The organism is Alistipes sp. AM16-43, assembly GCF_003435745.1.
Classification (GTDB): Bacteria; Bacteroidota; Bacteroidia; order Bacteroidales; family Rikenellaceae; genus Alistipes; species Alistipes onderdonkii.
Genome location: NZ_QTUQ01000003.1, coordinates 512,960 through 599,034 on the forward strand (window position 1 = coordinate 512,960; position 86,075 = coordinate 599,034).

Sequence of the window (86,075 nt, forward strand, 5' to 3'; positions counted from 1 at the left end):
ACCGGATGGCCGCCGCGCACCGAAAGCCCGTCGTGCACTTCGTCGTTGGCGAGCACGGTTCCCAGCTTCGGGCACCAGTTGACCATCGTGTCGGCACGGAACGCGAGGCGGTAGTTGTGGAGCGTCCGCTCCTTCTCCTCCTCCGGCATGGCGCGCCATTCTTCGGCCGTGAAATGCAGTTCCTGCGAGCAGGCCACGTTCAGTCCCTGGGTGCCGCCCTGTTCGAAGGCCGCGGTCAGCTCTTCGATCGGGCGCGCCTGCTGCTTGTCATAGCAGTAATAGGAGCCGAACATCTTGAGGAACGCCCACTGCGTCCATTTGTAATAGGCGGGGTCGCAAGTGCGCACCTCGCGATCCCAGTCGAACGAGAACCCGATCTTGTCGAGCTGCTCGCGGTAGCGGGCGATGTTCCGCTCGGTCGTCACGGCGGGGTGCTGGCCGGTCTGTATGGCGTACTGCTCGGCGGGCAGGCCGAAGGCGTCGTATCCCATCGGGTGCAGGACGTTGAAGCCTTTCTGGCGTTTGTAGCGCGAGTAGATGTCCGAGGCGATATAGCCCAGCGGATGGCCTACGTGCAGGCCGGCGCCCGACGGGTAGGGGAACATGTCGAGCACGTAGAATTTGGGCCGCGACGGGTCGGTCTCGACCTTGTAGGTTTTATTTTCCTGCCAGCGGCGCTGCCACTTGGGCTCGATCTCCTTGAAATTGTACTCCATAGCTCTTCGTAACGGTTTGTTTCGGATTTTCCTGCAAAAATAGCAAAAGTTTCTTGTTTTGTCGTCTTTTTTGGCGGCGTCGCGGCATAAAAAACGGGACGCAGCCGTTTTGGCCGTGTCCCGTCGCTGTTTCGGCGGTGCTGCCGGCCAGTCGTAGCGCGGTACGACGCATATCGAATAGGCTTTGCCGTGGCTGTGGTTGTGGCTGTGTATGTCGAGTTCTGTGTCGTTTTCCCGGAGCGTCGCCACGGCTTTCCCGCCCGGTGTCTTGCAGCCTGCGGTATGGGGGTCGAAGCCCGCAGGTTTCGGCCCGGTTCGCCTTCCGGGGTCGAGCCCGTACCTCATTCCCCTGTCGTATTCGAAGCCGCTATCGTGCTGATGACAAACCGATTGTTGAATTTTGCATAACTAATACTTATTATTTTGATGATTTTATAAATAAAAAGAATTGCAAGTCGGCTAAAATGCTGTAAAAAGGCGAAAAAAGATGTGCATATATATTGTATTTCCGAAAAATTGCGTACCTTTGCAGTCCATTTTGGACAATGGAGATAGATTTTTTAACAATTAAAGGACAGTTTAAGAAATGCCAACTATTCAACAGTTAGTGAGAAACGGTCGAGTGAGCATGGAGGACAAGAGCAAGTCCCCGGCACTCGCAGCGTGTCCCCAGCGCCGAGGCGTATGTACCCGTGTGTACACTACGACCCCGAAGAAGCCTAACTCGGCTATGCGTAAGGTTGCGCGTGTAAGATTGACCAACGGCAAGGAGGTCAACGCCTACATCCCCGGTGAAGGCCACAACTTGCAGGAGCACTCCATCGTGCTCGTCCGCGGCGGTCGTGTGAAAGACCTCCCCGGTGTACGTTACCACCTCGTGCGCGGTGCGCTCGACTCGGCAGGTGTCGACGGTCGTCGCCAGCGCCGTTCGAAATACGGTGCGAAACGCCCCAAGGCAGGTAAATAATCACGAGAAACATTAATTAGACAATTTTCGAATAAACAATGAGAAAAGCTAAGCCAAAAAAGCGAATTCTACTTCCGGATCCCAAGTTCGGCGACGTGGCTGTGACCCGTTTCGTCAACAACCTTATGTTGGACGGTAAGAAGAGTATTGCCTACACCATTTTCTACGATGCGTTGGAACTGGTGGGCAAGAAGATGAAGGATGCTGATAAATCTCCCCTGGAAATCTGGAAACAGGCCCTGGAGAACATCACACCCCAAGTCGAAGTGAAATCGAAGCGTATCGGAGGTGCGACGTTCCAGGTTCCTATGGAGGTTCGTCCGGAGCGCAAGATTTCTATTTCCATGAAAAACCTTGTCCTCTATTCTCGCAAGCGCGCCGGAAAGACGATGGCAGATAGGCTCTCAGCAGAGATAATGGATGCCTTCAACCAGCAGGGTGCCGCCTTCAAACGCAAGGAGGAGATGCACCGCATGGCCGAGGCCAACAAGGCATTCGCACACTTTAGATTCTAATAAGGAGACCGAACAGATGGCAACCAGAGATTTACATTACACTCGCAATATCGGTATCATGGCACACATCGATGCCGGTAAGACCACCACGTCGGAGCGTATCCTTTTTTACACGGGTAAAACCCACAAGATCGGTGAGGTACACGAAGGCGGCGCTACGATGGACTGGATGGTTCAGGAGCAGGAGCGCGGTATCACCATTACCTCGGCCGCTACCACCGCATTCTGGAACTATAAGGACAAACAGTACCAGATCAACCTGATCGACACTCCGGGACACGTTGACTTTACGGTCGAGGTGGAGCGTTCGCTCCGCGTGCTGGACGGCGCCGTTGCGACGTTCTGCGCCGTAGGCGGCGTAGAGCCCCAGTCGGAGACCGTATGGCGCCAGGCGGACAAGTACAATGTCCCCCGTATCGGCTACGTCAACAAGATGGACCGTACGGGCGCCGATTTCCTGGCAGTCTGCGCACAGATCAAGGAGCACTTCGGTGCTACGGCCCTTCCGGTCGTCCTGCCGATCGGTGCCGAGGACAAGTTCGAAGGATTGGTAGACCTTATATATAATAATGCGATCTATTACTACGACGACAAGTCCGTCCGCGATAACTTCGAACTGAAGGAGATTCCCGCCTCGATGGCCGAGGAGGCTGCCGAATGGCGTGCGAAACTCATCGAGGAGGTCGCTTCGACCGACGAGGCGCTGATGGAGAAGTTCTTCGAGGATCCCGATTCGATCACCCCCGAGGAACTGCTCGCAGCCATCCGCAAGGCTACGATCTCGATGCAGGTCGTTCCGATGCTCTGCGGTTCGTCGTTCCACAACAAAGGCGTACAGAAACTGCTCGACTATGTCATTGCGTTCCTGCCCTCGCCGCTGGATGTGCCCGCCGTGACGGGTATCAACCCCAAGACCGAGCAGGAAGAGGTGCGCCATGCATCGGAGAACGATCCGTTCTGCGGTCTCGCATTCAAGATCGCCACCGACCCCTTCGTAGGCCGCCTGTGCTTCGTGCGTATCTATTCGGGTAAGCTCGATGCAGGTTCGTACGTGCTCAACTCCCGCAGCGGCAAACGCGAGCGTATCAGCCGTATTTACCAGATGCACGCCAACAAGCAGAACCCCATGGAGACCGTATCGGCCGGCGACATCTGCGCTGCCGTAGGTTTCAAGGAGATCCATACGGGCGACACGCTCTGCGCCGAGAACGCACCGATCGTCCTGGAGCAGATGACCTTCCCCGAACCGGTGATCGGCCTGGCCGTCGAGCCCAAGACCCAGAAGGATCTGGACAAGCTCGGCATCGCCCTGTCGAAACTGGCTGAGGAAGACCCCACCTTTACGGTTCACACCGACGAGGATTCGGGCCAGACCGTCATCAGCGGTATGGGTGAGCTGCACCTCGACATCATCGTCGACCGTCTGCGCCGTGAGTTCGGTGTCGAAATCAACCAGGGTGCCCCCCAGGTCAACTACAAGGAGTCGCTTACCAAGACGGTTCAGCACCGCGAGGTGTTCAAGAAGCAGACCGGTGGCCGTGGTAAGTTCGCCGACATCATCTTCGAGATCGGTCCTGCCGACGACGGTGCGATGGGCCTTACGTTCGTTGACCAGGTCAAGGGCGGTAATATTCCCAAGGAGTTCATCCCTGCGGTGCAGAAGGGCTTTGCTTCGGCGATGACCAACGGTGCGCTGGCCGGTTACAAGATGGACTCGATGAAGATTACGCTGCTCGACGGTTCGTTCCACCCCGTGGACTCCGACCAGCTGTCGTTCGAAATCGCTGCCCGCAACGGTTATCGCAACGCTGCCCCCAAGGCCGGCTCGGTGATTATGGAGCCCATCATGTCCGTGGAGGTCGTGACCCCCGAGGAGAACATGGGCGACATTATCGGCGACCTGAACAAGCGCCGCGGCCAGATCACCGGCATGGAGTCGAAAGGCACCGCCCGCGTGGTGAAAGCCAAGGTTCCCCTGTCGGAGATGTTCGGCTATGTGACCGTGCTGCGTACGATCTCGTCGGGCCGTGCAACCTCGTCTATGGAGTTCTCGCACTTCGAGGAGGTTCCTGCCAACCTGGCTAAGGAGATCATCGAGAAAGCGAGTGGTAAACGTAAGGATATAGAATAAGCAAACATATGAACCAGAAGATTAGAATCAAGTTAAAGTCATTCGATCACAATCTCGTGGACAAGTCGGCCGAGAAGATTGTGAAGACCGTGAAGAGCACGGGCGCCGTTGTAAGCGGCCCGGTGCCCCTTCCCACGCGCAAGCAGATTTTCACGGTGAACCGCTCGACTTTCGTCAACAAGAAAGCCCGCGAGCAGTTCCAGCTCTGCACCTTCAAGCGTATCCTCGACATCTATTCGTCGACGCCCAAGACGATCGACGCACTGATGAAGCTGGAACTCCCTTCGGGTGTGGAGGTCGAAATCAAAGTGTGATAACGGAAGGCTTGTACGTAATTAGTATAGCACGAAAGATCACTTTATTTATAACAAACAATCGACAACAAATGTCAGGACTTATTGGAAAGAAAATCGGAATGACTTCCGTTTACAGTGCCGAGGGTAAGAATATACCATGCACTGTCATTGAGGCTGGGCCGTGCGTTGTTACGCAAATCAAGACCGTGGAGAAGGATACCTACGAAGCGGTACAGATTGCCTATGACGAGAAAAGTGAAAAGCACACCAGCAGCAGTTTGTTAGGTCACTTCAAGAAAGCCGGCACTACCCCCAAGCGCAAGATGGCTGAATTCAAGGGTATGCCCGAAGTGAATCTCGGCGACACGCTCACCGTAGACCTCTTCTCGGAGGAGGACTGGGTCGACGTGACCGGGATATCGAAAGGTAAAGGCTTCCAGGGCGTTGTGAAACGCCACGGTTTCGGCGGCGTGGGCGGCCAGACCCACGGCCAGCACAACCGTCAGCGCAAACCCGGTTCGCTGGGTGCGTCGTCCTATCCCTCGCGTGTCTTCAAGGGCAAGCGTTTGCCTGGCCAGATGGGTGGCGAGCAGGTCAAGGTTTTGAACCTGCGTGTTTTGAAAGTTATTCCCGAAAGCAACCTTATCCTCGTGAAAGGTTCGATCCCGGGTGCAAAAGGTGCTTATTTAACAATTGAGAAGTAGTATGGAATTAGCTGTTTTAAACACACAAGGAAAGGAAACGGGGCGTAAGGTAGTCCTTTCGGATGCCGTTTTCGGCGTGGAGGCTAATGACCACGCTATCTACCTGGACGTGAAGCAGTATCTCGCTGACCAGCGCCAGGGTACGCACAAGTCGAAGCAGCGCAACGAGGTTGCCGGTTCGACGCGTAAGCTCAAGCGCCAGAAAGGCACCGGCGGTGCACGTGCCGGCAGCATCAAGTCCCCCCTCTTCCCGGGCGGCGGACGCATCTTCGGCCCCCAGCCCCGCGATTACAGCTTCAAGCTCAACAAGAAGCTCAAGCAGTTGGCCCGCCGCAGCGCACTGACCTACAAGGCACAGGCCGGCGTCATCAGCGTAGTGGAGCCCATCTCGATGGAGGCCCCCAAGACCAAGGCCGTCGTTGCCCTGGCCGATGCGCTGAAAGTAGCCGACAAAAAGGTACTGCTGGTTCTCCCGGAGTCCAATGCAAACCTTCAGCTCTCGTGCCGCAACCTCCCCTACGTACAGCCCGTGCTGGCGCAGAACGTCTGCACGTACGACGTGATGAACGCTTCGGCGATCGTGATGGTGGAAGGCGCTGAGAATGTATTGAATACGATGTTAGCTTAAAAACGCAAGACACACAATGGAAATTATTATTAAGCCGGTTTTGACCGAGAAAATGACGATTCAGGGCGAAAAGTTGAATCGCTACGGTTTTATCGTTGACGTGAGGGCTAACAAGCTGCAGATTCGCAATGCCGTAGAACAGATGTACAACGTCGTCGTGACGGATGTGAACACCGTGAACTACATGGGCAAACTCAAGAGCCGCTACACCAAGGCCGGTCTCTTGGAGGGTCGCGCTAACAACTTCAAGAAGGCTATCGTCACCTTGAAGGACGGAGATAAGATAGATTTTTACAGTAATATCTAACGGAGATGGCAGTAAAAAAATTTAAACCTGTTACCGCAGGTACGAGACATAAGATTATCGGTACGTTCGAGGAAATCACGACGAACAAGCCTGAGAAATCGTTGCTCAGCCCCAAGAAGAGCTCGGGTGGACGTAACAACTCTGGTAAGATGACGGTTCGCTACATTGGCGGCGGTCACAAGCAGATGTATCGTAACATCGACTTCAAGCGCACGAAGGACGGCATTGCTGCAACTGTAAAATCTGTCGAGTACGACCCCAATCGTACTGCACGTATTGCACTTCTGGTATACGCCGACGGTGAGAAAAGCTACATCATCGCACCGAACGGCCTCCAGGTGGGCCAGACCGTAATGAGCGGCGCAGGCGTTGCTCCCGAGGTCGGAAACACGCTCTTCCTGAGCGAGATTCCGCTGGGTACGGTCATCCACAATATCGAACTCTACCCCGGCCAGGGAGCCGCCATGGCTCGTTCCGCCGGTTCTTACGCCCAGTTGCTGGCTCGTGAGGGCAAATTCGCCATCATCAAGCTGCCCTCGGGCGAGACTCGTATGGTACTCGTAACTTGCCGTGCTACGGTAGGCGTCGTGTCGAATGTCGACCACAGCCTCGAAAGCTCCGGCAAGGCAGGTCGTGAGCGTTGGCTCGGCCGCCGTCCGCGCAACCGCGGCGTGGTGATGAACCCCGTGGATCACCCGATGGGTGGTGGTGAAGGCCGTGCATCCGGTGGTCACCCCCGTTCGCGCAAGGGTCTGCTGGCTAAGGGTTACAAGACTCGCAACCCGAAGAAGACGACCTCGAAGTTTATTATTTCCAAGAAGAAAAAATAATTAAATAAGAGTACATAATGAGCCGTTCATTAAAAAAAGGACCGTTTATCGACCCCAAGCTCGAAGCGAAAGTAGTCGCCCAGGCGGAAGGCAACAAAAAGTCGGTCATCAAAACTTGGTCGCGTGCAAGTATGATCTCGCCTGATTTCGTAGGTCAGACGATCGCTGTCCACAACGGAAACAAGTTTATTCCGGTGTATGTAACAGAGAACATGGTAGGGCACAAGCTCGGTGAGTTTGCCCCCACCCGTAACTTCCGCGGTCACGCAGGTAACAAGAAAAAATAGGTAGAAAATGGGTGCAAGAAAAGCAATAAAAGCCGAGAAAATCAAGGCTGAAAAGAAGCAGAAGGCAATCGCTATTCTGCGTGATTGCCCGACCTCTCCCCGCAAGATGCGCCTGGTGGCCGACATCATCCGCGGCGTGGAGATCAACAAGGCATTGGGCATCCTTCGTTTTTCGAAGAAGGAGGCGTCGATCCGCATGGAGAAACTTCTCAAGTCGGCAATCGCCAACTGGGAGGCCAAGAACGAGAACGAGCGCCTGGAAGACACGAAACTGTGTGTGAAAGAGGTGTTCGTTGACGGCGGCCGCATGCTGAAGCGTATTCAGGCTGCGCCCCAGGGCCGCGCTCACCGAATCCGCAAGCGTTCGAACCACGTGACGATCGTAGTTGACAAAATGGTAACCGTAGAAAACAAGTAATCAGATGGGACAGAAAGTTAATCCGATAGCAAATCGTCTTGGTATCATCCGCGGTTGGGATTCCAACTGGTTCGGCGGCAAGGACTTCTCCGAGAAGCTGGTCGAGGACGCCAAGATCCGCAAATACCTGAATGTCCGTCTGGCCAAGGCAAGCATCTCGAAGATCATCATCGAGCGTACGCTGAAGCTGGTCACGGTGACCATTTCCACCGCTCGTCCGGGCATTATCATCGGCAAGGGCGGCCAGGAGGTCGACAAACTGAAGGAAGAGCTGAAGAAGCTAACCGGCAAGGAGATTCAGATCAACATCTTCGAGGTGAAGCGCCCCGAGGTGGATGCCGTGATCGTCGGCCAGAACATCGCCCGCCAGCTGGAGGGCCGCGTATCGTTCCGCCGCGCCGTGAAGACGGCCGTAGCGTCGACCATGCGCATGGGGGCCGAGGGTATCAAGATCCAGGTTTCCGGCCGTGTAGGCGGCGCCGAAATGGCCCGCAGCGAAACCATAAAGGAGGGTCGTATTCCGCTGCACACGTTCCGTGCCGACGTGGATTTCTGCCTGACCGAGGCGCTCACCAAAGTGGGTATCCTGGGTGTGAAGGTCTGGATCTGCCAGGGCATCGTGTACGGCAAGCGCGACCTGTTCGAAATCGCAGGCGCATCGGCGCAGGCTCCCTCGGGCGACCGCGGTGAGCGTGGCGACCGCGGCGACCGTCGTGGCCGTGGCGACCGTCGCGGTGACCGTCGCGGCGATCGTGGCGGTGACCGTCGTCGCAACAACAATAATAAGTAAGTCGGACCTTTTTAAAGCAAAACAACAATGTTACAGCCGAAAAAGACCAAATTTAGGAGAATGCAGAAAGGTCGCATGAAGGGTATTGCTCAGAGAGGAAACCAACTTGCAACCGGTTCGTTCGCAATCAAAGCACTTGAATCCGCATGGATCACAGGTCGTCAGATAGAGGCGGCGCGTCAGGCCATCACCCGTTACATGAAGCGTGAAGGCCAGCTCTGGATCCGCATCTTCCCCGATAAACCCATCACGAAGAAGCCCGCCGAGGTGCGTATGGGTAAGGGTAAGGGTAATCCCGAAGGGTTCGTGGCGCCCGTTACTCCCGGCCGTATTCTCTTCGAGGCAGAGGGTGTGCCCCTGGAAGTAGCGCAGGAAGCGCTCCGCCTGGGTGCCCAGAAACTGCCCATTACCACCAAGTTTATCGTAAGGCGTGACTACGTCGAAACCACAATCTAACGAGACGACAAGATGAAAAGTGCAGAAATCAAGGATATTTCGATCAAAGACCTGCAGGAGCGCATCGAGACCGAGAAGGCTCAGCTTGCAAAGCTGAAGGTGCAGCACGCGGTGTCCCCCGTCGAGAACCCTTCTATCATTAAGAAAAACCGCAGAGATATAGCTCGTATGCTGACAATCCTGCGTCAAAAAAACGCCTAATAAGGAATAGCTATGGAAAGAAATCTTAGAAAAGAGCGTATTGGGGTGGTTGTCAGCAACAAGATGGAGAAAACCATTGTGGTTGCAGTAGCACGTAAGGTGAAGCATCCGATCTACGGCAAGTTCGTCAACAAGACGACGAAGTTCGTCGCCGAGTCACTCGACGAGACCTGCAAGGAAGGCGACACCGTCCGTATCATGGAGACCCGCCCGCTGAGCAAAACGAAGCGTTGGAGATTAGTACAAATTATTGAAAGAGCTAAGTAATTATGATACAGCAGGAAAGTAGACTCGTAGTAGCTGATAACAGCGGTGCAAAGGAAGTTCTCTGCATCCGGGTGCTGGGCGGTACCAAACGCCGCTACGCATCTATCGGCGATAAGATTGTGGTGGCTGTCAAGAGCGCGACTCCTTCGGGCGATGTCAAGAAGGGTGCCGTGTCGAAAGCAGTCGTCGTAAGAACGACCAAGGAAATCAGACGTGCCAACGGTTCGTACATTCGTTTCGACGACAACGCCGTGGTGCTGCTTAACAACCAGGGTGAAATGCGCGGTACTCGTATATTCGGCCCCGTAGCTCGTGAGCTGCGCGACCAGTATATGAAGATTATCTCCCTCGCACCCGAAGTATTGTAATCATAAAAACAATTTCGGATATGTCAGTGAAATTACATATTAAGAAAGGGGATATGGTGCAGGTCATCGCCGGTGACAACAAGGGCCAGCAGGGCAAAGTCCTGAAGGTCGAAGCTGAAAAGCAGCGTGCCATCGTCGAGGGGGTGAACCTTTGCAAGAAGGCCACCAAACCCAACGCGCAGAACCCCCAGGGTGGTATCGTCGAGAAAGAAGCGCCGATCCACGTATCGAACTTGCAGGTGCTCGACCCCAAAGGAGGTAAACCCACCAAAGTCGGTCGCAAGCTCAATGCAAAAGGTAAATTAGTCCGTTACGCTAAAAAGTCAGGGGAGGAGATCAAATAATGGCATACGTACCTACACTCAAGACACAGTATAAGGAGCAGATCGTAGCTGCCCTTATGAAGGAGTTCGGTTACTCGAGCGTTATGCAGTGCCCGAAGCTCACGAAGATCGTTATCAACCAGGGTATGGGACAGGCTGTCGCCGATAAGAAACTCATCGATGTGGCCGAAGCCGAGCTGACGCAGATCACGGGCCAGAAAGCCGTGCAGACGCGTTCGCGCAAGGACATCTCCAACTTCAAGCTGCGCAAGGGCATGCCGATCGGCGTGCGCGTGACGCTGCGCGATACGAAGATGTACGAGTTCCTCGAGCGGCTGATCGCCGTGGCGCTCCCCCGTATCCGCGACTTCAAGGGTATCAATGAGAAGTTCGACGGCCAGGGCAATTATACCCTCGGCATCACCGAGCAGATCATCTTCCCGGAGATCGACATCGACAAGATCACCAAGATCTTCGGTATGGAGATTACGTTCGTTACCACGGCCAAGACCGACGAGGAGGCGTATGCCCTGCTCCGCGAATTCGGCCTCCCTTTCAAAAACGCTAAAAAGAATCAATAAGCTATGGCAAAAGAGTCAATGAAGGCACGCGAGGTAAAACGCGTGAAACTCGCAAACCGCTATGCTCACAAGCGCGAGGAGATTGCTGCCAAGGTGAAGAGCGGTGAGATGGATCACGAGGAGGCATGGATCGCACTGTCGAAACTGCCCCGCAACTCGAATCCCATCCGCCAGCACAACCGCTGCAAGATCACGGGCCGTCCCAAAGGCTACATCCGCCTGTTCGGCATCAGCCGTATCCAGTTCCGCGAGATGGCTTCGAAGGGCCTGATTCCCGGCGTGAAGAAAGCAAGCTGGTAATATTTTCGGATGCCGGGAATTCCGGTATCCGAAAATCCGTTTTTCTGCCGGGATGCGAGGCCGGTGCCGCAGGGATGCGGCCGGCGCAGGAGGTGCGGGTGTGCCGATCTGCGCGGCGGCGGAGAATCCCGGAAACGAGTCTGGATGCTGAGGGCGTATGCCCGTGGGAAAAGGCCGGACAGGAGCAGTTCCTGTACCGGACGGTGAAATGCCGGGACGATGGTGCGGCCGCTGGGCTGCCTGCCGTTCCCTCTTTCCGAAGGAATCGGGGCTTATATGGGTGCAGAACCCGAGTAGTTACGTCGCAATGTCGAGGAAAGTGCCGCCGCAAGCGGTAACTTCTCGGCGGCGGGGCGGAAATCGAGGGGTTAGGCATTTGGTTACAAATTTCTCGACCGAAGGGCCGGGGAGGGGTATCGCCGATTGCGGCGGCTCTCTTCCGAAGGGTCATCGGCTGTAGTGCCGACCGGGGATTTGTACGGGTTATGTTAGCAACGCATCCGTGCTAACATTGTCCGTATTCCGGGGCCGGGGCCTAAAAACGCCGAAAACAGGGCGTTAGCTTGGTTTTTTGAGAAATTATACGTATATTTGCGCGCTTTATACCCCGGGCGTAACTCCCGTGCGAAGGGCGCGAAGGCGCTGGGAATGAGGCGCAAAACAACGAAACATCCGAGGCGGCGGTAAGCCTGCTAGGACTTTAAGGCGCTGAGGGACAAATAATTAACTTATTACTTTAATTTTTAACTTCTATTCGTTATGACTGATCCTATTGCGGACTTTCTGACCAGAATTAGAAACGCAGTGAAAGCCAACCACAAGGTGGTTGAAGCTCCTGGCTCAAAAATTAAGCAGGAAATCACTAAGATTCTTTACGAGCAGGGTTACATCCTCGCTTACAAATTCGACACCGACGAGAAAGGTCACCCGTCGATCAAAATCGCGCTCAAGTGGGACGCTGCCACCAAGGGCAACGCCATCAAAGACCTGAAGCGCGTGAGCCGTCCCGGTCTTCGCCAGTATGTCTCGGTGGGCGATATGCCCCGCGTGCTGAACGGCCTGGGCATCGCTATCCTGTCGACTTCGAAAGGCATCATGACCGACGCCAAGGCCCGCAAGGAAAACGTGGGCGGCGAGGTGCTGTGCTACATCTACTAACGGAAATTTTTAAACGCAAGAACAATGTCAAGAATTGGTAAATTACCTGTAAACCTGCCCGCCGGCGTTACCGTAGAGGTTTCGGCCGACAATGTGGTAAGCGTGAAAGGGCCACTCGGGACGCTGAGCCAGAAAGTTGACTCGGACATCAAGGTAGAGGTCGGCACGCACAAGGACGTTCACACGGGCAACGAGGCTCCCGCCGTGCTCGTATCGCGTCCTACCAACCAGCCCCGCCACCGTTCGCTGCACGGCCTGTACCGTGCGCTGATCAACAACATGGTCGTCGGTGTGTCGAAGGGTTATGAAATCAAACAGGAGCTCGTGGGCGTCGGTTTCAAGGCCGAAGTCAAGGGCCAGATCCTCGAAATGAGCCTCGGTTATTCGCACGATACGCATTTCATGCTTCCCAAGGAGGTTACCGCTACGGCCGTGACGGAGAAGAAGGGCAACCCGATCGTAACGCTGAAGAGCATGGACAAGCAGCTCGTCGGCCAGGTCGCTGCCAAGATCCGTTCGCTGCGCAAGCCGGAGCCGTACAAGGGCAAGGGTATCAAGTTCGTCGGCGAACAGCTGCGTCGCAAGGCGGGTAAATCAGCAGGTGCTAAATAGTAAATAGTTTAGAGTTATGTCACTGAACAAGATAGAAAGAAGAGAGAGGATCAAGATGCGTATCCGCAAGATCGTGAGCGGTACGCCCGAACAGCCTCGCATGACTGTATATCGTAGCAACAAGCAGATCTACGTGCAGTTTATTGATGACCTCGCAGGTGTGACCCTGGCCACGGCATCCTCGCTGGACAAGGAGGTGGCGGAAGCCGCCGCCGGCAAGAACAAGTGCGACGTGGCCGCCCTGGTGGGCAAACTGGCCGCCGAGCGCGCTGTCGCCAAAGGCATTTCGACCGTAGCGTTCGACCGCAACGGCTACCTGTATCACGGAAGAGTTAAACAGCTGGCCGAAGCAGCACGCGAAGGCGGTCTTAAATTCTAAGCGATTATGTCAAATACCAACATAAAGAAAGTACGCACCAGCGACCTCGAGCTTAAGGACAGACTCGTAAGCATTCAGCGTGTTACCAAGGTAACCAAGGGAGGCCGCACATTCAGTTTCTCGGCCATTGTCGTCGTAGGTAATGAGGACGGTGTCGTGGGCTACGGCCTGGGCAAGGCTTCGGAGGTTCAGTCGGCCATTGCCAAGGGCGTGGAGGACGCAAAGAAGAACCTGGTGAAGATCCCCGTTATCAACGGTACGATTCCCCATAAGCAGGAGCTCCGTTACGGCGGTTCGCTCGTCATGATCCGCCCGGCCGCCCCCGGTACGGGTATCATCGCCGGCGGTGCCATGCGTGCCGTGCTGGAGTCGGTGGGCGTGAAGAACGTGCTTGCCAAGAGCAAGGGTTCGTCGAACCCCCACAACCTGGTGAAGGCAACCATCGGCGCCCTGTGCGAACTGCGTGATGCACACAGCATCGCCCGTCTGCGCGGCATCTCGATGGACAAGGTGTTTAACGGTTAATTTTGTAGAGACAAATGGCAAGATTGAAAATCACCCAGGTCAAAAGCCGCATCGGCGCTACCGAGCGTCAGTGCAAGAACCTCGACGCCCTGGGGCTGAAGAAGATCAACGCGAGCGTCGAGCACGACGACTCGGCGATCATCAAGGGTATGATCGAGCGCGTGAAGCACCTCGTCAAAGTAGAGGAGGTAGCCGTAAAGAAGGCTGCAGCACCCAAGGCCAAGAAAGCCGAAGCTGCCGAGGCCGCAGAATAAGTTTAACAGCTAAGAAGTAATTTTTACGATGGAACTCAATAATCTCAAACCTGCAAAGGGTTCAACGCACCACGACAAGCGAATCGGTCGCGGTGCAGGTTCGGGTCACGGTGGCACGGCCACGCGTGGCCACAAGGGTGCGCAGTCGCGCTCGGGTTACTCGCGTAAACTGGGCTTCGAGGGCGGTCAGATGCCTCTTCAGCGTCGTCTTCCCAAGTTCGGTTTCACCAACCTGAAGCGCGTCGAATTCAAGGCTATCAACCTCTCGACGCTCGAGGAGCTGGCAGCCAAGAAGTCGCTCTCCGAGATCACGGTCGACACGCTCGTGGCCGCAGGTTTCATCTCGTCGAACGACAAGGTGAAAATCCTCGGTAACGGTACGGTTACCAAGGCGCTGAGCGTGAAGGCTCACGCATTCTCGAAGAGCGCCGAGGCGGCCATCGTGGCAGCCGGCGGCAGCGTCGAAAAACTGTAAGAACCCTAGAAACCGAAAATTATGAATCAGTATCTCGTTGTTGGTATCGTCTTTTTAGTGGTAATCGCTCTTTTGGCGACCAACAAGAAATTGGTTGAAACGCTCAAGAATATCTACAAGATCGAGGAGCTGCGCAAACGTGTGATCTACACGATCGGGCTGCTGCTGGTCTACCGCTTGGGTAGTTTCGTGGTGATTCCGGGTATCAACCCCAACGCCTTGGGCGAGGGGTCGGCGCTTGCCAGCCAGTTAGACGGCAACGGACTTCTGGGTCTGTTGAACGTCTTTTCCGGCGGTGCATTCGGCAATGCGGCCATCTTTGCACTCGGAGTCATGCCGTACATCACCGCCTCCATCATCATCCAGCTCATGGGTATGATGATCCCGTATTTCCAGAAGATGCAGAAGGAAGGTGAAAGCGGCCGCCGCAAGATGAATCAGTGGACGCGCTTCCTTACCATCGGCGTGTTGATCCTCCAGGGCCCGGCGTATATCGCCAACCTGTACCATCAGGTGCCCTCTGCATTCGTTTACGGCAACTCGTTCGGCTTCGTAGCCTATGCGACGACGATCCTCATCGCCGGTACCATGTTCATCATGTGGCTCGGCGAGAAGATCACGGACAAGGGTATCGGCAACGGTATCTCGCTGATAATCATGATCGGTATTGTGGCCCGTCTGCCCCACGCCCTGTTGGCCGAGGTCAACGCGCGTTTCCAGACCGCTAGCGGTAGCGCCATCATGCTTATCCTCGAGCTGGTGTTGCTGTTCCTGGTCTTCATGGCTACGATCGCCCTGGTACAGGCTGTCCGCAAGGTGCCTGTGCAGTATGCAAAGCGTATCGTCGGTAACAAACAGTACGGCGGTGTACGTCAGTACATCCCCCTGAAGATGAATGCTGCGAATGTGATGCCCATCATCTTCGCGCAGGCTCTGATGTTTATCCCGGCGCTGTTCTCCGGTACGGCCTTCGCGGCTGCTTTCAGCTCGATGACCGGTTTCTGGTACAACTTCACGCTTGCAGTGCTGGTAATCGCGTTCACCTACTTCTACACCGCGATTATCATCAACCCCCAAATGATGGCCGATGACATGAAGCGAAACGGCGGCTTTATCCCGGGAGTGAAACCGGGTAAGCAGACCGTGAACTACATCGACACCATCATGACGCGTATCACGCTCCCCGGCTCGTTCTTCCTGGCCATCGTGGCGATCCTGCCCGCACTGGCGATGAAGTTCCTGGGCATTCAGCAGGCGTTCGCCTACTTCTACGGAGGTACGTCGCTGCTGATCATGGTCGGTGTGGTGCTCGACACTCTGAAGCAGATCGAGAGCTACCTGCTGATGCGTCATTACGATGGTCTGATGAAGACCGGGCGTATCCAGGGTCGTCATTAGGAGTTTTTCCCGAAGAGTTCTTAACGAAGAGAATGATATATTTAAAGACAGACGAGGAGATAGAGCTGCTCCGCGAGAACAACATCCTGGTGTCGAAGACACTGGCGGAAGTGGGTCGCCACATCCGGCCGGGTGTCACCACCAAGTTTTTGGACTCGGTTGCCGAGGATTTTATCCGCGCACACGGAGCAGTTCCCGCCTTCCTCGGGTATCAGGGATTTCCCGCTTCGTTGTGTATATCGGTAAACGAACAGGTAGTTCACGGTATCCCATCCTCGAAATGCGTCCTCAGGGAGGGCGACATCGTTTCGGTCGATTGCGGTACGTTTATGAAGGGGTTTGTTGGTGATTCGGCGTATACGTTCGCCGTTGGAGAGGTTGCCGGGGAAGTTAGGCAGCTGATGGAGGTCACCAAAGAGGCGCTTTATAAAGGTACGGCACAGGCTAAGGCCGGCAACCGCGTAGGCGATGTGTCGGCAGCCGTGCAAGAGTACGCCGAAAGTTTCGGCTACGGTGTGGTGCGGGAATTGGAAGGACATGGGTTGGGTCGGAAAATGCACGAAGACCCCGGTGTCCCCAATTACGGAGCACGCGGCAGGGGGCCGCTCCTCAAGGAAGGAATGGTCATCTGTATCGAGCCCATGATAAATATGGGTACCAAAGCGGTGGTTTTTGAAAGGGATGGCTGGACAGTCCGCACGCGCGACCATAAACCCGCGGCGCACTACGAGTTCGCCGTTGCGGTTCGTAAGGACGGGCCCGACGTGCTGACGGACTTTAGTATCATCGAACAGGCAATAAACAAGTAAGACTCTATGGCAAAACAGGCTGCTATTGAAAGGGACGGTACGATTATCGAAGCCCTGTCCAACGCGATGTTCCGCGTCGAGCTGGACAACGGCCACGTGCTCACCGCCCACATCTCGGGGAAGATGCGTATGCACTACATCAAGATCCTTCCCGGAGATAAGGTAAAAGTGGAGATGACGCCCTATGACCTGACGAAGGGGCGTATATCTTTCCGGTACAAATAACATTAGATTGCTTGAAAATCATGAAAGTAAAAGCATCCATCAAGAAAAGAAGCGAGGATTGCAAGATTGTGAAGCGTAAGGGGAAACTCTACGTCATTTGCAAGAAGAATCCCAAGTTTAAAATGCGCCAAGGGTAATGTTTAAACGGTTTAGTAAAAAAGAAAAAGATTTTATATGGCACGTATAGTCGGTGTAGATTTACCAAAAAATAAAAGGGGCGAGATCGGCCTGACCTATATCTACGGTATCGGTCGTTCGACGGCCCGCAAGATTCTCGAGGTCGCTGGCATCAGCTACGACCTCAAAGTCCAGGATTGGTCGGACGACCAGGTCGGTGCGATCCGTTCGACGATCGCTGATCTGGGTATCAAAGTCGAGGGCGAATGCCGTTCGGCCGTCCAGCTCAACATCAAGCGTCTGATGGATATCGGCTGTTACCGCGGCATCCGTCACCGCCTGGGTCTTCCCGTTCGTGGTCAGTCGACCAAGAACAACGCACGCACCCGCAAGGGCCGCAAGAAGACTGTCGCAAACAAGAAAAAGGCAACAAAGTAATCTTTAGAGAATTATGGCAAAGAAAACTGGAACAGTTAAGAAAAAGGTTGTTAAGGTCGGTGCCCTGGGCAATGCCTATGTTCACTCCACTTTCAACAACGTGATCATCACCATCACCAACGAGGTGGGTGACGTCATCAGCTGGTCTTCGGCCGGTAAGATGGGTTTCCGTGGTTCGAAGAAGAATACTCCGTATGCCGCACAGACCGCTTCGGCCGACTGCGCAAAGGTCGCTTACGATATGGGCCTGCGCAAGGTAAAAGTGTATGTCAAGGGCCCGGGTGCCGGTCGTGAGTCGGCCGTGCGTACCATCCACGGCGCCGGTATCGAGGTGATGGAGATCATCGACGTTACGCCGCTGCCGCACAACGGTTGCCGTGCTCCTAACCGCCGCCGCGTATAATCGGTGTCGTGGTAAGGAATATTTCTAAGGTTTTAAAAAAGTCAGAACAATGGGAAAATACATAGGACCAAAATCGAAGATCGCCAGAAAGTTCGGCGAAGCTATTTACGGGGCGGACAAGGTGCTTGAGAAACGCAACTTTCCTCCCGGACAGCACGGTCTGGCGCGTAAGCGCAAGAAGGTGTCGGAGTACGGCACGCAGTTGAGCGAGAAGCAGAAGGCAAAGTATACGTACGGCCTGCTCGAGAAGCAGTTCGCACGTACCTACGATCAGGCTGCGCGTATGGGCGGTATCACGGGCGAGAACCTGCTGAAGCTGCTCGAATGCCGCCTGGACAATGTTGTTTACCGCTTGGGTATCGCCCCGACGCGTGCAGCTGCCCGCCAGCTCGTTTCGCACTGCCACATCTGCGTGAATGGCAGCGTCGTGAACATCCCCTCGTACTCGCTGCGTGCGGGTGACGTGGTGTCCGTTCGCGAGAAGTCGAAGAGCCTGGAAGTGATCTCGGCATCTCTGGCCGGCGGTTCGAAGAGCCGCTATGCTTGGCTTGAGTGGGACAATGCCTCGATGAGCGGCAAGTTCCTGCAGAAGCCCGAGCGCGAGGAGATCCCCGAGAACATCAAGGAGCAGCTCATCGTCGAGTTGTACTCGAAGTAGTAATCAAACAAACTGAATATATTATGGCAATATTAGCATTCCAGAAACCTGAAAAGGTTATTATGCTTGAATCCACTTCGTCGTTCGGAAAGTTCGAATTCCGACCGCTGGAGCCCGGGTTCGGTATGACTGTCGGTAACGCTTTGCGTCGTATTCTGCTCTCCTCGCTCGAGGGTTACGCAATCACGACTGTCAAGGTAGCCGGTGTCGACCACGAGTTTGCCGCTATCCCCGGCGTGATGGAGGATATGTTGAACATCATCCTCAATCTGAAGCAGGTTCGTTTTATCCGCACAGTCGATAATCAGGATGCCGAAAAGGTTTCCATTAACGTTGCGGGTGTGACGGAGCTGACTGCCGGATATATTTCAAATTACCTTTCGTTCTTCAAGGTGTTGAACCCCGATCTGGTGATCTGCCACCTCGCGCCCGGCACGAAGATGCAGATGACCCTCACGATCGGCAAGGGGCGCGGCTACGTTTCGGCAGAGGAGAATACCCCCGCCGAGTGCGAGTTCGGCACCCTCCCGATCGACTCGATCTTCACGCCGATCAAGAACGTAAAGTATTCCATCGACAACTACCGTGTCGAGCAGAAGACCGACTACGAGAAGTTGAACCTGGAGATTACTACCGACGGGTCGATTCACCCCAAAGAGGCTCTGAAAGAGGCTGCAAAGATCCTTATCCAGCACTTCATGCTCTTCTCCGACGAGAAGATCACCGTCAACATGGAGGATACCAACGGTACCGAAGAGTTCGATGAGGATGTACTCCACATGCGCCAGCTGCTGAAGACCAAGCTTTCGGATCAGGATCTGAGCGTCCGCGCCCTGAACTGCCTGAAAGCCGCCGACGTGGACACCGTGGGGGATCTCGTGAAGCTCAACCGCAACGACCTGCTGAAGTTCCGCAACTTCGGTAAGAAATCGCTCACGGAGCTCGACGAGCTGCTGACCTCGCTCAACCTGAAGTTCGGTATGGACGTATCAATCTACAAACTTGACAAAGATTAATTATGAGACACAATAAGAATTTCAACCACCTTGGCCGCCAGGCAGGACACCGTAAAGCGTTGATGTCGAATATGGCTTCGTCGCTCATCCTGCACAAGCGTATCGAGACTACCGTTGCCAAAGCCAAGGCCGTTCGCCAGTTCATCGAACCGCTGGTGACCAAGTCGAAGGATGACTCGACGCACTCGCGCCGCATCGTCTTCTCGTACCTCAAGCAGAAAGAGGCCGTAACCGAGTTGTTCCGCACCATCGCTCCGAAGATCGCCGAGCGTCCGGGCGGCTATACCCGCATCCTGAAGACCGGCTTCCGTCTGGGCGATGCTGCCGACATGTGCATCATCGAGTTCGTTGACTTCAACGACGCTTACACGCTGGGCATCGCTCCCGCAGCTGCTGCCGAAGCCAAGCCCAAGACGCGCCGTTCGCGCAAGCCCGCAGCCAAGAAGACCGATGCGGTCGAGGAGGCTACGGTCGTGGAAGGCGAAGCCAAGAAGGCCGCACCTAAAAAGGCTGCCGCTCCGAAGGCTGCGAAGCCCGCGGCTCCGAAGTCTGCCAAGGTTGCAGCCCCGAAGGTTGCCAAGAAAACCAACGTAGGCAAGAAGATGTAAATTCGCGTCTGCTGTCAGAAAAAGGGACGACCCCGATGTGGGTCGTCCCTTTTTTTGTCCGGGATGCCGGGGCTTGTCGTCAGCCCTGCTTTTTGGCCGGGTATCGGTTGCTTGTTTGCCGGGGAGGGCGGTTGCCTGCCGGTTCGGACGGACGAACCTGGGCTTTTCGATCCCGTAGGCGACCGGCATCTTTATGTTTTCGACCTTGGGTATCCGTGCCCGGAGGTGCGGGAGTACCGGGCGGAGCAGATAGACTTGGGCAATGGTGCCCTTATCGGGACTTTCCGCTTTCATGTCCCTCTTCCGGCTTCGTGCGGGCCAATGGTTTTCAAGGAAAGTTTGAAAAAATCCCCGGAACATGCAACGTTCCGGGGATTCGTTCTGTGTGTCGGAGTCGGTTTATTTCGCGAAGCCTTTGCCGATGCCAAGGAAATCCTCGGCCTTGAGGGCTGCGCCGCCGATCAGGCCGCCGTCGACGTCTTCCTTGGCGAAGAGCTCCGGTGCGTTCGAGGGCTTGCACGAACCGCCGTAGAGGATGGCGGTATCCTGTGCTGCCGCGCCGAATTTGGCTGCCAGCACCTGGCGGATGTAAGCGTGGATTTCCTGTGCCTGCTCGGCCGAGGCGGTCTTGCCGGTGCCGATAGCCCATACGGGCTCGTATGCGATCACGAGGTTCTTGTACTCCTCTTCGGTGAGGTTGTAAACCACCTCCTCGATCTGGGCCTTCACCACGTCGAAGTGTTTGCCGGCCTCACGCTCTTCGAGGTTCTCGCCTACGCAGTAGATCGGGGTCAGGCCGTTGGCGTAAGCCTGCGCCATCTTCTTGTTAAGCGTAGCGGAGGTTTCGCCGTAGTACTGGCGGCGCTCCGAGTGGCCGAGGATCACGTATTTGCAACCCAGCGCCGCGATCATCGAAGCGGCGATCTCGCCCGTATAGGCGCCTTTGGCCTCCGTGGCGCAGTCCTGTGCCCCGAGGGCGATGTCCGAACCCTTGAGTGCTTCGGCGACCTGCGAAAGGTGCGTGAAGGGGGGGCACACGATGAAGTTGACGCACGAGCATACCTCGCCGCGGCCGGCTACGATGCCTTTGGCCAGTTCTACACCTTCGGCGGGAAGCGTATTCATCTTCCAGTTGCCGGCAACAATTTTCTTTCTCATTTTCTTAGGTTTTTATTGTTAAAATCCGAATTGTCACGTTATTCCTCGCACCATTTTTTGACCTCCTCGATCGAGGGGGCCTTCAGGCCGAGCTTGTTCTTTTTGTTGAAGCCGCACAGGTCGTTGAAGAACTTGCCCGGGGCGAGTTTCTTCAAGGCCTCGACCGTGATGTACCCCATTTTCTGGATCACGGGCACCCACTCTTCGGGGATGCCGGCGGCGGTGTATTTCTCCACGGGGTCGTTCACGACCTTTTTTTCGGGGCGCATCTGCGGGAAGAAGAGCACGTCCTGGATCGAAGCCTGGTCGGTCATGAACATCGTGAGGCGGTCGATGCCTATGCCCATGCCCGAGCACGACGGCATGCCGTATTCCAGTGCGCGTACGAAATCCATGTCGATGAACATGGCTTCGTCGTCACCCTTTTCGCTCAGCCGCAACTGTTCCTGGAAACGTTCCAGCTGGTCGATCGGGTCGTTGAGCTCCGAGTAGGCGTTGCACAGCTCCTTGCCGTTTACGAACAGTTCGAAACGCTCCGTGAGGTCGGGGTTCGAGCGGTGGCGCTTGCAGAGCGGCGACATTTCGCGCGGGTAATCGCACACGAACGTGGGCTGGATCAACTCCTCCTCGCAGTACTGCCCGAAAATGGCGTCGATCAGTTTGCCTTTGCCCATCGTGTCGTCGATCTCGACGCCGAGGCGCTTACAGGCTTCGCGGAGCTGCTCCTCGCTCTGCCCCGTGATGTCGTAGCCCGTTTTCTCGCGGATGGCGTCGGTCATCGTCAGGCGGCGGAACGGTGCCTTGAACGAGATCTGCTTGCCGTCGAGCGTCAGCTCCGTCGTGCCGTTCACGGCCACGGCCACCCGTTCGAGCATCTGCTCGGTGAACTCCATCATCCAGAGGTAGTCCTTGTAGGCCACGTAAATCTCCATGACGGTGAATTCGGGGTTGTGCGTGCGATCCATGCCCTCGTTGCGGAAATTCTTGCCGAACTCGTATACGCCGTCGAATCCGCCGACGATCAGTTTCTTGAGGTACAGCTCACTGGCGATGCGCAGGTACTGGTCGATGTCGAGCGCATTGTGGTGCGTGATGAACGGGCGTGCCGAGGCGCCGCCCGGAATCGGCTGCAGGATCGGGGTCTCCACCTCGACGTAGCCGCGCTCGTTGAAGAACTGGCGCATCGTGGCGACGATCTTGGCGCGCCGGACGAATACGTCGCGCACCTGCGGGTTCACCACCAGGTCGACGTAGCGCTGGCGGTAGCGGACTTCGGGGTCGGTGAAGGCGTCGAACGTCTGGCCGTCCTTGGCCTTGACGACGGGCAGCGGGCGGATCGACTTCGAGAGCACCGTGAACTTGCGGCAGTGCACCGACAGTTCGCCCGTGTTGGTGTGGAACGCGAAGCCCTCGACGCCGATGAAATCGCCGATGTCGAGCAGTTTCTTGAACACCGTGTTGTATAGCGTGGGGTCTCCTTCGGGGCAGACGTCGTCGCGGCGGATGTAGACCTGGATGCGGCCCGTGTGATCCTGCAATTCGAAGAACGAGGCGCTGCCCATGATGCGGCGCGACATGATGCGGCCTGCGATGCGAATGTCCTGGTAGTTGCCTCGGGCCTCGTCGTAGTTGTCGGCGATCTCCCGTGCCGTGGCCGTCACTTCATAGCGGGCGGCGGGATAGGGGTCGATGCCGAGCTCGCGCAGGGCTGCAAGCGACTGCCTCCGGAGCTGTTCCTGTTCACTGAGTTCGATGCTCATATCTTGTGTTTTTGAATGTTTGGACTATTGACCGTGCAAAGTTAATAAATTCTGCGCAAATATGCTTCAGCCGGGGTGGGTGAATCGTCTGTTCCGGCTCTGTGCCAGCCTGAGGTAGCCCCGCAGGGCGGCGTAGCCCAGTCCCAGGCCGACGAGCGTGCCCCATACGATATCCATCGGGAAATGCTTGCCCAGGTAGATGCGCGAATAGCAGATGACGAGGGTGCAGACGACCATCAGGGCGGTGAACCACTTGCGGCGGATCGCACCGCACGAGAGTACGGCCAGCGCGACGATCGTGGCCGCGTGCGCCGAGACGGTGCCGTACATGCCGCTTACGGCCTCGGGCGGGACGTGCACTGCCCAATCATGCGGCATTGCCGCACGGCGCAGGGCGCGCAGCGAATCGGGCGTGATCTCCAGCCCTTCGAGCGAGGGGGTGAACATCGGCCGCGGGCGCGGTTCGAACTGCGGCAGCATGTCGCCCAGCAGGCCGTTATGCTTGAAGATGCCCGAAACTATGTCCGACAGCCCCAGGGCGAGAAGCATCAGTACCAGGAAGATCAGCATGCCACGCCAGCCGCTGCGGCGCCATACCAGCCACAGGATCAATGCATAGAGCGGCAGCCACATCGCCGTGCCCGAGATGGTGAGCATCACGCGGTCGAGGGCCGTGCCGCCGTCGAAATTGAGGGCCATGAACAGGCCGTGGTCGAAGGTATACATAGGTCAATGGATTTGTCGTAAATGGCTGTGGGCTGTTTTTGCCGCATTGCGGGACGCCACTCCCGAGGGAGAGGGTCGGGGCGGGTCGGACTTGTAAACACGGCCGTCGGCCGCGGGAAGAACATACCGGGATGCAAGGCGGCCGTCATACGCATTTTAAAACTGAAAGTAGATGAACGGTTGTATGTCGCTCGATTTGATCTGCATCACGCACCAGATCATCGCGGCGGCCATCACTACCTGCAATACCAGCGGGGCGTTGGCTACCAGGCGCTGTGCCGCGCGGTCGACGCAGCCCGGCATGAGGTGGAGCAGGTAGCCCGCACCGATCAGGGCGAAGACGCCCGCATAGCCCGCGATGACCTGCGGGATCATCGGGACGTTGAAGTTGAAGAATATCTGGTGCAGCATCAGTTCGACGGTCTGCATCGACTCGGCGCGGAACATCAGCCAGCCCAGGCAGACGAGGTTGAACGTGAAGACGACGCCGAGCGCACGGTTCCACCAGTGCATCTGCGCCCCGGAAGCCTTGGCCCCCGGGACGACGGCCATCCACAGTTTATGCAGCGCCAGCGCTACGCCATGCAGCGTGCCCCAGAGGATGAAGCGGATCGCCGCACCGTGCCACAACCCTCCCAGCACCATCGTGACGAGCAGGTTGCCGTAGGTGCGCAGTTTGCCTTTGCGGTTGCCGCCCAGCGAGATGTAGAGGTAGTCGCGCAGCCACGAGGAGAGCGAGATATGCCACCTGCGCCAGAATTCGGTGATGGTGGCCGACTTGTACGGGGCGTCGAAGTTCTTGGGGAAGCGGAAGCCCAGCAGCAGGGCGATGCCGATCGCCATGTCCGAGTAGCCCGAGAAGTCGCAGTAGATCTGCAAGGCATAGCCGTAGATGCCCGCCAGGCACTCGAAGCCCGAATAGAGCAGCGGCTCGTCGAAGATGCGGTCGACGAAATTGAGCGAGATGTAGTCCGAAATGATCGCCTTTTTGAAGAGTCCCGTAAGGATCAGGAAGACTCCCGTGCCGAACATTTCGCGCGTCACGACGACCGGGTTGCGGCGGATCTGGGGGATGAAGTCCCGGGCCCGGACGATCGGGCCTGCGACCAGCTGGGGGAAGAACGAGAGGTAGAAAAGGTAGTCGCACCAGTTGCCGAGCGGTTTGAGCTGTCCGCGGTAGATGTCGATCGTGTAGCTCATCGACTGGAACACGAAGAACGAGATGCCGACCGGCAGGAAGATGTTCTGGAATTGGAGGAACCCCTGCCCGAACATCTGGTTGGCGATGTCGACCAGGAAGTTGGTGTATTTGAAATATCCCAGCATCCCGAGGTTCACCATGACGCTCAGTACGACGAGCCACCGTTTCGCGGCGCGGCTCCGCACGCGGTAGATGCCCTGCGCGATCAGGAAGTCGCTCGTGGCGGCGAAGATGAGCAGCAGGAAATAGATGCCGCTTGATTTGTAGTAGAAATAGAGCGAAAAAAGGATGACGTAGACGATACGGGCCATCGGCGCACGGCGGAAAGCATTGTATATGAGCATGAACCCGGCGAAGAGGAACAGGAACAGCCCGCTGCTGAAAATCAGCGGCGAAGAGGCGTCGTACGCGAGCAGCGCCTGCAGTTTTTCCAGGATGCCGTCCGTTGCGGGGAGTGTCATTTCCGGGGTGTGTTGAGGTTTCCGATTGCGGAGACGGGCCGCAGCTCCCGGTCGATCTTCAGCAGACGGACACTGTCGAGTACGGCCTGCTCGGCCTGGCGGCGGATGCGTGCGGCTTCCGCGGCGGCATGGGCTTCGTATGCCCCGGCGTTGATCGCATCGACGAGCGACCAGGCCACGCGGCGCCCGCCGGCATAGTTGATGTGCGTGTAGTCCTTGCCGGCCCAGCCGTTGGCGACGAACTGTTCCATGCCGCCCAGCGAACGCATGGCGTCGCAGGTCGGCCAGAATGCCGCGCCCGTGTTTTCCGCAGCCCCGCGCTGGTAGTCGAGCATGTAGGGGATGGCATCCATGGGTTCGAAGCCTGCGTCGGTCTTCACCGAACGGTCGCTCACGCCCAGTACCAGCACGGCCGCCGTGGGGAAGCACTGCTGTACGTAGACGACCATTTTCTCGATCTGTCGGGCGTAGTTGGTGTAGTTGTGCACCCCCGTTTGCATGATGTTGAGCCCGTATTGCAGGATCACCAGGTCGTAACCCGCCAGGTCGTTGACCTGCGCGTTGACCGACGGGTTCGTCCAGAACATCGCCTGCCCGTTGTTGCTGCGCACCGAGTAGTTGTCGACCACGACGCCGTCGGCTTCGAAGACAGCGCCGTAGCCGATGAACCCTTCCGTCCCGGAGTTCACCTTGAATGCCAGCGAACGGATATGGGGCGCCGTGACCGTGACCTGCCGGACGGCGGCGGCTCCTTCGACCTCGAATTCGCGGCGGAGCGAATCGTTGAGCGTCAGTTCGATGCGGCTGTCGCCGGGGCTGATGAAGAACACCCGTGCCGCGGTGCAGGAGTCGAGCTGCTGCCGGTAGTCGGTGTTTTCCCACCGCGTGGAGGCGCCCTCCGAGGGCTGGCACACCCAGCCCGAGACGAAGAAGTGGCCGCGCAGGTTCTGGGGCGCCGCTTTGCGCTGCATGATGTTGTATGCCGTCCAGCCTTTCGACTGGGTTTTGATCGTGCGCCGGAAGACCGTCAGGGGCGATGCCATCGGGGCAAAGCCCGCGCCGCCCCCGCCGTAGGCCTGTTGCAGTTTCTCGCGCAGGTCGGCCGTGAGGATGTCGCCCTCGATGAACGAGTCGCCCAGTACGGCGATGCGCACCGGACGGCGGGCATAGAGCAGCGTGTCGTAGAATGCCCTGAGACGTCCCGAATCGGCCGGGGCGAACTGCTCGATCGCCACGAGCGCCGGGTTGAGCCGCACCGTGTCGGGGACTACCGCCCTGCGGCCGGAGCTGTCCTGCCGCAGCAGCCATTCGAAGGTGGTTTGCACGGGGCGGGGCGCTGTGTCCGCTTCGATGCGCTCGGCCTCGATGCGCCGGGCGACCTGTGCCATGTCGACGTGGAAATCGTCCTCGTCGAAGAGCGCCGGTTCGGCGGCTTCCGCCGCGGCGTCCTCGAACGACAGGATGTCCGACAGGATGTTGGCCCGGCGGAGCTTGACGCCGCCGAGGCTTTGCGGGGGGATAAAACTCACGGCCCCAAGCACTGCGATCAGCGCCAGGGCCGCGATCCATCCCCGGTGGGAGTAGTCTTTTTCGGGGGTATTCATCGGCCGTTTAGTCGCGTCGTCCGAGGATCAGGAAGACGTAGTAAAGCACCGAGGCGATGGCGCTGAGGGCTGCTACGAGGTAGGTGCGCGCTGCCCACGAGAGGGCTTCCCGGGCTTGTGCGAGCTGTGCGCCCTGCATCGTGCGGCTGACCTGCAGCCATTCCAGCGCGCGTGCCGAGGCGTTGTATTCGACGGGAAGCGTCACCAGCGAGAAGACCGCCGACATGGCGATCAGCCCCACGCCGATCCAGCACAGCAGTTCGTTCTGCGTCGTGGCGAGGATCACCAGTCCGAGGATGATGACCCACGTGGCGGCGGTCGAGGAGAACTGCACGATGGGTACCAGCTGCGAGCGCAGCGTCAGGGGTGCGTAGCCCCGGGCATGTTGCACGGCGTGCCCGCACTCGTGCGCCGCCACGGCTGCCGCTGCGACGCTCGTCGACGAATAGACGCTGTCGCTCAGGTTGACGGTCATCGTCTGCGGGTTGAAGTGGTCGGTCAGGTTGCCGCCCACGTGCGTCACTTTGACGTTATGGATGTTGTTGTCGCGGAGCATCTTCTCGGCCACCTCGGCGCCCGTGAGGCCGCCGGGGAACTGTACCTTAGAATATTTGCGGAAGACCGATTGCAGGCGTGCCTGCACGGCATAGCCGGCGATACCGATGACGATGATCAGGACGAACATTCCCATCGTCGCCGCCGAATAGTGTGCCGCACCGGAGGCCGGTTCGGCGTAGTATCCTGCCTGGAGCAGGGTGAAAAGCATGTGTGTCATAGTCGTTTAGTTTTTTCTGTGTGTGTAATATGCGCCCGCCTGCTGCGAGGGCATCAGTACCATTTCATTAACGGTCATATGGGCCGGTAATTGTGCCGCCCATGCGATCGCCTCGGCGATGTCATCGCCGGTGAGCGGCTCGACGCCGTCGTAAACCCGGTCGGCGCGCTCCTTGTCGCCGTGGAAGCGCACCTCGGAGAACTCCGTCTCGACCATGCCCGGACGGATCTCCGTCACCTTGATGCCGCTGGCGAGCAGGTCGGCGCGCATGGCCTGCGAGATGGCGTGCACGGCGTGCTTCGAAGCGCAGTATACGGCGCCGTTCTCGTAGGGTTCTGTGCCGGCGATCGACCCGATGTTGAAGACGTGTCCGCCGCCTGCGGCCACCATCTTGGGGGTGATGACGCGCGTGACATAGAGCAGCCCCTTGACGTTGGTGTCGATCATGGCGTCCCAGTCGGCCGGATCCCCCTTGTCGATGTGTTCGAGCCCGGCCGCAAGCCCGGCGTTGTTGACCAGCAGGTCGACGCGCCCGAGCGGTTCGAGATTGCGGCGCACGGCCTCTTCGCTGCGGACGTCGAACGTGAGCGTCGTGCAGCGGCCGCCTGCCGCCTCGATTTCGCGGCGGAGCGATTCGAGCCTTTCGCTACGCCGCCCCGTCGCTATGATGTCGTAGCCTTCCGCCGCGAGCCGGAGCGCCGTGGCGCGTCCGATGCCCGATGTGGCCCCTGTGACCAAAGCCTGTTTTTTCATCCGAATAACGTGAATATGTTTGTGTCGACCCATGTCGGAAGCTGTCCCTTGGGGGTGCCCGGTTTGCCTTCGGCCGTTCCCGGAGCTGCCGGGCTCCGTGTCCGTGCCCCCCCCCGGATCCCGCCTGCACGAAGCGGGGCTTCCAATTAATTGGGTTATTTCGGACAAAAATACGAAATAATTGTGTTTCTTTGCATAAATTTTCCAGCAAATTCAGCAGCCGTGAACCTTGCCTTTTTCATCGCCCGCCGGACGGCGCAGCACACCCCGGATAACAAACCCGGGGTGATGGAGCGTATCGCCGTGATTTCCGTGGCGTTGAGCGTGGCAGTGATGATCCTGGCCATGGCCGTGATCATGGGGTTCAAGTACGAGGTGGCACGCAAGGTAACAGCCTTTGCGGCGCATGCCGTCGTGACCGACGTGCGGGGTGTCGGGACGCTCGATTCGGAGCCCGTGCGCCGCAGCGCCCGCACCGAAGGGCTGATCCGCTCGACCCGGGGATTCGCTTCGATGGCTTCGTATGCCGTCAAGGGCGGCATCGTCCGTACGGCCGACGCCGTGGGCGAGGTGATGCTCAAGGGGGTGGATACGGCCTATGACTGGTCGGCCTTCCGCGGATGGCTCGTCGACGGGGATTTGCCCCGTGTGGGGGATTCGATCCGCACGAAGGACATCCTGCTTTCGCGCAGCCTGGCTGACCGGCTGATGCTCGGCGTGGGCGACCGTGTGGAGATGCTCTTCGTCGAGGCCGGCGACACGCCGCGCCGCGACCGGTTCAAGGTGGCGGGGATTTACTCGTCGGGGATGGACGAGATGGACAACACGGTCATCCTGACCGACCTGCGCAACGTGCAGCGCCTCTCGGACTGGGCGCCGGACGAGATTTCGGGATACGAGGTCTTTACCGACGATCTGGCCGGGGCGGACGATTTCGCCCGCAGGCTGGGGCATACGCTCCTCTACGACGAGGACGACGCCACGGCGAACCTGGCTGTCACGAGCGTGACGGAACTTTATGCCAGCATCTTCGACTGGCTCAAGGCGCACGACGTGAATGCCGCCGTGATAATCGTCATCATGCTCGTGGTGGCTTTTTTCAACATGACCTCGGCGCTGCTGATCCTCGTGCTCGAACGCACGCGGATGATCGGCCTGCTCAAGGCCTTCGGCATGCGCAACGGCCAGCTGCGGCAGGTGTTCCTGTGGCGGGCGTCGTTCATCACCCTGCGCGGCCTGGCGTGGGGGAATGCTGTGGGGCTGGGGCTGTGCTTCGTGCAGCGGTATTTCCATGTCGTGCGGCTTAGCTCCGAGGGGTATCTGCTCTCCGAAGTCCCTATTTCGCTGGGGTGGGGCTGGTGGCTGGCGCTGAATGCCGGTGCCGTGGCGGCGATCGTCGCGCTGCTCGTGGTGCCGACCTATATAGTATCGACCGTGAAACCCGACGAATCAATCCGTTACGAATGACCGTGAAACCCTATAACACCGGACAGACCAAGAAGGAGGAGGTGCGCGAAATGTTCGACAACATCGCACCCAAATACGACCTGCTGAACCATACGCTCTCGATGAACATCGACCGCATCTGGCGCCGCCGCGTGGTGCGCATCGTGCGCCGCAGCCGCCCGCACCGTATCCTGGACGTGGCGACCGGAACGGGCGACCTGGCGATCGAGATGGCACGCCGCATACGGGACGTGCACGTGCTGGGCGTCGACCTCTCGGAAAAGATGCTCGACGTGGCGCGTTGCAAGGTCGCCGCCCGCGGCCTCGACGAGCGGGTCGTGCTCGATGTGGGCGACGCGGAGCACCTGCGAGTCTCGGACGCTTCGGTCGACGTGGTGACCGTAGCGTTCGGCGTGCGCAACTTCGGCGACCTGGAGGCCGGCCTGCGCGAGATGGCCCGCACAATAAAACCCGGGGGCAAGGTCGTTATACTGGAGTTCTCGCGTCCCCGCAACCGGCTGTTCCGGGTGCTGTACGAGTTCTATACCTATAAGATACTGCCGCGCATCGGCGGCATGGTGTCCAAGGACAAACGTGCCTACGAATACCTGCCTGCCTCGGTCGGGGAGTTCCCTGCGCCCGCGGAGTTCATGTCCATGATGGAGCGGGCGGGGTTCCGCGGCTGCCGGGCCCGGAGCCAGAGTTTCGGGATCGCGCAGATATATACCGGCCAGCGATGAGGAAATGGTTATACTGCATATTGCTCACGGCGATGGTGCTGCCGATGGTTTCGTGCCGCCGGGCGGTCGAGAAGGCCCGGCGCAATATCCGTCTGGAAGCGGTCGAAAAGGTCGAACGCAAGGGGATGGGCGGCGCCGAGGCCGTAGTGCGCGTGAAGAACGGCACGGGGTACAAACTGGTGCTGGAGCGTGCGAAGGTCGATCTCTTCTACGCCGGGAGCCGCGTGATGAGCATCATCCTCCACGGCCGTGTCGAGGTGCCGCGCCGGACGACCGGAAGTTTTACGTCGCTGTGGCGCGTGAGAACTACCGACCCGATGGCCTATTACGTGATGGTGAAAAAAATCCGCGAGGACGATATTTCGCAGGTCGCCGTTTCGTTTGCGGTCGAGGGGCGCGGGGGGCCAGCTTCGGTAAAAAATTCGGAAGAGATGGTGCCGTTGTCGGAATTTTTGAATATCTTTGGGCTGTCCTTGCAGGACGTGAAAAACTATCTGGACGAGTAATGCGTAGACTGACGACTTTCATAGCGGTGATTTTCGCCGCGGCGGCTTTCGCTCCGCTGCGGGCGCAGTCGCTCGATGCCTTCAAGGAGCGCCTGTCCGCCCCGGTGGTCTCCGACGCTGCGTTCGGCACGGCCAGGGTCACCGTTACCGAGTACGGCGATGCGGAGAAGGCTGTCGACGACGCTTCGCGCGGAGGGCAGCGCCTGCGGCTGCGCGGTTACAGGGTCTGCATCTTCTTCGACAACGGGCAGGATGCCCGCGCCGGGGCCTTTGCCGCGGAAGCCCTTTTCAAGGAGACCTATCCCGGGATCATGGTATACCCGGTATACGAGAATCCCTATTTCAAGGTCGTGGTGGGAAACTGCCTGACGGCGGAGGAGGCCATCATCCTGAAGGGTAAGATCGCATCGACATTCCCCAAGGCATTCGTGAAGAGCGAGGAGTTCTCCATGGCAGACCTTTTGAACTGAAAGGTTGGATTCCCTGCTCCGTTTTCGGCGCGTGGCACGGTCTGCGGGCAGCCTATGCCCCTGCTTGCCAAAAACATACGCACGCCTTGAAAATATCGGAAATTTTTATTTGCAATATTCTTACGAATATATATCTTTGCGACGTTACAGAATAACTAATAATTAAACCTTTAACGCTTATGAAAAAGATTTTTTCTTTTGTTGTTGTCATGGCTGCCGTAGCAATGGTAAGCTGCTGCGGTAATTCGAACAAGAAGGCTGCCGAGAGCGGGGCTGCCGCTGCTGCGACCGAAGCTTCGGCTTGCGCCGGCTGCGACGCGAAGTGCGATGCCGAGGCATGTGACTCGACCAAATCCTGCTGCGCCGAGAAGTGCGATTCGACCAAGTCGTGCTGCGCCGAGAAAGCTGAAGATGCATGCTGCAACAAATAAATTGTCGGGCATGAGAGTGAGGGAGATTCGAAAGAATCCCCTTTTTTTGTGCCCGGTTTTCCCGGCCCGGCCGGAATCCTGCGAAGGGGTGGCGGTGCCTTGCAGCCGCTTCTGACGACAGGCAGTTGCGGCTTGTTTATTATTTCTGACATGTGCCGCGTTTTTTCATAATTATGGTTATATTTGTGTAGTTTTGATTTTTACGGGTTTCAATTGTGCCTCGACTTAATCTCAAATTTAGAATTATGAAAAAACTGATCGGCATCGTTGCCGCGCTGGCGGTGTTCTTTGCCCTGCAGGCGTGCGGAGAGGGCGACGACCCCGCTCCCGGAATACGGTTATCTACGGAAACCCTCGATTTCCCGGCCGGGAAATCGACCCTCGACCTGGTGGTTTCCTGCCCGCAGCAATGGCGCCTCCGGGTCAGTGCCGAGTGGTGTTACGTGCTGGGCGCGGATGTCCTGAACGAGCCGTGCGAGGGAAAGACCTTTAAGGTCGGCGTGGATGGCAACAACTCCCTCGAGGGCCGTGAGGCACTGATTACGTTGACGGGGGCGGACGGGACGGTGAAAACCGTTACGGTGACGCAGGGGGCCGCGGAAGAACTCTCGCCCGTCATCAAGTCGTTCCGGTTCCGGACGGCGGCGAATGCGGCGAAATTGCCGCAGGATGTGGTGCTGGAGGTCGGTGACGGCATTATTTCCGGCAGGACTTCATTCGTGGTGGAGAACAAGGTGCTCGTCCCCGAGTTCGAATTCGAAGGCGAGGGGGTTTATATGGGGTCGCAGGAGATCGCCAGCGGAGAAACCGAGGTGGATTTTTCGGGCCCGGTCGTGCTGACGGTCAGGAACAAAGGCGGCGAGGAGCGGGAGTACAGGGTCAGCCTGGTCAGCTTCACGGGGCTGCCCGTGGTCTATATCGATACCGGCGGCATACCGGTCGTCTCGAAGGAGGAATATGTGGCCGCTTCGCTTAAGATCGTGGATAACAACGGGCTGCGCCCGAGCAGTGTCTACAAGGGAAATGTCACTATCAAAGGGCGCGGGAACAGTACGTGGGGCATGCCGAAGAAACCTTACCGGCTGAAGTTCGGCAAGAAACAGTCCCTGTTGGGCGAACCCAAGGACAAGTCGTGGGTGCTGCTGGCCAACTATATGGACAACGCCTGTGGGATACGCAATGCGACGGCCTATGCGATCGGCCGCCTGAGCTGTCTGGAGTTTACGCCGACCACCCATTTCGTCGATGTTTTCCTCAATGACCGTTACAACGGCACCTACCAGCTTTGCGAGCACATGAAGATCTCCGAAGACCGGGTGAACGTGACCGACGAGGGATACCTGCTCGAGGCCGACCAGCTCGACCGCCTGAGCCCGGACGATGTTTATTTCCGCACGGAGCGTATCCTGATGAATATCAAAGACCCCGACGTGGAGCCCGGGAGCCCGCAATACGAATGGATCAGGAATTACGTCGACGAAGCGGAGAATGCCCTCTACGGTGCGGATTTCGCCGATCCCGAAACGGGGTATGCCAAGTACCTGAACGTCGATACGTATGTGGACTGGTACGTGATCAGCGAGATCACCAAGACCAACGACGCGTCGCTCTATACGAGCTGCTATATGAATATCGCGCCCGGCGGGAAGCTGAACATGGGGCCGATCTGGGATTTCGACATCTGCATGGGCAATACGAAGTGGAACGGTACGGACGGGCGCGGCCCCGAAGGGTACTGGAACCGCGAATCGCCGTGGTTCGAGCGGATGCTGCAGGATCCGGCCTTCGTGCGGAAAGTCAAGGAACGCATCGGCTATTTCAAGTCCAACCTCGCCGTCATCCTGGCGCAGGTGGACGGCGAGGCCGCCTATGCCGAGGCTTCGGTCGTCGAGGATAACCGGCTGTGGCATAACCTGAAACCGGAGGGAGCGGCGGACAGCGAGGTGAAAACCGCGTTCCGGCAGGAGGTTCGGGCGATGAAGGAGTGGCTGACGGCGCGTCTCGACTGGCTCGACCGGGCCTCTTTTCAGGATTAGGGCAACGGACAGGGCGGCACAGGATGCCGCCCTGTTTTTCCCGGGGCATCCCGGCTGCGGATTGCTGCCTGTGGGTACCCCCCCCCTCTCCCGATGCGCAGGGTTCGATATGCCGGGCGGACTCCGGGCGGGGAGTCCCGTCCGGCAGGGAACATGCAGCGGTGTATGTTATGCCAAAAAAACCTATATTTGCACGAACACAAACATTACCACTATGAAAGTATTGCTTATAAACGGCAGCCCCCACAGGGAGGGGAACACTTTTATCGCCTTGTCCGAGGTTGCCCGGACGCTCGAAGCGGAAGGCATCGGGGCGGAGATCGTCCACATCGGGACAAGGGCCATGCAGGGTTGTATCGCCTGCGGGAAATGTGCGGAACTGGGGCATTGCGTCTTTTCCGATGCCGTGTATACCGCCGTGCGGGAGAAGCTTGCCCAGGCCGACGGCCTTGTGGTCGGCTCGCCGGTCTATTATGCCGGGCCGAACGGTTCGCTTTGCGCGCTGCTCGACCGCGTGTTTTATTCGTGCGGCCGCGATCTGGCCTACAAGCCTGCCGCAGCCGTGGCTGTCTGCCGCCGTGGCGGGGCGAGTGCGACGTTCGACCGCCTGAACAAGTATTTTACGATTTCGAATATGCCCGTCGTGTCGTCGCAATATTGGAACAGCGTGCACGGACGGGTGCCGGGCGAGGCGCACGAAGATGCCGAAGGCTTGCAGACGATGCGGGTGCTGGCGAGGAACATGGCGCAACTGCTGAAGGCCGGCGTCGGCCCCCGTCTGGCCCCGGAACCCGAAGAACGGGTGTGGACGCATTTCATCCGCTGACCGCCGCGGGGCTGGATTTCAGGATGGAGCAGAGTGCACAGAAAAGGAATTGGCAACGACCGTTAGTCGTTGCCAATTCCTTTTTTATGATATAGTTGTCGAGGATTGCCTGGCCGGCAATGTTGGTTTCCATCTTCTAATAGGCTGTTATGACCCGGCTCGTTTCGCTCGTCGTCGTACCGCTGGCACCCGTCGCCTGGCACTTTACATAATAGGTCGTCCCGGCTTTCAGGCCGCTGATCGTCGCTTTGATGAGGCTGCCGGTTACGGTGGCGCTTTTGCCCCTCGTCGGATCGGATGTGGTGCCGTAATATATCTTGGCGTCCGAAACCTTCGCTTCATCCTTGTTGTAAATCTTATAGGTTACGGTTACCGAGGTTTTGGTCGCCGTAAAATCGTAAAACCCGATATCGGGCTTTTCTGCCGGGGAGCCCGGATCCGCTCCGCTTCCGGAAGTTGACACATAATAGAAATAGTTGCTATACGTGTCGTAGTCGGCTATCATTACCAGTTCCGAGTCCGTCATTTTTCCGATGCGGCTGTGTCCGAAGCCGAAGGCCGTGCTGTATGCTCCGTTCGTCTTGGGGTCTCCCGTGTCCCATTGGCAACGGATCATTTCCCCGTCGATCCACCACCAGCCTGAATGGGTGTTGTTCAGGTACAGGTAGTGCCATGCGCGGTCGGTTGCGCCCGAAAATGTTATTGTATTCAATACGTAGGGGTTATTCAGAACTTTTTCAGTGCCGTCTTCTACTTTGATTTCTTTGGCCAGTTTCCAATGTGTGTCCAGGAGTTGCCGTTCGAGTTCCTGGCCGGTTGCCTGCGGCCCATTGCCGCTTTCTCCACCTTCGTCGCTGCTGCACGATACAAGCATGACGTATCCGATTACCAATATGGATCTGGCAATATTGATTAGTTTCATCGGTTCCGTTTGTTTATGATTTCTGGGGTGTTTGAGTCGTTGGGATTTCGGCTTTCGATAAATTGTTACATTGTTTCGGGACTTCGACCCGGGATTATTCCCTTGCCGCTTCCGGGGGCGGCAGGGGAATGGGGCCAAACATCCGGCTGTTGTCGTACGTATCAGAAATAGTAATTGAATGCGATCGTCGCGCCGACGTTCAGGCCGAGCGAGAAGTCCCGGTTGGATACTTTGTTGTCGCCGTCTTGTTTGATAACGGTGGTCTTCGTACTGGGCGAACTCCACGAAAGCGATCCGGAAACGAGCATGTCGCCGCGTTCTTGTGCACATAGTGTCGATGCCATTCCCACCAGTGCGAAACAAAGAAATAGTTTTTTCATAATAAACTGAATTTAGGTAGATAATGGATGTTTTTGCTTGCGATACTAAATTGTATATTGTTTATCCGTTCGTTTGGAACGGAGGGTTTTCTTTTCATTTCAGGCAGCCGTATGTGTTTTGTGCGGGAACGACGTTGGACGGATCGGTAGTCTGACAGGTCTGAAATGAAAAATCGCCTCTATTACAGATGATAGAAATCTGTAATAGAGGCGATTTTATAAAAGCACAGACTTACCGGTCGGTCTTTGTCTGTCGATCCTGCGGTCAGGCGGATCATCCTGCGGAGAGGAGGGGATTCGAACCCCTGAAACCCTTTAGGGGTTTACTCGCTTTCCAGGCGGGCCAGTTCAACCACTCCTGCACCTCTCCTTTCGGTTCGCAAAGGTAATAATTATTTTCAGATTTTACCAAAAATTGCCGTTTTTCCTTCAGGGGGCAAGCGCCCGGTTCCGGGGCGGGTGCAACGCGGCGGTTTGCCCGCAGCCGGCCGAACCAGCAGGAGGTTATCGCATTCAGCCGGTTTCCGTTGGCCGCCATCGGCAGGCATATCATCGTGGAAAATGAAAACGGGACTGTCTAAACTTGTTAGGCAGTCCCTTGCGACACACTATCGAAAACAAATTGCGTTGTTAACGATTGTCCTGCGATTTTTTCGTGTACTGGTTATGGCCTTCGGGATTGTTGCTGCGCGAAGTACGCCCTGAACCGGACGACTGGCTGCTTGCGGTTCCCCGGCTCGCCGAGCTGGTGCGCGAAGTGGTCGTACGCGACGACTTTTCCGCCGATTTACTTTGTCCGGACTGTGTATGGCCGGAGGTTTTGTTGTTAGACTCTTTCATGACTTTTAAAGAATTAAGTGAGACATAAATGCTGCCCGCCATCCGAAGGGCCGAAGCCATGCGGTTGAAAGCCAGCCTGTACCGCATCTCCCCGCCGGGATGTACGGTATAGCTGACAACACAAAATAGATACCGAATATTTACGGAATATTTACCGGAGCCCGAAGTGGATGATGCTCAGCCGGGAAATGCTATGCGAATCAATCCTTTTTTCGTACCCAAACGGCTAATTTGCCTCCGTGTACTTTGAAAAGGGCCTTCCCGTCGTCGCCGATGGTCAGTTCGTCGTCGTAGCTTCCGGTGATCTCATGCCACGTTTCGTTGGCATGCATTACGCCTACGGACATCACTTTTTCGCCGTCCTCGCCGTTGGAAAGGAGCAGTGCCAGGCCGGAATCCGGATGTTGTGCGTCGCCCGAGCGGGTGAAACCTACCGTATTGGGATGGTCGAAATAATCCGTCTGTTCGCCGAAGGCGCGGGAGCGACGGGCATCGAGCAGAATATCGAGGATGGGACGGTGGGGCGACCCTTCGCCTTTCATGCTGTAATAATCGCCGTAGAAGACGCAGGGGTACCCCTCTTTCATCAGCAGGATCAGGCCGTACGCCAGCGGTTTGAACCACGATTTGACCTGCGATTCGAGCGAGCTGCCGCGCTGCGAGTCGTGGTTGTCCACGAACGTCACGGCCAGCGTGGGGTATTTCTGCACGAGCGTGTCGTCGAGCAGCGTCCGCATGTCGAAGTCGCGGCCCTGCTGCGATGCCGTGAAAAGTTTGAAGTGAAGCGGCGCGTCGAACAGGTCGATCTGGTGGTCTACGGCGTCGAGGTAGGCCTCCAGCGACTCGAAATCGCCGCTCCAGTACTCACCGACGGCGTAGAACTCTTTGCCCCGCGAAGCCCGGACGTTGTGCATGAAGTCGGCGATGAAGGCATTCTTGATGTGTTTGAGCGCGTCGAGGCGCATGCCGTCCGCGTCGAGCGTTTGGGCGATCCATACGCCCCAGCGTTTCATTTCTTCGACCACCTCGGGATGGTCGAAGTCCACGTCGTTGAAGATCAGGAAATCGTAGTTCCCGTTCTCGCCGTCGACGCCTTCGCTCCACTTCTTGCCTTCGCCCTGGATGAGGTAGATGGCCCGTTTGCCGGTCTCGTAAACCTGGTCGGTTCCCGAGAAGTGGTACCAGTGCCATTTGAAAGGAGAATATTTGTCGCCGCGTCCCGGAAAGGAGTATCCCGTCCACCCCTCGACTTCGACGGGTGCGCCGATCACTTGCTCGCGGTTCTCGGGATCGACCTCGCAGGCCATGAACTTCTCGGTATAGTCGGCGCCTGTCTTCTGGTTCATCACCGTGTCGAGGTAGACGGCTATCCCGTTCTCGTGGAGCGCCGCGACCGCTTCTTCCAGTTCGTGCCGCGTGCCGTACTTGGTGCGGACGGTGCCTTTCTGGTCGAACTCCCCCAAGTCGTAGAGGTCGTATACGGCGTATCCCTCGTCCTGTTGTTCGTCGGCCTTGTAAGCCGGCGGTATCCAGACCGACGTAATGCCGATGTCGTGCAGGTGTTTGGCATCCTCTTTCAGGTGCACCCATAATTTACCGTCGTTGGGCAGATTCCATTCGAAATACTGCATCATTACTCCGTTTTTCATAAAGCCGATATATGTTTAATGTTTACGCGTTTTCGTTGCAAAGGACATGCTAAACAGGATGAACGCCCCGGGGAAATTCCGGGGCGTTCTGACCTGCAAGCCGGCGGTGTCGTCAATCCTGTCCGACCGGCTGGCGCCGGGGCGCTTTCGTGTCCTGCGAATCGTACTGGCTCCACTGGAGGTTTTTCTCTGGCGTAGCCTTGCGGATTTCGCTGCTGCGCTGCTTGCTGAGCTTCTTGTCCGCGCTGCGCACCGAAGCCTCCGTGCGGGGTGTGCCCTGCGGTTCGAGTTCGGTGAGCCCGTCGGTTTCGAGTACCTGCTGGCGCGGATTTTCGACATACAGCCACTCTTCGCCCAGGCCGATGCTTTCGCCTTCGTTCCACGGCCCGCGGGCATCCTCGCCCATCGAGTGGTTGGAGTAGATATTGCTGTAGCGGGGGTCGCTTTGCAGCACACCGGGCGGGAAATTGGGCTGGATGGTGTCCAGTGCCGCCTCGAACTGCTGGAAATGCGCCACTTCGCGTGTCATCAGGAAATTGAGTGTCGCGAGCACGTCCTTGTCGTCGGTGAACTGCATCAGGTATTCGTAGACGATCTTGGCACGCGATTCGGCGGCGATGTCCGAGCGCAGGTCGACCGTCAGGTCGCTGTTGGCATTGACATAGGAGCCTTGCCAGGGGACGCCGTTGCTGTCGGTGAGGCGTGGCCCGCCGCCCGTCAGCACGCCGAACTGCGGGTTGACCGAAAAGGCCGAATGGATGAAGTCGTCCTTCGAAATGCCTTCGCCGAAGACGTCGTTTCGCTCGGCCGCATCTTTGAGGTTGCCGTTTACGCCTGCGAGGAGCATCTGGATCGTGGCCCCGACGATTTCGAGGTGTCCCAGCTCCTCGGTGGCGATATCCATCAGCATATCGTACTTGTCCGGATAGGGGTTATGGCAGGCGAAGGCCTGCACGAAATACTGCATCGCAGCTTTCAGCTCGCCGTTGCCGCCGCCGAATTGTTCGAGCAGCAGCCGTGCGAAGCGGGGATCGGGTTTCGATACCCGCGCTTTGAACTGGAGTTCTTTGGAGTGGTAAAACATAGATTCGTTGTTTTAAGTTGAACATGCCGGAGGCCGGTTTTTTCCGGGAGGTTCGTCGCAGAGGCCTCCGCTCCCGGTCGTCTTTCCCGGGGACGGGCCTTCTGCGGACGTCCCGTTGCGGCCGGCCGCATTGCCGGCGTAATTAGTGCCTTTTGTCCGGATTTTGTCCGTTCATCCGGTTTTCGGCGCTCTGTTCCCTGTCGGAACCTTTCTCTTCCCAGTACGAACCCGTCTTGGAGCCGTATTGCGACGAATTCTCCGGCTGCTGCCGCTGGTAGGAACTCCCTTGGTTACCGCCGGCGTGCATGCCGCTGTTGTCGCCGCTATTGCTCCGGCTGTCCAGATCGTTCGTGTTGGCGTTGGTTCTGGGATTGTTCTGCATTTCGTTTTCCTGCTCACGGCTCTCGCCGTAGATGTTGTCATTCTTATTCATAATCGTAATATTTTAGTGATTCGGTTTGATAGGTGTTTCGGTTGCGGATCCGTCGTGCCCTTCGGTCTTGACGACCTTGTTGTAAAGCCCCATGATCAGCAGCGGGGCGGCCCACTGCCCGACCAGCAGCGCGGTGGATTTCCGGCCGCGGCACATCATGCAGGCAGAGGCTGCCAATGCGCTCAGCCCGGCACACAGATAGACCATCGAGGGAATTTTGGACGTCTTTTTTTCTACGGCAACAGTGGCGTTGCCTTCTTGCGGTTGATTGTTCGACATGGTTTTGCTGGTTTAAAAACCGGAGCAGGGAACTGCTCCGGTTGTAATTGATACTTAAGACGATCCTTTAATAGATCGTTATCTTGACGATCCCGTCCACGGCGGGAACCGGGAAGGTGTCGCCCACAGCGCTGATGGCCTTGTCCTCGGGCATCCGGGTTCCGCCGAATACGAACTGGGCGTTGCCCGCTCCGGGATACTGGCTTACGGCCGTGCCGTCGTCAAGCAGGACGGTCTTGCTCGTCACCTCGCCTTTGGTCAGGGCATTGAGTTCGGGGCCGTTTGCAAAGAACCAGTCGTTGGAATAACCGAACATCGTTGCGAACGCCACTTTTTCGTTGGCTGCAGCCTCATAGGTGCATTCCATGCTCTTGCCCGGCAGGACGGTGTCCGTAAGCGTGTAGATCTTGCGTACCTGCGGGACTTTTTCGAGCGAAGCTTTCAGCTGCGCCGGATCGCCGCGCTGTGCGAGCGCTGCAAGACCCAGCTGCGCATCTTTCTGTCCCAACTGGTAGATCGGGTTGGTGTTGCCCGTGTAAACCACTACGATGGCGCCGTGCAACGTGGTGATGATTCCCGTTTGGTCGGCGACAAGCGATTTGAGGGGGTCGACATTGCCTGCTTCGGCCAGCTTGGTCAGCTCCACGCCCGATTTCTGGTCGACGCTGAAGAACGGTTTGTCCATCACCAGGTCGCCGTCGAGCAGGTTCGATACGACGAATACACCGCCCGAGAACGGGGTCTCATTCGCCGTGCCGGCAGAAATATTGGAGATCGTACAGGTGAACAGCGACTGTGCGGCATCGAAGGTCAGGCTCACCTGGAGCAGGCTCGATGCGGCCAGATAGTTGTGTCCTTCGGAGTCCGTGCCCTTCACTTCGGTTACCACGCCGGCCTGGGCTACGCCCGGATGATTGACATCGGGGCCGGGCTGTTCGTTTACGCGGGTTCCGTTGTCCCAGAGTTTCACGGCATCGGCAATGATGCCGGTATAAGGCACTCCCGAATCGTTGAAGAGCTGGATGCCCGGATTCTCCGGGGCGAAGAACAGGTCGTTGGAATTGGAATACATAGTGGCGAACATCAGGCGCTGCCCTTTGGCTGCGTGGAATGTGAACGACGTCGTTTGCCCGGGGGCCACGGCGGCGAACGTGCCGCTCTGGACGTAATTCTTCGTCGGGATGACGTTTTCGAACTTGATCGTCGGCTTCGTGCCGGGAGCGCTGTTGTCGTCATCGTCGTCGCAGGCGGTAAAAGCGAATCCTGCGAAAAGCAACGCCGCAGCGAATGCGGTGCAAAAGTACTTTTTTTTCATAGTGGAATTGATAATTAAATAAAGTTAACAATCGGTTAAACCATAAGTGTTTTTTATATTAAGGTATGTGCTCGTATTTGTTGTCCGGCACCCTTTACAGTGCAGTTCCGTGCATCATTTATGCCATGAAAAATACTTTTGGATGGATTGGAAAAGCGGGAGGATGGATATTCCTGCAAAACACGCAGTAAGGCGAGGATGGATTTTTTTTCGACCTCGTCCGCCGGGGTAAAACCTTCTTCCTGCGGTGGTTCGGGTGCTGTTTCGGCAGATTTTTTGCGGATTCGGGATTGTAACGTCCGCCACTCCCGGTGCCGGAGGCTTTGGGCGGAATAACCACGCAAATATGGATGCAACGGCAAAAAACCTTTTGAACCTTCAACGGGAGGAGGCCACCTTGTGCGAAGTCTACCGCCGGCTGGCCGAACTGGAAAAAGACCCGGTTCGCCGGCAGACCCTGGTGCGTATCATGCACGACGAAAGACGGCATTGCGCGATCCTGAAGCGCAGGACGGGACGCGAAATGGCTCCCGATCCGAAACGGGTTTTCTGGTATGTGTGGATAATGCGGGTGCTGGGGCCGGCTTTTGTCGTCCGGCAGATGGAGCTGTGTGAAAAAGGCACGGAGGCGAGTTATTCCCTGTATGCCGAGCGGGAGGAGTTCATTCGGATCGCTTCGGAGGAAAAGCGCCACGGGGAGGATCTGACCAACCTGGCCGGCGGAATGCGGCTGTCCTATATGAGTTCGGTGGTATTGGGCCTGAACGACGCTCTGGTCGAATTCACGGGGGCGCTGGCCGGGTTCACGCTTGCGCTGAACGAACCGCGGCTCGTGGCGCTTACGGGCAGCATCACAGGTGTCGCCGCCGCCCTTTCGATGGCCGCTTCCGAATACCTTTCGACCAAATCGGACGCTGCCCGGGAGAAGCATCCGCTGCGGGCCGCCCTCTGTACCGGAACCGCCTACCTCGTGACGGTCGCCATTCTGATAATTCCCTATCTACTTTTTTCGAATGCCGTCACGGCATTGAGCGTCATGCTTCTGGCCGCATTGACCGTGATAGCCCTGTTCAATTACTATTACGCCGTGGTGCGCAGCGAAAGTTTCAGACAGCGTTTTTTTGAAATGGCGCTTCTGAGTTTCGGCATCGCCGGGATCAGTTTTCTGATCGGCTACGGGCTCAAATATTTTACGGGCATAGAGATGTAGAATAACCGTGCGCCGATAAAAGCCGGCTGGTTCGGACTCAGGATGCCGGACTGTACGGCAAATCCATTAAATATATGATTTCCAATATGAAGATTATTTTTTCGATAAATTCAACCTCAATGGAATATCATTTGCAAGTATTCCGTATGTCAATCATCACTTAAATTCTTTATATTATGAAAAAAATTCTTTTACTCATCGCATCCGCGGCAATCGCTTTGGCCGTGAATGCTGCTCCCCAGAAGGTGGATTTCGGTAAGTTGCCGAAGAATTCGCAGGAATTCATTCAGAAAAACTTCCCGGGCGAAAAAGTGAAGGCCGTGGAAATGGATCGCGAGGCGTCGTGGGACAAATACACCGTCTATTTCAACAGCGGCAACCAGGTCTCCTTCGAAGGCGGCAGCGGAGATTGCAGCCAGATTATCATGAAGAACGGTTCGGTTCCGATGTCCGTGATTCCCGCCAAGGTCAAAACCTATGCAGGCAATACTTACCCGGGGCAGCGAATCGTCATGATGGAAACGACGGCCGACGGCTACAAAGTAGCGCTTTCGGACAAGACGGTTCTCGATTTCGACAAGGACGGTAACTTCACGAAAGCGACGAAATAACTTTTGCAGTGTGAAAATCGCAGGGAGTGCCCGCAGTTGTGCTCCCTGCTTTTTTTTGCTGTCGGCCCAGCGGGCCGTAACAGGATAAACCAGCGTGTGCCATGTGTTATCATATCTCCCTTGCTGCCGGAGCCGAAGAACTGGCCCGGCGTTTCGGCCGTAAAACCGATCTGGTCAGAAAATTCCGGCCTGCATACCATGTATGTGCCTTTTCGCACCTCCCGTATCCGGTAGTTACCAGAGACGAGCAGATACAGTATTTCCGCTGGGGGCTGATCCCGTATTGGATCGGGAAGGCCGCCCAGACCGTGACGATCCGCAATCAGACGGTCGTCGCGTGTGCGGAAACTATTTTTGAAAACGCTTCGTTCCGGGTTCCGATCCGCCGGCGGAGGTGCCTGATCCCGGTGAGCGGATTTTTCGGGTGGCACCACGGGCAGGCGCAGAAGACTCCCTACTACGTGACGGTAAAGGATCGGCCTGTCATCGCCCTTGCGGGCGTTTTCGACTGCTGGATCGACCGCGATTCGGACGAGGTCGTAATGACGTATTCGGTCATAACCACCGAGGCGAATCCGATGATGCGCCACGTCAACAACAGGGATTGCCGGATGCCGGTTATCCTGCATGACGGCGACGAGGAGCGCTGGCTGCATCCGGAACTGTCCGACGGGCAGATCGCCGCGTTGCTGAAACCCTATCCGGAGCAGATGATGGTCTGCGAACCCGCGCAGCCCGATTTCATGCGCAAAGTTTCCGGCGATCCGGGCATTCTCATGCCGGCATAGGTTCCCGGTGGCGGCCTTTCCCCGAAATATTGCGGCAAAAAAAAGAGAAGTCTCAGACTTCTCTTTTTCGATGTCGGGCCACCGGGCTCAGTGTACCTTCTCCTTGATCCGGTTGGAGGCCTGTGTGGCTGTCTCCTTTACTTTGTGTGCGGCTTTGGTCATGCCCTCTTTGGCCGCATTTTTGACCTTCGTGCCGGCTTCTTCGATTTTGCCGGCCATTTTGCGGACACCCGTCTTTGCCTCGTTTTCCGCCTCGATGGCGGTCTCCTGGGCGTCGTCCTTCAGCTTCTGCATGTTTTCCTGCAGATTGTGCTTGGCCTTTTGGCCGTGTTCTTCCGCCTTGTGGACTGCTTTTTCGGCGTGTTCCCGATACGTTTCGTTCTCTTTTGTCGAATACTTTTCCATAATTACATTGTTTTAACGGTTTTGTGCCGTGTGAACAGCGATACGATCCACAGCAGGACGATGGCGCCGATGACGGAGGAGAGGAAAGTCCCCCAGGTGCCCGTCGGCACCCATCCGAACAGCGAAACGAGCCAGCCGCCCAGAATGCCGCCGACAAGGCCGACGATCAGATTGACCAGCAATCCGGAGCCGCTGCCTTTGAAGATCAGGCTGGCGATCCATCCGGCCGCCAGGCCGATGAGTAAATACCATAAGAAATACATATGTTTTTTAATTTTGGTTGACAATCAGGATAATACAAATTCTGTACCCGGGAGGATGAACGGCCCGGAAATTATTCGCGGTATGCGATAATGGCCGAAGAGGGCGCTATCCGGACAATGCCCCCGGGCATGCGGTCGCGGCTGCCGGGATCGATCCGGCCGTCGCGGCAGACTACGGTCCAGTCCGCTTCGGGAATGTGGAACTCGGCCTGTTGGCGGTTGCCGTTATAGGCTACCAGGATCTCTTTCCACGCATCGCCGTTCGCATATTCGCCCAGCGTATAGGCGATCACTCCCGAGTCGCCCGTGTCGAGGAAATGAAGCCCCTGCTGCAGCCCTTCTGCCGTCGGGATACGGAATGCCGGATGGGCTTTCCGGAGTGCGATCAGTCCCCGGACATAATCGAACAGATCCCGGTTTTTGGCTTTCAGGGCCCAGTCGATTCGGTTGACGGCGTCGGGCGAGCGGAAACTGTTCGGTTCCCCCTGTTTGTCCTGCATCATCTCTTCGCCGGCGCGGATGAAAGGAACCCCCTGTGCCGTGAGCAAAATCGTGTGTATCAGTTTGTCGATAGGCGGCAGCTCGTCGTCGGCATGGTCGCCCTTGACGGAAAGTCTCAGTTTGTCGATCACCGTGTAGCCGTCGTGGCTGGCGACGAAATTGACTGCCTGCGAAGGGGCGGATGCATATGGCACGGAGCTGTATAACAGTCCGTTATAATCCACTTGCGGATGCTGTGTGGCGCCCGCGATCCCGAATTTTACGGGCTCGTAATGCCCGACGATATTCCCGGAGGCATACCCGGCGGCCTGTTCGTCGAACGTGCTGCCGCGCACGGCGTCGCGGAAATCGTCGCAGAAAACGGCGATGCCCTCCATTTGGCCGACATGATCCCGCACGGCCCGTTTTTCCGGAGGCAGGGGCGAGTCGGCCGCAAGCCAGCCTTCGCCGTATATAAAGATCGTCGGGTCGATCTTCGACAGTTCTTCCCGGATGCGGTTCATCGTTTCGATGTCGTGTATTCCCATCAGGTCGAACCGGAATCCGTCGATATGGTACTCCTGCGCCCAGAATTTGACGGATTCGACGATGTAATGCCGTACCATTTCGCGTTCCGAAGCCGTCTCATTGCCGCAGCCCGAGGCGTCCGAGTAGGAACCGTCGGCATTCTGGCGGTAAAAGTAGCCGGGGACGGTAAGGTTGAAGTTCGAACGGTCGACCGAGGCCGTGTGGTTGTAGACCACGTCGAGGACGACGCGCATCCCGTTCCGATGCAGGCTTTTCACCATCTCCTTAAACTCGCGGATGCGCGTCACGGGGTTGGCCGGGTCGGTGGAGTAACTGCCTTCCGGAACGTTGTAGTTCTTCGGGTCGTATCCCCAGTTGTAGGTCTTGTCCGCCAGCCTCGTCTCGTCCACCGTCGCATAGTCGAAAGAGGGGAGAATATGTATATGCGTTACGCCCAGTTCCTTGAGATGATCCAGACCGGATGCCTGCCCTTCGGGGGTTTTGGTGCCGGTTTCGGTCAGGGCCAGAAATTTGCCCTTGTTGCGGATTCCGGAATCCGGGGCGATGCTGAAATCACGGTGGTGCAGTTCGTAGAGAATAATGTCGGAATACATTTTCAATTCGGGCGCACGATCCGATTCCCAGCCTTCCGGATTGGTCTGGTTCCAGTCGATCACGGCCGCCCGGTCGCCGTTTATGCCGACCGCCTTCGCCCAGATGCCGGGTGTTTCGGCCAGCCATTTCCCCTCTTTTTCTATCTGGAAGGTATAGAAGGAGCCATTCAGGTCGCGTTCGATGGCAATGCGCCAGGTTCCGTCGTCCGAGGGCTCCATTTCCAACTGCTCCTCCGGGTTGCCTCCCTCGCCCGAGGAGTAGATGTTGAGCCGGGTTTTGCTCGCGGTGGGCGCCCAGAGCGTAAAGACGGAGCGTTGGGGCGTATACGCCAGTTCGAGGTCTTGGCCGTAGTACGGCGGATATTTGTCGAACGAATCCAACCGGTCGGGTGCGGGGTGGTTTTTGATATTTTCCATGGTGGTCGTATTTTATGAATTGGGCGTTTGCGGGGCGTCGCCGGGTGCGGGTTCGTGCGCGGTTTTGCCGTCCTCCCCGCCCCGTTGCACGAGCAGCGTGCGTGTCGGGAAGGCGAAATTGAGCCCGGCCTTATTGAAGGAGGCCAGTATGGCCAGGTTCATGTCCGAGGTCACTTTCAGAATATCCCCCTGTTTTTCGATGTAATAGTAAAATGTGATGACCAGCGCCGAATCGGTGTAGTCCGAAAAGTAGGCCGTGATGTCCGACGGATTGTCGGAAACGTCCTTTACCTTCGCCGGGAGGCCCCTCAAAATATCCAGCGCTTCGTTCATCTTGTCTGCGCCGGTGTCGTAGGTCAGCCCCACCTTAACCATGGCGCGGCGCATCGGTTCCGAAGAGATGTTGACGATCGAGGCGTCCGTAATTTTGTAATTCGGATAACTGGTGATGCGCCGGTCGTAGCCCATGATTCGCGTACTGCGCATGCCCACGTCGACCACCGTCCCTTCGAAGCCGTTCACGTTGATCGTGTCGCCGATGCCGAAGGGCTTGTCCGTGAAGATGGTGAACGCGCCGAAAATATTCTTCACGGTATCCTGCGCCGCCAGGGCGAAGGCGATACCGCCGATGCCCAGCGTGCCCCATAACGCATTGATGTCGACCCCTACATTGCTCAGGGCAGTTACCAGACCGATGATCCAGATCAGAACCAGGATCGTCCGCCTGACTACCGGCATCATTTTCAGCGCATGGCCGTCCGACCGCTGCCCCCAATATTGCTGGAGCAGGGCCGTGGAGAGGCGGGCCAGAACCCAGGTTATGTCCAGTATGATCAGTATGCTGTAAGCGTTGTCGACGTATTTTACCAGATGATCCGGGTAGACTAGCCGATGGATGGCGATCCAGATGCCCAGCAGCATCACGGCGAATTTCAGGGGCGACTCCAGGGAATAGTATATGATGTCGTCCACCCGGTTGCTTGTGCGGCCGATAAAGGGTTTTATAACCTTCCTGCCCAGCAGCGACAGCAGTTTTACGACGATAAACGCTCCTGCTATGATAAGTAGGGAGACGATCCATGTCTGGAGGCTGTTTCCCCAGATTTCGTAATCTAACATTTTCCGGTTGTTTTTTAATTATACATTTGTTATTTGTGTTTCCTCTTTTGCCATCCTGTTTTTAATATCGGCGCATAATGCGAGGTTTTTTTCTTATCCCGGCTTTCAAATTCTATGCCTTTGGAGAAGAATTTGCACGATCCCGAAATGAAAAATCAGGTTGAGGATGAAGATGATAGTGCATAAATCCAGGAAAAAGGCGGTGTGTATCACCGTCGCCGGGTTCCTTGCGGGGATTGCCGGCGGCCTTATCCTGTACTGTGTCCGCGATGTCGTTCTGGGATGGTGTTTCGTGGCGACGGCGGGTTTTACCCTGTTGTACGGTATCGGCTCGCTGTACGACCGCCGACCCTATATCGTCCTTACCGAAGACGGCATCACCGAGATGTTCACGATCCGCGGGCAGATCGAATGGGAGGCCATCCTTTACGCGGACGATTTCTATTTCCGGGGACAATACTGGGTGCGGTTGCTGCTCGAGAGCAACTACAAGCCGCAGCTCATACGGCCGGCCTGGTTCTGGCGGTTCGACCGCCTTTACGAATCGAAGGGCGTAAAGGCGGTCTATCTGCGCACGATGGGGCTGGAGATCGATTCCATGCAGTTGGTCGCCCTGATCCGGCGGATGAAGGAAGCGGATGTGCCCGGGAGGATCGAGCTGCTGAACGGCTGCCTGTTGAAATAAAATCCGCCGCAGGAGCACTGCGCCCCGGCATTCCGTTCGCGCCCGTCGGCGGGCGTTCCGCCGTGCCTTTCCCGGGGTAAGTACAGCGCCCCGGCCGCACGGGACGGGCGGGCAGGGGACATGCTGCGTGTCATCGTATGATTTCTCCCCCGCCTTCGTTGGCTCCGTCCCATGTCGTGTCGACGTTGACCGAGAACTCGATTTCTTCTTGGAAATCACCCTCTTTGAAACGTGCCGTAAGTTCGATCAACTGGTTGCACTCGATCCGCAGGGTGTCCGTGACCACCCGGTCGTAGAGCGGTGCGTCGTCCTCGCCGTAGAGTCTGAGCCGCCACGATGTCCTTACGCCCGGCAGCGTGCAGAACGTGCCGAGCGTGAACGACCCGGCGGCGCGTGTCCTCAGCTGCGCTGCGGGGACGCATTTGGAAACCTCGCACGCCAGGTCGGGTTCCCCGCAGAGCGGCATGCGCTGGCCGACGTTGTCGAGCACCACCTCGACGGAGGCGATTCGGGCGGGAATATTCTCGAACCGGAAGCGGGTTATGCCGTGTACGCGCTGAAGGACGGCTTCGAATTCATTGCGGCAGGGGCAGGTCACTTCGAACGGCACGTCGGCGCGGAAATGGTCGTCGCCGTTCTTTTCTCCCTGGTAAACGATGTAACGTGCCTCCGGAGCATCGGTCGTCCCCGTCATCATGCGCGCCGCAGCGTTGGCCGCGAACGCCAGCCGGTACGTTCCGAACGGAAGCGTGCCCATGCGGAAGAGGTAGTCCCTGCCGACAGCGGTCTGTAGGTCGTCCGCGCGGCCTTGCCCGATCAGCTGCCCGTCGGCATAGAGCAGGTAGTCGAGCGAATGGATGCGTTTCCCGAATTCCTGTTCGAAATCCGACGGACGGTAGGGCGGCCGGGCCTGGAATTTCTCGACCCGGAGCGCGACCGTGACGCTTCCTCCCTGGGGCGGGCACGGGTCGAGTTTCTCTTCGATGCACGACATTGCCGACAGCAGGCACAGGAACGCGAACGGTATGTAAGGTGATTTTTTCATGACTTCGTAATTTTAGTAGGACGAGGCGTTCCACTCGTAAAAAGGATCGAAGAGCGCCGCCGCGTTTTCGGGGTTTCCCGCGTCGTCCGTCGCCTCGACGACATCGATCCGGATTTGCGACGAGGAGTCGTCATAGGTGTCGGTGGTTTCGAAAACGATGCCGGAGATTTTGCTTGCGGCGAGCGTGCGTGCGAACGTCTGGTCGGTTTTATACGTATATCCGCCGCTGGCGCCGGAAATGTCGATATCCACGATCCCGATAGGCAGTTCCGAGGCCGGGTCGGCGAAGACGAAGGGCGAAAAGACCGTCGAATTGGTTTGGCACATCTGGTAGCGCTCCGTACCCGAGGAATGGAAATCTCCCATCGTCGACATGCAACACGGCAGTTCATAGAGTGCGGGATCGCCGTAATACATTCCTCCGAGTGCGTCGATGCCTTCGGCAAAAGGTTCGGTCTTGGACGTGAGAAGCATCTGGACGGTATGGGCTGTCATGTCGAACGAAAAACCGTTGACGGGCGAAGGTTTGTCTTTGAGCAGCACGCGGAACTTCGCCACGCGCCGTTCGGCCCGCAGGGTTACCGGCGGAACGCCTGCCGAATGGAGATCGCCGCTTTTGGGCACCGGGAAATCGGCCACGGCGACAAAAACTTCGCGGCTCAGCTGCCGGTAACCGTTGTTCATCCAGTGCGTCGAGATCGTGTAGGTGAGCAGCGGCGGCGTGCGCAGCGAGCCGTCGGCTTCATCGGAGACGACTTTCCCCGGAATCAGATCGTTGTTCCAGTCGGCCGACCCCCAGTTGATTACGGCTACGATCCGGTAATCGCCCGGTCGCAGTTCGAGATTGAACGGGCACGGCGGAAGATCCCCGGAGATCTTCAGTTCGGCCCATGGCCCCGACTGTGCGTCGAGCAGGACGGTTTGCGTCGTGTCCACGATCCAGCGGGTGTCCGCCTTTTTCAGGATCAGCAGCCGGGCCGTGTTCCTGAACCACTGCGTGTAGGAGGTGGCGCGCGTCATGGGTTCGAGCGAGACGTCCGTGCCGACGGCTTCCAGCCGGAAACAGACTTCGACGCGGGATTTTTCCTCCGCGGACGGATGCCCGAAAGGTTCCCCTTCCGAGCAGCCGCCCGTCAGGAAGGCCGCCATTACGAATAAGACTGAAAGTTTTTTCATAATCGTACGTTTTTTGCCGTTTCACAACCAGTCGAAATTCGTTTCGATGCCCCCTCCGACCGGAATGTCGATGATCCGGTCGCAGCGCAGACCCGCCCGGTTGACCGTGAAGCAGTCCGCAGCCACCGGAAGCCCCGCCGCGGCATCGGTCGCCGGAAGGGCGAGGGTCAGCTGCCGCTGCGGGAAACAGGCTGCGGAATGGACACCCGTGTGGCCGTTGCCGCAGGCAGGCGTCGTGTCGTAGTAGCTGAAGAGCAGCTTCACCCGCAGCTTCGAATCGGACGGCAGCAGGAAAGCTCCTTCCATGCGCAGGCTGCCGCGCACCCCGTCGTCGTATATGCCGAGTCCCTTGTCCGCCTGGGGCAGTGGAACCTTGAAATCCGTCATCTGAGGCAGAATGCTTTGCGCCAGCGGTTCCGAAGCATAGGCTGCGGGAATCAGCGTCCCGTTTTCATCGAAGCGCAGCTCGGTCGTCGGATTCTCATAGGAGATTTCGATCCGTGCGATCCGGTCGATCACCGACTCCACATCGGGCGATAGGATGCTTTCGGGCTCTAAGAGCGAGCCTCCCGTGCGGTAGATGTCGAAGAGCACCTGCCCTGCGATGCGTGTCAGCGTGAGGCGGATAGTCCCGTCGCGGAGAATGTCCGCGCCGCTCAGGTCTGTATAGCCGCTGTAACCGTCTGCCGCAGCCGCGCCCGAGGCGCATCCCAGCCGCAGGTCTTCCCAAGCTACTCCCGGGACGAACTGCGTCCCGGCCGCTGTGGACAGCGACAGCCATTGCGTGCCGCAGGGCTGGGCGACCATCAGAAAACGGTAGTCGTAGGCTTTCAGCTCGGCGAGCGGAAGTTTCAGTGTCTCACCGTCGGCGACCGAAGTGTAACTGCGGTCGAAAACATATCCGTCCTGCGTTCGCGCCGCCCGGCGGAAAAGGTAGAGCGGGGTTGGGTATCCCGATACGGGAAGCGTGCCCTCCAGGCGAAGTTCGGTGTAGCGGAACTTATTGCCGGGAAAGACCTCTTCCTGCGCCTCCAGTCCGCAGGCTGCGGAGAACGAAAGCAAAAACAGCATTCCGTAAATTCGATATAGGTATTTTCTTTTCATCACGTTCAATCTTTTATTCCCAAATGCCCGTATCGCCGTCCTGTTCCTCGGTGATCGGGGTCGTTTGTATTTCTACTCCGATAACGGGGTAATCCGACGTGATCCAGAGCGTAATGTCGAGTTGCTTGTTACGTTCGGCTTTACCCGTCAGGCGCAGCTGCACCGGTTGCAGGGCGGCTCCCGCCGCGGGGACGACCGTGATATCCAGGCCGACCTCCCCGCCGTCGGCGGGCGGAATGACGAAAGGCCCTTCGAGCCGGACAAATCCCCCGTCGGTAAGTTCCGCATAATCCGCCGCTGTGAGTGTCGCCGTCACCGTGGCCGTTCCGCTGCTTCCGCCGGGATTCACGCGCAGGCCCGTGTGGTCGGCCGAGAGTTCGATGCGGCCGATCTGGTCGAGCACGGATTGCGGTTTGGCATAGGGAACCTCGACGTATCGCGTGCCGTCGTGGTAACCTCGTTTGACGGTGACCGAGATCCGGCAAACAGCGCGCGTGAGCCGGGCGCGAACGGTTTGTGCCGCGCCGTCGATCGTGTAGACCGTATTGGCGTCGGATGCGGGATATTGCAGGAACAGTTCATCGGCCGGGAAACAGGTGCCGGGCATGGCTGCGTTTTCACGCAAGACGAAGGCCGCCTCTTCCCATGAAGTTTGCCGCGTTAACGGAGCGGGTTGCAGGGCGATCCGGTCGGCCGCCCCGCTGGCGAACAGGAATTTGTAGTGGCCGTTCGGCATGCGTACCGACAGTTTGCCGTCGGGTGTCCATCCTTCGCGAAACAGCGTGTCGAAAAGGAAAACCGCTCCCTGCCGGCGAAAGGCGTAAACCGAGACATCCGCGGCCCCTTCGCGCACCAGCATGATACGCGAGGTTTCCGTGGCCGGAACGATATCTGCTCGCTCCGACCCCGAACAGGCTGCGAAAGCGGCGGCTGCCAGGATGATGGTCGTATGAATCCGATTATTCATGATTCTGTCTCCCTGGCTTTTGTCAGTCGATTTCCCCGTCCACGAAGTTCGATCCGTCCCAGACGGTATCGACCTCGACCTCGAAATCGACACCCGTGGTGAAGACGTTTTCGCCCAATACGTAAATCCGGATCAGTGTCGCCTTGTTGCGTTCGACGGGTATCTTGTCCCGCAGGGCGATGGTGCGTGCCGATCCTTCGCCCGAGGTGAGCTGCATCGAAAATCCGGTCGTGGCCGTATTGTCGGGATTGGGGATCAGGTAGGTGCCTTTCAGATGCGCGGAGCCGGAGATGATGTCGGCGGGCTGTACGTTCTCGAAATCGTATTTGTCGGCACCGACGACCGTCGATTCGCCCGTGCCCATCGTGACCACGTCCGCAGGGGTGTCGATCGTGTGGGACACGTCGGTAAGACCGGACACTTTCTCGCCCGAAAGCCCCAGACGGCTGTTGGCACCGGTATAGGCCAGTTTCACCCCGGCCAGTTTCTCGGGGCCGAAAACGTCGCCGCCCGCTTTTTCGGTATAGACGCCCGTTGCGGCATCCTTCTCTGCGCGGATGAAGAGCACGTCCACGCGCGAAACGGCGCGGCGGAGCGTGGTGCTGACCGTCTGTTTCGGGCCGTCGAGCGAGATGGTGTGGGAAGGAACCGCATCGAGCGGTGTGTTGAGCATGAACGCCGCCGGGAAATTCTCCCCGGTATGGGTCACGTAGAGCGCATCGGAGAGGGTGGCGTCCGTGAAGTCCGGCCACGTGTAATTGCCCGGCGTTACCAGCCCGTAGGAGGGCAGGAACTTATAGTCGCCTGCGGGAAGCTGCACCGTGCCGGTGAGCGCCGTGCCGTCGAAATTCATGCCGCCGAGCGGAATGTCCTGTATATAGACATAACCCGGGCCGGTGTTTTTGAATGCCAGGATCCGGAATTCCCCGGTGCGGTAGACCGGCCCGCGGCCCGCAGCCGCCTGGGGCGTCCGCGTGATGATTTGCAGGTTCCCGGCGGCAGGGCCGGCAACATCCGTTTTTTCTTCGTCGCTGGAGCAAGCTGCGAGGCCGGCGGTAAGAACCGTAAATAAGAGCAAATTGTAGATTTTTTTCATGGTTTTATTTTTTATAGTATTATTTGGAAAATGAAGTCGTTTTTACCATTCGCAACTCAATTCGTCGAAATGCGCCAGGTTGTATGCCGCTTCCCCGGAGCCGTCTTCCGCGGCGAGCGAGAAGCAGTAGCGCGCCTTTTCCGAATCGCCGTCGATCAGGCACAGGATGCCGAGGTTGTTCAGTGTGCAGGGATCCCCGGCGCAGCGGTTCAGGCATTGACGGGCCGTTTGTATGTCGCCGCAGCGCAGGGCCAGTGCCGCCATGTTGTTGCAGGCGTACGGATCGTCGGGGTAAAACTCCAGCGCGGTTGCACAGACATAGGCTCTTTCGGGTGAGTCGACGGGATAGAATTCCGCCAGCCGGCACATTTCGCCCAGGCTCAGCCATTCGGGACGGGAGTCGATCAGTTCGCGGCTCTGGCCCACGGTGAACGGGGGCAGTGTATAACTGATGCGGTAATCCACGCGCCGCAGCTGCGGATAAACTTCATGCAGCAGCCTGAGGTAGGTTGCGCCGTTGTCGATTTGCCGGATGCCGGCATCGCGGGCATCGGGATCGGACACGGTGTCGATCACGGCCAGCACCTCGTTCCTTGCGGGCAGGTCGGACAGGACGACCCAACGCCGCAGGCTGTCCCAGTCCTCCGGCTCGGTCGCGGTGATGAAGACCGCGCTGTCCAGTCCGAAGTTCTCTTGCAGGTAGTTGCGGATCGACCGTACGCGGTTTGCGGAAAGACGGGTGTTATAGGGATAGGTGTCCTCGGGCGAGGCATATCCTTTCAGGTAGACGTTCTCTACCGAAAGGCCGTCGTTTCCCAGCAACCGTGCAGTCAGGCTGTCGATGCGCGCCAGTTGGCTGCTATTGTCGGCGAATCCGCGCAGCAGTACCGAACGGCCCTGCGGGAAGTGTATGACAGCCGTGATCTGTTCGCTGCGGCGTTTGGGTTCGTCTGCGGGAACGAGGAACGACAGCCGCGGTTGTACGGCAGGGGCGATCTCGGCGGCGACCAGCGGCGGAAGGGCCGTCCGGTGTTGGGCACATCCCTCCAGGTCGCGGTAAAGGACGATCCGTGCGCCCGCCATCCACGGCTCGTAAGGAATATCACCTTCGAAAAGAACCGCATTTGCTGACGAATTTTTCCGGCTGCGGCGGATGACCGTATTGCTGAAAACACCTTCGGTAACAGCCGGTATGCCGTAAAGCCGTTCCCGGCGTTCGTTGACTTTCTCCCGGATGCGTCCCGTGAAAACGACGGGAGCCAGTTGTATTTGGTTTTCGCCGTCGCTGACGACCGGCGTGACGGTCAGTTGTCCGTTGGTCGGGAGGTCGATGCCGGCGGTGATCGGGAGTCTTACGCAAAGCCGGTCGCCGCTCCTGTAAGCGGCCGGATTCCCTTCGCGACCGTAGACTGCCGCGGTAAAGGTCAGGCATACGGCCAGTAAGCCGGTTATGCGTTGCTTTGTATGGCGTTTCATATCCTGCTGTGTTATTTAATGATAAAGATGAGTGCGAGGCCGATTTTGGTCGGCCCGAAATAGTTGCGTGACCGGGTGCGGATCACTTCGCCGCATTCGGCGATCGGATATTTCCGATCCCACAAACGGGCGTACCCCAGGCCGACGGTGGCTTCGAGGTTCCACCGCTTGCCGATTAGCCACTGATAACCGTAGGATAAACCCGCACCGTAGAGGTGTCCCTGATAGCGGTTGCGGTGGAAGTCGGCGTTGAAATTGATCCCTCCCGCATTGTATTCGGCGTAATGGGCGTGCAGGCCGAAAAAGTGGCCGTTGAAGCTCTCGCAAAGCCAGTAGCGTACTTCGGGTTGTATCAGCCAATGTTTCCACCGGGCGTCGCCGAACTCCCACGGATTGTAGTTGCCCGATATGTCGAGCGTTACGCGGGGGCCGAGCGCCGCTTCGACACCCAGGTTGATCGTAGCTGTGGCATCGTAGAGCAAGTTGCTCTTGACGGCCCATTTCTGGGCCAGAGATGAATTTACCGATGCCAGCAGGATTGCCAGCATGAAATAAATTTTATTCATTACCATATTTTTTTATTGTCCCGAAAGTGTCCGGATGAAATCGATACGTCCGGTGTCCGCCTTGAAGAGGATGGTACTCAAAAGGCGCGGCTATGGCTCGTGCGTGCAAATGATTTGCCAGAAATGGATGAACTCTTAACGCTTAGGTTCAACGGTTTGTATCATAATATGATAAAAAATATAGCAGAGACGGGTGGAGGATGAGAGACAGTTGGGTTTTCATCACCCAATCCATGGCATTACCGAATCAGGTACGGCGGGCAGGCCGCGGCTGACCTGCATTGCATCGCTTTTCAATGCCTCTGGACTAAACGCACGAAACCCTGCAAATTAAATCTTTGCAGGGTTTCGCTGGCGGAGAGAGAGGCTCTCGAACTTATACTTTCACAGAATATCATAAAACTGCAAACGACTGATAATCAAGTGTAAATTACAATATAGAGTAAAAGTAAATGTTTCTAAATGTCTTTTGCTATCTCAATAATTGGGTGTATATTTGGGTGTAGAATTTCAAACGCACCCAATTATGAATATCAAGCGCAACATCATTTTTGCATTGGAGAGCCGGAAAAAGAACGGTGTGCCAATCGTAGAGAACGTACCCATCCGTATGCGTGTCATCTTTGCCAGCCAACGCATCGAGTTTACAACGGGCTACCGGATTGACGTAGCCAAATGGGATGCAGATAAGCAGCGGGTAAAGAACGGATGTACCAACAAGCTAAAGCAAAGTGCAGCCGAAATCAATACGGACTTGCTGAAATACTATGCCGAAATCCAGAATATTTTCAAGGAATTTGAGGTGCAGGAGGTCATGCCAACGACCCAACAGTTGAAGGAAGCTTTCAACATGAGAATGAAAGACACCAGCGAAGAACAGCCGGAAGAAGCCCCTGTCAGCTTTTGGGAGGTGTTCGATGAGTTTGTAAAAGAGTGCGGTAACCAGAATAACTGGACGGCATCCACCTATGAAAAATTTGCAGCAGTGAGGAACCACCTCAAAGAGTTCAAGGAGGATGCAACGTTCAACTATTTCAACGAGTTTGGATTGAACGAATACGTCAACTTCCTGCGTGACACCAAGGATATGAGAAACAGCACCATCGGCAAGCAAATGGGATTCCTCAAATGGTTCCTGCGCTGGAGCTTCAAGAAAGGACATCATCAGAACATTGCATACGATACGTTCAAACCGAAACTGAAAACCACCTCGAAAAAAGTAATCTTCCTGACTTGGGATGAACTGAACAAGCTGAAAGACTACCAGATACCCAAGGATAAGCAATACCTGGAACGTGTACGTGATGTTTTCCTGTTCTGCTGCTTTACGAGTTTGCGGTATTCGGATGTTCGCAATCTGAAAAGAAGCGATGTGAAGTCCGACCACATCGAAATAACCACAGTCAAGACTGCCGACAGCCTGACGATTGAACTGAACAAATACAGCAAAGCCATACTGGACAAATACAAGGACATCCATTTCGAGAATTACATGGCTCTGCCCGTCATCAGCAACCAGAAGATGAACGATTACCTGAAAGAGCTGGGCGAACTGGCAGAAATCAACGAGCCTGTACGGGAAACCTACTACAAGGGAAATGAACGTATTGATGAAGTCACACCCAAATACGCTTTGCTCAGTACCCATGCAGGAAGAAGGACATTCATCTGCAATGCGCTGGCTCTCGGAATCCCGGCACAGGTGGTCATGAAATGGACGGGACACAGCGACTACAAAGCTATGAAACCCTACATTGACATAGCGGATGATATTAAGGCAAATGCCATGAACAAGTTTAATCAACTATAAAAGTATCAAACAGTTTCATAGATAGTTACCAATGACTATATTTGTAGAAATTATCATCACAATATGAGCAACAAGGAATCCAACATAGAGAAAACGAATTTTGATGCATTCATACAAGCGGTCGGTTCGGAAATAGAACAGGCACAAGTAAGGCTGATTGTTGCAGCCAATGCACAAATGCTGTTCCATTACTGGAAGATAGGCAATTACATCCTTTATCACCAGCAGCTGCACGGATGGGGAAGCAAAATCATCAAGCAGTTGGCAAAGGCTATCCGACTGCATTACCCTGAAAAGAAAGGCTATTCGGAACGTAACCTTACCTATATGTGCCAGTTTGCAAAAGCATATCCTTTAAGAGCGTTGCAAAGTTTCATAGAAACAGATGCAAGCCTGTCTGTCCCAACCATACAGAGTGTGACCAATGAAGTATTAAAACTGAATGACAAGCAATTTACGCAGGAACTTACTGCGCAAATACAATCGATTGATTGTCAATCATTAGCAATTACGCAGGAAGTTCCTGCGCAATTTGAAGATGTGGGAAAAACCGTGTCTGCCATTTACAGGATGGGAATCAGGGAAATAGAAGAAGTTTTCTTGACCTCTCCTATAGCCAAAATAAACTGGACAAGCCAAATGACTATACTTGACAGTTCGCTACCTTTAGGTCTAAACTACTGGTACATGAAACAGTCTGTGGAAATGGGATGGAGCAGCAATGTATTGAAAATGCAAATTGACAGTGATTTGTATAGCCGACAAATCAGCAACAACAAGGTAAACAATTTCACGACCACACTTCCGGCTCCACAAAGCGACCTTGCCAATTACCTACTCAAAGACCCGTACATCTTTGATTTGGCAGGAGCCAAAGAAAAAGCAGACGAAAGGGATATTGAAGAACAGCTGGTGAAACACGTTACCCGCTACCTGTTGGAAATGGGCAACGGTTTTGCCTTCGTTGCCCGGCAGAAGCACTTCCAAGTCGGAAACAGCGATTTCTTTGCCGACCTGATTCTATATTCCATTCCGTTGCACGCATATATCGTGGTAGAATTAAAGGCTACCCCATTCAAACCGGAGTATGCAGGACAACTGAACTTCTACATCAATGTGGTGGATGATAAACTGAGGGGAGAGAATGACAACAAGACTATCGGGTTGTTGCTATGCAAGGGAAAAGACGAAGTTGTGGCACAATACGCATTGACAGGCTATGACCAGCCCATCGGCATCAGCGATTACCAATTGAGCAAAGCGATTCCCGAGAAACTGAAATCAGCGTTGCCCAGCGTGGAAGAAGTGGAAGAAGAACTGGCCTCTTTCCTTGACAAAGACAATAACACTCAAAAATAGTTGCGTCCATGAAAGATGTAATTACAACGCTGATTCCCCGATACGGAGAATTGAACAGAATATATAAAGACTGGTTTGATAATAAAGGTTTCTCTTTTGAAAAGCAGAAATTCATTACCAAGTTCTATCTGGACTACAATGATGTAACGGTTCTTGAAACAGCCATTCTTGAACTGGTGTTTCATCTTCCACAGGAGCAATACACACTGATTCTGAATAGCCTGAAAAAGGAAGTATGCGAAAACATAAGTTATTACAAGAAAGGATGTATGCCGGATGAACAGACCGTTTACAATATCTGCTTCCGAGTTTCAGAAATCTATAAAGAAGCCATAGAAGAACAGCAATACAAGACGACCAAGCTCCATGCTCCGCTAAACGAAGCATACCACCGATACGATTCCATAGGTTATCGGGAACACACTGCAGAGGATGAAAAGCGTGCGGAAATGGAATATGAACGGTGCAAAGATGAATACGAGGAGAAAAAAAACAAGCTGACCGAACTCTACGATCTGCAAAAACAGACCAGAGAGAAAGCCCTGCAATATGCAAAAAGCCGTTTCAATGAAATCTATCGGCTGGGCTGCCACCTCAAAGAGACATTGGCGAAATATGTATTTGATGAAACAAACGAGCCGGAAGAGCCAGCCGAACAAGAACCAAATGCCCCCAACATACAGGAAGAAGTGCTGGGAACGAAACAGACTGAGTATTTCAATATGGAACTGCTTTCGCTCATTCATGTAACCTGCGTGGGAGAACAGTTCGAGAATATTTCCGAACATGATTTCTATACCTGCATGAACCTGCTACCAAGCGACACCAAACCCCAAATCAGACCGAGAGAAAAAATACGTACCTGCTATCTGATATTCCTGATGAGCGAAAAACTGCCCAAACAGGACAGGGAGAATTGGAAGAGGAATATCCTGAAAATATTGGATATTGAGGAAAGCTACTACAAGTCAAAGTACAAAGAGCCTGTTTCCGATTTCCCCAGTGACAGCAACCGGAAATTTGCCAAAGAAATGGATGGTATATTCCGATAATCTGTGATATGCCCTGACATTTTACGAAACAACCACTTTTACCACTCAAATTAAATTTTTGAGTGGTATTTTTATTATCTGATATTCAGATAAATAACAAGATATTCCATTTATATCAACCACATCCTTACCACTTACAACCCTACCTAATTTTGCATCGTTCGAGAACAGAGATAACAGCCAGTGCGCAGGGCTGATTGTTAAACGACTAAATAGATTGAACGATGAAAAATCTTCAAGAATTATTATCAAAACCCGTCTGGCAGATGACAGGTGAAGAGTTCATATTCCTAAGTAAGCACGCTTCCCGTCAAACGGAAACGCAGCCACAGCCCATTACAGACACAGAAAGAAAATATGTGTACGGAATACTGGGCATAGCCAAACTGTTCGGGTGCAGCCTACCCACCGCCAACCGTATCAAGAAAAGCGGAAAGATTGACAAGGCAATCACTCAGATAGGACGTAAGATTATCGTGGATGTTGAGCTTGCCCTTGAACTGGCTGGAAAGAAAACAGGAGGACGGAAATAACGGGAGGCATGGCTATGGACTATATGAAAGAGACTAAGGAAATATCGGCTGAAGAAGCCATAATCCTTTGGCAAGCCTCACGTTTGAGCCTGTCGAAAAGTTATGAGAAAGCACCTGAAATCCTTAAAGTACATGATTCTGTCATTGGGACATTGGGTAATTTCAGCGCATCCATCGGCAAAGCCAAAAGTAAAAAAACGTTCAATGTATCGGCTATCGTAGCCGCTGCATTGAAGAACGGCACAGTGCTGCGGTATGTGGCTGAACTGCCTGAAGATAAGCGGAAAGTGCTTTATGTTGATACAGAGCAAAGCCCTTACCATTGTCTGAAAGTCATGACGCGCATTTTGCGAATGGCTGGTTTGCCAGATGATAGGGACAATGAGAATCTTGAATTTCTTGCCTTAAGAAAATACACGCCTGAGCAGCGTATCAGGATTGTGGAACAGGCTATTTACAATACACCCGAAATCGGTCTTGTAATTATAGACGGCATACGGGATATGGTGTATGACATCAACAGCCCCAGTGAATCAACACGCATCATATCCAAGCTGATGCAGTGGACGGACGACAGGCAGATACATATCCATACGATACTGCATCAGAACAAAGGGGATGAGAACGCAAGAGGGCACATTGGTACGGAGTTGAACAACAAGGCGGAAACCGTATTGCAGGTAGAAAAGGACAAGGGCAACGGTGACATCAGCCATGTTTCAGCCATTCACATCCGGGCAATGGACTTTGAGCCTTTCGCATTCCGTATCAACGACAAAGCCCTTCCCGAACTCATTGAGGGATACAAACCTGAAACAAAGAAGCCGGGAAGACCCGAAGAAGAGAAGTTCGACCCTTACAGGCATATCACCGAGCAGCAGCACCGTATCGCATTGGAAGCCGTTTTCGGGCTGAAAGAGGAATACGGCTACAAGGAACTGGAAGATGCCTTAATCAAGACCTATATGTCAGTGGGTGTAAAGCTGAACCATAAAAAGGCGGTATCGCTCATCACCATGCTCCGCAACAAACGGATGATAGTGCAGGAGACAGGCAGAAAATACACATTCATGCCTGACTTCCACTATTAGCCCATTTCCCTGCAATCACTTCACTTTATTCTCGGGGTGTATATATTAGGAATATAGTGAAGTGCTTGGGGAATGGGACTAAATCACTTCACTTTATTACCGTATCCTATATATACGAGAATTTAGTGAAGTGATTATAGACCGTACTTCCTAAAAAGGTACGGGCAAAAAGAAAAATAAACCAATTCACCAACTACTAAAACAATCATTTTATGGATATACAGACAGCCAAGCAAATCAGAATAGCGGATTATCTGCATAGTTTAGGATATTCTCCCGTCAAGCAACAAGGTGTCAATCTGTGGTATAAATCACCGTTAAGGGAAGAAGCCGAAGCCTCGTTCAAGGTAAATACCGAACGTGAACAATGGTATGACTTCGGTTTGGGTAAAGGTGGTGGTATCATAGAACTGGCTGCACACCTGTACGCTACCGACCATGTACCTTACATCTTGAAACGGATAGCAGAGCAGACACCGCACGTGCGCCCGGTATCTTTCTCTTTTGGAAAGCAAAACTCTTCCGAGCCGAGCTTCCAACAGTTGGAGATTGTTCCGCTGTCATCTACTGCCCTGCTTGCCTACTTACAAGGTAGAGGAATTAACATAAAACTGGCGAAAAGAGAATGTAGTGAAGCACGTTTCACTCACAACGGCAAGCGGTACTTTGCCATCGCCTTTCCCAATGGTTCGTGTGGATATGAAATCCGCAACCGCTATTTCAAGGGCTGCATCGCCCCAAAGGAAATCTCCCACATCAGGCAGTCGGGAAAAGCGAGGAATACCTGTTATGTGTTCGAGGGATTTATGGACTACCTCTCCTTTTTGACATTGAGACAAGAGAGCTGCCCAAATTATCCGGAATTGGACGGGCAGGACTACATTGTATTGAACTCCGTATCGAATGTAAACAAGGCTCTCTATCCGTTGGGCAATTACGAACGCATCCACTGCTTTTTCGACAACGACCATGCAGGACTGGAAGCACTCCGGCAAATCCGCATGGAATACGGCAGAGAGCGGTACATCCGGGACGCTTCGCAGATTTACAGAGGATGCAAGGACTTGAACGAATACTTACAGAAACAGATTGAAAGAAAAAGGCAGCTCCAGTCCGCCAAAGGGGTGCGCAGCCAATCACCGGAAAAGAAGAACGGCTTCCAGTTATAGCCCACTATAACTACACGCTTCGCTTTCGTAGTTGTGGGCTCTCCCGAGGGGATTAGGGCTTTGCCCTAATGACCCACTCAGGGCGTTTCACCCCTGAGAACCCCGAGCAAAGAGTGACCCTCTCTTTGCAATCTCCGCTTATGGGTTACCCCTAAGAACCCCTCTGCGAAAGCGAGCAAAGTAAATCAATTGTAAACAAAGGAAAGAAGCTATGGCAACAAAATCAAGCATACATATCAAGCCTTGCAACATCGCATCGAGCGAGGCACACAACCGAAGGACTGCCGAGTATATGCGTAATATCGGGGAGTCCAGAATCTATGTCGTTCCCGAACTTTCCACCGATAACGAACAGTGGATAAATCCCGACTTCGGCACTCCCGAACTGCGAACTCATTATGACAATATCAAGCAAATGGTCAAGGAAAAGACCGGACGTGCCATGCAGGAAAAGGAAAGGGAACGCAAGGGAAAGAATGGAAAGATTATCAAGGTGGCGGGATGCTCACCCATCCGTGAAGGAGTATTGCTTATCAGACCGGACACCACACTGGCTGATGTACGCAAATTCGGTGAAGAGTGCCAAAGACGCTGGGGCATCACTCCGCTACAGATTTTCCTGCATAAAGACGAAGGGCATTGGCTGAACGGTCAGCCGGAAGCAGAAGACAAGGAGAGCTTCCAAGTCGGTAACAGATGGTTCAAACCAAATTATCATGCTCATGTCGTATTCGACTGGATGAACCATGAAACTGGAAAGAGCCGAAAGCTCAATGACGAGGATATGGCAACCATGCAGACCCTTGCTTCCGATATTCTCCTGATGGAACGTGGACAGGCAAAAGCTGTCACAGGTAAAGAGCATCTGGAACGAAATGATTTCATCATTGAGAAGCAGAAAGCCGAACTGCAACGTATAGAGGAAACCAAGCGACACAAGGAACAACAAGTAAGCCTTGCCGAACAGGAACTCAAACAGGTAAAAGCAGAGATACGCACGGACAAACTAAAGAAAACAGCCACCAATGCTGCTACCGCCATAGCAAGCGGTGTAGGTTCTCTTTTCGGAAGCGGTAAGCTGAAAGAACTGGAACATCACATCGAGCAGCTACATCAGGAAATTACCAAACGGGACAAAGCTACTGATGAATTAAAAATTCAGATACAACAAATACAGGAACAGCATAGCAGACAAATTCGTAATCTTCAAAGAATACATAATCAAGAACTTGAAGCCAAAGACAAGGAAATATCACGATTGAGCACCTTGCTTGAAAAAGCCCACAAATGGTTTCCCATGTTCAAAGAGATGTTGAGAATGGAAAAATTATGCGCTGTTATCGGGTTTACCAAAGACATGATAGAAAACCTCTTGACAAAGAAAGAATCCATACAATGTAGTGGCAAAATTTATTCCGAAGAACACAGGTGGAAATTTGACATCAAGAATGATATTTTTAGGGTTGAGAAACATCCGATGGATAGTGGTAAGCTTATGCTGACCATAAACCGACAACCCATAGTACAATGGTTTAAGGAACAATGGGAAAAGTTACAGCAGAATCTACGTAACTCGGTGCAGAGAGAGCAAAAATCCAGAGGATTTAGAATATAGAATAGCCTATTATTAATAAAATCAAGTATCTATGCATCCAAACAGATTGTTTTTATTACAGAATCAAAATCCTAAGAATTTATAAAAAATGAAGCCTAAAGAAGTTTTGGAAAAATGGATAGATTGCTTTAACAAAGCAGATGCTTATCATATAGCAGAGCTGTATGCTACTAATGCAGTAAATCATCAAGTCGCAAACGAACCAATAATAGGTAAAGAATCAATCTACAAAATGTTTGTGAATGAATTTGCCACTGCTAAAATGGTTTGTATGGTGGAAAATATTTTTGAAGATGGCGAATGGGCTATCATGGAATGGAAAGACTCTCTTGGACTTCGTGGATGCGGATTTTTTCATTGAAAAGATAACAAAATCGTCTTTCAAAGAGGGTATTGGAATAAACTTTCATTCTTGAAGCAACACAATCTTCCAATTGAATAAGTACTATCAGAATACGGACTGGGAAATTGAAATACCCAGTCCGAGTTATATAATGAATTTTACTTGTTAAACTATTTAAAGTCAGTTGGATAACAAACCATACCTTTCACATTCTCAGTAGCTCCAAGTATTAATTCAGCCACCATGCAATATTCATGAGAGACTTCGAAAGGAAATTCAATTCCTAAATCGATAGCCTTGCGATAGCCAAATCGAGGATAATACTCTTTATGCCCCAATACGACTGCTGTGCCGTAACCCAAAAGTGCTGCCCTCTGATGGGCTTACTGAATCAACATCCCCCCCCAATTCCCTTACGCTGGAATTCCGGCAAGACTGCCAATGGAGCTACACTCAGGGATGTGACAGACTGGGTGTCACTGTCTATCTTTACTTCTGTAAGTAAGATATACCAGACAATTTGTTTTTCTGTCATTTTCTTGTTCTTATCTAATTGTTAGGCTCATTGTTGTTATACATTGTTTAATTATAGATAAATCGTGAATATCCTTCTCTCTTAAATCGTAGCCCGAATGGAATACTTGTTGCCCTTTTGCAGAAATGCAAGGGATGCTTCTGCCTTCAAAGACTGCTGTTCCAAAATAGTCCGGTTGAAATTCATACCAGCCTCCATCCAAGTCGGCTTGTTTGGAAGTGCCGTCCGCATTCAAGACAAAAGGATGGATATCAATATAGCCTAATTCTTTGCTATACAGTTCCACACGGGTGGGCAACCAATTTGTTTCAATTTGATATCCTCTCTCCTGCAAAAGATCAAGGAGTTGGTCTGTATAATTGGCATCAAAATCAATGTCAATATCTCTATGCAAGCGGGTTTGCTGTCCGTACAAGACATCCACTCCCCAGCCTCCATCCAACCAAAACTGCATGTCCAGGCTTTCCAACAAGTCCAAAACTTGAAATAACTCTGTAATCGTAGTGTGTTCTTTCTTTGTCATATAATAATTCTTTAATAAATAATACTATGCGTAATTATCCAACTGCTTGATTGAAGAAATAAAATTTGCACCCACTCCAATCAGAAAGATAACCCATCCGCTGATCATAAAGACGGATGTGATACCCCATGCTTCCACCCAATATCCTGAAGCTACGATACCCAGCATTGATGGAAAGGTACTCAAACTAAAGATGAGAGAAAAAGTCCGTCCAAGCATGTCCGAAGCCAAGTTCTGCTGAATAATAGCGATGAAAAGCGCATGGTAAATGGAATAGGCTATGCCTCCTGTAAATGTTAGGCAAACAAAACCTATAAATGCGCTTGATGGTAAATAACTGGCGCTAATCAGATACAATCCCAATATCACATAAGCCGTATGCATCACTAATGTTTGCTTGCTTTTCAAAGCCTTACAGGCAAGTACTAAACCGCCCAACAATGCCCCTGAGCCCCAACCCATTTCCACAACTCCCATTTGCAAAATGTTTCCGTTGAAATGCAGAAGCGTCATAAAAGGAAATAACGTAAAAACAGGCATAAGGACAAAAGTCACCAGCGTAAAGCATACGAATAAAGGCAAAATGCCCATTGTACGCCGCAAGGTATGCCAACATTCCGTCAGTTCTTTTTTGAAATCTGGAAGAACTTTCGTTTTTTGAAGAGAAGGAATCTGGACACAAAGTAAGGTCAGACAAGCAGCAACAGCTCCGATCACATCTATGAGCAGAATATACTGTATGGGAAGCCAAACAACGAGGCTTGCCCCTACAACGGGAGCTATCACCTCACTGAAGGATTGAATGGAATGGTACAAACCTGATACCCTGACAAGATGGTGCTTGGGAACCAGTAGAGGGATGCTTGCCTGTAAAGCAGGTGCATGAAACGTACTGCCTATTGAACGACAAGCAGTCAATAGATAAAAAAAAGAAAGGTCTTTATAACCCTTGGTTATCACAATAAAAAGACATAGGGTACAGAACGCGATGAACAAGTCCGAATAAAACATCGTTTTCTTTCGATTCCATCTGTCAACATAGACCCCGGCAAACAAGCCTAATACAAATTGTGGTAAAAATCCAGCTAAAATAGCCAGAGATAAAGCTGTCGGGGATTTAAATTCGTTGCTAATCCAAAAAATAATGGAGAAGCCAACAATCGTACTTGTTAAAATAGATATGAGTTGGCCTATTCCTATCACGGCCAAAGTTGATTTCCAATGATTCATTGTGCTAATATTTCATGCGTTTATAGATAAGTACTTTCGTACATTAAGCAAAACGAAATTCTATCCACACAAAAAACTTGTATTATAATCCACTCCTGACGTTGGAATACAATAACAAATACTTTCAGGACGATGTAAAGTCCTGAAAAATCAAACTGAATGGATAGATAAATATTAGTCTTTTCTCATCGGATTCTTTTAATATCGCTACTCTTTTATTATGTAGTGGTTGTATTATCTTAAATAAAACAAAAACACCGACTTTACATTCTTGGGTGTAAAACTGGGTGTTTGTTTTGCAATCTGCTGATTTTCAGCGTTTGTTGCGGAGAGAGAGGGATTCGAACCCCCGGTACAGTTGCCCGTACACCGCATTTCGAGTGCGGCCCGATCGACCACTCCGGCATCTCTCCAGTACATTCCGCACGGAAAAACCTTCCGTTTGGGACTGCAAATATAGACATATTTTTTGTTTCTCGGCATTTTCGTGCGAAAATTTTTTCTTCCGGTAGGGAAAAAGCGGCTATATCCGGCTCTTTTCGTGCTTTTCCCAAATAATTCCTATCTTTGTATCTGGAGGAAGAATGCAGTATCGGTGCCGCCTGTCCGTTTATATAGATGAGAAACGATACTAAATTCGGTACGGTTTTCGTTTACTGATGGAAGAGGAACTAACGCAAACACACTGTGCGCTATGAAAAAGTTGAAAATTTTAATCGGAACCCTTGTCCTGTCTGCGGGGCTGGCCGGCTGTTCGTCGGCCTATTACGCATCGTCGGGATACGCCAACGACGATTTGTACTCGCTGCACGATAAGACCGCCATCGCCCGGAAACAACAGGCGAAGGCCGAAGCCGAAAAGGCCGCCGCCGAGGCCCGCCGGGCCGAATGGGAGGCGCGTATCGCGGAGGCGCAGGCCGCCGCTGCGGAGAACCAATATTACGAATACAGTTCGAACCCCTACGAGGATATCGTAGCCGATACGTACGAAAGCGCCTATGCACGGCGCCTGAGGGGCTTCGAGTCGCCGACATACAGGATGCCGTCGAGTTACTATAATTTCCGCTATGGCGGCAGTTTCACCTATGCTACGGCCTACGACCCGGCATTCTACAACATCATCATTTCCGGTGACCAGGTCTGGGTGGAACCCAAGTACATCACTTCGATGTTCGGGACATGGGGCGGATCGGTTTATGTAGACCCGTGGTATTACGGCTGGACACGTCCCTACTGGGGAGCATGGGGCCCGTCGTTCTCGTTCGGCAGCTGGGGCTGGAGCTTCGGCTTCAACGGCTGGTACAATCCCTGGTACGACCCGTGGTGGGGGCCGGGATGGCATCCGGGCTGGGGCCCGGGTTGGGGGCCCGGATGGCACGGCGGACACCACTGGGCATACAGGCCGCATAATTACCGCCTCGACGGCGGCGGGCGCCCCTCGCGCTATGTCCCGGGGAATGTCGCTTCGGGCAGCCGTTACCGCGGGATCAACAATTCGGGCTACCGTACCGGTACGACCACTTCGCGCGGGGGCAACTCGGGCAGCGGCAGGACGTATTACCAGAGCGGCGGCCGCAATAACAGCAACAGTTCGGTTTACAACGGCGGCAGTAACCGCAATAACAACAATAACTCCTGGAACAACAACTCGTGGAATAACAACCGCAACAACAGCAACTCGGGGCGTTCGTCCTACGACAGCGGGTCGCGCAGCAGCAGTTATAACAGCGGCAGCAGCTTCGGCGGTTCGCGCGGCGGTTCGTCGGGAGGCGGTTACAGCGGTGGCGGCGGTTCGCGCGGCGGCAGTTCATCGGGCGGAAGCCGCGGTTACGGCGGGCGTTAGTCAACGATAAAACAGAGATAGTGTATGAAACGTAAGATCATAATATTGCTTGCGGCCTGTGTGGCCGCAGCGCCGTTGCAGGCCCAGAACCTCGAATTCGGGGGACTGACGTACAACAATGACCTGATGATGTCTACCGATTTCGCCGCGCTTTCCCGATCGCATCCGTTCGGTACGGCGCGCGTGATGGGGATGGGCGGGGCTTTCACTTCGCTGGGCGCCGACCTTTCGTCGATGTCGATCAACCCGGCCGGGTTGGGCATGTACCGCCGCAACGAGTTCTCGCTCACACCGCTGCTGTCGGTCGCCCATGGCCAAACGCAGGGCGCGCCGTCGTGGGTGGGCGATAACAAGACCCGCTTCGCTTTTGCCAACGTCGGTGTGGCGCTCAATGTTTTCGAGAGTCCGGCCAGCCCGCTCACGAGCCTTACGCTCGGTATCGGCATGAACCGTATCGCGGATTTCAATACCCGCTATTCGTTCTCCTCGGAGTCGCGTTACGACCCTTCGAAGCCCGACCAGCTGATGCCGACCATCGCCGATGTCTTCGGGCAGCAGCTCGGGCAGGATGGTATTTTCCCCGATGACAAGGGCAATCTGGGATATAACTGGAATCCCTGGTACTGGCCGGCCATTCTCGGCTATAACGGCTACCTGATCAGCGACGTAGGCGGGCAGTGGGTGCCCGACTGCATTGGCCGTAACGCTTCGGTGGTGCACTCGATGGATGTCGTGAGCCAGGGCTCGATCAACGAATTCGCCGTTTCGATGGGGGCCAATTTCAACAACGTCGTCTATGTCGGAGCCACGATCGGCATCCGCAGCGTCTACAAGAAGGTGGGCATGACCTATCAGGAAGAATACGGTTATTTCGATGCCGCCGGAAATTCCACGAACGCAGTCGACAAGAACGGTACCCCGCTCAATGCGCAGCTCGATTACATGAGCCTCTATCAGGAATCGAAGATCGACGGCAGCGGCGTGGATTTCAAACTGGGTGTCATCGTGCGCCCCGTGGCCGGCCTGCGCCTGGGTGTGGCGTTCCACACTCCGACCTACTACTGGCTCGACCGCAGTTACCGCGCGGACATCGAATCGCACCTGATCAACAATAAGACGGAAGACGACCAGTACAATTTCGATTCTACGCCGCGGCAGGACGATATCGGCGGCAACAGCTGGGATTTCGTGTCGCCTTCGCGGCTGTTGTTCGGCGCTTCGTACACGTTCGGCAACCTGGCCATCGTGTCGGTCGACTATGAACGCGAGTGGTACAACGGTATCCGTGTGAAGAACGTGCCCGAAGGCGCCGATTTCCACCCCGAAGCGTACAAGGCTGAGTTCAAGAATAATTACAAAGGTACGAATACCCTGCGGGCAGGCGTCGAAGTGCGCCCCCTGCCGATCCTTGCCGTGCGCCTGGGCGGCGGTTATACCGATTCGATGTTCAAGGACAGGCAGCAATATTACAATTCGCCGAGCGTCTACGAGAGCTACTACATTACGGGCGGCCTCGGGATCAACCTCGGGCGTAATACGGTGCTGGACGTGGCCTACCAGAACGTGACCGAGAAACAGACGCCCTACGAGCTTTTCTTCAGCAAATACCAGAACGGCGGCGGGATGAAGACTTACAGCGGCCTGTACGACACCAAACAGACGCGTCATTATATCTCGATGACGCTCGGCTTCCGCTTCTGAGGCTTTGCCTGCCAATATAAAGGTTCGTCCGTGTGACGAACCTTTATTTTTTTATTATATTTGCAGGCTGATACAAAATAAAAAACAAAGATATATGGCAAAGGAACTCAAAGACCTCACGAAGTCGGACGAGAACTACTCGCAATGGTACAACGACCTGGTCGTGAAGGCCGGGCTGGCCGAAAACTCGGCCGTACGCGGATGTATGGTCATCAAACCCTACGGCTATGCCATCTGGGAGAAGATGCACGATGCGCTGGACAAGATGTTCAAGGATACGGGGCATCAGAACGCCTATTTCCCGCTGTTCATCCCCAAGTCCTTCTTCTCGAAGGAGGCGCACCATGTCGAGGGCTTTGCCAAGGAGTGCGCCGTGGTGACGCACTACCGCCTGAAGAACGATCCCGAAGGCAAGGGCGTCGTGGTAGACCCCGATGCCAAGCTCGAAGAGGAGCTGATCGTGCGTCCCACGTCGGAGACCATCATCTGGAACACCTATAAAAACTGGATCCAGTCGTACCGCGACCTTCCGATCCTCTGCAACCAGTGGGCGAACGTCGTGCGCTGGGAGATGCGTACGCGCCTGTTCCTGCGTACCGCCGAGTTCCTGTGGCAGGAGGGCCATACGGCGCATGCCACGCGCGAGGAGGCCGTCGAGGAGGCCGAAAAGATGATCCACGTATACCAGAAATTCGCCGAAGAGTGGATGTCGGTTCCCGTCATCGTCGGCCACAAGTCGCCCAACGAGCGGTTTGCGGGTGCCGAGGATACGCTGACCATCGAGGCGCTGATGCAGGACGGCAAGGCGTTGCAGAGCGGTACGTCGCATTTCCTGGGGCAGAATTTCGCCAAGGCGTTCGACGTGCAGTATGTCAACAAGGAGGGCAAGCTCGAATATGTGTGGGCGACCTCGTGGGGCGTTTCGACCCGACTGATGGGTGCGCTCATCATGGCCCATTCGGACAACAACGGCCTCGTGCTGCCGCCGAAACTGGCGCCGATCCAGGTGGTGATGGTGCCCATCTACAAGGGCGAAGACCAGCTGACCGAAATCCGTGCCCGCTTCGGGGCCATTGCGGAGCAGCTCAAAGCCAAAGGCATCAGCGTGAAGATCGATGACCGCGATAACGTGCGCTCGGGCTTCAAGTTCGCGGAGTACGAACTGAAGGGCGTCCCCGTGCGTCTGGCGATGGGGCCGCGCGATATGGAGAACGGTACGATCGAATTGGTGCGCCGGGACACGCTCGAAAAGGAGACTGTCCCGCAGGAAGGGCTCGTGGAGCGCATCGAAGGGCTGATGTCCGAAATCCAGCAAAATATTTTCAGCAAGGCGCTGGCCTACCGCGAGTCGATGATTACCAGGGTCGACACGTGGGAGGAGTTCAAGGAGGTGCTCGACAAAAAGGGCGGTTTCGTGCTCGCGCATTGGGACGGGACTGTCGAAACCGAGGTGGCGATCAAGGATGCCACGAAGGCTACGATCCGTTGTATCCCGTTTGATGCGCCCGATGAGGAGGGCACGTGCGTCTTCTCGGGCAAGCCGTCGCACCGCCGGGTGCTCTTCGCCCGCAGCTATTAGGGCCGGATTCGGACGGGCGTCTCCGCCGGTAACGGGCGAATGGGTGCCGAGGCAGTCCGTTCGCCCTTTTTTGTGCCTTTCCCCGAAGCGGGCGGGCTTCCGTTATTTTGTGGGGCGTGCCCCGGGTAATACTATAAACGATTGGACGTATGCGATATTCTGTATGTTTGTGCGCGGTGTGGCTGCTGGGTTTCTGTGCCGCCGTGTGCCCGGCCTATGCCGGGGACGGGGATCATCCGCTGCCGGTTGCGGGTACCCAGTGGAAGGGACGGAAAGTCGCTTTCATGGGCGATTCGATCACCGACAAGGCGCATGTCGGCACGACGAAGAACTATTGGCAGTATTTGCAGGAGATGCTCGGCCTCGTGCCGTTCGTCTACGGGATCAACGGCCAGCAGTGGCGGGACGTGCCGGGGCAGTGCGAGAAACTCAGGGCCGAGCGCGGCGGCGACATCGATGCGATCCTGATCTTTGCCGGGACGAACGATTTCAATTCCGGGACGCCCCTGGGTGAGTGGTATACGACCGGTGAGGTGCCTGTCGAGGTGACCGGCCCCCGGTCGGAGATCCGGACAAGGAGGACGTTGTCGATGGACGGGGATACTTTCCGCGGCCGTATCAATATCGCAATGTCCTACCTGAAGGCGAATTTCCCGGACAAGCAGGTGATCCTGCTGACCCCGATCCACCGGGGATATGCCCGTTTCGGGGACAACAACATCCAGCCCGACGAATCCTATCCCAACAGCCTCGGCCTCTATGCGGATGCCTATGTGGATGCGGTCAAAGAGGCTGCGAACGTCTGGGCCGTCCCCGTCATCGACCTGAACAGCATCTGCGGGCTTTATCCCAATGCGGATTCCCATGCCCGCTATTTCCACGACGCGCGGAGCGACCGTCTCCATCCCAATGCCGAGGGGCATTACCGGATGGCGAAGGCGCTGGCATACCAGTTGTCGTCTTATCCTGCAAATTTCGAATAGTGCCATGTCCTGTGAAGCCGAAGCACGCAAGCGCGTGATTTACCGCGTGACCTTCGTCGGGTTCGTGGTCAACCTCGTCCTCACGGCGATGAAGTTTGCGGCGGGGATCGTGGGCCGGAGCGGGGCGATGGTCGCCGACGCGGTGCACTCCTGTTCCGACATGGCTACCGACGTGGTGGTGATCGCCTTCGCGAAGATCTCCGCCAAGCCCAGGGACGACGGGCACGACTACGGGCACGGGAAATACGAGACGCTGGCTACGATCATCATCAGCCTGGCGCTGGCGGCCGTTGGCGCCGGTATCCTGCTCAGCAGCATCCGCGCCATCCGCATCGTCGTCGATGGCGGGGAGTTGCCCCGCCCGGGCGCCGTGGCTCTGGCCGCGGCGGTGGTGTCGATCGTCATCAAGGAGATATTATACCGATATACGGTGCGTGAGGGGCGTCGGGTCGAAAGCCCGAGCATGGTCGCCAATGCCTGGCATCACCGCAGCGACGCCCTTTCGTCGCTGGGGACGCTGGCGGGCATCGGATGTGCCTATTTCCTCGGGCAGCGGTGGCGCATCGCCGATCCCATCGCAGCGTTGGTCGTCGCAGTCTTTATCTTCAAGGTTGCTTTCGACCTGATCCGCACGGGGCTCGGGGAATTGCTCGAGCGTTCGTTGCCCGACGAGACGGAGCAGGAGATTTTGGGAATCGTTACGGCCGATCCCGAGGTGGGGGAGCCGCACAACCTGCGAACGCGCCGTATCGGGGCCGCGATTGCCGTCGAAGTGCATGTTAGGGTGGACGGGGCGATGAGCGTCGCCCGTTCGCACGAGCTGACGGTCGATATCGAACGCCGCCTGCGGGCGCGTTTCGGCCAGGGGACGATCATCTCGATCCATGTCGAACCCGTGAAATGTCCCGCCGAAGCCGGAATCCCGGGCGGCGACCCGCCTTCCTGCCCCTGACGGCCCCGGAAAATGTATCTCCTGTCCGCGATTTTTTCCTTGTTATTCCGCTTTTTTTGCTGATAACTAACGGGATACGGCTGCGGCCGATTCCGGCACGGAATTTGTAAATTCAGCAACCGGAAAAACAGCGGGGATTTCCCCCGGCGGAGTAGAAAGAAATTTGGTTTTTCGGAAAAAAGTATTTATCTTGCCGCCGTAAAGGCTCCGGAAACCATCGTTTCAAAAGCCCGAACACACGAAACTGACGCGCATACAACATTAAAAGGATAGCCTATCGGGAAAAATTCTACTCTTTATAACTATAATTAGGAGAAAAGAGTATGAACGTACAAGCATTAAGTGACCAGGTATTGCTTAATCATTACCTTTCAGGTGACCAGGGTGCCATATCCAAGCTCATCGAACGCCACAGCCGCCGTGTGCGGGACTACATCAATATGATGGTCAAAGACCGTGACGTTGCCGAGGACATCTTTCAGGAAACATTCATCAAAGCCGTGCGGGTTATCGACGACGGCCGTTATACGGACAACGGGAAATTTCTCTCGTGGATACTTCGTATTGCGCATAATCAGGTGATCGACCACTTCCGCGCTCAGCGGCAGAACAAGACCGTCACCGAGGCTGAGGCGGGTTATGACGTACTGGGGTCGCTGCGTTTCGCCGAACGGAACGTGGAGGACGCGATGGTCAGCGAGCAGATCGAGCGCGACGTGCGTGCTTTGGTCGAGCTGCTGCCTCCGGAACAGCGCGAGGTGGTGATGATGCGTTACTTTTCCGGTCTGAGTTTCAAGGATATCGCGGAACAAACCGACGTGAGTATAAATACCGCGTTGGGGCGTATGCGCTATGCGCTTATCAACCTGCGACGGATGATCAAAGAAAAAAATATGGTTTTGTGCTGATTCCGCACAATATTTCCATGGGGCGGGCGTTTAGTTAGTACAAAGCAAAATATTAGATGCCTATGGAGGATATTGACAAAAACGAGGTTTCAGACGAAGGCATCTCTGATGACGAAGATCTTATGATGCGGGAGGTTGTCCAGGGTGACGCAGATCTTTTCTTTTTACACCATTACCTCTCGGAGGTTTTCCGAAATGGAGATAATTTTTAAGGGTTAATTTTTGATGGGGAAGGGCGCCGGGAGGCGCCCTTCATTTTAATGCCCTGCATCCGGTGCGGGCTTTGCGGAAATCCTGTCCGGAATGTTTTTTGCGACGTCCGGGTAAAAACCGATCGTTATGACACGGATACGTATCAAGCGGGTTTACGAACCCGAGGCTCCGGAGGACGGTTACCGGGTGCTGGTCGATAAATTGTGGCCGCGGGGCATCCGCAAGGAGGCGCTCCGCTATGACGTGTGGGCCAAGGAGATCGCCCCGACCCCCGGGCTGCGTGCATGGTTCCATGCCGCCCCTGAAGAGCGGTGGGAGGAATTCCGCCGCAGGTATACCGCGGAACTGCGCTCCTCGCCGGCCGTGCGCGACTTCGTCCGCCGGATCGCCGGTAAGGATACGGTCACGCTGCTGTACGCTTCGAAGAGTGCGGCCGGGAACCATGCGCTGATCCTGCAGGAATACCTCGCCCGCGCCACGGCTGCGGCCGGGGTTACAAGCGCCCGCTACTCGTAATGCGGGTTGCACCCTGCCCGGGCAGCGGCCGGTAGACGGTGTCTTCCTGCCTTGTAAGCCTATGGATCCCGGGTGGCGGGCATGGCAACTCCGTCCGGGCGACAGTTCGTCTCCGCTACGAATGAAAAAGCACCTCGACGGTGCTTTTTCACGCGGCCCTGCCCGTGTTCCCGGAATTTTTATACCGGTCTTATTTGCGGCCGATCTCCATCCTGAATTTCGGATTAGCGGGTTCGGTATGCGAAGCCGAAACGAATTGCCACATCCGGTCGATGATCTCGGGATGCTGTGCGGCAAGGTCGTGTTCTTCGCGCGGGTCGTCTCTCAGGTTGAATAATTCAAAGCGGTCGTTCCCTTCTTTCACGCGGCGCAGCAAACCTTTCCATTCGCCCCAGCGGACGGCTACCCAGCCTTTGCTGCCGGGGAACTCCCAATAGAGATATTCGTGCTGCGGTTGTCTGCGCCCTTCGAGGGTCGGCAGGAACGAAATGCCGTCGGTCGCGGGGGGCTCGACCCCGGCCAATTCGCAAAGGGTCGGCATCACATCGGGGAAATAACCGACATGGTCGCTCACCTGCGGGCGGAGTTTGCCGCCCCACGCCACGATGAAGGGCATCCGGATACCGCCCTCGCGCAACGACGACTTGCCCCAGCCCTTGCCGCTGCGGAACGGGTGGGCGCTGTCGAACCACTCGCTCGACGAGCAGGAGTTCGACGCCGGGCCGTTGTCGCTCGTCAGGACGATCACCGTATTTTCCCAGATGCCGAGCCGTTTGAGTTCGGCGACCAGCCCGCCTATCTGGCGGTCGAAGTAGGTGATCATCGCGGCATAGGTCGCCCGCGGCCACCGCGAGGGGAAATAACCCTTGCCCTCGATGGGTTGTTCGTCGCCGAATTTACGCACGTAGTACTGTACGTCGGCATCGGGCGCCTGCATCGGGCTGTGGGGGATCGGCGTCGTCCACATCAGGAAGAACGGCCGCTCCTTATTTGCATTCACGAACCCGAGCACCTGGTCGTACATGGCATCGGGGCTGTATGTGCGCTGCGTGTATTTGTCGTAGCTGTGCGGGTCGTAGGGGTCGGCCCCCGCGTCGAGCGGCGTGCCCGGCGGCAGCAGCTCGTTGTCGAGGTAGACGCGCCGGTCGTTTTGCCACAGGAAGGGCGGGTAGTAGGTGTGCGCCTGTCGCTGGCAAATGCAGCCGTAATAGGTGCCGAAGCCCATTTTATTGGGCGTACCCTCCGTCGCGGGGCCTCCGACGCCCCATTTGCCGATCATGGCCGTGGCGTATCCGGCCTGCTGCATGACCGAGCCGAGCGTCGGGGTGCCGGCTTCGAGCGGAGCCTGTCCTTCGAGCGTCGAATCGCGCAGCATTGCCTCGTGGTTCCAGACGTCGCCCCGCCATTCCATCTCGTCGTTGGCGCGGATCTGAGCATGGCCGGCGTGACGCCCCGTCAGCAGGCCGCAGCGTGCCGGCGAAGAGAGCGGTGCCGCAGAGTACATGTCCGTGAAGCGGACGCCGAGTTCGCTCAGGGCGTCGATGTTGGGGGTCTCGATCTTTTGCTGTCCGTAGCAACCGAAGTCGCCGTAGCCTGCGTCGTCCATCAGGATGAAGATCACGTTGGGGCGCGGAGCCGGGTTTTCCGTACACCCCGCTGCGGCCAGTGCGGGAATGGCCGTCAGCAATGTCCGGGGGATTGATGTTTTCATGGATTGCTTTTTGGGTTGTTTTTTGCTGTTAGATGCAAAAATAATAAAATAAGAATAAAAAAAGATCGCAAAAAAGAAAGTTTTTGCGGTCTATCTCTGGTCGAAGAAACTCCCCTTTGTTTATCGGGGCGGTCGGGGAGGGGTGTTTTCGGGCGGTGATCGGCTGCCCTGTTCCCCTTGGTGTTTCAGGATTTTGCAGGGCCGGGTACGAAAAAGCCCCTGCCGCGGCAGGGGCTTTTGGGTGATATGTCGTGGCCGCTTTAGCGGTCGCCGAGGCAGCGGTGCGCCCGGTGGAGCTGGAGCGAGAGCGAACAGGCGGCGACCCCGGCGAAGAGCAGCGAGATGCCGACCCATACGATGACGGCCGTGGTGCCGAATACGAGCGGCTGGAAAAGAATCCAGAGCGAACAGAGCAGCAGCAGGATGCCGCTGAAAATTGTCCAGCCCGACCCGGCGATCTGCATGGCGCCCATGTCGCTGCCGAGCCCGATGGCACCGAACGCACGCAGCATGAGCCAGAACCCGAGGAATATCGGGAGCGTAGCGGCCGAAAGCGCGACGTTGAAGATCAGGATGATGCCCAGCACGATCTCGATGATGCCGCCCGCCAGCATCCAGCCGCGTCCGGTGATGAAATGTTTGTTGACTGACGAGAGTACGACTTCGAGGATGCCCGAAATCAGCATCAGCCACCCGAACAGGAGCGACATGCCCAGGTAACTTTGTGTGGGGTAGACGAATACGAGGATGCCGACTACGAACAGGGCGATGCCGATGATAAGCAGCAGCCACCAATAGCGCACGGCGCGTTTCGAATTTTCGATCAGGGTTGAAAAATTTTCCATAGCATACGGATTTTCCCTTCCTTAAAGCAATTTACATACCAGAGTTCCCGACGGTTCGATCGGCGGACGGTTGGTCTGGGATGTACGCCCTATATTCCTTTCGCGGCAGGCGGGCGCCTGTCTGCGGGGCTGGGCGTTCTGCCCTGCGGGCGGCCGGGAAATAGGAATGCCCGTTACCGGCCGGAATGCCGGGCTCCGGTTGCCGGGCTCAGGGTACGGGGACGGCTGCGGGTGCATTCCGCAACGGGACTACTTCGCCGATCTGGGGGCGCAGTACATGCAGTGCGGTGTCTGCGGCCAGTGCCGCTTCGGTCGCCAGCGGTTCGTCCCAGCGGTGTTTAGCGAGGGCGAACTTGGAGTGGTGGACGGTCATGACCTGCTTGGCTCCAAGCTCTTTGGCCGCCCGGGAAAGTTGGTCGGGCATCGTGTGGATGTATTTCCATGCTTCGTTGTACTGTCCGTTTTCGAGGATCGCCAGGTCGATGGCGGGGAACTGCCGGCCGATCTGCGCGAAATGGCTGCCGTAACCGCCGTCGCCGCCCATGTAGACCTGCCGTGCAGGGGTTTCCAGCAGGAACGATGCCCACAACGTCCGGTTGGGATTGAGTCCGCGTCCCGAAAAGTGCCGCGACGGCAGGCAGTGCACCGCGAACCCGTCGCCGAGCGCAGCCGTTTCGAGCCAGTCGAGTTCGATGATTTTCTCCGGGTCAAACCCCCAGTATTCGAAATGCTCTCCGACGCCGAGCGGACAGACGACCTTCCCGATCCGGGATTTGAGTTCGGTGACCGTGCGGTAGTCGAGGTGATCCCAGTGGTCATGCGTGATGACGAGCAAATCCACGTCGGGCATGTCGCCTGGACGGTAGATGTCGGTGCCCTTGAAAGGCCTGTTGAGGAAGGAGAACGGTGCGGCGGCCCGGAATACGGGGTCGACGAGCACACGCCGCCTTTCGGCCTGGAGCAGGTAGGAGGAGTGCCCGAACCACACCAGCAGGTTGCTGTCCCGATCCAGTGCGCGCAGGTCGGTCTTGAGGGCCGGGACGGCCGCGTCGGGGCGCAACCCCTCCTTTTTGCGGAACAGGAATTCGAGCAGGCCCCGCAGGCGGCTTTTGTCGCCCGTCATCATCGGGCTTGCTTCCAGGTTGCGGAACTGCCCGTCGCGGTAGTTCGGCGATTGCAGGATGCGTTCGAGCCGGCTGCCCCGCGGCAGGCGTCCGAAGGCCGGGAGGTTGAGGGTTATCAGGCCGGCGATCGCGGCGGCGAGTATGATTCCTGTCAGGATTCCCATTATGCGTCTTATTTTCGTGCTGGACATATCGTTTCCCACTGGTTGTACGGTGCAAAGATACCGTTTCCTGCGGAATTGCGGTTATACGGATTCCGGTTTGGGTTACCATAATCCCCGAAATCTTCGCCGGCATCCGGAGGGCATCCTGGAAATGCCCCGCTGCATTTTGTTGTGCAAAGGGGGATTCCGGGCTGTTTTGAATGCCGGATAGTCGGAATAGTTGTTGAAATTTCCATTTATTATACGATTTATATGCCAATTTTTATAATTTTGTACTTAATTGTTCCATAATAGTGATGCCTTTTACGTATTGTCTGAGAAAATTGTGGCCGCTGCACAGGGGATGGAAGTGCATGGCGGCCCTGCTTGCCTGCCTGTGCCTGTTGCCGGACATGGCGGCGCATGCCCAGTCCCCGCCCCGGAAGGTGGTTGTCAACGGCCGTGTCGCCGATGAATCGGGCGATCCCGTCGCCGGGGCTACCATTGTCGAACGGGGTACCTCGAACGGGGTCGCGACCCTTTCCGAAGGCGAATTCTCGATCGCCGTCCTGCCCGGTGCCGTGCTCGATGTCTCGTGTCTGGGGTATATCGACCAGAGTATCGGGACGGGAACCCGTACCGAATTCGAAATCGTGTTGCAGGAGGATGTGAAGGCGATCGCCGAGGTGATCGTGACGGCGCTGGGGCTCGAACGCAACTATGCCGACCTGACCTATTCGGCCGATAAGATCAGGGGGTCGCAGCTCACGGCGGTGAAGGATCCCAACTTGATCCTGTCGCTTTCGGGCAAGTCGGCCGGCGTGCAGGTGAACAAGAACTCGTCGGGTGCGGGCGCTTCGGCCAAGGTAAGCATCCGCGGCGTGCGGTCGGTCGCCAGCGACAACCAGCCGCTCTATGTGGTCGACGGTATGCCCATTCTCAATTCGACCCCCGAGCAGGCCTACTCGGCCATAGGCGGTGTGGCCGATGCCGGGAACCGCGACGGCGGCGACGGCATCTCGAATCTCAATGCCGAGGATATCGAGAGCGTCTCGATCCTCAAGGGTGCCCCGGCCGCCGCCTTGTACGGCAGTCAGGCCGCCAACGGCGTGATCCTCATTACGACCAAAAAGGGCAATGCCCGCAAACAGCAACCCGTGACGTTCACTTCGAACCTTACGCTCCAGTCCCCCTTCAGCCTGCCTGCGTTCCAGAACCGCTACGGGGTGAGCGGCGGGGTGGAAAGCTGGGGCGCCCGTGCGCGGATGAAGACCTACGACAATGCGGGCGACTTTTTCCGGACGGGGATCACGGCGATGAATGCGGTCTCGGTTTCCTCCGGGTCGGAACAGGTGCAGAACTATTTTTCCTATGCCAATACGGCTGAGCGGGGGATCACGGGTTCGAACCGCCTGATGCGCCATAACTTCAACCTGCGCACCACGACCGGGCTTTTCCGGCAACGGCTCAAGCTCGACGGGAATATCAGCTTCATGCGCCAGGTGGTCGAGGACAAACCCGTGCCGGGCGGTTTCTATATGAACCCGCTGGTCGGGCTTTACCGCTTCCCCCGCGGGGTGGATATCACGCCTTACCGGGAGCATTTCGAGGTCTATGACGCCGGCCGCAAACTCAATGTCCAGGATTGGATCGCCCCGAGCGACGATTTCGAGCAGAACCCCTACTGGGTTGTCAACCGCATCCGCAGCAGGAGCCTGCGCAACCGGGTCATGGCCTCGTTTACGGCCGACTGGAAGGTGAACGGCTGGCTGCGGCTCAAGGCGCGCGGCAATGTGGACTATGTGAATGACAAGGTGCGGCAGAAATTCTATGCTTCGACGGCGCCTGCGCTGGCCGGTGCCAACGGACGCTATATCGAGAGCAGCTACTCGGAAACCCTGTTCAACGGCGAAGTGCTGGCGATGTTCGACAAACGCCTCTCCCCGGACTGGGAGTTCAGCGCGACCGCAGGTGCGGGGCTGAACGACCGGACGGTCAATTCGCTGCGCATCGATTCCAAGACGGCGTCGCTCTATTTCCCCAATGTGTTCAACGTCGCCAATATCGTCATGAACGGTTCGGCCTATGTCGACGAACAGATCGATGCGCGGCGCCAGACGCAGTCGCTTTTCGCCACGGCGTCGTTCAAGTATGCCGGAAGCCTCAATTTCGAAGTCACGGGACGCAACGACTGGGCATCGACGCTCGCCTACACCTCGCACGAAGGCAGCGGGTTCTTCTATTATTCGGCTGGCGCATCGTGGGTGATCGGCAAGATGTTCGAACTGCCCCGGTGGATTTCGTTCGCCAAGGTTCGCCTGACATGGAGCCGCGTGGGGAACGACATCCCTATGTTCATCACCAATCCTAAGTCGCACGTCACGGCCGGAGGGGGCATCAATGCCGCTGACGCCGCCCCCGGCACCGACCTCAAGCCGGAGATGACCAACGCCCTCGAAGCGGGGTTGGAATGGAGGTTCCTCGACGACAGGCTGGGCGTCAACCTGACCTACTACAAGACCAATACGCACAACCAGTTCTTCAAGCTTCCGGCCCTTTCGGGCGAGGCGTATGCCTACCGTTACGAGAATGCGGGCAATATCGAGAACCAGGGCGTCGAGGTGTCGCTGAACGCCTACCCGGTCTACGGAGGTGCGCTGACGTGGCAGTCGACGGTGAACTTCGCACATAACAGGAACCGCGTGATAAAACTCCATGACGAGCTGCGCGAATATGTCTACGGCCCGTCGAGTTTTTCATCGTCCTATGCCATGAAACTCGTCGAGGGAGGTTCGATCGGCGATATTTACGGGCGGGCGTTCGAGCGCGACGCAACGGGGAGGATCGTCTACGAGGCCGAAGGCGATTCCGCCGGGTTGCCCCGCACCGTGGGCGACGGCAATACGGTGAAGGTCGGCAATGCCAATCCCGTGTTCTCGCTCTCCTGGGGCAACACGTTCTCTTATAAGGGGATGTCGCTGTCCGTGCTGCTGGACTGCCGCTATGGCGGACGGCTCCTGTCGCAGACGATGGCCGACCTGGATTCCTACGGGGTGTCGGCCGCAACGGCCGATGCCCGCGACCGGGGCTGCGTGATGCTCGAAGGGCAGCGGATCGACGACGTGAAGGGTTTTTACAAACTGGTCGGCGGCCGCGCAGGTGTGACCGAGTATTACATGTACGATGCGACGAACATCCGGCTCCGCGAACTGGCGGTGTCCTATGCATTGCCGCAGCGTCTGATGCGCCGTACGCGGGTATTCAGCGGCATGACCGTGTCGCTGGTGGCCCGCAACCTCTTCTTTATCTACAATGCCGCGCCGTTCGATCCCGATCTCGTCCTTTCGACGGGCAACGACAACCAGGGGATCGACGTCTACGGCATGCCGACCGTACGGAGCATCGGCTTCAACATAAAACTGGAGTTCTGAGAATCATGAAGCGCTTTTACATATATCTGTTCGCCGCATTTTGCACAGTCTTTTTGGGTGCCTGCACGGGGAATTTCCGGGATATGAACGACGACCTCTCGGGGATTTCGGATGAGGATCTCGAGGCCGACGACAACGGCTTCGGATACCGCCTGCAGATCGTACAGCAGGGGATTTATTTCAACTACGATTTCGGCAAGGGCAAGAACTGGCCGTTCCAGATGACGCAGAACCTCAATGCCGATATGTTCTCGGGCTATATGCACGATCCCAAACCGTTGCAGGGCGGCAGCCACAACTCCGATTACAACCTGCAGGACGGCTGGAACAGCGCCATGTGGCAGTTCACCTACTCCTACGTCATGCCCCAGATTTACCAGTTGGAGCAGACGACACGCGAAAAGTTGCCGCCGTTCTATGCCATAACGAAGATACTCAAAGTCCTGGCCATGCACCGCGTGACGGACTACTACGGGCCGGTGATATACAGCCATTTTGCCGACCGCGGCAACGAATACGTGCCCGACAGCCAGCAGCAGGTCTACGGTTGTTTCTTCGACGACCTGGACGAGGCGGCGGACATTCTTGCGGCATGGGTCGAGGAGCAGCCCGAGGCCGGCGGGTTTTCCAGGTTCGACCTGCTGCTCGACGGCAGCTATACGGCCTGGCTCCGTTTTGCCAACTCCCTGCGCATGCGCCTTGCCGTGCGTATCGCCGTTGCTGCGCCCGAAAAGGCCCGTGCGGAATTCCGGAAGGCGGCGCAGGCGGCCGGAGGGGTGATCGAGACCAGTATGGAGAATGTCGCCGTGAAGACCTCGGGTACCTATTCCAATCCGCTGGGCGAGATCAACCTGAACTGGAACGAGGCGGCCATGAACGCTTCGATGGAATCCGTCCTGACCGGGTACGGGGATCCGCGGCTGCCAAAGTTTTTCAAGCCCTGCGGCAGCGACGTGGTCATTGCCGGCGATGCGGGCGACGGGACGGTCGCCCTGAAGGGGCAATACCATGGAATCCGTCAGGGGACGGGTTTCTCGCATAATTATTACGCGGCATTTTCCCGCCTTACGGTGGATACGGATACCGATGCCGTCCTGATGACGGCGGCCGAGGTGTGGTTCCTGCGTGCCGAAGCGGCATTGCGCGGCTGGACGGACGAAGATGCGGAGCTCTGTTACCGCAACGGCGTTGCGGCATCGTTCACGCAATGGCAGCTGTCCGGGGCCGAACACTATCTGGAGAGCGACGCCATGGCGGCCGATTACCACGATCCGGTAGACCCGGGGAACGACATTGCCGCCCGGTGCCGCGTGTCGCCCCACTGGGATGCGACGGCGGACGACGAACTGAAGCTCGAGCGGATCATCACCCAAAAATGGATTGCCATGTATCCCGAAGGGTGCGAGGCCTGGGCCGAACAGCGGCGGACGGGATATCCTCGCCTGTTCCCCGTGCGTCTGAACCACAGCAAGGGCTATATAGATACCGAAACGATGATCCGCCGGCTGCCGTTCCCGGCCGCGCTGGCGACGTCCGATCCCGAGCAGTATGCGGCGCTCGTCGCGGAACTCGGCGGCGGAGACCACGGTGGGACGCGCCTGTGGTGGGACGCGGGGCGCAATTTCTGATCCGGAAGCCCCGGACTGGCCCGGGCGTTGCGTCGTGCGGCGGTTGTCAGAATTTCCAGCTTGCGCCCAGCAGGATATTGCGCGGGCGGATGGCATAGCGGTAGGAGCCCGAGCTTACTCCGTCGAAGGTCGTATAGGCATATTCTTCGCGGCCGAAAAGGTTTGCGGCGGTCGCCGTAGCTTCCCATTTCCCGTTTATTTTCCAGCGAAGCGATGCGTCGGCCAGTAGCAGGTGTTTGCTCCGGTCGACCGAAAGCTGCGAGTAATAGTGCTCCGCCGTGAATTGGATCACCCATTTCTTCGACGGTACGAGGTTTACGGTCAGCCGCTGGTTGAAATCGTGCCGCCCGTCGGGCTCCCGGCCGCGGATGGAGAGTGTCGTATAGCGGTATTCCAGCCGGTATTCGGTGTTTACCCAGGCGGCGAACCGGAAGTTGAAACGCGGCGCGACGGTCAGGGTGGAATTTTCATAGGAGGTCGGCACCTCTTCCAGCAGCAGTTCCGTGCCGCTGAGGTTGTAGCCGACGTTCAGGCCTGCCTGACCGTTGAGGGCGTCGATATTCTGGCTGACGTCGCCCGACAGGTACCATGACCGCACGCGGTTCGAGCTGCGCACGTAGTAGTTTACGATATAGTCGCCGTCGAAGCGCTGCGCAGGCAGGAACGGCAGGTCGTTCCACGACCGTACCGCGAGCAGGTTGGCGAAGAACCCGCCGATCGGGGTCTTGTAGGC

At 55.9% G+C, this 86,075-nt stretch carries 92 protein-coding genes, 2 tRNA genes and 2 pseudogenes (1 of these 96 cut by a window edge); 62 read left to right on the forward strand and 34 right to left on the reverse strand.

What is annotated here, in order from left to right; translation table 11 throughout:
- Positions 1–716, reverse strand: the 5' end (the start) of a protein-coding gene (gene leuS / locus DW189_RS08020) for a leucine--tRNA ligase (protein ID WP_117507437.1). 2,041 nt of this gene lie to the left of the window's left edge; the window shows 716 of its 2,757 coding nt (coding positions 1–716); its start codon is at positions 714–716; its stop codon lies off the left edge, out of view.
- Positions 717–1,302: 586 nt separating this feature from the next.
- Here leuS and rpsL point away from each other — a divergent pair.
- From rpsL to rplQ, 33 genes are all read left to right on the forward strand, one after another.
- The gene (gene rpsL, locus DW189_RS08025; protein WP_026318484.1) at positions 1,303–1,683 is read left to right on the forward strand and encodes a 30S ribosomal protein S12; all 381 of its coding nucleotides are present in this window, start codon (positions 1,303–1,305) and stop codon (positions 1,681–1,683) included.
- A 38-nt stretch (positions 1,684–1,721) separates the two neighbouring features.
- The gene (gene rpsG / locus DW189_RS08030) at positions 1,722–2,198 is read left to right on the forward strand and encodes a 30S ribosomal protein S7 (RefSeq protein WP_018696472.1); all 477 of its coding nucleotides are present in this window, start codon (positions 1,722–1,724) and stop codon (positions 2,196–2,198) included.
- Positions 2,199–2,214: 16 nt separating this feature from the next.
- Positions 2,215–4,329: an elongation factor G gene (fusA, locus tag DW189_RS08035; protein WP_026318483.1), complete on the forward strand. Its 2,115-nt coding sequence runs from the start codon at positions 2,215–2,217 to the stop codon at positions 4,327–4,329.
- A gap of 8 nt (positions 4,330–4,337) precedes the next feature.
- Positions 4,338–4,643 carry a 30S ribosomal protein S10 gene (gene rpsJ / locus DW189_RS08040; RefSeq protein WP_018696470.1) on the forward strand — a complete coding sequence of 102 codons (306 nt, stop codon included), beginning with the start codon at positions 4,338–4,340 and terminating at the stop codon, positions 4,641–4,643.
- 71 nt (positions 4,644–4,714) lie between these two features.
- The gene (gene rplC / locus DW189_RS08045) at positions 4,715–5,329 is read left to right on the forward strand and encodes a 50S ribosomal protein L3 (protein ID WP_022332118.1); all 615 of its coding nucleotides are present in this window, start codon (positions 4,715–4,717) and stop codon (positions 5,327–5,329) included.
- 1 nt (position 5,330) lies between these two features.
- Positions 5,331–5,957 (forward strand): 50S ribosomal protein L4, encoded by a 627-nt coding sequence (gene rplD / locus DW189_RS08050; RefSeq protein WP_117507446.1) that lies wholly within the window; start codon positions 5,331–5,333, stop codon positions 5,955–5,957.
- 16 nt (positions 5,958–5,973) lie between these two features.
- A complete protein-coding gene (rplW, locus tag DW189_RS08055) occupies positions 5,974–6,264 on the forward strand; it encodes a 50S ribosomal protein L23 (protein WP_018696467.1) in 291 nt (96 codons plus the stop codon).
- A 5-nt stretch (positions 6,265–6,269) separates the two neighbouring features.
- Entirely contained in the window at positions 6,270–7,094 is an 825-nt protein-coding gene (gene rplB / locus DW189_RS08060) for a 50S ribosomal protein L2 (protein WP_018696466.1), read from the forward strand.
- A 17-nt stretch (positions 7,095–7,111) separates the two neighbouring features.
- On the forward strand, positions 7,112–7,381 hold the full coding sequence (rpsS, locus tag DW189_RS08065; RefSeq protein WP_009597568.1) for a 30S ribosomal protein S19: 270 nt from the start codon (positions 7,112–7,114) through the stop codon (positions 7,379–7,381).
- A gap of 7 nt (positions 7,382–7,388) precedes the next feature.
- Positions 7,389–7,799: a 50S ribosomal protein L22 gene (gene rplV, locus DW189_RS08070; RefSeq protein WP_018696465.1), complete on the forward strand. Its 411-nt coding sequence runs from the start codon at positions 7,389–7,391 to the stop codon at positions 7,797–7,799.
- A 4-nt stretch (positions 7,800–7,803) separates the two neighbouring features.
- Entirely contained in the window at positions 7,804–8,589 is a 786-nt protein-coding gene (gene rpsC / locus DW189_RS08075) for a 30S ribosomal protein S3 (RefSeq protein WP_117507448.1), read from the forward strand.
- A gap of 27 nt (positions 8,590–8,616) precedes the next feature.
- A complete protein-coding gene (gene rplP, locus DW189_RS08080; RefSeq protein WP_022332120.1) occupies positions 8,617–9,045 on the forward strand; it encodes a 50S ribosomal protein L16 in 429 nt (142 codons plus the stop codon).
- A gap of 12 nt (positions 9,046–9,057) precedes the next feature.
- Entirely contained in the window at positions 9,058–9,246 is a 189-nt protein-coding gene (rpmC, locus tag DW189_RS08085; RefSeq protein WP_009597619.1) for a 50S ribosomal protein L29, read from the forward strand.
- A gap of 12 nt (positions 9,247–9,258) precedes the next feature.
- Complete coding sequence (gene rpsQ / locus DW189_RS08090) at positions 9,259–9,513, forward strand: 30S ribosomal protein S17 (protein WP_009597655.1); 255 nt, start codon at positions 9,259–9,261, stop codon at positions 9,511–9,513.
- A 2-nt stretch (positions 9,514–9,515) separates the two neighbouring features.
- Positions 9,516–9,881 carry a 50S ribosomal protein L14 gene (gene rplN, locus DW189_RS08095; protein ID WP_018696462.1) on the forward strand — a complete coding sequence of 122 codons (366 nt, stop codon included), beginning with the start codon at positions 9,516–9,518 and terminating at the stop codon, positions 9,879–9,881.
- A gap of 20 nt (positions 9,882–9,901) precedes the next feature.
- On the forward strand, positions 9,902–10,225 hold the full coding sequence (gene rplX / locus DW189_RS08100) for a 50S ribosomal protein L24 (protein WP_117507450.1): 324 nt from the start codon (positions 9,902–9,904) through the stop codon (positions 10,223–10,225).
- Entirely contained in the window at positions 10,225–10,785 is a 561-nt protein-coding gene (gene rplE / locus DW189_RS08105; protein ID WP_022332122.1) for a 50S ribosomal protein L5, read from the forward strand. Before rplX ends, rplE begins: the two co-directional genes overlap by 1 nt.
- A gap of 3 nt (positions 10,786–10,788) precedes the next feature.
- Entirely contained in the window at positions 10,789–11,085 is a 297-nt protein-coding gene (rpsN, locus tag DW189_RS08110) for a 30S ribosomal protein S14 (RefSeq protein ID WP_022332123.1), read from the forward strand.
- Between the two features lie 759 nt (positions 11,086–11,844).
- Complete coding sequence (gene rpsH, locus DW189_RS08115) at positions 11,845–12,243, forward strand: 30S ribosomal protein S8 (protein ID WP_022332125.1); 399 nt, start codon at positions 11,845–11,847, stop codon at positions 12,241–12,243.
- Positions 12,244–12,267: 24 nt separating this feature from the next.
- Positions 12,268–12,855 (forward strand): 50S ribosomal protein L6, encoded by a 588-nt coding sequence (rplF, locus tag DW189_RS08120; protein WP_022332126.1) that lies wholly within the window; start codon positions 12,268–12,270, stop codon positions 12,853–12,855.
- Between the two features lie 16 nt (positions 12,856–12,871).
- The gene (gene rplR, locus DW189_RS08125) at positions 12,872–13,234 is read left to right on the forward strand and encodes a 50S ribosomal protein L18 (RefSeq protein ID WP_117507452.1); all 363 of its coding nucleotides are present in this window, start codon (positions 12,872–12,874) and stop codon (positions 13,232–13,234) included.
- A gap of 6 nt (positions 13,235–13,240) precedes the next feature.
- Positions 13,241–13,759: a 30S ribosomal protein S5 gene (gene rpsE / locus DW189_RS08130; protein WP_018696455.1), complete on the forward strand. Its 519-nt coding sequence runs from the start codon at positions 13,241–13,243 to the stop codon at positions 13,757–13,759.
- 14 nt (positions 13,760–13,773) lie between these two features.
- A complete protein-coding gene (gene rpmD / locus DW189_RS08135) occupies positions 13,774–14,013 on the forward strand; it encodes a 50S ribosomal protein L30 (RefSeq protein ID WP_022332128.1) in 240 nt (79 codons plus the stop codon).
- Positions 14,014–14,041: 28 nt separating this feature from the next.
- A complete protein-coding gene (gene rplO / locus DW189_RS08140; RefSeq protein WP_055203784.1) occupies positions 14,042–14,488 on the forward strand; it encodes a 50S ribosomal protein L15 in 447 nt (148 codons plus the stop codon).
- Between the two features lie 21 nt (positions 14,489–14,509).
- A complete protein-coding gene (gene secY / locus DW189_RS08145) occupies positions 14,510–15,886 on the forward strand; it encodes a preprotein translocase subunit SecY (protein ID WP_018696452.1) in 1,377 nt (458 codons plus the stop codon).
- A 32-nt stretch (positions 15,887–15,918) separates the two neighbouring features.
- Positions 15,919–16,695 (forward strand): type I methionyl aminopeptidase, encoded by a 777-nt coding sequence (map, locus tag DW189_RS08150; protein ID WP_032134872.1) that lies wholly within the window; start codon positions 15,919–15,921, stop codon positions 16,693–16,695.
- 6 nt (positions 16,696–16,701) lie between these two features.
- Positions 16,702–16,920 (forward strand): translation initiation factor IF-1, encoded by a 219-nt coding sequence (gene infA / locus DW189_RS08155; RefSeq protein WP_009597667.1) that lies wholly within the window; start codon positions 16,702–16,704, stop codon positions 16,918–16,920.
- Between the two features lie 20 nt (positions 16,921–16,940).
- A complete protein-coding gene (gene ykgO / locus DW189_RS08160; protein WP_010262443.1) occupies positions 16,941–17,057 on the forward strand; it encodes a type B 50S ribosomal protein L36 in 117 nt (38 codons plus the stop codon).
- A gap of 37 nt (positions 17,058–17,094) precedes the next feature.
- Positions 17,095–17,475, forward strand: a complete 381-nt coding sequence (gene rpsM, locus DW189_RS08165; RefSeq protein WP_018696450.1) for a 30S ribosomal protein S13 — start codon at positions 17,095–17,097, stop codon at positions 17,473–17,475.
- A gap of 13 nt (positions 17,476–17,488) precedes the next feature.
- Positions 17,489–17,878, forward strand: coding sequence for a 30S ribosomal protein S11 (gene rpsK, locus DW189_RS08170; protein ID WP_022332130.1), 390 nt, complete (start codon positions 17,489–17,491; stop codon positions 17,876–17,878).
- A gap of 49 nt (positions 17,879–17,927) precedes the next feature.
- On the forward strand, positions 17,928–18,536 hold the full coding sequence (gene rpsD, locus DW189_RS08175) for a 30S ribosomal protein S4 (protein WP_018696449.1): 609 nt from the start codon (positions 17,928–17,930) through the stop codon (positions 18,534–18,536).
- Between the two features lie 23 nt (positions 18,537–18,559).
- Complete coding sequence (locus DW189_RS08180) at positions 18,560–19,552, forward strand: DNA-directed RNA polymerase subunit alpha (protein WP_022332131.1); 993 nt, start codon at positions 18,560–18,562, stop codon at positions 19,550–19,552.
- A gap of 2 nt (positions 19,553–19,554) precedes the next feature.
- Complete coding sequence (rplQ, locus tag DW189_RS08185; protein WP_022332132.1) at positions 19,555–20,160, forward strand: 50S ribosomal protein L17; 606 nt, start codon at positions 19,555–19,557, stop codon at positions 20,158–20,160.
- A 399-nt stretch (positions 20,161–20,559) separates the two neighbouring features.
- On the opposite strand, the gene tpiA is transcribed toward rplQ, so the two are convergent.
- The 7 genes from tpiA to DW189_RS08220 all read right to left on the reverse strand — a co-directional run bounded on the left by tpiA (position 20,560) and on the right by DW189_RS08220 (position 28,598).
- Positions 20,560–21,318, reverse strand: a complete 759-nt coding sequence (gene tpiA, locus DW189_RS08190) for a triose-phosphate isomerase (protein WP_026318480.1) — start codon at positions 21,316–21,318, stop codon at positions 20,560–20,562.
- A 38-nt stretch (positions 21,319–21,356) separates the two neighbouring features.
- The gene (gene lysS / locus DW189_RS08195) at positions 21,357–23,078 is read right to left on the reverse strand and encodes a lysine--tRNA ligase (RefSeq protein ID WP_022332134.1); all 1,722 of its coding nucleotides are present in this window, start codon (positions 23,076–23,078) and stop codon (positions 21,357–21,359) included.
- Between the two features lie 66 nt (positions 23,079–23,144).
- Entirely contained in the window at positions 23,145–23,804 is a 660-nt protein-coding gene (locus DW189_RS08200; protein ID WP_022332135.1) for a phosphatase PAP2 family protein, read from the reverse strand.
- Positions 23,805–23,960: 156 nt separating this feature from the next.
- Positions 23,961–25,466: an MBOAT family O-acyltransferase gene (locus tag DW189_RS08205; RefSeq protein ID WP_117507454.1), complete on the reverse strand. Its 1,506-nt coding sequence runs from the start codon at positions 25,464–25,466 to the stop codon at positions 23,961–23,963.
- Positions 25,463–27,070, reverse strand: coding sequence for a hypothetical protein (locus DW189_RS08210; protein ID WP_117507456.1), 1,608 nt, complete (start codon positions 27,068–27,070; stop codon positions 25,463–25,465). The genes DW189_RS08205 and DW189_RS08210 overlap by 4 nt, the downstream gene beginning before the upstream one ends.
- Before the next feature lie 7 nt (positions 27,071–27,077).
- Positions 27,078–27,845, reverse strand: coding sequence for a zinc metallopeptidase (locus tag DW189_RS08215; RefSeq protein ID WP_022332138.1), 768 nt, complete (start codon positions 27,843–27,845; stop codon positions 27,078–27,080).
- Between the two features lie 6 nt (positions 27,846–27,851).
- Positions 27,852–28,598 (reverse strand): SDR family NAD(P)-dependent oxidoreductase, encoded by a 747-nt coding sequence (locus DW189_RS08220; RefSeq protein ID WP_117507458.1) that lies wholly within the window; start codon positions 28,596–28,598, stop codon positions 27,852–27,854.
- Positions 28,599–28,820: 222 nt separating this feature from the next.
- Between DW189_RS08220 and DW189_RS08225 the strand changes: the two genes are divergently transcribed.
- From DW189_RS08225 to DW189_RS08255, 7 genes are all read left to right on the forward strand, one after another.
- A complete protein-coding gene (locus DW189_RS08225; protein ID WP_117507460.1) occupies positions 28,821–30,065 on the forward strand; it encodes an ABC transporter permease in 1,245 nt (414 codons plus the stop codon).
- 2 nt (positions 30,066–30,067) lie between these two features.
- Positions 30,068–30,784, forward strand: coding sequence for a bifunctional demethylmenaquinone methyltransferase/2-methoxy-6-polyprenyl-1,4-benzoquinol methylase UbiE (gene ubiE / locus DW189_RS08230; RefSeq protein WP_032134947.1), 717 nt, complete (start codon positions 30,068–30,070; stop codon positions 30,782–30,784).
- A complete protein-coding gene (locus DW189_RS08235) occupies positions 30,781–31,290 on the forward strand; it encodes a hypothetical protein (protein WP_022332142.1) in 510 nt (169 codons plus the stop codon). The genes ubiE and DW189_RS08235 overlap by 4 nt, the downstream gene beginning before the upstream one ends.
- Entirely contained in the window at positions 31,290–31,760 is a 471-nt protein-coding gene (locus tag DW189_RS08240) for a hypothetical protein (RefSeq protein ID WP_117507462.1), read from the forward strand. Before DW189_RS08235 ends, DW189_RS08240 begins: the two co-directional genes overlap by 1 nt.
- 179 nt (positions 31,761–31,939) lie before the next feature.
- Positions 31,940–32,191, forward strand: a complete 252-nt coding sequence (locus DW189_RS08245; protein ID WP_022332144.1) for a hypothetical protein — start codon at positions 31,940–31,942, stop codon at positions 32,189–32,191.
- A gap of 245 nt (positions 32,192–32,436) precedes the next feature.
- Positions 32,437–34,227 (forward strand): CotH kinase family protein, encoded by a 1,791-nt coding sequence (locus tag DW189_RS08250; RefSeq protein WP_117507463.1) that lies wholly within the window; start codon positions 32,437–32,439, stop codon positions 34,225–34,227.
- 214 nt (positions 34,228–34,441) lie between these two features.
- The gene (locus tag DW189_RS08255; protein WP_117507465.1) at positions 34,442–35,053 is read left to right on the forward strand and encodes a flavodoxin family protein; all 612 of its coding nucleotides are present in this window, start codon (positions 34,442–34,444) and stop codon (positions 35,051–35,053) included.
- A gap of 136 nt (positions 35,054–35,189) precedes the next feature.
- Here DW189_RS08255 and DW189_RS08260 read toward each other — a convergent pair whose 3' ends face one another.
- The 8 genes from DW189_RS08260 to DW189_RS08300 form a co-directional block, all read right to left on the reverse strand.
- Positions 35,190–35,975: a fibronectin type III domain-containing protein gene (locus DW189_RS08260; protein WP_141417706.1), complete on the reverse strand. Its 786-nt coding sequence runs from the start codon at positions 35,973–35,975 to the stop codon at positions 35,190–35,192.
- Positions 35,976–36,136: 161 nt separating this feature from the next.
- Positions 36,137–36,355, reverse strand: a complete 219-nt coding sequence (locus tag DW189_RS08265) for a hypothetical protein (protein WP_141417705.1) — start codon at positions 36,353–36,355, stop codon at positions 36,137–36,139.
- A 282-nt stretch (positions 36,356–36,637) separates the two neighbouring features.
- Positions 36,638–36,725 (reverse strand) — tRNA-Ser (locus DW189_RS08270).
- A gap of 670 nt (positions 36,726–37,395) precedes the next feature.
- Entirely contained in the window at positions 37,396–38,844 is a 1,449-nt protein-coding gene (locus DW189_RS08280) for an alpha-amylase (RefSeq protein WP_174760537.1), read from the reverse strand.
- Between the two features lie 112 nt (positions 38,845–38,956).
- Positions 38,957–39,928 (reverse strand): manganese catalase family protein, encoded by a 972-nt coding sequence (locus DW189_RS08285; protein ID WP_117507472.1) that lies wholly within the window; start codon positions 39,926–39,928, stop codon positions 38,957–38,959.
- 142 nt (positions 39,929–40,070) lie between these two features.
- Positions 40,071–40,361 (reverse strand): hypothetical protein, encoded by a 291-nt coding sequence (locus DW189_RS08290; RefSeq protein ID WP_117507474.1) that lies wholly within the window; start codon positions 40,359–40,361, stop codon positions 40,071–40,073.
- Positions 40,362–40,373: 12 nt separating this feature from the next.
- Positions 40,374–40,640 (reverse strand): hypothetical protein, encoded by a 267-nt coding sequence (locus DW189_RS08295; protein WP_117507476.1) that lies wholly within the window; start codon positions 40,638–40,640, stop codon positions 40,374–40,376.
- Positions 40,641–40,707: 67 nt separating this feature from the next.
- Positions 40,708–41,955, reverse strand: a complete 1,248-nt coding sequence (locus tag DW189_RS08300; protein WP_117507478.1) for a spondin domain-containing protein — start codon at positions 41,953–41,955, stop codon at positions 40,708–40,710.
- Positions 41,956–42,301: 346 nt separating this feature from the next.
- Between DW189_RS08300 and DW189_RS08305 the strand changes: the two genes are divergently transcribed.
- The 3 genes from DW189_RS08305 to DW189_RS08315 all read left to right on the forward strand — a co-directional run bounded on the left by DW189_RS08305 (position 42,302) and on the right by DW189_RS08315 (position 44,564).
- Positions 42,302–43,165 (forward strand): VIT1/CCC1 transporter family protein, encoded by an 864-nt coding sequence (locus tag DW189_RS08305; RefSeq protein WP_117507480.1) that lies wholly within the window; start codon positions 42,302–42,304, stop codon positions 43,163–43,165.
- Positions 43,166–43,341: 176 nt separating this feature from the next.
- Positions 43,342–43,776 (forward strand): PepSY-like domain-containing protein, encoded by a 435-nt coding sequence (locus tag DW189_RS08310; RefSeq protein WP_022332401.1) that lies wholly within the window; start codon positions 43,342–43,344, stop codon positions 43,774–43,776.
- Between the two features lie 101 nt (positions 43,777–43,877).
- Entirely contained in the window at positions 43,878–44,564 is a 687-nt protein-coding gene (locus tag DW189_RS08315) for an SOS response-associated peptidase (protein ID WP_117507482.1), read from the forward strand.
- 87 nt (positions 44,565–44,651) lie between these two features.
- Here DW189_RS08315 and DW189_RS08320 read toward each other — a convergent pair whose 3' ends face one another.
- The 4 genes from DW189_RS08320 to DW189_RS08335 form a co-directional block, all read right to left on the reverse strand.
- Complete coding sequence (locus DW189_RS08320) at positions 44,652–44,969, reverse strand: hypothetical protein (RefSeq protein ID WP_117507484.1); 318 nt, start codon at positions 44,967–44,969, stop codon at positions 44,652–44,654.
- A 2-nt stretch (positions 44,970–44,971) separates the two neighbouring features.
- The gene (locus tag DW189_RS08325; RefSeq protein WP_022332398.1) at positions 44,972–45,232 is read right to left on the reverse strand and encodes a GlsB/YeaQ/YmgE family stress response membrane protein; all 261 of its coding nucleotides are present in this window, start codon (positions 45,230–45,232) and stop codon (positions 44,972–44,974) included.
- Between the two features lie 71 nt (positions 45,233–45,303).
- The gene (gene pulA / locus DW189_RS08330; protein ID WP_117507486.1) at positions 45,304–47,271 is read right to left on the reverse strand and encodes a type I pullulanase; all 1,968 of its coding nucleotides are present in this window, start codon (positions 47,269–47,271) and stop codon (positions 45,304–45,306) included.
- A gap of 12 nt (positions 47,272–47,283) precedes the next feature.
- On the reverse strand, positions 47,284–48,390 hold the full coding sequence (locus tag DW189_RS08335; protein ID WP_117507488.1) for a mechanosensitive ion channel family protein: 1,107 nt from the start codon (positions 48,388–48,390) through the stop codon (positions 47,284–47,286).
- A 166-nt stretch (positions 48,391–48,556) separates the two neighbouring features.
- Between DW189_RS08335 and DW189_RS08340 the strand changes: the two genes are divergently transcribed.
- On the forward strand, positions 48,557–49,075 hold the full coding sequence (locus DW189_RS08340; protein WP_018696416.1) for an STM3941 family protein: 519 nt from the start codon (positions 48,557–48,559) through the stop codon (positions 49,073–49,075).
- A gap of 130 nt (positions 49,076–49,205) precedes the next feature.
- Here the strand turns inward: DW189_RS08340 and DW189_RS08345 are convergent, their stop codons facing one another.
- Genes DW189_RS08345 through DW189_RS08375 form a run of 7 tightly spaced genes read right to left on the reverse strand, consistent with a single transcriptional unit; the run spans position 49,206 to position 56,505 of the window.
- Positions 49,206–50,120, reverse strand: a complete 915-nt coding sequence (locus DW189_RS08345; RefSeq protein ID WP_117507490.1) for a hypothetical protein — start codon at positions 50,118–50,120, stop codon at positions 49,206–49,208.
- A gap of 12 nt (positions 50,121–50,132) precedes the next feature.
- Entirely contained in the window at positions 50,133–51,296 is a 1,164-nt protein-coding gene (locus tag DW189_RS08350) for a hypothetical protein (RefSeq protein WP_162851420.1), read from the reverse strand.
- A 21-nt stretch (positions 51,297–51,317) separates the two neighbouring features.
- On the reverse strand, positions 51,318–52,367 hold the full coding sequence (locus DW189_RS08355) for a DUF5031 domain-containing protein (RefSeq protein ID WP_117507494.1): 1,050 nt from the start codon (positions 52,365–52,367) through the stop codon (positions 51,318–51,320).
- A 46-nt stretch (positions 52,368–52,413) separates the two neighbouring features.
- Positions 52,414–53,367, reverse strand: a complete 954-nt coding sequence (locus DW189_RS08360) for a FimB/Mfa2 family fimbrial subunit (protein WP_117507496.1) — start codon at positions 53,365–53,367, stop codon at positions 52,414–52,416.
- Positions 53,368–53,389: 22 nt separating this feature from the next.
- On the reverse strand, positions 53,390–54,463 hold the full coding sequence (locus DW189_RS08365; RefSeq protein WP_117507498.1) for a hypothetical protein: 1,074 nt from the start codon (positions 54,461–54,463) through the stop codon (positions 53,390–53,392).
- 42 nt (positions 54,464–54,505) lie between these two features.
- Entirely contained in the window at positions 54,506–55,939 is a 1,434-nt protein-coding gene (locus tag DW189_RS08370) for an OmpA family protein (RefSeq protein ID WP_117507500.1), read from the reverse strand.
- An 11-nt stretch (positions 55,940–55,950) separates the two neighbouring features.
- The gene (locus tag DW189_RS08375; RefSeq protein ID WP_018696409.1) at positions 55,951–56,505 is read right to left on the reverse strand and encodes a DUF3575 domain-containing protein; all 555 of its coding nucleotides are present in this window, start codon (positions 56,503–56,505) and stop codon (positions 55,951–55,953) included.
- Positions 56,506–57,031: 526 nt separating this feature from the next.
- Here DW189_RS08375 and DW189_RS08380 point away from each other — a divergent pair.
- The 8 genes and pseudogenes from DW189_RS08380 to DW189_RS08415 all read left to right on the forward strand — a co-directional run bounded on the left by DW189_RS08380 (position 57,032) and on the right by DW189_RS08415 (position 65,576).
- On the forward strand, positions 57,032–58,315 hold the full coding sequence (locus tag DW189_RS08380) for a site-specific integrase (RefSeq protein WP_004308773.1): 1,284 nt from the start codon (positions 57,032–57,034) through the stop codon (positions 58,313–58,315).
- A gap of 63 nt (positions 58,316–58,378) precedes the next feature.
- Complete coding sequence (locus DW189_RS08385; RefSeq protein WP_117507502.1) at positions 58,379–59,674, forward strand: YhcG family protein; 1,296 nt, start codon at positions 58,379–58,381, stop codon at positions 59,672–59,674.
- An 8-nt stretch (positions 59,675–59,682) separates the two neighbouring features.
- Entirely contained in the window at positions 59,683–60,726 is a 1,044-nt protein-coding gene (locus DW189_RS08390; protein ID WP_004308775.1) for a hypothetical protein, read from the forward strand.
- A 224-nt stretch (positions 60,727–60,950) separates the two neighbouring features.
- Positions 60,951–61,259, forward strand: a complete 309-nt coding sequence (locus tag DW189_RS08395; protein ID WP_004308776.1) for a DUF3853 family protein — start codon at positions 60,951–60,953, stop codon at positions 61,257–61,259.
- Positions 61,260–61,273: 14 nt separating this feature from the next.
- Positions 61,274–62,350: an AAA family ATPase gene (locus tag DW189_RS08400; protein ID WP_008766855.1), complete on the forward strand. Its 1,077-nt coding sequence runs from the start codon at positions 61,274–61,276 to the stop codon at positions 62,348–62,350.
- A 212-nt stretch (positions 62,351–62,562) separates the two neighbouring features.
- Positions 62,563–63,519 (forward strand): toprim domain-containing protein, encoded by a 957-nt coding sequence (locus DW189_RS08405; protein WP_004308778.1) that lies wholly within the window; start codon positions 62,563–62,565, stop codon positions 63,517–63,519.
- Positions 63,520–63,730: 211 nt separating this feature from the next.
- A complete protein-coding gene (locus DW189_RS08410) occupies positions 63,731–65,134 on the forward strand; it encodes a hypothetical protein (protein WP_004308779.1) in 1,404 nt (467 codons plus the stop codon).
- Between the two features lie 88 nt (positions 65,135–65,222).
- Positions 65,223–65,576, forward strand: a pseudogene (locus DW189_RS08415) (nuclear transport factor 2 family protein).
- 446 nt (positions 65,577–66,022) lie between these two features.
- Here the strand turns inward: DW189_RS08415 and lnu(AN2) are convergent.
- The 3 genes from lnu(AN2) to DW189_RS08435 all read right to left on the reverse strand — a co-directional run bounded on the left by lnu(AN2) (position 66,023) and on the right by DW189_RS08435 (position 68,178).
- A complete protein-coding gene (gene lnu(AN2), locus DW189_RS08425) occupies positions 66,023–66,535 on the reverse strand; it encodes a lincosamide nucleotidyltransferase Lnu(AN2) (protein WP_004308783.1) in 513 nt (170 codons plus the stop codon).
- A 24-nt stretch (positions 66,536–66,559) separates the two neighbouring features.
- On the reverse strand, positions 66,560–67,765 hold the full coding sequence (mef(En2), locus tag DW189_RS08430; protein ID WP_005786079.1) for a macrolide efflux MFS transporter Mef(En2): 1,206 nt from the start codon (positions 67,763–67,765) through the stop codon (positions 66,560–66,562).
- A gap of 326 nt (positions 67,766–68,091) precedes the next feature.
- A tRNA-Ser gene (locus tag DW189_RS08435) sits at positions 68,092–68,178 on the reverse strand.
- Positions 68,179–68,459: 281 nt separating this feature from the next.
- On the opposite strand from DW189_RS08435, the gene DW189_RS08440 reads away from it, so the two are divergent.
- The 8 genes from DW189_RS08440 to DW189_RS08470 all read left to right on the forward strand — a co-directional run bounded on the left by DW189_RS08440 (position 68,460) and on the right by DW189_RS08470 (position 76,460).
- Positions 68,460–69,608 carry a hypothetical protein gene (locus DW189_RS08440; protein ID WP_117507506.1) on the forward strand — a complete coding sequence of 383 codons (1,149 nt, stop codon included), beginning with the start codon at positions 68,460–68,462 and terminating at the stop codon, positions 69,606–69,608.
- Positions 69,609–69,632: 24 nt separating this feature from the next.
- Positions 69,633–71,309, forward strand: coding sequence for an OmpP1/FadL family transporter (locus DW189_RS08445; RefSeq protein WP_117507508.1), 1,677 nt, complete (start codon positions 69,633–69,635; stop codon positions 71,307–71,309).
- A gap of 94 nt (positions 71,310–71,403) precedes the next feature.
- On the forward strand, positions 71,404–72,888 hold the full coding sequence (proS, locus tag DW189_RS08450) for a proline--tRNA ligase (RefSeq protein ID WP_117507510.1): 1,485 nt from the start codon (positions 71,404–71,406) through the stop codon (positions 72,886–72,888).
- A 149-nt stretch (positions 72,889–73,037) separates the two neighbouring features.
- The gene (locus DW189_RS08455) at positions 73,038–73,871 is read left to right on the forward strand and encodes an SGNH/GDSL hydrolase family protein (protein WP_232045669.1); all 834 of its coding nucleotides are present in this window, start codon (positions 73,038–73,040) and stop codon (positions 73,869–73,871) included.
- Between the two features lie 4 nt (positions 73,872–73,875).
- On the forward strand, positions 73,876–74,823 hold the full coding sequence (locus DW189_RS08460) for a cation diffusion facilitator family transporter (protein WP_022332354.1): 948 nt from the start codon (positions 73,876–73,878) through the stop codon (positions 74,821–74,823).
- 323 nt (positions 74,824–75,146) lie between these two features.
- Positions 75,147–75,731 (forward strand): RNA polymerase sigma factor, encoded by a 585-nt coding sequence (locus tag DW189_RS08465; protein ID WP_055203845.1) that lies wholly within the window; start codon positions 75,147–75,149, stop codon positions 75,729–75,731.
- 62 nt (positions 75,732–75,793) lie between these two features.
- Positions 75,794–75,943, forward strand: coding sequence for a hypothetical protein (locus DW189_RS14430; protein ID WP_022332352.1), 150 nt, complete (start codon positions 75,794–75,796; stop codon positions 75,941–75,943).
- Positions 75,944–76,070: 127 nt separating this feature from the next.
- Complete coding sequence (locus DW189_RS08470; protein ID WP_117507514.1) at positions 76,071–76,460, forward strand: DUF488 domain-containing protein; 390 nt, start codon at positions 76,071–76,073, stop codon at positions 76,458–76,460.
- Between the two features lie 190 nt (positions 76,461–76,650).
- Here DW189_RS08470 and DW189_RS08475 read toward each other — a convergent pair whose 3' ends face one another.
- The 3 genes from DW189_RS08475 to DW189_RS08485 form a co-directional block, all read right to left on the reverse strand.
- Positions 76,651–78,171 carry an arylsulfatase gene (locus DW189_RS08475; RefSeq protein ID WP_117507516.1) on the reverse strand — a complete coding sequence of 507 codons (1,521 nt, stop codon included), beginning with the start codon at positions 78,169–78,171 and terminating at the stop codon, positions 76,651–76,653.
- Between the two features lie 260 nt (positions 78,172–78,431).
- A complete protein-coding gene (locus DW189_RS08480; protein WP_018696391.1) occupies positions 78,432–79,016 on the reverse strand; it encodes an HdeD family acid-resistance protein in 585 nt (194 codons plus the stop codon).
- A gap of 208 nt (positions 79,017–79,224) precedes the next feature.
- Positions 79,225–80,331: an MBL fold metallo-hydrolase gene (locus DW189_RS08485; protein WP_117507518.1), complete on the reverse strand. Its 1,107-nt coding sequence runs from the start codon at positions 80,329–80,331 to the stop codon at positions 79,225–79,227.
- Positions 80,332–80,657: 326 nt separating this feature from the next.
- Here DW189_RS08485 and DW189_RS08490 point away from each other — a divergent pair, with 326 nt between their 5' ends.
- Both DW189_RS08490 and DW189_RS08495 read left to right on the forward strand, forming a co-directional pair.
- The gene (locus DW189_RS08490) at positions 80,658–83,714 is read left to right on the forward strand and encodes a SusC/RagA family TonB-linked outer membrane protein (RefSeq protein WP_117507520.1); all 3,057 of its coding nucleotides are present in this window, start codon (positions 80,658–80,660) and stop codon (positions 83,712–83,714) included.
- A 5-nt stretch (positions 83,715–83,719) separates the two neighbouring features.
- The gene (locus tag DW189_RS08495; protein WP_117507522.1) at positions 83,720–85,342 is read left to right on the forward strand and encodes a SusD/RagB family nutrient-binding outer membrane lipoprotein; all 1,623 of its coding nucleotides are present in this window, start codon (positions 83,720–83,722) and stop codon (positions 85,340–85,342) included.
- 46 nt (positions 85,343–85,388) lie between these two features.
- On the opposite strand, the pseudogene DW189_RS14525 reads toward DW189_RS08495, so the two are convergent.
- A pseudogene (locus tag DW189_RS14525) lies at positions 85,389–86,075 on the reverse strand (TonB-dependent receptor); the annotation flags it as partial.

What these genes read in the sequence shown, in the direction of transcription:
- tpiA (WP_026318480.1), bottom strand. Translation starts at nt 21,318, where the DNA reads ATGAGAAAGAAAATTGTTGCCGGCAACTGGAAGATGAATACGCTTCCC.
- DW189_RS08480 (WP_018696391.1), bottom strand. Translation starts at nt 79,016, where the DNA reads ATGGAAAATTTTTCAACCCTGATCGAAAATTCGAAACGCGCCGTGCGC.
- DW189_RS08385 (WP_117507502.1), top strand. Translation starts at nt 58,379, where the DNA reads ATGAGCAACAAGGAATCCAACATAGAGAAAACGAATTTTGATGCATTC.
- DW189_RS08265 (WP_141417705.1), bottom strand. Translation starts at nt 36,355, where the DNA reads ATGAAAAAACTATTTCTTTGTTTCGCACTGGTGGGAATGGCATCGACA.
- fusA (WP_026318483.1), top strand. Translation starts at nt 2,215, where the DNA reads ATGGCAACCAGAGATTTACATTACACTCGCAATATCGGTATCATGGCA.
- infA (WP_009597667.1), top strand. Translation starts at nt 16,702, where the DNA reads ATGGCAAAACAGGCTGCTATTGAAAGGGACGGTACGATTATCGAAGCC.
- DW189_RS08240 (WP_117507462.1), top strand. Translation starts at nt 31,290, where the DNA reads ATGCGTAGACTGACGACTTTCATAGCGGTGATTTTCGCCGCGGCGGCT.
- rpmC (WP_009597619.1), top strand. Translation starts at nt 9,058, where the DNA reads ATGAAAAGTGCAGAAATCAAGGATATTTCGATCAAAGACCTGCAGGAG.
- rplN (WP_018696462.1), top strand. Translation starts at nt 9,516, where the DNA reads ATGATACAGCAGGAAAGTAGACTCGTAGTAGCTGATAACAGCGGTGCA.
- rpsD (WP_018696449.1), top strand. Translation starts at nt 17,928, where the DNA reads ATGGGAAAATACATAGGACCAAAATCGAAGATCGCCAGAAAGTTCGGC.
- DW189_RS08340 (WP_018696416.1), top strand. Translation starts at nt 48,557, where the DNA reads ATGAAGATGATAGTGCATAAATCCAGGAAAAAGGCGGTGTGTATCACC.
- DW189_RS08220 (WP_117507458.1), bottom strand. Translation starts at nt 28,598, where the DNA reads ATGAAAAAACAGGCTTTGGTCACAGGGGCCACATCGGGCATCGGACGC.
- DW189_RS08235 (WP_022332142.1), top strand. Translation starts at nt 30,781, where the DNA reads ATGAGGAAATGGTTATACTGCATATTGCTCACGGCGATGGTGCTGCCG.
- DW189_RS08335 (WP_117507488.1), bottom strand. Translation starts at nt 48,390, where the DNA reads ATGTTAGATTACGAAATCTGGGGAAACAGCCTCCAGACATGGATCGTC.
- rpsC (WP_117507448.1), top strand. Translation starts at nt 7,804, where the DNA reads ATGGGACAGAAAGTTAATCCGATAGCAAATCGTCTTGGTATCATCCGC.
- DW189_RS08370 (WP_117507500.1), bottom strand. Translation starts at nt 55,939, where the DNA reads ATGAAACGCCATACAAAGCAACGCATAACCGGCTTACTGGCCGTATGC.
- rpmD (WP_022332128.1), top strand. Translation starts at nt 13,774, where the DNA reads ATGGCAAGATTGAAAATCACCCAGGTCAAAAGCCGCATCGGCGCTACC.
- DW189_RS08400 (WP_008766855.1), top strand. Translation starts at nt 61,274, where the DNA reads ATGGACTATATGAAAGAGACTAAGGAAATATCGGCTGAAGAAGCCATA.
- DW189_RS08210 (WP_117507456.1), bottom strand. Translation starts at nt 27,070, where the DNA reads ATGAATACCCCCGAAAAAGACTACTCCCACCGGGGATGGATCGCGGCC.
- rplR (WP_117507452.1), top strand. Translation starts at nt 12,872, where the DNA reads ATGTCACTGAACAAGATAGAAAGAAGAGAGAGGATCAAGATGCGTATC.
- rpsL (WP_026318484.1), top strand. Translation starts at nt 1,303, where the DNA reads ATGCCAACTATTCAACAGTTAGTGAGAAACGGTCGAGTGAGCATGGAG.
- DW189_RS08375 (WP_018696409.1), bottom strand. Translation starts at nt 56,505, where the DNA reads ATGAATAAAATTTATTTCATGCTGGCAATCCTGCTGGCATCGGTAAAT.
- DW189_RS08495 (WP_117507522.1), top strand. Translation starts at nt 83,720, where the DNA reads ATGAAGCGCTTTTACATATATCTGTTCGCCGCATTTTGCACAGTCTTT.
- DW189_RS14430 (WP_022332352.1), top strand. Translation starts at nt 75,794, where the DNA reads ATGGAGGATATTGACAAAAACGAGGTTTCAGACGAAGGCATCTCTGAT.
- DW189_RS08355 (WP_117507494.1), bottom strand. Translation starts at nt 52,367, where the DNA reads ATGCTGTTTTTGCTTTCGTTCTCCGCAGCCTGCGGACTGGAGGCGCAG.
- DW189_RS08380 (WP_004308773.1), top strand. Translation starts at nt 57,032, where the DNA reads ATGAATATCAAGCGCAACATCATTTTTGCATTGGAGAGCCGGAAAAAG.
- rplP (WP_022332120.1), top strand. Translation starts at nt 8,617, where the DNA reads ATGTTACAGCCGAAAAAGACCAAATTTAGGAGAATGCAGAAAGGTCGC.
- DW189_RS08180 (WP_022332131.1), top strand. Translation starts at nt 18,560, where the DNA reads ATGGCAATATTAGCATTCCAGAAACCTGAAAAGGTTATTATGCTTGAA.
- DW189_RS08410 (WP_004308779.1), top strand. Translation starts at nt 63,731, where the DNA reads ATGGCAACAAAATCAAGCATACATATCAAGCCTTGCAACATCGCATCG.
- rplD (WP_117507446.1), top strand. Translation starts at nt 5,331, where the DNA reads ATGGAATTAGCTGTTTTAAACACACAAGGAAAGGAAACGGGGCGTAAG.
- DW189_RS08360 (WP_117507496.1), bottom strand. Translation starts at nt 53,367, where the DNA reads ATGAATAATCGGATTCATACGACCATCATCCTGGCAGCCGCCGCTTTC.
- DW189_RS08440 (WP_117507506.1), top strand. Translation starts at nt 68,460, where the DNA reads ATGAAAAAGTTGAAAATTTTAATCGGAACCCTTGTCCTGTCTGCGGGG.
- map (WP_032134872.1), top strand. Translation starts at nt 15,919, where the DNA reads ATGATATATTTAAAGACAGACGAGGAGATAGAGCTGCTCCGCGAGAAC.
- DW189_RS08325 (WP_022332398.1), bottom strand. Translation starts at nt 45,232, where the DNA reads ATGTATTTCTTATGGTATTTACTCATCGGCCTGGCGGCCGGATGGATC.
- ykgO (WP_010262443.1), top strand. Translation starts at nt 16,941, where the DNA reads ATGAAAGTAAAAGCATCCATCAAGAAAAGAAGCGAGGATTGCAAGATT.
- DW189_RS08395 (WP_004308776.1), top strand. Translation starts at nt 60,951, where the DNA reads ATGAAAAATCTTCAAGAATTATTATCAAAACCCGTCTGGCAGATGACA.
- DW189_RS08465 (WP_055203845.1), top strand. Translation starts at nt 75,147, where the DNA reads ATGAACGTACAAGCATTAAGTGACCAGGTATTGCTTAATCATTACCTT.
- DW189_RS08345 (WP_117507490.1), bottom strand. Translation starts at nt 50,120, where the DNA reads ATGAAAAAATCACCTTACATACCGTTCGCGTTCCTGTGCCTGCTGTCG.
- DW189_RS08295 (WP_117507476.1), bottom strand. Translation starts at nt 40,640, where the DNA reads ATGTCGAACAATCAACCGCAAGAAGGCAACGCCACTGTTGCCGTAGAA.
- rpsS (WP_009597568.1), top strand. Translation starts at nt 7,112, where the DNA reads ATGAGCCGTTCATTAAAAAAAGGACCGTTTATCGACCCCAAGCTCGAA.
- rplO (WP_055203784.1), top strand. Translation starts at nt 14,042, where the DNA reads ATGGAACTCAATAATCTCAAACCTGCAAAGGGTTCAACGCACCACGAC.
- pulA (WP_117507486.1), bottom strand. Translation starts at nt 47,271, where the DNA reads ATGGAAAATATCAAAAACCACCCCGCACCCGACCGGTTGGATTCGTTC.
- rplV (WP_018696465.1), top strand. Translation starts at nt 7,389, where the DNA reads ATGGGTGCAAGAAAAGCAATAAAAGCCGAGAAAATCAAGGCTGAAAAG.
- DW189_RS08310 (WP_022332401.1), top strand. Translation starts at nt 43,342, where the DNA reads ATGAAAAAAATTCTTTTACTCATCGCATCCGCGGCAATCGCTTTGGCC.
- rplW (WP_018696467.1), top strand. Translation starts at nt 5,974, where the DNA reads ATGGAAATTATTATTAAGCCGGTTTTGACCGAGAAAATGACGATTCAG.
- rplX (WP_117507450.1), top strand. Translation starts at nt 9,902, where the DNA reads ATGTCAGTGAAATTACATATTAAGAAAGGGGATATGGTGCAGGTCATC.
- DW189_RS08475 (WP_117507516.1), bottom strand. Translation starts at nt 78,171, where the DNA reads ATGAAAACATCAATCCCCCGGACATTGCTGACGGCCATTCCCGCACTG.
- DW189_RS08245 (WP_022332144.1), top strand. Translation starts at nt 31,940, where the DNA reads ATGAAAAAGATTTTTTCTTTTGTTGTTGTCATGGCTGCCGTAGCAATG.
- DW189_RS08260 (WP_141417706.1), bottom strand. Translation starts at nt 35,975, where the DNA reads ATGAAACTAATCAATATTGCCAGATCCATATTGGTAATCGGATACGTC.
- secY (WP_018696452.1), top strand. Translation starts at nt 14,510, where the DNA reads ATGAATCAGTATCTCGTTGTTGGTATCGTCTTTTTAGTGGTAATCGCT.
- rpsQ (WP_009597655.1), top strand. Translation starts at nt 9,259, where the DNA reads ATGGAAAGAAATCTTAGAAAAGAGCGTATTGGGGTGGTTGTCAGCAAC.
- DW189_RS08280 (WP_174760537.1), bottom strand. Translation starts at nt 38,844, where the DNA reads ATGAAAAACGGAGTAATGATGCAGTATTTCGAATGGAATCTGCCCAAC.
- DW189_RS08255 (WP_117507465.1), top strand. Translation starts at nt 34,442, where the DNA reads ATGAAAGTATTGCTTATAAACGGCAGCCCCCACAGGGAGGGGAACACT.
- rplQ (WP_022332132.1), top strand. Translation starts at nt 19,555, where the DNA reads ATGAGACACAATAAGAATTTCAACCACCTTGGCCGCCAGGCAGGACAC.
- proS (WP_117507510.1), top strand. Translation starts at nt 71,404, where the DNA reads ATGGCAAAGGAACTCAAAGACCTCACGAAGTCGGACGAGAACTACTCG.
- DW189_RS08405 (WP_004308778.1), top strand. Translation starts at nt 62,563, where the DNA reads ATGGATATACAGACAGCCAAGCAAATCAGAATAGCGGATTATCTGCAT.
- DW189_RS08470 (WP_117507514.1), top strand. Translation starts at nt 76,071, where the DNA reads ATGACACGGATACGTATCAAGCGGGTTTACGAACCCGAGGCTCCGGAG.
- DW189_RS08445 (WP_117507508.1), top strand. Translation starts at nt 69,633, where the DNA reads ATGAAACGTAAGATCATAATATTGCTTGCGGCCTGTGTGGCCGCAGCG.
- rpsG (WP_018696472.1), top strand. Translation starts at nt 1,722, where the DNA reads ATGAGAAAAGCTAAGCCAAAAAAGCGAATTCTACTTCCGGATCCCAAG.
- rpsM (WP_018696450.1), top strand. Translation starts at nt 17,095, where the DNA reads ATGGCACGTATAGTCGGTGTAGATTTACCAAAAAATAAAAGGGGCGAG.
- DW189_RS08250 (WP_117507463.1), top strand. Translation starts at nt 32,437, where the DNA reads ATGAAAAAACTGATCGGCATCGTTGCCGCGCTGGCGGTGTTCTTTGCC.
- lysS (WP_022332134.1), bottom strand. Translation starts at nt 23,078, where the DNA reads ATGAGCATCGAACTCAGTGAACAGGAACAGCTCCGGAGGCAGTCGCTT.
- rplB (WP_018696466.1), top strand. Translation starts at nt 6,270, where the DNA reads ATGGCAGTAAAAAAATTTAAACCTGTTACCGCAGGTACGAGACATAAG.
- rplE (WP_022332122.1), top strand. Translation starts at nt 10,225, where the DNA reads ATGGCATACGTACCTACACTCAAGACACAGTATAAGGAGCAGATCGTA.
- DW189_RS08320 (WP_117507484.1), bottom strand. Translation starts at nt 44,969, where the DNA reads ATGGAAAAGTATTCGACAAAAGAGAACGAAACGTATCGGGAACACGCC.
- rpsK (WP_022332130.1), top strand. Translation starts at nt 17,489, where the DNA reads ATGGCAAAGAAAACTGGAACAGTTAAGAAAAAGGTTGTTAAGGTCGGT.
- DW189_RS08365 (WP_117507498.1), bottom strand. Translation starts at nt 54,463, where the DNA reads ATGAAAAAAATCTACAATTTGCTCTTATTTACGGTTCTTACCGCCGGC.
- DW189_RS08390 (WP_004308775.1), top strand. Translation starts at nt 59,683, where the DNA reads ATGAAAGATGTAATTACAACGCTGATTCCCCGATACGGAGAATTGAAC.
- DW189_RS08200 (WP_022332135.1), bottom strand. Translation starts at nt 23,804, where the DNA reads ATGTATACCTTCGACCACGGCCTGTTCATGGCCCTCAATTTCGACGGC.
- rplC (WP_022332118.1), top strand. Translation starts at nt 4,715, where the DNA reads ATGTCAGGACTTATTGGAAAGAAAATCGGAATGACTTCCGTTTACAGT.
- rpsN (WP_022332123.1), top strand. Translation starts at nt 10,789, where the DNA reads ATGGCAAAAGAGTCAATGAAGGCACGCGAGGTAAAACGCGTGAAACTC.
- DW189_RS08485 (WP_117507518.1), bottom strand. Translation starts at nt 80,331, where the DNA reads ATGTCCAGCACGAAAATAAGACGCATAATGGGAATCCTGACAGGAATC.
- DW189_RS08300 (WP_117507478.1), bottom strand. Translation starts at nt 41,955, where the DNA reads ATGAAAAAAAAGTACTTTTGCACCGCATTCGCTGCGGCGTTGCTTTTC.
- DW189_RS08215 (WP_022332138.1), bottom strand. Translation starts at nt 27,845, where the DNA reads ATGACACACATGCTTTTCACCCTGCTCCAGGCAGGATACTACGCCGAA.
- DW189_RS08490 (WP_117507520.1), top strand. Translation starts at nt 80,658, where the DNA reads ATGGCGGCCCTGCTTGCCTGCCTGTGCCTGTTGCCGGACATGGCGGCG.
- DW189_RS08350 (WP_162851420.1), bottom strand. Translation starts at nt 51,296, where the DNA reads ATGAAAAAACTTTCAGTCTTATTCGTAATGGCGGCCTTCCTGACGGGC.
- DW189_RS08455 (WP_232045669.1), top strand. Translation starts at nt 73,038, where the DNA reads ATGCGATATTCTGTATGTTTGTGCGCGGTGTGGCTGCTGGGTTTCTGT.
- DW189_RS08290 (WP_117507474.1), bottom strand. Translation starts at nt 40,361, where the DNA reads ATGAATAAGAATGACAACATCTACGGCGAGAGCCGTGAGCAGGAAAAC.
- DW189_RS08315 (WP_117507482.1), top strand. Translation starts at nt 43,878, where the DNA reads ATGTGTTATCATATCTCCCTTGCTGCCGGAGCCGAAGAACTGGCCCGG.
- rpsH (WP_022332125.1), top strand. Translation starts at nt 11,845, where the DNA reads ATGACTGATCCTATTGCGGACTTTCTGACCAGAATTAGAAACGCAGTG.
- DW189_RS08460 (WP_022332354.1), top strand. Translation starts at nt 73,876, where the DNA reads ATGTCCTGTGAAGCCGAAGCACGCAAGCGCGTGATTTACCGCGTGACC.
- DW189_RS08205 (WP_117507454.1), bottom strand. Translation starts at nt 25,466, where the DNA reads ATGACACTCCCCGCAACGGACGGCATCCTGGAAAAACTGCAGGCGCTG.
- DW189_RS08285 (WP_117507472.1), bottom strand. Translation starts at nt 39,928, where the DNA reads ATGTTTTACCACTCCAAAGAACTCCAGTTCAAAGCGCGGGTATCGAAA.
- rpsJ (WP_018696470.1), top strand. Translation starts at nt 4,338, where the DNA reads ATGAACCAGAAGATTAGAATCAAGTTAAAGTCATTCGATCACAATCTC.
- DW189_RS08305 (WP_117507480.1), top strand. Translation starts at nt 42,302, where the DNA reads ATGGATGCAACGGCAAAAAACCTTTTGAACCTTCAACGGGAGGAGGCC.
- rplF (WP_022332126.1), top strand. Translation starts at nt 12,268, where the DNA reads ATGTCAAGAATTGGTAAATTACCTGTAAACCTGCCCGCCGGCGTTACC.
- rpsE (WP_018696455.1), top strand. Translation starts at nt 13,241, where the DNA reads ATGTCAAATACCAACATAAAGAAAGTACGCACCAGCGACCTCGAGCTT.